We start from the raw sequence: 101,021 nt of genomic DNA, 5'->3' as shown, positions 1-101,021 counted from the left end.
TTAATTATTAATTATTAATTAATTCCCCTACCTTTGCGTTCGGATAAAAAACAGAGCATTACATCATGAAACAATATTTAGACCTGCTGAACCGCGTACTGACCGAAGGCGTAGAGAAAAGCGACCGTACGGGTACCGGCACCATCAGCGTATTCGGCCACCAGATGCGTTTCAACATGGATGAAGGCTTCCCCTGCCTTACTACCAAGAAGCTGCATCTGAAATCAATCATATACGAACTGCTATGGTTCCTCCAAGGAGACACCAATGTGAAATATCTCCAGGACAACGGTGTACGCATCTGGAACGAATGGGCGGACGAAAACGGTGACCTGGGACATATCTACGGGTATCAATGGCGCTCCTGGCCGAACTATAAAGACGGATTCATCGACCAGATCAGCGAAGCTGTAGAAACCATCAAGCACAATCCCGACTCACGCCGGATTATAGTCAGCGCATGGAATGTAGGTGATTTGGACAACATGAACCTCCCTCCCTGCCACGCCTTCTTCCAGTTCTATGTCGCCAACGGACGGCTAAGCCTACAACTGTATCAGCGTAGTGCGGACATTTTTTTAGGAGTGCCCTTCAATATTGCTTCCTATGCCCTGCTCCTGCAGATGATGGCGCAAGTCACCGGACTGAAAGCCGGGGATTTCATCCATACCTTAGGAGATGCCCACATCTATCTGAACCATTTGGAGCAGGTAAAACTCCAACTATCTCGTGAACCGCGGGATTTGCCGCAGATGAGAATCAATCCGGATGTGAAAAACATCTTCGACTTCAAGTTCGAGGATTTTGAGCTGGTCAACTATAACCCGCATCCGCATATTGCAGGGAAAGTGTCAGTATAAATCCTACAATAAAAAGATAGAAAGAGAAAAGAATTTTACACACATATGATTAGTATTATTGCTGCAGTAGACAGAAAGAGAGGTATCGGTTATCAGAACCGGTTGCTATTCTGGCTTCCCAATGATTTGAAGCGTTTCAAAGCCCTCACCACGGGAAATACCATCATCATGGGCCGAAAAACCTTTGAATCTCTCCCCAAAGGCGCGCTTCCCAACCGCCGTAACGTTGTTCTGTCCACTCAAAAAGATTTAATCTGCCCCGGTGCAGAAGTTTTTCCCTCACTGGAAGAAGCACTGAACAGTTGCCAGCCTGACGAACACGTCTACATCATCGGCGGTGCAAGCGTTTATTGCCAGGCACTCCCCTTTGCAGATACCCTCTGCCTGACTGAAGTGGATGCAGAAGCCCCTCAGGTGGACGCCTACTTTCCCGAAGTCGCTCCGACTGTATGGCAAGAAAAAAGCAGGGAGTCCCATCCCGCAGATGAGAAGCATCCCTGCCCTTATGCATTCGTCGATTATATCCGCCGGTAGAATTAATCTTCCTCTTCTTCTACCGTTATAGGCATCTGCCGCTTGATGGCTTCGTGGAAAGAAATCAAGGTTTCCGTACGCGCCAGTCCCAGCGGCTGCAACTTATCATGTATGATGCTCAGCAAATGATGGTTGTTGCGGGCATAAAGCTTTATGAACATATCATACTTGCCCGTTGTAAAATGGCATTCCACAATCTCGGGAATGGCTTCCAATGCTTTCGTTACAGCATCAAAAGAAGCGGGATCCTTTAGATAGATACCGATATAGGCGCATGTTTCATATCCTATCTTCTCCGGATCAATCACATATTCAGAACCTTTCAATATACCTAAGTTTGTCAGCTTTTGAATGCGCTGATGAATGGCTGCTCCCGATACATTACAAGCTCTGGCCACTTCAAGGAAAGGAATGCGTGCATTATCGGCTATAAGTTTTAAAATCTGTTCGTCTAAAGTATCCAATTGATGATGTCCCATTTCAAATTCTAATGATTAATAAATTACTATATCTCCCGCATATCTATACGGCAACATGCAAAGTTAGCTATTTTTTCGCCAATAAAAATACGGTTTATAACTTTTCTTGCAAAAAAAAGAATAATACCGCATATCAGGCATTTCAAAGTGCATATGCAAAATTCCATCTCGCACGACCGGAAAATTGCAGATGAGCTTTAAAGATATTATCTTTGTAGTAGCAATAATAATGAACCGTTATGAAAAAGTATTCCTTATTCCTATTATGCCTGATGGCAGCAATATCCTTGCATGCCCAAAGCTTTGCCGATTATTTTGCAGATAAGACCCTGCGTGTCGACTATATCTTTACCGGAAATGCAGCCAAACAAGAGATATGCCTGGACGGATTGTCTTGTCTCCCCTCTTGGGCAGGAAGGAAGCATCATTTGTCTGAGTTGCCCCTGCAAGGAAACGGACAAATCATTATGCGGGATGCAGCCAATGGCAGCGTAATCTACAAAACATCCTTTTCTTCGCTCTTCCAGGAGTGGCTGGAAACGGATGAAGCCAAAGCGGTGACCAAAGGATTCGAAAACACCTTTCTCCTTCCCTATCCCCTCCGTCCTGCAGAAATAGAAATAACACTCCTTGACCCGCGTAGAAATGTACGGGCAAGCATGAAACATACGGTCAGTCCCGACGACATCCTGATACATCAGAAAGGTACTGCCCACATCACACCACATAAATATCTGCTGCAAAGCGGCAATACGGACAAATGCATCGACGTAGCCATCCTTGCAGAAGGATATACTCCCGAAGAGATGCCGGTATTCTACGAAGATGCAGCCATTGCCTGCGAAAGTCTGTTTGCCCACGAACCCTTCCGGTCCATGAAAAAGCACTTCAACATTGTAGCAGTGGCCAGCCCCTCCGAAGACAGCGGAGTAAGCGTACCACGCCTCGGAAAATGGAAACGGACAGCATTCAGTTCTCATTTCAGCACATTCTATTCGGACCGGTATCTGACAACCTCCCGTGTCAAATCCATACACGATGCGCTGGCTGGAATACCGTATGAACACATCATCATCCTTGCCAATACGGAAGAATACGGTGGCGGTGGAATCTATAATTCCTATACCCTTACTACCGCCCACCATCCAATGTTCCGCCCCGTTGTAGTGCATGAGTTCGGGCATAGCTTTGGCGGACTGGCCGATGAATACTTCTACGACAATGACGTGATGACAGATACCTATCCACTGGATGTGGAACCCTGGGAACAGAACATCAGCACAAGGATCAATTTCACTTCCAAATGGGAAGATATGCTTGCTCAAGGAACTCCCGTTCCTACTCCCTCTTCTGAAAGTGGAATATATCCCGTAGGTGTATATGAAGGAGCCGGCTATTCTGCCAAAGGCATCTACCGTCCGGCAGACAATTGCCGCATGCGCACCAACGAATACCCTACTTTCTGCCCGGTCTGCCAACGGGCCATCCGCCGTGTCATTGAATTTTATACTGAATAGAAACAAACTAAACTAAAAGAACTTATGGTCAGACTTCAACGTATTACAACGGCTGACACAGACTTGTACAGCTACATGGAGAAATTAATGACTCAATCGTTCCCTTCAGAGGAGTACCGGGAGCTGGAGGAACTGCGCAAGTATACAGATACCAAAACGCACTTCTATAACAATATCATCTTCCACAACAACACCCCGGTAGGTCTCATCACTTACTGGGATTTCGGACATTTCTATTATATAGAACATTTTGCCATTGACCCCGCACAGCGTAACGGCGGATATGGAAAGAGCGTACTGAACCATTTGTGCCGACTCTTAAAACATCCCATCGTCTTGGAAGTGGAAATACCCGAAGAAGAAATGCTAAACGCCGCATTAACTTCTATCAACGGCAAGGATTCTCCTTATGGGAAAAGCCCTATCAACAACCGCCCTATAAAGCAGGCGACAACTACCTGCCTATGCTCATCATGGCCTATGGAGATATAGAATGTGGAAAGGACTTTGACTCTGTAAAGGAACACCTCTACCGCGAAGTATATAATGTGAAATCTTAAAAATCCAATATACTTAAAAACAATAAAGGCCGTTTCATTTGTTGAAACGGCCTTTATTATATTTTAAATCAACTCTTTATTGACGCGGTTGCGCAGAATAGTTAATCTTCAATGCATAAGCTTGACGAAGAGCTTCCTTGATATCTGTTACGATACCCATTTTCGTATCTTGGTCAACTTTCAAAGACACTGTCATCTGCGGCTGATCTTCTTCCTTCATACTGGCACGTTCACCAATAATGTAATCTTGAATTTCAGCAACTTCAGCATAACTGTCGTTCAACTGGATACGGCTTTCATTACCTAGTTTCTTACGAAATTCGGCAGTAGGTTTTCCTACATAGATAAACGTAACCAAAGATTTCTTTTCAAGTTTCTCCAATTCTGTAGCTTGCGGAACCTTAAACTCAACCTTCAATGTTACCTCACGCATAGTTGTTACAATCATGAAGAAGAACAACAAGGTGAAGATAAGGTCAGGCAGAGAAGAAGTGTTCAACGCCGGCATTTCACGTTTACCAGTCTTATTAAATTTTCCCATTACTTCTTTTCTCCGTACTTTTTAGGTTCTGCCTCAGAAATCTTCTGAGGATAAATATCACGAATTGCATCTTGTTGTTCTTGATCCAATTCGGCATAATTCTTCTGCCACTTTTCCTGAGCCAGTTCATCGCGCAACTCATTGTAAGCTGCTACCAACTCATTCTGTACAGCCATGTATGCCTTGTATGAAGAGCCACGGTCACAACGCAAAGAAACCACATGATTTTCCGTTACTTGAACTGTACCGAAGAAAGGAACATTCTTAGAAATCTTCTCCGGTTTCGTTTCATCATTGTACGGATTGGCAATGAATTCCTTTGCCTTTGCACGCAACTGGTCAACTGTAATATAATCATTCCCACACATCAACTGGTCCTGCATATTCAAGAATACCTGCAATACGTTACGTTCTTTCTTCTTTTGGTCCTCAATCTTTTGGTCCTTTTCCGGTGGAGGCGGCAAACGTCTTGCCAAACCACGGTCAGTATCCATAGATGTCGTAATCAAGAAGAAAATCAGCAACAAGAATGCAATATCCGCTGTAGAACTTGAGTTAATATCAGGAACTTTTCTTTTTCCTTTTGCCATTGTAATTACTCTTTAAATTGAGTTACCTCAATCGGTTATGATAATTTCTTCTTAATACTACTAAAAATGATTGCCAAGACTGTACCGGCAAACAAAATATAAATAGAATAGAGGAACATATCGGTAATCTTCAACCAGAAAGGAACATTGTCAGTACCGCTATATCCCGGAATAGTAAGCGGCTCGTCGCTACCCATAGTCCAAGCTATAACCACCACAACAATCAATACAATCAAACCGATTAAAGATTTCAAGGCTGCCCCCGGATTATCCTTCAAGGCAGATCCGAATTGGAACAATACACCAACCAACGTAGCAATTACAGCTACAGCCAACAGAGCATACGTCAAGTAAATCAGCGCATCTGTTTGAGCCGGTTGCCACATTTCTGAGTCAACGCTCATCAATACTGCATCACCCTGAGCATCTCCACCGAAGTAGAACAAGCCCAACACTACCAAGATGATAGCGAACATGGCATACAGTACGTAGTATGATACTTTATATGATAACTTAGCCATCTTAATTATTTTTTGTATTTCAAGTCATATTTGATAACCATATCCAACAGTGAGATAGAAGAATCTTCCATTTCACTTGTCAAAGCTTCAATCTTAGACAAGATATAGTTGTAGAATACCTGCAGAATCAAAGCAACGATCAGACCGAAAATAGTTGTAATCAAGGCAACCTTCATACCACCTGCTACAACCGTCGGAGAGATATCACCTACCTGCTGGATTTTATCAAATGCCTGCACCATACCGATTACAGTACCCAAGAATCCCAAAGACGGAGCCATAGCGATGAACAGTGTAATCCAAGAGCAACCTTTTTCCAGGTAACCGGCTTGTACACCACCGTAAGATACTACAGACTTTTCTACTACATCGATACCTTGATCGATTCTCATCAGACCTTGGTAGTAGATAGAAGCGATAGGACCTCTTGTGTTACGTGCGATGTCTTTAGCAGCTTCAACGTCACCTTTTTCCAAAGCAGCTTCGATAGCAGCCATAAACTTCTTTGTATTAATTTCAGCCAAACTCAAATAAATGATACGTTCAATACAGAATGCAAGACCGATAACCAATGCGATAGCAACCAAACTCATGAAAGATGCAGTACCTTCGATAAACTTAGTCTTGAGTTCTTTATGAATACCACCTTCTGTAGCTTCCATAGCAGCAGGAGCAGCCGCGTCGGCAGCAGGAGCTACAGCTGCAGGAGCAGCCTGTTCTGTTTGTTCAGCTGCAGGAGCATCTTGAGCCTGAGCAAGTTGAGTTGAGCCAAATGTTAGGACTCCCATCACAGCAACAATTGCAAATAACTTTTTCATTGTGTGTCTAATTTTTAAGATTAATTAATTAATTTATTTATTATAATTTGTTGTTTTATCTCCATTTTATCACGCTGCGGAGAGACGGGGATTCGAACCCCGGATACCCTTTAGGGGTATACACGCTTTCCAGGCGTGCCTCTTCAACCACTCGAGCATCTCTCCAAATAGACGCCTTTTCTGAAATCGGGTGCAAATTACAAAAAAAATGCGAACCACAAGCGTTTTCAGCTACAAATGTATTCTTTTTTTTGTTGTTCTGCCTCATTCGACCCGTTTTATATTAAATAAAATCTCAAAATTAATAAACTTTAAAATCTCAAAGAGCTTATTTGAGCATTCCGAACACTTTTAAAGTGTTATCAGAAGTTATCTGGGCAACCTTTTCAGGAGACTTCCCATAAATTTCGGCTACCTTTATCAAAGTATCCTTAACATATGCACTCTCGTTCCTCTTGCCTCGATTAGGGACCGGAGTCAGATAAGGGGAATCGGTTTCCAGCACGATGCGTTCCAAAGGAATATCCTTCAAGACTTCGGGCAGGGTTGATTTCTTAAAGGTCACCACACCATTTATCCCTATCATAAAATCCGCAAATTCCATCATCCTGCAGGCCTCTTCCGAGGTCCCCGTAAAACTATGGAAAATTCCTTTCAAAGGAGTCTGCTGATAGGGCTTCAACACATTATATATATGGTCGAACGCCTCCCTACAATGCAGCACTACCGGCAAACTGTATTCCAAAGCCCACTCAATCTGCCTATCCAACACTCTTTGCTGTTCTCTAAGAAAAGTCTTATCCCAATACAAGTCCATACCAATCTCGCCAACCGCAACAAATTCGTTCGGTGAGGCCAGCTCCCGGGCCATTATTTCCAACTCCTTTTCATAATCCGCATCCACAGACGTGGGATGCAATCCAATCATCGGATAGCAATATCCCTTATATTCACGGCATACCCGAAGCATAGGCTCTATAGTGGTACTATCGATATTGGGCATAAAAATATGCGTGACTCCTGCCTCACGGGCACGAGCCATCACTTGGGGCAAATCCTCTGCAAACTCTTCTAAAAAAAGATGGGAATGTGAATCAATCAATCTCATTCTTCGACTTACTCTTTGCGTTTTTCACTGGTACGGTAATAATAGATTATTCCATAATCACGGCATAAATCCAAACGTTTCTCATTGGGAGTGACCTCCTCAAATTTCTTTTCAACTTGGTTCCATATATCCAAAATCAATCCATCCGCCTCTGCACGCATCGAAGCCAAGGTGTCCAAACTGCGGGCTGTTAAAGATTGAAGATTCTTTTGCTTCTCATAACTATCCATGAAAATATCATAATGCACCCTCACTTTTGCAATCGTAGGGTTATAAATGGGAATTCCTCCCTGGGATATACGCTTGTTTTCCCCATCCACGATTTTACGGCCCCATTCTGCCAAAGCAGACTCTGTCGATAAATCAGGCACATTATTGTTGCTTGCGTCCAAACCGTAATATTCCTTATGAGCAATGCGCACTTCAGAACGGATGACAGCCAAATTCAACACCTGGATAAAATGAGAAATATACAGACGGGCAGTCTTTACATTGGCCTGATGCTTACGTCCCGCCCGCGCCTGCCGCTCAAAGCAGTCGGCATAATAAGCTTGCGCAGCTTCAAACTTTGTAAGAAAATTCCGCGCATCAGTCAACGCCTTCAAAGAAACGGCCAAATCATACACATTACATATATCACCCTTGACGACCACTGCTTTCAGCGCCCGTATTCTCGCTTGATCTGTATTAGGCAATCTTCTATAAGGCATTCTCTCCCGGATTTAAAGTTATACTTCCCGATGCATCAAGTTAGCCATCAGGTTCTTCAATTCCTCTTTCTTTTCATCCGCCACCTTCACCGCCAACAGACTTTCCATTGCGCGTTCACAATACTCTTCCATTTTTTTCTCACACAGTTCCTTGACGCCAATCCGATTATACAGTTCCGTCACCGCAGCAACCTTCTCCTCCGGGTTGAATGCAACAGCATCCACCCAAGCATTCAAGCGGGTCAACTGCCCTTCATCCGCATGTTCAAAAGCCTTTATCAGCATGTAGGTCTTTTTATTGCACAGAATATCACCTCCAATATTCTTTCCAAAAACGGCAGGATCGCCATAAACATCCAGGAAATCATCTTTCAACTGAAAAGCGACCCCCAAGTTCATGCCAAAATCATACAACCGCTCCGCATCTTCAGAAGAAGCCCCTCCCAAAAGAGCGCCAATCTTCAAACTTGCAGCCAACAATACCGAAGTTTTCAGACGAATCATTTCCAGATACTCCTCCGCCTTCACATCCTTCCGATGTTCAAACTCCATATCCAGTTGCTGCCCTTCACAGATTTCCAGTGCAGTCAGGCTAAATATATCCATCACCTCTTTCAGGTGTTCAACCGGACATTGAGCCATAAACTGATAAGCTAATACAAGCATTGCATCCCCTGAAAGGATGGCAGCATTGTCATCCCAAACTTTATGCACCGTCTCCTTACCACGGCGACGGTCTGCACGGTCCATCAAGTCGTCATGCAAAAGAGTATAATTATGATACACCTCAATCCCCGTTGCAGGGTTAAAAATACGGGTAATATCCTCCTGATACAGATTGTAGGCCATCAACATCAATACCGGACGGATTCTTTTTCCACCCATGGACAGCACATAGGTAACGGGAGCATATAAACCTTGAGGAGTACGGGTAAACTGCAATTCTGCAATATGAGAATTTATTCTTTCTAAAAGCTCGGAAGCTGTAAACATGGCATTTTCAGAATTTAGGAAATAGCGGATAATGAAAAGAGGCTGCATTCCGGCAGCCTCTCCCACTTATAGATATTTTATTACTGCAATCTAAACATTACAGGCACGGTATACTTAACGCGAACGGGTTTACCACGCTGCATACCGGGTTTCCACTTCGGCATGCCCATAATCACGCGGACAGCTTCTTTGTCCAAATACGGGTCAACGCCTCTCAGAACTTTAGCATCTACGATACTACCGTCCTTATTAACCACGAACTGTACAGTTACACGGCCTTGAGTTCCGTTTTCCTGTGCAATAGTAGGATATTTAATGTTCTTGCTCAGATACTGCATCAAACCAGCCATCCCCCCATTCGGGAACTCAGGCATCTGTTCTACCACCTCGAAAATAGTCTGTTCTTCCGGTTCTTCCTCTTCCACTGCTACGGGAACATATTTGATTTCCACAGCCTGGTTCAATTCTTCAGAAGATACAATGGCGGTTTCTTCCACGTCAGCATCGTCTTCAACGATAGTCAACGTTTCAGCAATTGAAGGGGCCTCGGGAGGCGGAGGAGTAACCTGCTCCGGCTGTTCTGTAATAGGGATGATTTCCTCTTCAAAAAACAAGTCGGTAATAGCCTGACTCGTGTCAATCTTGATGTCACGCTTTGTCCACTCGAACGCAACAAACATGAAAGCGAGCACGATTACATAACCGACAAGCAGCCAAGTCGACTTCTTACTCTCCAGGTCTGCCTTAGGTGATTTCTTAATTTCCATAATTTATAATATAATTTTAGTGTTTCTCATTTGGGGCAAATATAGCACTTTTCCCAAGAATGTTCACGCTCTGCTGTTTTTTTTTACACAATAGGCGTTCCATTTTCATTTTTTTAATCCTTCAAAAGCCTTCACGTGCTTTTGTGCCACAAATGTAACGAGATATTTTAAAAATACCGTATCTTTGGCAAGAATTTTAAATGAAATATTGAAATTTTCTGTTTTGCAGGTGTTATACCTATATAACTATAGCATAAAAGTCATGAAAAAGATAACAATAGCAATCGACGGCTTTTCCTCTTGCGGAAAAAGCACTATGGCCAAAGACCTCGCCCGCGAAATCGGTTACATATATATAGATAGCGGTGCCATGTATCGGGCAGTAACATTATATAGTATAGAGAATGGTATTTTCCTGGGTGACCGTATAGACACCGAAAAGCTGAAAAGCCGAATAAAGGATATACATATTTCTTTCCACCTGAACCCCGAAACCGGACGCCCTGACACCTACCTGAACAAAGTAAATGTAGAAAACAAAATCCGTACCATGGAAGTGTCTTCACGTGTCAGTCCCATTGCAACATTGGATTTCGTGCGCGAAGCCATGGTGGCACAGCAACAAGAGATGGGCAAGGCCAAGGGTATCGTTATGGACGGGCGCGACATCGGCACTACCGTTTTCCCGGATGCCGAGCTGAAAATTTTTGTAACCGCCACCCCCGAGATACGGGCACAACGCCGCTATGACGAACTGAAGGCCAAAGGGGAAGAGGCCAGCTTTGACGAAATTCTGGCAAATGTGAAACAACGGGACTATATTGACCAAAACCGGGAGGTAAGCCCGCTGCGCAAAGCTTCTGACGCTTTATTGTTGGACAACAGCCACCTGACTATTTCCCAACAAAAGGAATGGCTGGCCGAACAATTCGAACGGGTTATTACAGAAATAGGAAAAAAATAAAAACTGTTTTCACCAACCTGCTCCCTATCCCCTCCCTACCTGCTCCCTACATGCTCCGTATCGGGCCTTTCCCTATAGACACGGAGCAGACACGGTGAGGACAAGGAGAAAACAAGAGTATATATGGCAAAAGTAGAAATAGACGAAGGCTCCGGCTTCTGTTTCGGAGTTGTCACCGCAATAAACAAGGCAGAAGAGGAACTGGCGAAAGGAGGAACCCTCTATTGTCTGGGAGACATCGTGCACAACAGCCGTGAAGTGGAACGCCTGAAGGCAATGGGCTGATTACCATCAACCATGAGGAATTCAACCACCTCCACAACGCCAAGGTGCTGCTCCGTGCTCATGGAGAGCCCCCTGAAACTTATGACATTGCCCGCCGCAACAATATAGAAATCATTGACGCAACCTGCCCGGTCGTACTCCGCCTGCAAAAGAAGATTAAGCAAGAGTACGTCCAGGAAGACAACCGCGACAAGCAAATTGTCATCTATGGCAAAAATGGACACGCTGAAGTACTGGGGCTGGTAGGACAAACCACCGGAAAGGCCATCGTCATCGAAAAGCCGGAAGAGGCAAGGAAACTGGATTTCAACAAAGACATCCGTCTCTACTCCCAGACCACAAAGTCGCTGGACGGATTTCAAGACATCGTGAAATACATAGAGGGGCATATCTCGCCGAAAGTCACATTCGAGTCCTATGACACCATCTGCCGGCAAGTGGCAAACCGGATACCCAATATCCGGAAATTTGCAGCTGCCCATGACTTGATATTCTTTGTCAGCGGCAAAAAAAGCTCCAACGGCAAGATGCTGTTCAGCGAATGCAAAAAGGTCAACGCCAACTCACACTTGATAGACAGCGCCGAAGAGATAGACAGCTCTTTGCTTGCAAATGCAGACTCCATAGGTGTCTGCGGGGCCACTTCTACCCCCAAGTGGCTGATGGAAGAGATTTCAGAGGCCATCAAGTCAAAACTTAAATAACAGTTTGTCATCCTTTTGGAACAGCAAATTAACGTAATTTATTAGTCACCGCCTCAGCTTTTTACTATCTTTGCGGCATGAAAAAATAGTCCAAGTCTATTTTTCATATGATTATTAATACTAAACAAAAAGATTGTTATGGGAACAGTTAAGTGCATTGGTATCTTGACATCAGGAGGTGATGCTCCGGGAATGAACGCGGCCATACGTGCCGTGACACGCTGTGCTATTTACAACGGACTTTCAGTTAAAGGTATATATAGAGGTTACAAAGGTTTGGTAACCGGCGAAATCAAAGAATTCAAAAGCCAGAATGTCAGCAACATCATCCAGCTGGGTGGCACAATCCTGAAGACAGCCCGCTGCAAAGAGTTCACTACTCCCGAGGGCCGCCAGATTGCTTACGACAACATGAAGAAAGAAGGCATTGACGCCTTAGTGGTTATCGGAGGCGACGGTTCGCTGACCGGTGCACGCATCTTTGCACAAGAGTTTGACGTGCCTTGTATCGGGCTGCCGGGAACTATCGACAATGACCTTTATGGAACAGATACCACTATCGGTTACGACACCGCGCTGAACACTATCCTGGATGCCGTGGACAAAATCCGTGATACAGCCACTTCCCATGAGCGCTTGTTTTTCGTAGAAGTCATGGGACGCGATGCCGGTTTCCTCGCTCTGAACGGTGCCATCGCCTCCGGAGCAGAAGCAGCCATTATCCCGGAATTCAGTACGGAAGTGGACCAACTGGAAGAATTCATCAAGAACGGTTTCCGGAAATCCAAGAACAGCAGTATCGTACTGGTAGCCGAGAGTGAACTGACCGGCGGTGCCATGCACTATGCAGAGCGTGTAAAGAACGAATACCCCCAATATGACGTACGCGTAACCATCCTCGGTCACTTGCAACGCGGTGGTAGCCCTACGGCACACGACCGTATCCTTGCCAGCCGTCTGGGCGCAGCCGCCATCGACGCCATCATGGAAGGACAGCGCAATGTCATGATAGGCATTGACCACGATGAAGTGGTATACGTTCCCTTCACGAAAGCCATCAAAAATGACAAGCCCATCAAGAAAGACCTTGTAAATGTATTGAGAGAACTTTCTATCTGATGACAGACTGTTCAGACACTCCATAAAGGTAGATGTAATGCTTTCTTTCAGGCGCGGATTACACGGAATTCACGGATTCAATAAAATAAATCCGCGTTATTTCGCGTAATCCGCGCCTAAAATTATAACATAAAGGAAGTACTTATATACTTTTGACCCTCTTGTTTTTTACAACCATTTCTTCACTATACTTTCCGTCCTCTCCCACAGTTCTTCCATCTGCACATGCCGGGTGTACTTCTCCGAAAGAGGCTTGGGACGGCAACTGGCATTCAATGTACCGTACGTTTACCGGCATCCTCATCCAGCAATAAGCCGACAGCCGTTGCAGCTCCTTACGGGGAGTACGGATAAAAGGCCTGAAAAGTATATCTGTCAGCGGGTCAAACCACATATGCATGGTGATGATATTGGTAGACACAATCCCCGGGTCGGCCGCATTCACAACAATACCTTTGTGCTTGATGCGACTGGCCAAGTCGATGGTGAACAGAGTCAATGCCAGCTTCGTGTTGCTATATATAGGAATGCGCCAAAAGTCCCCCTTCCTTCCCCGGAGGAAAAAATCCGGAAAGTCAAGATGACCGATGGCATACGTACAAGATACCATATTCACAATACGGCTCCCCGCTCCCATCAATGGCAGCAGCTTGCGGGTCAGCAGGTAAGGCCCTACATAATTGACACTCACCGTCCGTTCCAGTCCGTCTTCGGTAATGCGGCGTTCCGTTTCCATGGTTCCGGCATTGTTCATCAGCAACGCCAACGGCTCTCCCCGCTTCAACAGATGCTCTGCAAATGCGGCCACTGAAGCCAGAGATGCCAAATCAATGGGAGCAGTCTCAATACACGGATTACCGGTTTCACGCATCAGCAGTTGCCGCTTGGGTTCGGCAGCTTGGGGGTCACGGCATGCCATGATGACCTGATAGCCGGCAGTTGCCACTGCGCGGGTAATTTCCATGCCCATGCCACCGTCTGCCCCGGTTATAACAGCTAAATTCACTTTGATAATTAAAAATTGAAAATTAAAAACTAAAAATCAGCCTTTGGCTTCGATTTTCTCTATCTCCCTTTTCAGGCAAGGCGGAAGTTCCTCCTTCAAATGCTGATGGCATGCCATCTCGATGGAATACATCCGGGCAATGCAATAATTACTATGCCGGCAGTTGCAACGTGCATTCTCTTCGGCACGCATGCGGTTGACGAACCCCGGCTCATTGAGCAGAGCGCGCGCCATTTGCACAGCCTCGAAGCCGTCATCCAGCACCTCATCTATCTTGTCCCTGGAAACCAGGCCACCCACATAAACCAACGGTATCTTCAAGGCGGCACGGAATTTCAAGGCATCTTCCAGGAAATAAGCTTCCTTAAACGGTACGCTCGGTATCATCCATTTGCCTACCATGCGTACACCGTATTTCAACCACCAGCAGGTCATGTAATGCGTCATGCTGCGGATAGGCATTTCGCCCCGCATGACATACATCGGCGCCTTACTGACGAACCCACCGCTCAAGACCAGCGCATGTGCTCCCGACTGCTCCAGCCTCCGGGCCACCTGCATCGTCTCGTCCAGTTCCATCCCTCCACGGAAACCGTCGCGCATGTTCATCTTCACCAGCACAGCCATATCACTGCCGGCAGCCTTCATCACTTCTTCCATCACCATATCCATAAAACGCATACGGTTCTGCAACGAGCCTCCGAACTCGTCTTTCCGATGGTTGGTAGACGGGGACAAGAACTGGCTGATGAGATAGCCATGCCCTGCATGAATCTCTACAGAATCAAATCCGGCCTCCCGTGCCAGATTCACCGAACGTCCATAAGCACGCGCCATCTCCGGCAGTTCATCGGCACGCAGTCCGCGCACAAAGGTAGGAGAGTAAAGATTGAAACCGGAAGATGCACCGACGGGCATACAACCGCAAATGCTTTTATGGGACATATTGCCACAGTGTCCCAACTGGATGCCTGCCGCTGCTCCCTCCGCATGTATGGCATCAGTCAGCCTACGGAGTCCGGGGATAATCTCAGGACGCATCCACAACTGGCGGTCAAAAGACAAACCGCTCTGAGTAACTGCCGCATAAGCAACAGTAGTCATACCTATACCGCCCGCCGCTACCGACCGATGATAGTCGAGCAACATGTCCGACGGAGCGTTTCCGGGACACATGCTCTCGAAAGCAGCCGAACGGATGGTACGGTTACGCAAGGTCAACGGTCCGAAAGTGACGGGGGTGAATAACTTGGATTCCATCGTTATGAGTTATGAGTTATAAGTTATGAATTATTCATTTTCCATTTTCAACTTTCCATTTTCCATTAATAAAGAAATGGAATGATGCGTTTGCGCTTTCCTACCGCCTCATCACCAAACTCCTCCCGATAACGGCGGTGAATGGCATCGGCACGGGGAACAAGGTTGGCAAACGTCCACCAGACGAACACCCAGGCAGCGGGAGAGGCTGTGAGTATGGCAAATCCCGTCCATTCCACCAGCTCACCGAAGTAATTGGCAGAAGTGACGTATCGGTAAAGTCCTTTTCCGGGAAGATAATGCTTCGTATCACCCGGCCTGCGCAGATGACGTATCACATAGTCGGAATGCAAATTGACGAACATACCCGCAAAAAACAGAATGATTCCCAACAAGGCATGAGGTTTCAGCAAATAGGCCCAGCCATCGGCATACAAGCCTTCGGGAGCGAAATAGAACAAACCGCCCGCCTGCATCATCCCGTTCAAAAGGTTGAAAACGATACCCATCGCCATAATAGCTACCGGCATCCGGCTTTTACCTTTCAGCAGAAACGGAAAAATAAAGGCCCGCTGAAGATAGTGCAACTGAAACAGCAGGAAGAAGAAATATACCGGCACAGCAAATCCCGCTCCACTCTTCCCCCACAATCCAAACATGACGATGAATACCGGCGCTTCCATAAGCACCCACGCCAGTTTATTATTGATGGAGATTCCCCACGAGGCAGTACGGAACATGCCATAACCCGCTTTGACAAAATAGAGTGCAATAAAGACAACCAATGCCACAGCACTCATTACCCACAGAAATATCTGAAAAGTTTCTTGATTCATAGTTCTTTATTTATGCGAAGCAAAGATAAAGAAAACTCACAACAAACAAATCGTTTTCCCCGGATAATTGTTTTTTCATGCAAAAACCAGCGTTTTTTACTGAGAAGATTAAGCAGTAGAGATACGAAAGTCCAATCCTTACCGTTTCTTAATGGGCACATAAGTCACCTCATCCAAAACATTCTTATAGGCAGGACGGATAATACGCTTGCCTTCGAAGTTCAATTCTTCATTGCGATGTGCACACCAACCGACAATACGTGCCATGGCGAACAAAGGCGTGAAGATTTCCTGCGGCAGCCCAATCATCTCGTAAACAAAGCCCGAATAGAAATCCACATTGCTCGAAACCGTCTTGCCATTATTCTTCACACGGCCAAACACATCAATGGCACGCTCCTCGAGCAGTTCAAGGAAAGCGAACTCGCGTTCTTTCCCTTTTTCGCGGGCAAGGTCGCGGGCAAGCTCCTTCAGCAGAATGGCGCGCGGGTCGGAAATGGTATAGACGGCATGTCCGATACCATATATCAAGCCGGTCTTGTTATAGGCTTCCTTGTTGAGCATGCGGGTGAAGTAAGTATCAATCTCATCCACGTTCGTCCAGTCCTGAATGTTTTCCTGCAGATGGTGGAACATATCGGCAACCTGGATATTGGCACCTCCGTGAAGCGGCCCTTTCAAGGAACCGATACCTGCCGCTATCGAAGAGTAAGTATCCGTCCCGGTAGAAGAAGTGACGCGTACGGTAAAAGTGGAGTTGTTACCACCACCGTGCTCGGCCTGAAGAACCAGCAGCAGGTCGAGCGTGCGGGCATCCAGTTCCGTGTAGTCCTTCTTCAGCATATAGAGGAAATTCTCGGCAATGGAAAGGTTTTCCTGCGGATGGCGGATATGCAGTGAACGGCCGTGGGTGGCATGGCGAAGCATGTTATAGGCATACGCAATGATGGTCGGGAATTTCGAAATAAGCTCAATGCTCTGCCGCATCAGATTATCGCGGGAAGTGTCATCTGCATCAGGGTCAAAACGATACATCTCGAGCACGCTGCGCGCCAGGATGTTCATAATGTTGTTTCCTTCAAGTTCGATGATATTCATCTTGGTCTTCTGCTCCAGCGGCATGTTGTCGTTGATGAGTTCACGGAAAGAAGAGAGCTCTTCCTTGTCGGGCAGGCGACCGGAAAGCAATAAGTAGGCAATTTCCTCAAAACCGAAACGCTTCTCTTTGATGATGGCGTGTGCCAAGTCATCCACATCATAACCGCGGTAGAACAATTTGCCGGGAATAGGCTTCAGCCTCCACCGGGGATGCGTTCATAGCCGACCACATTGCCTATTTTGGTCAACCCCACCAAGACTCCCGTGCCGTCCTCATTACGCAAACCGCGCTTCACATCAAACTTCCTGAACAGTTCGTTCTCAATCCGGGTAGCTTCCTTCAAATCTTCGGAAAGCTTGTAAATCAGATACTCCTTCTTCATAATCGTTTCGTTTTATTCGTTATTTCCATTTTCTATTCTTCCTACAATCTCCCGGGTGAAAGCCGAAGTGGACAGCGAGACGCCACCCGGCATAAAACGGGCCAAGTCGGCAGTAGCACGGGCTTCAGTGAAACTTTGCTCCAAAGCTTTCTCTATAAGAGAGGCTGCTTCCTTCCAACCCAGATATTCAAGCATCATCACAGCGGAAAGGATGATGGAACACGGATTCACAATGTCTTTCCCGGCAATGTTCGGAGCCGTCCCGTGAGTAGCCTCAAAAATGGCATGCCCCGTTTTATAGTTGATATTCGCACCCGGTGCAATGCCGATGCCGCCTACCATGGCAGCCAGTTGGTCGGACACATAATCGCCGTTCAGATTCAACGTGGCAATCACGGAATATTCTTCGGGGATAAGCAACGTGTTCTGCAAGAATGCATCGGCAATGCAGTCCTTGATGACCAGACGCCCTTCTGCCAGCTCTTTACCAAACTCACGTTCCGCCAGTTCGTACCCCCACTTCTTGAAGCCGCCTTCCGTAAATTTCATGATGTTTCCTTTGTGTACCAACGTCACGGAAGGCAGATGATGCTCAAGGGCGTATTGGCAGGCGGCACGCACCAAGCGCTCTGTTCCTTCTCTTGAAACGGGCTTCACGCCAAACGAGGAGGTTTCGGGAAAACGGACTTTCGTCACCCCCATGTCATCATGGAGAAAACGATAGAACTTTTCAGCCTCCGGAGTTCCGGCTTCCCATTCGATGCCTGCATAAATATCCTCGGTATTCTCACGGAATACGCACATATCCACCTTCTGCGGCTCTTTGAGTGGAGAAACAATGCCTTTATACCAACGTACCGGACGTTGGCAGACATACAAATCGAGCGTCTGACGCAAGGCTACGTTCAAGGAACGGATACCTCCGCCGACGGGAGTTGTCAAAGGACCTTTGATGCCCACCTTATAGGTGCGGAAGGCTTCCATGGTTTCGTCCGGCAACCAGGAACCGGTTTCGTGGAAGGCACGTTCTCCTGCCAGCACTTCTTTCCATTCAATGCCACGCCGGTCACCATAGGATTTCTTGACAGCGGCATTCACGACAGCCTGCATGGATGGGGTCACTTCTGCTCCCACCCCATCGCCGGTAATAAAAGGTACAGTTATTTTTTCCATATTCTATCTTGCATTAAGTGCAGAACCGGCCCGGAACCAGGCTATCTGCTGTTCGTTATACGTATGTTGTACTTCAAAACTTTCTTTACTCCCGTCCTCGTGATGAAGAACCACCTTCAAAGTGCGTCCCGGAGCAAAATCTTTCAGCCCCATGACAGAAATCAGATCGCGTTCCCGAATCTTGTCATAATCGGCCTTATCCGTAAAGGTCAGCGCCAACATGCCTTGTTTCTTTAAATTCGTCTCATGGATACGGGCAAAGCTTTTCGCCAAAATGACGCGTACATTCAGGAAGCGTGGTTCCATGGCAGCATGCTCACGGCTGGAACCTTCACCATAATTCTCTTCGGCAACGACAATGGAAGGGATGCCTTCGGATTTATACAATTTCGCCGTGCCTGACACCGTTCCATAGGTATTGGTAGAGCGATTCCAGACACTATTCGTCTCTCCATTGAAAGCATTGACAGCTCCCATCAGCATATTATCCGAAATATTCTCCAGATGTCCTCGGAAACGGAGCCATGGCCCTGCCATGGAAATGTGGTCGGTGGTACATTTCCCCTGCACTTTAATCAATAAAGGCATATTCAGCAAATCCATGCCATCCCAGGCAGGGAAGGGAGACAGCAGTTGCAAGCGCTGTGAATGAGGATTGACCGTAATTTCCGTCTGTCCTTTACCTGGAGCAATGTATCCTTCCTTTCCTCCTATAAACCCGTGTGCCGGCAGTTCTTCACCGACCGGTTCGGACAGTTTCACAACCTCCCCTTTGGCATTGACCAGCGTATCCCTCAACGGGTCGAAACAAAGGTCACCGGCAATGGTCAACGCCATCGTTATCTCCGGGGAGCGACGTAAGCAAAAGTGTTGGGATTTCCATCGGCACGTTTGGCAAAATTACGGTTAAAAGAGGTGACGATGGAATTTTTGCGTTCGGGGTCATCAGTATGGCGTTTCCACTGGCCAATACAAGGTCCGCAGGCATTCGCCATTATCGTTGCGCCAATATCTTCGAAAGCGGCAATCATGCCATCGCGTTCAGCAGTGGCACGTATCTGCTCCGAACCGGGGTTGACAATCAGCGGAGAAGCAACTTTCAAATTCTTTTCCTTTACCTGCCGTGCAAGGGAGGCCGCGCGGCTCAAATCCTGATAGGACGAATTGGTGCACGACCCTATCAGGCCGACTTCCATCCGGCGGGGATAGTTATTGGTTATCACTACCTCGGCAAATTTCGATATCGGTGTTGCTGCATCCGGCGTAAAGGGTCCGTTGATATACGGTTCCAATAGCGAGAGGTCCATTTCAATGATGCGGTCGTAATATTTTTCCGGATTTGCCAGCACTTCGTCGTCGGCGCGAAGGTCGGCAGCTACGGAAGCAGCCATTTTTGCCACTTCTTCACGTCCGGTAGCCTTCAAATAAGTACCCATGCGCTCATCGTAAGGGAAAAGGGAGGTAGTCGCCCCCACTTCTGCCCCCATATTGCAGATAGTAGCCTTTCCAGTGGCAGACAATGAAGCTGTTCCCGGTCCGAAATATTCAATGATGGCATTGGTTCCCCCTTTTACAGTAAGAATACCCGCCAACTTCAGAATAACATCTTTGGGAGCTACCCAGCCACTCAATTTACCCTTCAAGTGTACGCCTATCAGACGCGGCATTTTCAGTTCCCATTCCATGCCGGTCATCACATCCACCGCATCAGCCCCCCCACGCCAATGGCCACCATGCCCAAACCTCCGGCATTGGGCGTATGAGAGTCCGTGCCTACCATCATTCCACCCGGAAATGCGTAGTTCTCCAATACCACCTGGTGAATAATGCCTGCCCCCGGCTGCCAAAAACCTATGCCATAGCGGGAGGAAACATCACGGAGAAAATTATAGACCTCCTCGTTGGTCTTCGTAGCAGTCGCAATATCTTCTTTTGCACCTTTATATGCTTGAATCAAATGGTCACAGTGCACAGTGGAAGGCACGGCAACCTGCTCACGACCTGCATTCATAAATTGCAATAAGGCCATTTGGGCCGTTGCATCCTGCATGGCCACACGGTCGGGACGGAAATTCACATAGTCTTCTCCCCGTCTGTAGTTCTTCACTTTATCCTCATCATACAAATGAGCATACAAAATTTTCTCTGCTAAAGTCATCGGACGCCGCAATACATTCCGTACGCGTTCTATCTTCTCCGGATAAGCGGCATAAAACGCTTTGAGCATCGTTAAATCATACACCATAACCACTATTTTTTAGTTTTTCATTATTGTAAAGATTACAAATCAATATCATAAACAAATAAAAAGGCTGAATAGTTTAACAAAATAAAGCATTTTTTCCATCGGAAGCGAAGAATGATTACCTTTGCAACCATGAAAGAACAAGATTCCAATAGTCCTATTATTCACCTCCAGCAGCAACAACTTTTGCTGCGCATGGAATACGAATACGAAAAAGAGGATTTCAAACGCCAAACCGAAAACATGGGGGTTGCCCGGAAAGTGAAACGGGGACTTTGCTGGTATCCTGCCACTCCGGGACGAAGTTACTATAATTCACTGAATCAATTAGTAATAGAAATTACACACACAGAAAATACCGATATAGAACATAATTTTGAGTTCGGTCGTCCCGTATGTTTTTTCCGCCAGTCTGCCGATGGGAAAATAACTTATATGAACTTCACCGCTACCGTGAGCTATGCCGACGAAACGCGGATGGTAGTAGTTATGCCCGGCGCAGGTGCTATCATGGAAGTGCAGGGAGCGGACCACCTCGGCGTACAACTCTATTTCGATGAAACATCCTATCGGACCATGTTCGAAGCTTGGAAGATACGTTACGCTCCAAAGGCAACCGCCTGGCTGAATTGCGGGACATATTGCTGGGGACCTTGAAAGCCGGTTTCCGAGAGCTCTATCCCGTACGGTTTCCCTGGCTGAACTCCACGCAGGAGACGGCTGTAAACAAAGTGCTGTGTGCCCGCGACGTGGCCATTGTACACGGTCCTCCGGGAACCGGAAAAACGACCACCTTAGTGGAAGCCATCTACGAAACCCTGCATCGGGAACCGCAGGTGCTGGTATGTGCCCAAAGCAATACCGCCGTCGACTGGATTTCGGAAAAACTGGTGGACCGCGGCGTCAATGTCCTGCGTATCGGCAATCCGACCCGTGTCAACGACAAGATGCTTTCCTTTACTTACGAGCGCCGTTTCGAGAACCATCCGTTTTATCCGGAGCTGTGGAGCATCCGGAAAAATCTCCGTGAACTGGGCAGCCGTGCCCGCCGTGGCAGCTATGACGAACGCGAAGGAGTGCGTAGCCGTATGAGCGCCTGCGCGACCGCGCCACCGCATTGGAAATACAAATCAATGCAGAGCTTTTTGATGGGGCACACGTCATAGCCTCCACTCTGGTAAGCAGCAATCACCGGCTGCTGAACGGACGCCGTTTCGGCACCCTTTTCATTGATGAAGCAGCCCAGGCCTTAGAGGCTGCCTGCTGGATAGCTATCCGAAAGGCAGACCGCGTGGTGTTGGCGGGTGACCACTGCCAACTTCCGCCCACCATAAAATGCTACGAAGCTGCCCGTGGAGGTCTGGAACGAACATTGATGGAGAAAGTGGTGTCCAACAAACCTGCCGTTGTCTCTTTGCTGAAAGTGCAATACCGCATGCACGAGGAAATCATGAAATTTCCTTCCCAATGGTTTTATAATGGCGAGCTGGAAGCCGCTCCCGAAGTGCGTTACCGGGGCATCCTGGACTGGGATACCCCCATCCACTGGATTGACACCTCCGAAATGGATTTCAAAGAAGAATTTGTGGGAGAGACTTTCGGGCGTATTAATAAGGCGGAAGCGGACCTGCTCCTATCAGAACTGAAAATCTACATCAACCGTATCGGTGGCAGCCGCATTCTGGAAGAAAAAATAGACTTCGGCATCATCTCCCCTTACAAGGCACAAGTGCAATATCTCCGCAACAAGATAAAGGCAGACACTTCACTCAAGCCTTATCGCAGCTTGTTCACTGTAAATACGGTGGATGGCTTCCAAGGGCAAGAGCGCGATGTTATCTTCATCAGCCTTGTCCGTGCCAACGAAGAAGGGCAGATAGGATTCCTGAATGATTTAAGGAGAATGAATGTAGCCATCACCCGGGCACGTATGAAGCTGGTGATATTGGGAGAGGCAGAGACGCTGAAACATCACGGTTTTTACCGGAAGCTATTGGAGTTTATTCAAAATATAAAATAAATACTATCCTGATTCTCCTCCTCCAAGGAGGAGGAGTACCCGTAGGGGGAGGTGGTAGGGAGCACACAGATAGAGTTCTCATTTCACTCATAGCCTTATGACCTCTACCACCCCGCCCTACGGGCACCCCTCCTCCCAGGAGGAGGGGAATTGAGTTAGTATCAGCTGATTAATTGTTTTCCGGACGAAGTTTACGAACAGTAACAGCTGTCTGCCACATTTCGCTTTCACGCAAGGCTTTCAATTCTGCATTCAGCTTCTCACGATAATCAGGTTTGGAGTTGCTGTCGATAGAAATCTGAGCTTCGTTGCCCGACTTCACGCTGGCATACAATTTCTGTACAACCGGCTTGATGGCATCATGGAACGGGGTCATCCAATCCAGCGCACCACGCTGTGCCGTAGTAGAACAGTTGGCATACATCCAATCCATACCATTCTTGGCAAACAATGGCATCAAAGATTGAGTCAGCTCTTCCACAGTTTCATTGAATGCTTCAGAAGGAGTGTGACCGTTTTCGCGCAATACTTCATACTGAGCCAACAGTAATCCCTGGATAGCACCCATCAAGGAACCGCGTTCACCGGTCAAGTCGGAAGTGGCTTCGCGGATGAAAGTCGTCTCGAACAAGTAGCCGGAGCCGATACCGATACCCAGTGCAATCGTCTTGTCAAAAGCCTTGCCCGTAGCATCCTGATAGACGGCATATGATGAGTTCAAGCCACGACCCTCGAGGAACATGGTACGGAGTGAAGTACCGGAACCTTTGGGAGCAACCATAATAACATCAATATCTTTAGGAGGAACCACGCCGGTACGGTCGTTCCAAGTAATAGCAAAACCATGAGAAAAGTAAAGGGCCTTTCCGGGAGTCAAATAAGGTTTGATAGTCGGCCATACAGACATTACAGCTGCGTCAGACAACAGACACATGACGATAGTACCTTTCTGACAAGCCTCTTCGATGCCGAACAAAGTCTCACCCGGTACCCATCCGTCGGCCACAGCCTTTTCGTATGTCTTGCCCGGACGTTGTCCTACAATCACATTGAAACCGTTATCACGCAAGTTGCAAGCCTGGCCCGGGCCTTGTACGCCATAACCGATTACTGCAATTGTTTCATCTTTCAAAATCTCACGTGCTTTTTCCAAAGGAAATTCTTCGCGGGTCATTACATTCTCAATAACACCGCCAAAATTCAATTGTGCCATTTTTTGTTTTAATTTTTATTTGTGGCTTACGCCAACGTTGATAAATTTATTTATTTCTCTGTAAATATCACTTTAGAGCGACAGACCACTTCGCTGCCATTCTTTTTCACCTCCACATCGTAAACGCCCTCACCGGCATCATCCATGAACAAAGTCAACTCATCCCCATAATAGCTTTCGGCTACATATGCCATTTCAAAACGACGGATGCGCTTCTCCTTATACATCTCTATCGGGAACAAATCAAGGATATGCTCGATGTAACGGATGCTGTTCACATGCCCGTTAATGTCAATATCACTGTATTTGGCTACCAAAGCAGCAACCGGTTCCTTTGAGGCCACCTTTATCCGCGAAGGCTTTTCTATCGGGCAAGGTTCATCACAAACATAATCTACAATGCTGCCACTATGAAGAGCCAGCAAATCTGCCGGCTTACGGTATTCATGCTAATCATCGCCCAAACGGAACGTGCGTACCCAATCTTCTTGCCCTCCTTATCGATGATAGCGAAATTACGGTCTGTAAAAAGGCGATAGACATTCTCCACCCAAGTCTGAATGGAGAAATCTTCGTACTGATAAGGCATTTCATCCAGTTCGACAGCCAGACGGGACAATACCCAAGTATAATTGTCCTCGTTTAGAGTCGCGATGCCAAAACCGCGGTCGCTGGCATGGAAACCCGCACAATTCAACAAATGGTTGCCCAATACTCCCATTGTCAGCCGTCCGGTAAAGTCGACATGAAACGGTTCGGCAACAAACTTGTAGGTACCTATCTTATTGTTTTCGCTCATCATGATTCCTGGTGTTTACTTTGACGATATTTTGCTTCACGGTCCGCCAGATATTCATTGACACGCTCAAAGCAGCTGGTCGTAATGGCTACGCGACCCGAACGGACGAACTGAAGTACGCAATCCAACTGGCGCAACTCCTCATAAAGATTGGTTATTTCCTCACTCATGCCATTCTTCTCAACAATGGCAAATACAGCATTCACCTCCACAATACGGGCATTGTACTTACGGATTACTTTGGACACCTCCGGTTTTTCTTCCAGCGTGGGGGTCGTTATTTTATAGAGAGCAATCTCGTGCTGATAAATTTCATCATCCGTGAAATAATGGGCTTGCAGCACATCTATTTTCTTAGTAATCTGCTTGGTCACCTTTTCAATGGTATCCTTGTCCGTCCAAGCGGTAATGGTATATTTATGTACCCCTTTGATGGAGGAGGCCGATACATTTAAACTTTCGATGTTTATCTGCCGACGGGTAAACACAGCCGTCACCTGATTCAGCAAACCGGCAAAGTTTTCCGAATGAACAATGATTGTATATAATGTCTTATCCATGTCTTTTTAAATGAAGAATGATGAATGAAGAATTAAGAATACGGGAATGAAAGAGGTAGATTTCTCTGTGCCATTCTTCATTCTTAATTCTTCATTCTTAATTTATAGTTAGCATTCCAACAACATCTGATTGACCGAACCGCCCGGAGGTGTCATCGGCATTACATTTCCTTCTTCCTCCACACAAGCTTCGAGCAGGAACGGTCCGTCGGTTGCTATCATCTCGTCAATCGCTTTTGCCAGCTCCTCGCGGGTCATTACCCTGCGTGCAGGAATATCATATGCCGAGGCAATCTTCATATAATCCGGATTCATCATCGGAGTAAACGAATAACGACGATTGAAGAACATCGCCTGCCATTGACGAACATTGCCCAAGAAGTTATTGTTCAACAGAATCATCTTCACCGGCGCCTTTTGCTCCATGATGGTACCCAGTTCCTGCAGGTTCATCTGCAAGCCGCCGTCTCCCATGAATACGCATACCGTGCGGTCCGGACGTCCAAAAGTGGCACCGATAGCTGCCGGAAGGCCGAAGCCCATAGTACCCAGGCCACCGGAAGTAACAATGCTACGTTCCTTACTGTATTTGAAATAACGGGCGGACATCATCTGATTCTGCCGACATCAGTCACCAATATCGCCTCGTTATGGGTAGCCTCACTCACAGCACGCACCACCTCACCCATGCTTAGCGCTTTTCCTGCCGGATGTAATTCCGGACGGATTACCTTTTCCTCTTCCACTTCCTCGTATTGCCGGAAACTGTCAATCCATTCCTGATGGTTGGCGGGTTCCAGCAATTGGGTAACGGCAGCCAGTGTCTCTTTGCAATCTCCCAGGACAGCAACATCGGTCTTTACATTCTTATCTATTTCGGCAGGGTCAATATCAAAGTGGATAATCTTCGCCTGCTTGGCATATGTTTCCAATTTACCCGTCACACGGTCATCAAAGCGCATGCCTACGGCGATAAGGACATCACATTTATTAGTATTGATATTGGGCCCCAGGTTACCGTGCATACCAAGCATTCCTTTGTTCAACGGATGGTCCGTAGGCAATGCGGAAAGTCCCAACAAAGTGCATCCGGCAGGCATTCCGGCTTTCTCAATGAAAGCACGAAGTTCTTGCTGGGCTTCTCCCAGCTCCACGCCTTGTCCTACCAGCACCAAAGGCCGTTCCGCACCATTTATTAATTCAGCGGCCTGCCGTATGGCCTCCGGCTCCATTTCGGGAACGGGGAGATAGCTACGGACATAGTCCACCTTAGTAGGCACATATTCTGTTTTCTCCACTTGGGCGTTTTTAGCAAAATCCAGCACGACCGGTCCCGGACGTCCGCTCTTTGCCACATAGAAAGCACGTGCCACTGCCCAGGCCACATCTTCTGCACGACGAATCTGGTAACTCCATTTCGTGATAGGCTGGGTAATGCCTACCAAGTCCACTTCCTGAAACGCATCCGTACCCAGAAAGTTCGTCCCTACCTGGCCGGCAATGACAACGATAGGCGTACTGTCAATCATGCATCTGCAATGCCCGTGATAGTATTGGTAGCACCCGGTCCACTGGTAACCAGACAAACGCCAACCTCACCTGATACACGTGCAAAGCCTTGTGCCGCATGGGTGGCTCCTTGTTCATGGCGAACCAGGATGTGGTTCAGTTCCTTCCGGTGGTCGTATAAGGCATCGAATACCGGCATGATGCTCCCTCCCGGATAACCGAAAATAGTCTTTACTCCCTGATGCTCCAGAGAGCGCATCAATGCTTCTGCGCCTGTTATCAGAGCCTCACCCCGACCCTCTCCCAAGGAAAGAGGAAGAGTTACTCTTTTTATTATTATCAGCCATACTTTATCTATTCATTATATTTAAAAGCTCAATAGTAGCTTGAAAAATTTGTTTCATTCTCTCCTCCCCTCGCTTTCGGAAAGGGGGGGCTTTTAATCAATCAGCCTCACAGCCCCTTTGTCGGCAGAACTTACCATGCTTGCATATGCTTTCAATGCTTTGGACACCTCCCGGTTGCGGGTTACCGGAGTCATGGGGCGTGCAGCAAGCTCTTCATCCGTCAACTTCACATTGATAAAACGGTTCGGTATATCAATTTCAATAATATCCCCATCCTTAATCTTGCCGATATTACCACCGGCAGCCGCTTCGGGAGAAACATGCCCGATACTCAGTCCGGAAGTACCACCACTGAAACGCCCGTCGGTAATCAATGCACACTCCTTACCCAGATGGCGGGATTTGATATAAGAAGTAGGATAAAGCATCTCTTGCATACCCGGTCCGCCTTTCGGCCCTTCGTGAGTGATGACGACGACGTCTCCACTGACCACCTTTCCACCCAGAATACCGTCGCAAGCCGCATCTTGTGAGTCGAAGACTTTCGCCGGCCCCGTAAATTTCCAGATACTCTCGTCTACACCGGCAGTCTTGACAACGCACCCATCCTGAGCTATATTTCCTTTCAAAACCGCCAGACCGCCATCCTTGCTGTATGCATGTTCCAAATCACGGATACAACCGGTCGCACGGTCCGTATCGAGTTCCTTATAAGACGCATTTTGTGAGCCGAGTACCAGATTGAACTTTCCGGCTGCCGCACTGGAGTATTTCTTGATTGCCTCTTTACATACATCAGCTGGTAATACTATACCGGTCGATTGCCTCTGCCAACGTCATTCCATCCACACGGCGGACATTCGTATCGACCAATCCGCCCTTGGCAAGCTCATCCATGATGGCAATGATGCCACCGGCACGGTTAACGTCTTGTACATGATACTTTTGGGTATTGGGAGCCACCTTGCACAAGCAGGGAGTCTTGCGGGAGAGCATGTCGATGTCGTCCATCTTAAAATCCGCTCCGGCTTCGTGAGCCACAGCCAACAGATGAAGTACTGTATTAGTGGAACCGCCCATCGCAATATCCAGCGTCATGGCATTCAAAAATGCCTCGCGGGTAGCAATACTGCGCGGGAGTACGCTCTCATCCCCTTCTTCATAATATCTAAAGGCATTCTCTACAACCAGCTTGGCTGCATCCTCAAACAGTTTCTTGCGATTTTCGTGAGTGGCTACAATCGTGCCGTTACCGGGCAGTGCCAATCCAATCGCTTCATTCAGGCAGTTCATGGAATTAGCGGTAAACATGCCTGAGCAGCATCCGCAAGTGGGGCAGGCATGTTGCTCAATCTGTGCCACCTCTTTATCGCCCACACTTTCATCAGCAGATTTAATCATGGCATCAATCAAATCCAAATGCTGTCCGTTCCATTCCCCGGCTTCCATCGGACCGCCCGAAACAAACACAGTCGGAATGTTCAGTCTCATAGCCGCCATCAGCATCCCCGGAGTAATCTTGTCACAATTACTGATGCAAACCATAGCATCCGCCTTATGGGCATTTACCATATACTCCACACTATCGGCAATGATGTCCCTTGAAGGCAGGGAATAAAGCATACCGTCGTGCCCCATAGCGATGCCGTCGTCAATGGCAATCGTATTGAACTCCGCAGCAAAACACCCCAGCTTTTCAATTTCTTCCTTTACAAACTGGCCTATTTCGTGCAGGTGTACATGCCCGGGGACGAATTGTGTAAATGAATTGACTATAGCGATAATGGGCTTACCCATCTGTTCCTTCTTCATGCCATTCGCCGTCCACAATGCACGGGCTCCCGCCATGCGGCGACCTTGTGTGCTGAACGAGCTGCGTAACTGATGCTTCATTTTCAAATCTCCTTTTAATGAAAAAGCCTCTCCCACTATAGTGAGAAAGGCTTAATAAATTATCTTCTAACGTACGAATACATACATAACCTTTCTCACGCTCTTGATGCCACCACCACGACGCGAATAATATGCAGGACTGCCAGGTTAATAGATGTATGTAAATTCATAACTTAATTCTTCTTTTTTGTTTCAAACGTGCTGCAAAGGTAAGGGCTTTTTTATAATCTCCAAACAAATTGAAGAAAAAAATAAGATAAATATGAATAATCGTAAGAAAACATCGCTCTAAAATCCTATTTTATCACTTAACAGTTCTAAATAGAACCATTCAGACAGCCAATATAAATGTATTGCCAATCATTGAAACCATTTAATAATCTGAAAATTACCAAAGGCTCTCTACATCCCGAAACAAATAATTCGTATCTTTGTCTCTTCAAATACTCAAAAAACAGTATTTACTAATTAAATAAAGATAGAAAATTAATGGAAACAGTAGAAAACAAGTACATCACCGTAGCATATAAGCTGTACTCAATCGAAAACGGAGAAAAAGATTTCGAAGAAGAAGCACCCGTAGAGCATCCTTTCCAGTTTATCTCAGGTCTGGGAATGACACTCGAACCCTTTGAAGCCCAGATAAAAGACTTGCAGATAGGCGATAAATTCGACTTTACCATTCCGGCATCAGAAGCTTATGGTGAATATGACGACGACCATGTCATTGACCTCCCCAAAGAAATCTTCATGATAGAAGGAGAATTCGACAGCGACCGTGTAGTGGAAGGCGCCGTCATCCCCTTGATGACTTCTGAAGGTCAACGCATCAACGGAAGTGTAGTAGAAGTGAAGGAAGACGTGGTTGTAATGGACATGAATCATCCACTCGCCGGTTGTGATTTGAACTTTACCGGAGAAGTGGTGGAAAGCCGTCCGGCTACGAACGAAGAGCTTGCTGAAGTTGCCCGTATGATGGGTGGCGGTTGCGGCAGCTGCGGTTGTGGTGACTGTGGCGACGGATGCGGCGACCATGAATGTGGAGGTGGATGCTGCCACTAAAGAATTAAAAATTAAAGAATTAAAAATTAAAGAATCAGACTACACAGTATTAAGCATGCCGCATGGTAATTCTTTAATTTTTAATTCTTTAATTTTCAAATTCTATATTATTTACTTGTCATTATCTCCAATACCAATTTATCCGTTTCATTCATTCCTTTAGAACCGATTTTTGTCAGATTACGGATACTCTGATCCACATCCTCATCAATAATACCTTCTACGGAAGTCACACAACGGTTTTCCATGGCCATGATGGCTGAAAGCACTGCGGTTGAAACTCCGGTAGTAACTTTCAATGCACAACTGGGTTTGGCACCATCACAAATCATTCCGGTAAGATTGGCAATCATGTTCTGTACAGCATATGCCACCTGTTCATAAGTTCCTCCCATTAGCCAGGTTATGCCGCAACTGGAACCCGTGGCAGCAACCACACAACCGCATAAGGCGGATAAGCGTCCCAAACTCTGCTTGATATAGATTACTGTCAAATGGCTCAACATCAAGGCACGGATAATTTCCTCCTCGGATTTTCCGTTCTCTTCTGCATAAACAAGTACCGGCAAAGTAGCTGAAATACCTTGGTTACCACTGCCTGAATTACTCATTACCGGAATCATGGCACCTGCCATACGGGCATCACATGCACCAGAAGTATAAGACAAGATATGAGAGAACACACTGTCGCCCATAATTTTATGTTCATAGGTACCACGAAGAATCTTCCCTAAAGCATGACCGTAATCGCCTTCAAAAGAACGCTCTGCAGCCGCCTTATTCAGACGGGCAGTTTCAAGGATAAAACGAATTTCATCCAACGGAGCCGTCAAAGCAAAATCATAGACTTTCCGCAAGCTTAAATCTAGCGCATCTTCCTCCTTTTCTGTGCTTGCAACAGTCTGCTTGTTCAACAGTACTTCCCCATTGCGTGCCATGTATACAAAGGAAGTGTGTCCACCTGCAATGATAGCAGTAGACTTTTCATCCCCAGCCTCACAACCGACTTCAACATAAAGTTTCTCTTCAATGCCATCTTTCAGTGCTATATGGACGCGTTTTTCATCTATAAAACGTCTTCCTTCTTCCACTGCGTCAGGAGTACAATCCTTCAATACCTCCAGTTGGTATTCCGACTTACCGATTAAGGCTCCAAGCGCTACAGCAATGGGCAATCCGATCATTCCCGTACCGGGAATTCCTACACCCATCGCATTCTTCAAGATATTGGCACTTAAAAGAACAGTTATCTTTTCCGGATGTCTACCCAATACTTCCGCAGCTTTTGCTACACACAATGCTACAGCTATAGGTTCCGTACAACCGATAGCAGGTATCACTTCTTGTTTTACCAATGCTATGATTTGCAATCTTTCGCTCCTTGTCATTTCTATATCTATTCAATTATTATTCAACATTAATACAAAGATAAAAGGAATAACAGAGAGTAAAAAACAGATTGACCACTTTTTTCGTATAAAGCACCCCCGCCAACAAACAGGCAGATACAAAAAAGCAGAGGCTATGTCAAACAAAAAAACAAAGCCTCTACCATTTTATGAAAACAGAATATTATTGAGCAGGAGTCAAGTTTAAACCTACTTCAACTTGCACTGCAGTCTTACTTGCCACAGGTACCATATCCAATAAACTCTTAACAGTACTTGCCATACTGCCCATACCTGCCGATTCCACAGCTTCAAGCAACATTGCTACGAATTCCTCGTCTTCAACCAATGGAGCCACGATACCCACCAGCAAAGGTTTCAGAAGTTCTGTATCCAGAAAAACAGCCATTTCTCCCTTTTCTCCAACGCTATATGCCACGGGGATGCCTTCGTACATCAAAGGTATCAAAGCACTCATTGCTTGTTCCAGTACAGCATTCATATCTACAGCCTTCGTTGTAGGATTCATACGGTTCAATGAAGCGGCAATGGCATCCATATTCAAGAAAAGTCTCAAATGGGTATCGCTCTCTACAATATATTGAGCCACGTTTGCAGGAGTTTCAACCGGAGTAGTACCACCATTGGCAGCGTCCACATAAACTGCTGATACATTGCCATCGGCACCCAATGTAATTTTATGCAATACGTTGCACAGCAGGGTTTTGATATTCACCATTACGCCGTTACCTGCATCCACCTTAATCATATTCAGGGCAATGTTCAGGATGAAGCCCAAAGAAGAAAGCTTTCCATCCTGGTTATCATCGTAAGTCCACACCAGATGGATGGGATTTTTAGGAGTAGGTGCCCAGGAAGTTCCAGCCAATGCCGCATTCTTCAACAATACATCTGTCAAATTCAGTTGCATAGAAGCCTCCTCAACTTTACCATTATATGAGAATGTACAAAACTCAGTTACTCCCGTCCCAGAGAAAGAGCACTCTTTGCCGTTAATAGTCAGTTCAACAGGAATCTCTACAACAGCACTACCGGGAAGTACACCGGCTCCCACAGACTGCCCGGCTTTTTCGCGCGTCAGTGTGGAAAGATTCGTATTATTGGTCAAAACGATGGTTGCCTTGGCAGGATTCGCCGCATCGGGCACAAATGTCACTTTTTTCCCCGGCATCACAGTACCATTATAGGTCAATACCAAACCATTGTCTGCAGTAAACTCCGTCTGTGGAACAGGACATACCACTTTATCATCATCATCACTACAAGCGACCAATAATCCCATTGAACAAACCAATGCAAACAGATAAAACAATTTTCTTTTCATGTATCTAAAATTACAATTCAACAAATAAATCCCACTACCAAACAACGTCTCAATAGTGGGATTCTATATTAGAAAAATGATGCTTCTTATTCAGCATCCGGTTTTACGAAATTCAAGCCAATTTCCATTTTGGTTGTTTTAGAAAGTACTTCCGGAGCCTGTTCCAATACGGCTTCCACAACTCCGATAAAGAAAGCAAAGTCGGGATTGCTTGCAACGGACTCTTTAATAGCGGCAACAATCTCTTCGTTCTCAAGCAAAGGCAATAGAATATCTACTATTTTCAATCCCAATTCATTGTCGATATACACTTTCAAAGCACCTTCTTCAATTGAGTATCCCAAAGGAATTCCGTTAGAAATCATCGGAATAAGTTCCAGCAATTTAGGCAAAATCGCAGGAAGAATAGTTTCAATATCCAAAGCCTTCGTATCAGCTGTGCAGCAACAGCCATAATAGCCTCTACATTCAGATACAGATACAATTTACCGTTTTTCACTGCATACTGTACCATATTCAACGGAGAATCCTTAAAGTTCGGCGCAGCCATGTCAGCCGCTTCAGAGTAAGAGGCAACGATATTGCCATCCTTCATAAAAGTAACGTTCTTCAATAAATAAGACAATACTTCATTCAAGTTCTTCTGCCCTTTATCGCCTACCGGTATCATACCGACACCACCAATCATAGAGATTAAATCGCCCGGCTGCATATCAGTCGCCGGAGTGCCCGGAAAGATTACAACCGAGAAAGATTTTGATGATTCCCATACCGCATGAAGAGGTGTTGACTTATCTCCCCAAGGATTATAAGGTGCAAGATTCCACACACTTCCCACCAGTGTGTTGTCGCCAAGCAACTCCACATTCAATCCAAGGTTCAACTTTCCTTTCTCCACCGCACCTTTATATTTCATGGTGTAATTATCCGTAGTATGCTCACCTTCAAAAGTATATCCATTGGCTACCGGTTGCAGAGCAACAGAAAATGCAACTTTAGATTCTCCCGGTATCACACCCGGATTAACCAATCCGGCTGACATGTTGCTTCTTGTCAAAGAAATATCCGCACCTTCCAATACAATAGTAGCGTTCTTTCCGTCAGTCGTATCAAAAGAAACCTTCTTTCCCAACATCACCTCGCCACCATACGTCAATACCAATTGATTGGTAGCGTCCGCCGAAGTATAAGTAGTATTCAGGTCAGTGTTGACCTTGACATCATCGTCATCATCACTACAAGCCGTGAATAAACTCATTGAACAGATCAATGCAAATAAATAAAATAAATTCTTTTTCATACTTTTTTGAGTACTTGTTTAGTTAATAAAAAGCTTCCCAAGGGAGCTATTAATTTCCCATTTTAAATCGAAGGTGCAAAGTAACACTTTTTAAGGTTACAGTACAAGGTCTTTTCTAAAAAATAAATGTTCCTTTTTTCATCATTACGAGTGAAATTCGGATGCAGATTTCATAAAGAGTAAGCCATTTTTATAAAGAACAAGCCATTGACCAAACTCTGGCAAAGGCAGGCAACTTTATGCGAAAAAGACTTTTTATCTTATTTCCTTAAACGTTTTATGAAAAAAAGTTGTTATCTTTATAAAGTCAAAAGCATTTCCTATAAAGCGTATTGGCACATTAACCTCATATATAAACCTTTAAAGCATTTGATATGTTCAACTCATTTGGAAATATTCTCCGTCTTACCAGTTTTGGGGAATCGCACGGTAAGGGTGTGGGAGGAGTGATAGACGGATTCCCTGCAGGAATAGTCATTGATATGGATTTCGTCCAGGCAGAGCTCGACCGACGCCGTCCCGGACAGTCACGTATCACTACCGCCCGGAAAGAAGGTGATAAAGTGGAGTTCCTCTCCGGCATCTTCGAAGGAAAATCCACGGGCTGCCCCATAGGATTCATTGTATGGAACCAAAACCAGCATTCTGACGATTACAATAATCTGAAAGAAGTCTACCGCCCGTCACACGCCGACTATACTTATAAAGTGAAATATGGCATCCGCGACCACCGCGGAGGCGGACGTTCATCAGCCCGTGAAACAATCTCGCGTGTAGTAGCGGGTGCCTTGGCCAAATTGGCGCTGAAGCAGCTGGGCATACACATCACGGCGTACACCTCGCAAGTAGGTCCTATCCGCCTTGAAGAAAATTATACAGCATACGACCTTGACTTGATAGAGACCAATCCGGTCCGCTGCCCCGACCCGGCGAAGGCGAAGGAAATGGAAGAACTCATCTTCAAGATAAAGGGAGAAGGAGATACCATCGGAGGAGTGGTGACTTGTGTCGTCAAAGGATGCCCCATCGGACTGGGACAACCCGTATTCGGCAAGCTCCATGCAGCACTTGGAGCAGCCATGCTCAGCATCAATGCAGCAAAAGCATTCGAGTATGGAGACGGTTTCAAGGGATTAAAGCAGAAAGGCTCGGAGCAGAATGATGTGTTCTACAACAACAACGGACATATCGAGACCCGAACCAATCATTCGGGCGGCATACAAGGCGGAATCAGTAACGGGCAAGACATCTATTTCCGTGTAGCCTTCAAACCCGTGGCAACCGTACTGATGGAGCAACACACCGTGAACATTGACGGTGTAGACACCACCCTGAAAGCCCGAGGACGCCATGACCCGTGCGTATTGCCACGCGCAGTACCCATCGTGGAAGCAATGACAGCAATGACATTGCTGGATTATTACCTGATTGACAGAACAACACAACTATAATATTCACCCATGGAAATAAAGAAATACATTACCGAGAACGAGCCTAAAATGCTGGAAGACTTGTTCAGCCTCATCCGCATTCCAAGTATCAGTGCCAAACCCGAGCATCACGACGATATGCTTGCCTGCGCCGAACGCTGGGCACAGTTGCTGCTCGAAGCCGGAGCGGACGAAGCCCTCGTAATGCCCTCCAAAGGCAACCCGATTGTTTTTGGACAGAAAATCGTAGACCCGGACGCCAAGACCGTATTGGTATATGCCCACTACGACGTGATGCCCGCCGAACCTCTGGAACTTTGGAAGAGCGAACCCTTTGAGCCGGAAATACGCGACGGACATATCTGGGCACGCGGTGCTGATGATGACAAAGGGCAATCTTTCATACAAGTGAAAGCGTTTGAGTACCTCGTACGCAACGAACTGCTGCAAACCAACGTAAAATTCATCTTCGAAGGAGAAGAAGAAATCGGTTCGCCCAGCCTGGAAAGCTTCTGCCGGGAGCACAAAGAGTTGCTGAAAGCAGACGTCATCCTGGTTTCGGACACCAGCATGCTTGGTGCAGACCTACCTTCACTGACCACCGGACTGCGCGGACTGACCTATTGGGAAATAGAAGTGACCGGCCCCAACCGCGACCTGCACAGCGGTCACTTCGGCGGTGCTGTTGCCAACCCCATCAATGTGCTTTGCCAGATAATCAGCCAAGTGACGGACGCAGAGGGACGTATCACCGTACCGGGCTTCTATGACGATGTGGAAGAAGTTCACCAAGCCGAGCGCGACATGATAGCCCGCATTCCTTTCGACGAAGAGAAATACAAAAAGGCTATCCATGTAAAAGCGCTTTTCGGAGAGAAAGGTTACAGTACGCTGGAACGTAACAGTTGCCGTCCGTCTTTCGACGTATGCGGCATCTGGGGCGGATATACGGGTGAAGGGTCCAAGACCGTGCTCCCATCCAAGGCATACGCCAAGGTATCCTGCCGGTTGGTTCCCCACCAGGACCACCACAAGATATCCCGGCTCTTTGCCGACTACATTCTGGACATAGCGCCGGATTCAGTGCAGGTAAAAGTCACTCCGATGCATGGAGGCCAAGGATATGTATGTCCCATCACCCTACCCGCCTACCAAGCCGCCGAAAAAGGTTTTGAAAAAGCTTTTGGAAAGAAACCGCTGGCAGTGCGTCGGGGTGGAAGTATCCCCATCATCTCCACTTTCGAGCAAGTACTGGGCATCAAAACCGTTCTGATGGGCTTCGGGCTCGAATCCAACGCCATCCACTCACCTAATGAGAATATACCGTTGGACATCTTCCGTAAAGGAATAGAAGCCGTTGTCGAATTCTACCTCAATTATAAATAAAACAAGAAAATCAGGATGAAAGACTTCCAAATTCAAGCCATCGGCCTGATGTCCGGCACTTCCCTTGACGGGCTGGACGTATGTTGCTGCACTTTCCGGCAGAAAGCCGGAAAATGGTCTTTCCACATAGACTGTGCAAAAGGCTATAGTTACCCCGACGCATGAAGCAGATATTGGGTACCGGTGCACAGACAATGAGTGCTTTGGAGTTCATCACTTTCCACAGCTCCTATGGAAAGTTTCTCGGTGAACGTGTCAACGAGTTCATGCAAGAATTTGGAGTCCACCCCGATATTATCGCCTCCCACGGGCATACCATCTTCCATGAGCCTCAAAAGAGAATCATGTACCAAATAGGTGACGGAGCCGCCATTGCCGCTGAAACCCGTATACCTACCGTTTCGGATTTCCGGCGGCTGGACATCATGCTGGGTGGGCAGGGCGCTCCACTCGTACCTATTGGCGACCGGTTGCTTTTTGCCGGCTACGACTTCTGTTTGAATATCGGCGGCTTCTCCAACATCTCATTCGAGCAGGACGGGCGACGCATCGCTTTTGACATCAGTCCGGTGAATTACGTCATCAACCATTACTGCCGGCAAATAGGATTGGAATTTGACCGTGACGGCGAGATAGCACGGCAAGGCAACATCTGCCAAGAACTGCTGGACGAACTGAACGGAATGGATTTCTACCATCAGTCCGGACCGAAGTCATTGGGACGGGAGTGGGTGGAAACGCTGGTATATCCCATGCTCGAGCGTTATGGCTTGAGTATGGAGAATATGCTACGTACCTTTTACGAGCATGCCGCCTGGCAAATATCACGCATCATCACCGCCCACCCCTTGCCCGATGGCAACGGAAAGCTGCTGATTACTGGCGGAGGTGCATTCAACAAGTTCCTCATAGAACGTATCGACGCCTTGTGTCCGTGTGAAATCGTGATTCCCAGCCGGCAAATCATAGAGTACAAGGAAGCCCTAATCTTTGCTTTCCTGGGTGCCCTCTATATGGCGGACACACCCGGATGCCTCGCCTCGGTGACGGGAGCCACGGCAGATAATATCGGAGGGATGCTGTTTAAAATATAGTCAATTCTACCATTATGGAAAAATCAAAAGACACCTGGACCGTCTTATCCAGCGAATACCTTCATCGGGCCCCGTGGCTCACTGTGCGTAAGGACCATGTAGTGCTGCCCAACGGCAACCACATTCCCTCCTATTATATATTGGAATATCCCAACTGGGTGAATACCATTGCCATCACCCGTGACGGACAATTCGTCTTTATCCGCCAATACCGGCATGGCATACAAGAAACGTCCTATGAGCTCTGTGCAGGGGTATGCGAAGAAGAGGACGGCTCTCCGATGGTTTCCGCACAACGGGAACTTTTGGAAGAAACCGGCTATGGAAACGGAGTATGGAAAGAGTTCATGCAAATCTCTCCCAATCCAAGTACCCACACCAACATTACCTACTGTTTCCTGGCTACGGACGTGGAGAAAATCTCCGAGCAACAGTTGGAAGATACGGAAAACCTGACCGTACACCTGCTTTCCTTGCAGGAGGTCAAGGAATTGCTGCGGCAAGGAAGCATCCGCCAGGCGCTGATGGCTGCTCCCCTCTGGAAATACATGGCAGAGAGAATTATCTAATGTGATTACCCTTATTCAAACGGCTTGCGGAATGTGCATCCGGATTTCCATTCGGAACAACCATAAGCCGTTTTCCCCTTGATAACGGTACCTTTTCCGCAAAGCGGACAAGGCTGACCGACGAAATCGTCAGCTTGTACGGAAGCCTCCGTACTTGAAGCTGCCACAGTGCCCGAAACCTGCTCCGTCTTTTTACCTGCGGCGGCAGACTTTCTCGGTGCTCTTTTCTTCGGCTCCTTTTTCGGCTTATCGGCAGCCTCTGCCTTGGCAGAAGCCTTACTGCCCTTTTCGGGAGCAGGAGCTTGGATGGTGATGTGGCGGTTGCTGTTATCAGAAAGTACACTCATCACGACTTCCGATACCATCTGCTTCAATTCTTCCAAGAATTGTCCGGCATTATATGTCCGCCTTTCTATCTCACGTAGCTTTTTCTCCCAAATACCGGTCAGTTCCGCCGACTTCAACAGCTCCTCATGGATAATCTGTATCAGCTCCACACCGGTAGGGGTGGCTATCAGGTTCTTCTTTTCTTTGCGGATATAGTTTCGCTTGAACAGCGTCTCGATGATGGCTGCACGTAGATGGACGACCGATACCATTTTCCTTCAACGCATCACGCAGTTCGTCGTTATCCACCAGCTTGCCCGCCGTTTCCATAGCACGCAGCAGGGTGGCTTCCGTATAAGGCCGGGGCGGCTGCGTCCACTTCTCATACAAATCGGGGACGTGCGGTCCGCTTTCTCCTTTCACAAAAGCCGGAAGCACATTCTCCTCTTCTCCCTTCTCCTCTTTCTCTTCCTGCGATTGTGCCGAGGGGGTGCCGAAGATAACACGCCAACCCGGTTCCAGAATCTGCTTGCCGGTGGCCTTGAACTCTATGCTCTCTACCTCGCCCAATACGGTGGTAGTGGCAAACTTACAATCGGGATAGAATACAGCAATGAAACGGCGCGCTATCAAATCGAATACGCGACGCTCCATATCCGTCAGATTCTGCGGATGCTGGCCGGTAGGAATAATGGCATGGTGGTCTGTTACCTTCGAGTTATCGAAAACCTTTTTGGACTTCAACAATGCAGTTCCTGCCAAAGGGGCTGTAAATGTCTCGTAATCACGCAGACCTTTCAAGATGCCGGGGCATTTGGGATAGATGTCATCACTCAAATAGGTAGTGTCTACACGTGGATAGGTAGCCACTTTCTTCTCATACAAAGACTGGATGATTTTCAGCGTCTCATCAGCGGAATAGGCAAACTTCTTGTTACATTCCACTTGCAAAGAAGTCAAGTCAAACAAGCGGAGTGGCGCCTCCCTCCCCTCTTTCTTGGTGACATCCGTCACGGTAAAAGGAGAATTCTTAATCTGGTCCAATAAAGCAAGCCCACGTTCGCGGTCGGTAATGGGGTCGATACCCCGATTCTCTTCTTCTTTTTTAGGTTTCTTCCCGGCAGCTATAGCCTCTTTCTGCTTCTCGGCTTCCAGTACCAGTTCCTCCTCACTTTTCCGGAGGATGGCGGAGAAAGTGGTATCTCGATAGACGGTCTTCAGCTCCCAGTATTGCTTGGGAACAAAATTCTGTATTTCCAACTGACGGTTTACAATCAGCGCCAGTGTCGGTGTCTGCACACGACCGATAGAAAGTACCTGCCGGTTCTGCCCATACTTCATGGTGTAGAGGCGGGTGGCATTCATCCCGAGCAGCCAATCGCCAATGGCACGCGACAAGCCTGCTTCGTACAAAGGCTGGAAATCCGATGCGTCGCGCAGCTTGGCAAAGCCCTCACGGATAGCTTCCTCTGTCAGTGAAGATATCCAAAGGCGCTTCACCGGACAACGTGCCCCGGCCTTCTGCATCACCCAGCGCTGTATCAATTCTCCCTCCTGCCCGGCATCACCGCAGTTTATAATCATGTCGGCATGCTGCATGAGGTTCTCTATCGTATGGAACTGGCGCTCGTATGTGGGATTGCTAATCAGCTTAATGCCGAAACGGGGAGGTATCATGGGCAGGCTTCCCAAGCTCCATGACTTCCAGTTAGGGGTATATTCATGCGGCTCTTTCAGCGTACAAAGATGACCGAATGTCCAGGTCACCTGGTATCCGTTTCCTTCGATGTATCCGTCTTTCTTTTCTCTCGCTCCCAATACATCAGCTATGTCACGCGCCACAGAGGGCTTTTCGGCAATACAAACTATCATTCAATCCTATGTTTAGGGAAACAAAAGTAATGCAAACCGGAAACAGAAGCAAATTTATTCGCATAAAGTGACGGTATCATCGCGTAACAAGACGGCATGCCGCTGCTTTAAAACAAATTTAGCCTATGCTTGCACAAATGTAGAAGTCTTATAAACAATCATCCTCAGAATAAAAACATGGAAGAAAAATGGTTATCAGAAAAAAGCGTAGCTTTGCAACAAACAAAAGCAATAATTACAAGATGAAAAACCTGAAATCCACTCTGACTTTAGGAGCTGTTCTTCCAGCAGCATTATTAGCCCAGGAACGCCCCAATATCATTTACATCATGACCGACCAACAGACAGCCACTGCCATGAGCTGTGCCGGAAACATGTACGTCAACACTCCGAATATGGATAAGCTGGCTGCCCGTGGCGTACGCTTCACCAATGCTTACTGCTCACTTCCTTTAAGTGGTCCTTCACGTGCCTCCATGTTCACGGGGCATACTCCCGCAGAGATTGGTATGGCCGAAAACGAGATACCGATGCCAGACTCTTTGCGCACCCGTACTTTGGGTATTTTGATGGAACAAGCCGGATATGAAACAGCCTATGCCGGCAAGTGGCATGTCAACACCAACTCTCTGCCAGAGAAGCATGCTTTCGGGTTCGAGAATCTACATGGACATAACGATTTCGGGCTGGCCGAAGCCGCCGTTTCTTTCCTGCAGCGCAAGCACAACAAGCCTTTCTTCTTAGTAGCTTCCTTCGACAACCCGCATAATATCTGCGAATACGCGCGCAAGCAAAACACACCCTTCGCTGCCATCGAAGAACCTGCCTTGGAAGATTGCCCCAATCTACCCGCCAACTTCAACATTGCCCCCTACGATGCTGACGTGCTTGCCTATGAAAGAAGCCGTAGCTACCGCCTCTATCCCACACAAAGTTACACGCCCGACGATTGGCGCCGCTACCTCAACGCTTACTACCGCCTGGTGGAAACCGTAGATGCCGAAATCGGAAAAATCATTGCTGAAATAGACAAACAGAACCTTTGGAAAAATACGGTTATTATCTTCACTTCCGACCATGGCGACGGCGCCGCCGCACATCATTGGAACCAGAAAACCGTACTATACGAAGAGGTGGTGAACGTACCCTTCATTGTCTGCCTGCCCCGCAGCAAACATGCCGGCAAAGTACTACCCCAGCTCATCAACAATGGTACTGACTTAATGCCCAGCATCTGCGATTGGGCCGGTGCTGAAGTTCCCCAAGGGGTACAAGGAATCAGTTATCGTTCTCTTGTGGAAAGCGGCGATTCCCTAAAAGAGCATCAGTCCTACGTAGTGACCGAAACCCTTTTTGCACAGACCGGAGGCACATGCGGTTGGATGGTACGCACACCTGATTATAAATATGTACTGTACGAAGCCGGCAAGAACCGAGAGATGCTGTACGACATGAAGACCGACCGTGGCGAAATGCGCAACCTTGCCGTCGAAAGACAATATAAAGAGGTCATCAAGCAACATCGCGCCCTGCTTTTGGAGTGGATGAAAAAGCATCCCACACCGGGTAAATACTCTCCAACACGCTTCATTCCCAGGTAAGTACTACAAATTCTGCACATTTTTAGGAGGCAGCTTAGACATATTTAGGACACGATTCATTAGAATTCATCAAATGTGATAAAGGAAAAAACATTCGAGTAAGTCGGTTTCATTGCTGCCCCATATCTTTGCCACAGAAAAACCAAGACATCGAATAACCATGAAAAATGTTTTAGCATCTGTACTGACAGTCACGGTTGCCCTTTCAACCGTAAACGTTCAAGGCCAGTCAGTCATCAAGCTGACTGAGCCTACCCTTATGCACGAGACGCGCATGACACCCAATCCTCTGGACAAGGCTACGGTGGATGACCGTTCCGTTTCCTTTCAATGGCCCCTACCTGCAGAAGCCCGGCAGGAAGGTGCTCCCATGGACGGCTTTGAGAGTGAAGCCAAGAAGATAGACAAAAACAAGCTCGCCTATAAGATACGTTATGCGCAAGACGTGGAATTCAAGAAGAGTGCAGTGACGGCAGAGACCCGCTGGCCATTCTATAACCCCGAGAAACCTCTGACACCCGGTGTCTGGTATTGGCAATACGCCTACGTGAAAGACGGACAGCCACAATGGAGCAAAGTGCTGCAATTCACCGTAGGGAATAACCCTGACAAGTTCTGCCCTCCTTCATTGAAAGAGGTACTTGCCAAAGTACCCGGTACCCATCCGCGTGTATTGGTGGACCAAAACCATTGGAATACGTTTGTAAAGGAAAGCCAAAGCAAAATAGAACAGCAATGGTATCTGGAGCGTGCCGACAAGACTCTTCAGACTCCCATGAAAAGTGTGAAAGACATCAACACCTCACAGGTAAAGAACTTGAGAAACAAAATGCAGATAAACTCTTACCTCACCCGCGAGAGCCGTCGCATCATCGACCGCGAAGAGGCCAATACCGAATCTTTGATACGTGCCTGGCTACTGACCCAAAACCGCCGCTACGCCGATGAGGCCATCAAACGCGTGTTTACCATGATGGACTGGGACAAGGATAAGAACGTGAAGGGGGACTTCAACGCCTCTACCCTCCTCTCCCTTTGCTCCATGTTGTACGACTCTTGCCATGAACTGCTGACCGACACACAAAAGCAACAGTTGCTTGCCTCCATCAAGGATAAAGGCAATGATATGTACCACCACTTCCACAACTACATGGAGAACCACATTGCCGAAAACCACATCTGGCAAATGACACTACGTATCCTCACTATGGCAGCCTTCAGCACCTACGGTGACCTGCCTGATGCAGATACCTGGGTGGATTACTGCTACAACGTATGGTTGGCACGCTTCCCCGGACTGAACAAGGACGGCGGCTGGCACAACGGCGACGCCTACTTCACTGTAAACACCCGCACACTGATAGAAGTACCTTATCTCTATACCCGCCTCACGGGATTTGATTTCTTTGCCGACCCCTGGTATCAAGGCAACGTGATGTACACTATCTTCCAGCAACCGCCCTTCTCCAAATCAGGCGGTAACGGGAGTTCACACCAAACAACAGTGCGCCCCAACAGCATCCGCATCGGATATTTGGACGCATTGGCACGATTGACCGGCAACACCTATGCCACCGACTTCGTACGCCGCACTCTGAAAGCACAGCCCGACTACCTGAAAAAAGCCGTACTAAGCAAAGCCGGCGACCTCACCTGGTTTCGCCTGCAATGTGACAAACCTTTACCCGAAGGACCGGGACTGACAGCCCTGCCCGCCGGCTACGTATTCCCCGCAACCGGCCTCGCCTCCTTCCAGACCAATTGGGACCGTGTGGGCAGCAATGCCATGTGGAGTTTCCGCAGTAGCCCCTATGGTAGCACCTCGCACGCACTAGCCAACCAGAATGCTTTCAACACCTTCTTCGGCGGAAAGCCCTTATTCTACAGCAGCGGGCATCACATCGAGTTCACTGACGTCCACAGCATGATTTGCCACCGAGGCACACGTGCCCACAATACCATTATGGTGAACGGCATGGGACAACGCATCGGTACGGAGGGTTACGGCTGGATTCCCCGCTATTATGTAAGTGATAAAATAGGATACGTCTTGGGCGATGCTCCAACGCTTACGGTAAAGTGATTTCACCGCTTTGGTTGAAACGCGGTGCACAGTCCGACGTACACTACACGCCCGAGAACGGTTGGGATGACGTACCCTTGAAGACCTTCCGCCGTCATATCGTCCACTTGGGCAATACGGGCTACATCTTCATCTACGACGAATTGGAAGCCGCTGAACCCATAACATGGAGCTACCTGCTGCATACCGTTGCCAAACCCATGACTGTGGACAAGACAGACAAACATTATATACATATCCAAGCCACCAACGGCGGTGGTGCTTCTGATGCCTACCTTTTCTCTACGGGGCCATTGCAGACCAAAACTACCGACAAGTTTTTTGTTCCGGCAGAAAACTGGCTGCGTGCCGATGACAAGGGTAACTTCAAGAAGTACGACAATCATTGGCACTTCACTGCCATTTCCGAGAAGTCGAAGGTATATCGCTTTGCTACCATCATCAACACGCACGCCGTGAAGCACCCAGCCAAAGCACCTGAGATACTGCCCGACGGACGTATCAAGGCAGGTGGCTGGATGATTAAAGTAAATCTGGAAGCAGAAGGCGCCCCTTCGTTCTTCATCCGCAGTATGAAGGAGACTGTGAATATCAATTACAAGGGAGATGCAACCGTGGTACAGGAAGATGGCTATGAAACCACATTGAAGGATAAAATGCCCGAATTGGAAATTTAATAATGAATACGACCATGAAAGATGTGTTATATAAAGTAGGTGCTTTTATCCTTTGCTCGTTCATATTGCTTGCAGCCTACTCACAAGAGGTCAGGAAGAATCCCGTGAGACAGACTTCAGCCAATAAGGAAGAGACGGTTTACAAGCCGCAGGCAAAGGCAACCTCTTTCGCAGGTAAACAGAGGCAGAACGACAAGAAAGTCGCTTCCGGCAAAAAACAGTCTACCGAGCAAGTGAAGAACAAGAAGAAGGCAAGAGCCAAGAAGACAACCGCAAAGGCAGCAGCCAAGAAAGTTCCTACAATAAAAGCCGCCTCAGCACGCTACTGGACCTTGAAAACAAATGTACCCATGTTGGCAGTGGATATAAAGAACTTAGCCTTGGAAGTGCAGGTAAGCGACAAGATTTCGGTTGACTTTCCCGTGATGCTCAACTTCAGTGACCAAAGCAACCGCCGTTCTGTGCGCATGGTGGGCTTCCAACCCGAAGGACGCTGGTGGCTTCAAGTTCCAGGTAAAGGACACTTCTTTGGCGTACACGCCCACGTGGCATGGTTCAATGCACGCTGGAAGGAGAACCGCTACCAGGACGAAGGCCGACCTTTATCGGGTGCCGGACTGAGCTACGGCTACAAGATGAACTTCGGAACGCATTGGGGAGCCGAGTTCAACCTCGGAGCCGGATATGCCAACATGAAATACAATACCTATTATAATATAGACAACGGTGCACAACTCAACACCCGCATCCGCCATTATTGGGGCATTACCCGATTAGGATTGTCATTGGTGTATAGACTATAATCAATCAGAAAAACCATGAAAAAGATATTACTTATATGGATGTGGACCGCCTTCTTGTGCGGTTGCCAACTCCACGAAGAACCGGAACTGACTGCTGACGGAGAGACGGGAGTAGATCCCACCACCGTAACTCTAACCGCCAACCTTGCGCTGAACATCAACCTGAGCGAGAAGAGCGCTCCGCGTGTTACGAGCAACAACAGTGACTATCTGCACCGTTTCATTGTAGAAGCCTACTTGAACCGCCGGCCGGTAAAGCGCCAGGTGATTATGGAAGAGATAACCGACCGTACCCGCCTTTCACTTCCGGTCAGCATGCAGCTCCATGCGCGCAACTACCAATTGGTGGTGTGGAGCGACTATGTGAAAGCCGACGCACAGAATGAAGACCTTTATTACGATACCGAAAGCCTGGTGCCGCTGATTCCCGCCCATGCGTCGCACACCGGAAACACGGAATACAAAGATGCCTTTGCGGCCAGTGTACCCGTAGATTTGAGCAACTATCGTGACCAATGGAATGCGGAAGTTCCCGTAAATGTTGAGTTGGCCCGCCCCGTGGCACGATATGAACTTATCGCCAACGATGTAGCCTCCTTCTTGCGCAAAGCGGCAAAGGGAGAAATCAACGGGACGCAGTTCACCGCCCGCATCAAATACAGCAACTATCTGAGCGTAGGGTATAATGCACTGGATGACATACCCAAGCATTCATTGATGTATATGCAATATTCCAAAGTATTCACCCTGCCCGCAGAAGGCGCCACAGAATTGACATTAGGATTGGACTACGTGTTTGTTGCGGCAGGCGAAGAGGTTACTTACATACCCGTGGAAATAGAGATAGTAGATGAGAAAAGTGTGACAGTGGCAAACAATGTACTGCGCATTCCCTGCACCCGGGAGAAAAACAGCACCGTCAAAGGCGCATTCCTGACTGAGACATCCGGTAATGGCATCGACTTTGACCCGGACTACGACGGTGAAGTGGATTTGGATGTGGATATCAAGCCCTTATAAGAAAAAAACAATAAAATAAATATTAATCCTCAATCTAACAAAGACATGAAAAAGAACTTTTTGTATTCAGTGATGGCAGCATTCATCATGCTGTTCGCTTCTTGCAGCCAAGAAGAAATCGTTTCCGAGAACAACGGGAGCAATGGTAAAGTAACCATTATGGTAGGTATGCCGGGCGAAGGTGCCTCAACACGCGCCATGCCGGTAGTAGATGGAAAAGTGCGCCGCTGCATCATGCAGGTGGTGGATGCTGACGGGAATGCCATTACAGGCGAGGGCATGAAACAGGTTACGGAAGTAACAGGTGACAACGTCACTTTCTCATTTGCAGAACCAGCCGCAGAATACTCGGTAGTTTTCTGGGCGGACTATGCGACAGCCGCTACAGCAGAAGGAGACTATATCTACACGACATCAGCCTTCCCGCCATCAGTTATAAAAGTAACAAGAACACCATGTTTACGGCTGCCGGCGATGCTTTCTGCGGTGTAATTCAAAAGGGAACAACCAGTGTTTCTCTGAAACGTCCCTTCAACAAGATTGTGGTAGGTTCCACGAACACAGAAGAATTCGGCCAATATACTAAAATTGCAATTGGTAGTTTTGATGTACCCGACAGCTACAACATATTAAACAAGACTACTGCTGCAACCAAATCAATCAGACTGGAAGCAGCTGACATGAATAATACCGAGACCGGAGAATGGGCCTATTTCTACACCTTTGCCTCCGTTACAAGCACGGCCGCATCGCTCACTTTGCCAATTACCCTCAGCGGTGCAGAAGGCACAACACCCGTTACATTCCAGGCAAAAACGACCTTGCCTACTGATGATAACATGATTGGCAACATTGATATTCCCGAAGTTCCGGTAGATAACACGGTAGAAGTCAACATTTCCTTTGATGACAAATTCATCAATGACAATGAACCGGTTGACCCGACAGCCATTAAAGTGGGCAGCTACATCAATGCAGCAGGTGAAGTAGTGACGGATGCAAGTAAAGCAGTAGCAATTGTATTCGCTACGGAAGCCTTGAACAATGACCTGCCCGCCAATTATCCGGAAACACTTCAGGCGAAAACCATCAAAGGCTATGCGGTTGCCGTTTCAAATGCCACAGCAGGCCGCCAAGCAATCATTGCAGCCGGTGAAACGCTTACTTTCAACATGCCCACCAATCCGACAAACGGCACGCAAACCACTGAAGCGCTCCTGACCGGCATCGGCAGCGACAAAGCGTTCACCACTACTTACAACACCTGGACAAGCGAGCACAGCTTGACCGGTGCAAACTTGAGCGGATGGTATATCCCTACGTTCGACCAACTGAAATATTTTACAGGTATGCTTTTTAAAATAGATAACGCAGCAGCCACCGGCAGTGCCGAATTCAAAGCATTACCGGAATTTGCACACGAAAACGGCAAGTTATTCGACAGAGAACCGATTGCAGCTGTAAATTACGCTTCCAGCACCATCAACGACAACGGCAACATCTCCGTTATGCAACTTATGACAGATGGAACCGCCAAAGGAACCCAAGCAGTAGTTACCGGCGAAGGTACCAAAGCGACATCAATCATCTGTCGCCCATTCTTGACTATTTTTGAATAAACAGACTTTTATAGAATCCGACCTTAATCATTTATAGCAGAAGGCAAGGTCTCCTCTACTTAGGCCTTGCTTTCTTTACTTTCCCCTCCCCAAAAAGAATCTTTTATTTATCACTTGAAGCACGCAGTATCAACATGAAGAAATCTTCTATTACCTACATCTTCCTCCCTCTCATCAACATATTGATATTCTGCGGTTCCTGCTCCTCCGATTCACTGCCCGAACCGGAACCGGCACAACCGGAACCCTCCATAGAATATCCCGACAGTTATCAGGACAAGATACGCACCCGCCCTTATCCCAAAGCGGACAACGAACTATTTTTGAATCCGGCTCCTCTCATAGTGCCGCAAACCATGAAGAAGGGTGAACGACTGCAATTCTCACTTTCAAGTTCCAAAAGTTTCGACTCTTCCGACACTTTCGTCAGCGAACCGCAGGAATGGTGCCTGTACAATCTGCACCGTCCGCTCGATGCCGGCACCTGGTACTGGCGTTTCCGTTCTACCTCTGCCGACGGCAACACTCCCGGTGCATGGAGCGATACGTACAGCTTCGAGGTGAAAGACGGTACCCCCATATTCGTCACCCCCGAGTTCAAGACCTTCCTTGAGAATGCACCCCGCATTTACCCCCGCCTCTACTGTTTCCTCAACGGACGGATTGACGAGGCACGCCGCAACGCAACCGCACACGCTGAATATAAACAACTGCTGTCGCGTGCAACCACCGCCTTAAATACCGACTATGCCACTTTCCATGCACCTTATGCCAACGCCGAAGTTCTTCGCCAGCACGCCACTTACCTCTATCAGGCCTATCATCTGTTGCAACGGGAAGCCTATGCCGACAAACTGCACCAGTTGCTGCGTATGCTGGCCACCACTCCGCCCACCGATGCCGAGCTGTTTGCCAGTAACTTCACCGCCACCAACATTGTCGTTTGCCATGCCGCCGCCTACGACCTGCTACACTCTCGCTGACCGCCTCTGAACGCACTGCATCCGAAGAACTGATGATGCGCGTGGCACGTCGTTTCTATAAAGAGAATTGCGGCGTTCAAGAAAACCACCTCTTCGACAACCACTTCTGGCAACAGAATATGCGCATACTGTTTCAAGCGGCCTTCTTGCTTCATGACCATCCGGACTACTCTGCCGAAGTGCTGCCCATGCTGGAATATTACTACGAGCTATGGACCGCCCGCGCCCCTGCCGGAGGCTTCAACCGTGACGGCCTGTGGCACAACGGAACCGGATATTTCAATGCCAACGTCAAGACCCTGGCCTACATGCCCGCCCTGCTTTCCTACATTGCCCGCAAGGACTTCCTGCAACACCCCTGGTATCGGAATGCCGGACGTGCCTTGGTGTACAGCCTGCCCCCCTCGTCGAAAAACAATGGCTTTGGTGACAGCAGCGAACAAGCAACTGCCCCCAACCGTCTGACCGCAGCCTTTGCCGACTACCTGGCACGCGAGACCAACGATACCTATGCCGGCTGGTATGCCAACGAATGTCTCACACAGCTACAACAAGACTATGAACTACGCCTTTACCGCATGTGTGCCGACCGCTCCTACACCACCGCGCTCCCCGAAAACGCCCCTAAACTGACTTGGTATAAGGACATCGGAGAGGTGGCCGTACAAACCCGTCCGGGAGATGCGGAAAACGGCCTTGCCTTGTCGTTCCGTTCCAGCACCTTCGGTTCGGGCAGCCATACCACCGCCAGCAGAATGCCTTCAACCTGCTTTATAAAGGAACAGACGTATATCGCAGCAGCGGTTATTACCAGAACTTTGCCGATGCCCACAACCTGATGTCTTACCGTCACAGCCGTGCCCACAACACCATTTTAGTAAACGGCATCGGCCAACCCTACTCCACCAAAGGCTACGGTAACGTGGCAAGAGCCATGGGTGGAAACCATATCAGCTACTGTTTGGGCGATGCTTCACATGCCTATTGCGGCATCAGCGATGACCCTATGTGGATAAACTATTTTGCCCAGGCAGGCATTACACAAACACCGGAAAACGGATTCGGCAACACACCGTTACAAAAGTACCGGCGCCACCTGCTGATTCTTCATCCCGACATTGTTGTCATCTACGACGAACTGGAAGCCTCGGAACCGGTGAAATGGGATTGGCTGCTGCATAGCCCCACCCGGTTTTATATCAACGAAGAAGAACAAACAGTAAGTACCTCCAATGAGGAGAAAGGTTTCATAGCCGTTGCACGGATCTTCTGCAATAATAATCCGGTTTTGTCACAAACCGACCAGTTTGCAGTTCCTCCCGCCATTACCGGTTCCGCCTATCCCAACCAATGGCATCTGACTGCCCGCATCAGCAACAGCCAAGCCACCCGCCTCCTTGCCATCTTGCAAGTGAGGGACAAAGAGAAAGGCGTTTCTCCCATCCGCCAAAACGGAAATACATTCCTCATAGACGGATGGACGATAGAAGCCGAATTAGATGCCAACCATCTCCCAAAACTCATGGTGGAGCATAGTACGGAATCTGCCACATTCGGTTACCGAGGCAGCCAATCCGTGCTTTACGATGAAACGGACGGTAACTATCAAACCACAGAGATGACAGACCATATTCCGGCTTCTACACGGAATCTTTAGACAATCATATTGTCCTTCAACACATTTTTAGCACATTAACCTGTTTGTACCAACGAAAATTGAGACATTTCTGTCATAGAATAAAACAGATCTTGACCATTCAGAAAGTCGTTACTTCTATCTTTGCAACCACATGTTGCAAAGAACAAATATTAACCTTATAAATAAACAAAAAGATTATGAAGAGTAAACTCAAAATTCTAATTACCATGTCACTCCTACTCATGGCAGCAGGCACCCTTTCAGCCCAAAGCCTGAAAATCACCGGAAAAGTGATAGACAGCGACGGGTACGAAGTTATCGGTGGTAATGTCACTATCAAAGGGAAACCGGGTACGGGTACCATCACCGGCGTCACCGGCGATTACAGCATCACCGTAGACGATGCCGCGAAAGACGTGTTAGTATTCTCCTACATAGGTATGCAGACACAAGAAATACCCGTAAAAGGGCAGAGTATCATCAACGTGACACTGAAAGCCGATGCCGTGATGCTGGAAGAAGTCGTTGCCATCGGATACGCCACCGTGAAGCGCAAAGACCTCACCGGTTCTGTGACCTCTATCAAAAGCGACGAACTGATGAAGACTCCCACCTCCGACGTGACACAGGCATTGGCTGGACGTATGGCAGGCGTACAAGTGGCTCAAAGCGATGGACAACCCGGTTCGGGTATCTCTATCCGTGTGCGCGGCGGTATCTCCATCACACAAAGCAATGAACCGCTTTACATCATCGACGGCTTTCCCACTGAGGACGGTATGGCCTCGCTGGACCCTGCCGAGATTGAGACCATCGACATTCTGAAAGATGCATCCGCAACGGCCATCTACGGTGCCCGCGGCGCCAACGGTGTAGTGGTCATCACCACCAAGAGCGGAAACAAGGACGAAAGTAAGGCTACCGTGAATTTTGATGCCTACTTCGGCGTGCGCAAGCTGTCGAAGAAACTCGATATGCTTTCTACCAAGGAGTTCGTCCTTGCCGACTATGAACGTACGTTAGGATATGCCAAAGAGGAAGATATGGCAAACTGGCAAAGCCGTTACGGCAGTTTCCTCGATTTAGACGAGAATTATGGTAACCGCCCCGGACTGGACTGGCAGGAAGAGACCTTGGGACGTACTACCCTCACACAGAATTATCGTGTAGGCGTGAGCGGCGGTAATAAAAAAACGAAATATAGCGCCAGCTACAGTTATTTTGATGATGAAGGAGCCATGGTGAACAGCGGTAGCAGCAAGCACACCATTTCATTGAATCTGAACAGCGATGTGAAGGAGTGGCTCAACGTAACCGCACGAGCCACCTTCGACCAGCGTAAAGTCTATGGCGCAGGTACCGCCGGAAACGGCGAAGGTGCCGATGTCAATGCCCGCTTCAACAAGATGGCGCAGATTCTGCAACAACGTCCCACCGTGGGCATAAGTGGCAATGACAGAGATTTGCTTATCGGAAACGACCCGCTCTACGACGAAGAGGGAAACGTATTGGTAAACCCGCTTCTCAACGCCTACGAGGAAGAACTGGAAAAAGAATTCCGCACTTTCCAGATTAACGGTGGATTCACCGTGAAACTGATGAAAGGACTGACCTTCCGCAACACCATCGGTATGCGCTACCAAGCCGTGCGCAACGAACAGTTCTACGGTGACGAATCTATCATGGGAAAACGTACCAGCATCAACGGTTCACTGACCAATACCGAAAACGGCAGTTTCCAAACCTCGAACGTATTGTCTTACTCCACCCAATTCTATAAAAAGCATCACCTCACTGCTATGTTGGGACAAGAATACGTGAACCGCTGGACCCGATTTCTGAAAGGTACTGCCACACACTTCCCCAATGATGAGATAGGCTTGTCTGACATGAGCTTGGGAACACCGAGTTCCATCGATACCGACGAGAATTACAACGACAAGTTAGTATCTTTCTTCGCCCGCGCCAACTACGACTTTAACGACCGTTATCTCTTCACTGCCTCCCTCCGTGCCGACGGCTCGTCCAAGTTCGGAAAGAACAATAAGTGGGGTTACTTCCCTGCTGTCTCCGCTGCTTGGCGTTTGGCAGAAGAGGAATTCATCAAGAAATTGAACATCTTCTCCGACCTGAAGTTCCGCATAGGTTACGGATTGGCCGGTAACAACCGCATCGGCTCGTACAACAGCCTTGCCCTGCTCACTTCGGTACTTACAGCCGTAAACAACTCCCACGTGCCGGGCTACGTAGCCAAACAGATACCCAACCCCGACCTGAAATGGGAGGCCAACAAGACCTTCAACATGGGACTGGACTTCGGATTCCTGAACCAGCGCATCACCGTATCGCCCGAGTTCTACATCAACAAGAGCAGCAACCTACTGCTGAATGCCAAACTGCCCGAATCCTCCGGCTACTCCACCATGATAATCAATGCCGGTGAAACCAAGAATGTAGGCATTGACCTCACCATCAACACCGTGAACATCACCAACAAGGACTTTGAGTGGAAAACCTCGCTTACCTTCTCGCACAACAAGAACACCGTCGAGGCACTGACCGGCGAAGCGTGCAGCATTACGAAGCCAAATTCGGCTTCAACCAGAACACTCACCGCATCGCCGTGGGCGAATCGCTCGGCCAGTTCTATGGTTACCGTACCGAAGGGCTGTATCAAGTCTCCGACTTCGACTATGACCCCGCCACACAGAAGTACACGCTGAAAGAGGGCATTCCCTATCACGGTACCCGTGATGCCATCCAGCCCGGCATGTGGAAATTTGCCAACATAGATGACAGCAACGACATCATTGACGAAAACGACAAAACCGTCATCGGCAATTCCACGCCTGACTTCTACGGCGGTCTCAACAACACCTTCAGCTACAAGAATTTCGACCTGAGCGTGTTCCTCACCTTTAGCTACGGCAACGAAGTGATGAACGCCACCAAGATGATTGGCGCCAAAACCGGCTCCAGCAACAAAAACTCGCTCGACGTAGCCAACAGCCACAACCGCTGGATGACCATCGACGCACAGGGCAACAAGGTGACCGACCCCGCACAATTGGCCGCACTGAACACCGGAAAGACGGTAGCCGTTTACAGCGACACCGAAGAGGGCGACTTCTATGTACACTCTTGGGGTGTAGAAGATGCCTCGTTCCTGAAACTGAGCAACGTGACCTTAGGTTACAATTTTCCCAAGAAAATGATTCGCCGCGCAGGGCTGAGCAAACTCCGCCTCTACTTCACGGGCAGCAACCTGTTGACGTGGACCCCTTACAGCGGATTCGACCCCGAAGTATCGACCATGACCAGCGGGCTGACTCCCGGCGTGGATTACGGTTCCTATCCCCGCAGCCGTTCCTTCATCTTCGGCATAAACGTAGCTTTCTAATCATTCACCATTTAGCAACATCAGAACAATCATGAAAAAATATATATCCATTTTCCTTGCAGCCCTCACCTTGTCGGCAGGACTCTCCTCCTGCGAGGACATGCTTACCGAGAAGCCCGATTCGGCCTACGACCTTGACCAGTATTTCACTTCCGAATCGAAAGCGGAAATGTCCGTGATGGGCATCTACAGTTCCATTACGCACCCCAATCTCTACGGCTCGCGCATCATGCTACATTCGTATCAGATGATACCCACTTCACCAGCCGAGTCAATTCCGACGGTGCCATACACGATATGTCGAACTACACCCTCGCCGCCACCAACAAATGGGTCAGCGACCTCTGGAAATATACCTACGAAGCCATCGACCGTTGTAACTTCTCCATTGCGGGCATCAGCGGCATGAAGGACTACGAAGAGAACAAGACCTTGCAGAAGCTTGTGGCAGAGGCCCGCTTCCTCCGTGCTTTCATGGCTTTCGACCTGGTAAGGTTCTGGGGAGACGTTCCTTTCAAGACCACCTATTCTTCGGGCTATGAATCAGCCTTCAACCCGCGCACCGACCGCGAGGCCATCTACGAGGAAATCATTAAAGACCTCGATTTTGCCAAAGCTACCCTCGACTGGAAAGACAGTTCGGAAAGTCCCGAACGCCCCGGTCAGGGTGCCGCCCGCGCCCTGCTGATGCGCGTACTACTGCAACGCGCAGGCTACAGTCTCCGGACGAATGGTGAACTGACACGCCCCGAAGAAGCCAAACGGACGGAATACTTCAATGCCGTGATTAAAGAATGGGAGCAATTCAGCGGCAAGCACGATTTCTACGCAGGCTCCTATGAAGACCTGTTCAAGACCTTCTCCGCAGGTGTGCTCAATTCGCAGGAAAGCCTCTTTGAAGTAGCTTTCTTCCATGCACAAGGTAACCGGAGCGGCGGTTGGTGGGGCACGTACAACGGTCCTCTTGTGGGCGAACCGAAAGGCATCGAGCCTACAGAGACAGGCAAATACATGGGACGTGCCAACGCTTTCTTCCGCGTGGTGCCCGAATGGTTTGACTTCTTTGCCGAAAACGACACGCGCCGTGACATCAACATCTGCACCTACCAGTGGAAATGGAATACCTCCAAGAAGATGCACGAGAAATCGAAAACCCTCAAGAATAATTCCTGGTACCCCGGCAAGTGGCGTCGCGAGTGGATGCCCATCGGCTACAAGGACCTCAACTATACCGACGTGAACTACTGTCCGCTGCGTTATGCCGATGTCGTGCTGATGGCAGCCGAAGCCTACAACGAAACCGGAAATACCGACGAGGCATGGAGATTGCTGAACAGTGTGCGCACCCGTGCCGGAGCGCCCGAAATCACAAGCGCCAACTATGCCGGGCTGCTGAAAGCCCCGAAGGTATATGACCTGCCCTTCATCGACGATGCCACGGAACAAGGTAAAATCCGCACAGCCCTCTATTGGGAACGTGGTTTTGAACTGGCTTTTGAAGGACAGCGCAAGTACGACCTCATCCGTTGGGGCATCCTTAAGGAGGCGCTCGACCTATTCGGCTCCAAATCTGCTTTGAACCAAAAAGAGGATACCATCCCCTATCCTGCCTACAAGAATTTCGTGGCGGGCAAGCACGAACTGCTCCCCATCCCACTGAGCGAGATACAGAGCAACGCCAAGTTGGAAGGGAAGAACAACAACGGATATTAAATATCTATATATCGACCTTTAGTCACCCTGTTTACAGGAAAGGCAAAGCCCCCCAGCTTTGCCTTTCATTTTTGTATACCCTATCCGATAATACCTTGCAACTGATTAAAATCTCCCTATTTCAAACAATATTGGTACTACTTTCAACAAAAATGTAGCCCCAAGAATACTTTCCTGCCTACCTTTGCTCCCACAGCAAATGGAATTTTCACATTAAACTAATTACCCATGAAAAAAGTAGTGACGCTTATTGCAGGAGCTGCACTGTCGCTTGCAATGCACGCACAAGGAAACTTCACAACCAAAGACCATGGCTTTGTACACGAATCCTCCAAAGAATATGAATGGCCTACCGACCCTGAAGTACTGAAGAAGCTGGACCAATGGCAAGACCGGAAGTTCGGCATCATGTTTCACTGGGGTGTCTATTCCGTGCCTGGCATCTCCGAGTCGTGGGCACTCTGCTCAGAAGACCGCTTCACGGCGCGTCGCAAAAAGATACGTCCCGGCGCCACTTACGATGAATTCAAAAATTGGTACTGGGGACTGGCAGATTCCTTCAACCCAACCCGGTTTGAGCCTGCCGAATGGGCGAAAATCATGAAAGATGCCGGATTCAAATACCTCATCTTTACCACCAAGCACCACGACGGCTTCTGCATGTTCGACTCCAAACACACCGACTACAGCATTGCGAAAGGCCCCTACAAGAACGGAAAATACAGCAACATAGCCTATCACGTGTTCGATGCCTTCAGGCAGCAGGGCTTCATGATTGGCGCCTACTTCTCCAAACCGGACTGGCATTGCCCCTATTATTGGGACCCTGCACTAGCCACTCCCACCCGTAACGTAAACTACGACATCCTGAAATATCCTAAGACTTGGGAGAAGTACCGACAATACACAGCCAACCAAATTGACGAGTTGATGTCCGACTACGGGAAAATAGATATGCTTTGGCTTGACGGCGGTTGGGTGAGAAAGCCCCAACAAGACATCAACATAGACGAGATTGTAGACAAGGCCCGCGCCAAGCAACCGGGGCTGATAGCCGTGGACAGAACCGTGCCCGGACGCAACGAGAATTACCAGACACCCGAGCTCAGAGTTCCCAAGGAACAATTGGCTCACCCGTGGGAGACCTGCATTACTTTGAGCAACACATGGGGATGGAATCCGAAGCCCAAATTCAAATCGGCCGAATGGGTCATCAACACATTGATTGAAGTTACAGCCAAAGGCGGATGCTTTGCCCTGAATGTAGGTCCCACCGGTGAAGGTATAATTGAGGAAGCAGTCATCCAACGTCTGAAAATCGTAGGCGAATGGCTGAAGAAGAACGGCCAAGCCATCTACGCCACCCGCCCCACTCCCAACTATCACAGCGGCAACGTGTGGTTCAACGCCAGCAAGGATGGCAAGACCCTATACGCCATCTATGCCTTGCCCGAAGGCAAAGAACTGTCCGAATACATAGAATGGGAAGGAAATGAGCCTAAAGGCAAGATGACTTTGCTGCAAAATGGGAAGTCCGTACAATACACCAGCAAAAACGGAAAAGTCAAGGTGACATTACCCAAAGGACTAAAAAAAGAAGCATTGGCTTTTAAATTCAGAGCGGCAAAATAAAGACAGATAGTTCGTTCTGCTTAAAGCAATAAAGCAGGACGAACTATTTATCACAGATTTGCATAAATGGAGAATTATTCTTTATCTTTGCCCATACAACCTTATGTATCTGAATATGACAAAATGTATTATATTCCTCATCGCAAATCTATTGCTGTTTCCTCTTTTCGCTCAAGAGCAAGAACACATCAACTTCACTCATATCGGAGTAAACGAAGGTCTATCTCAAAGTACCATTTTCGGTATCACGCAAGACCGGCAAGGCAACATGTGGTTTGCCACCTACGATGGACTGAACAGATATAACGGCTATGACTTCACTGTCTTCCAGCATGACGAGCAGAATCCATACAGCATACAAAACGACATTATCCAAGCATGTATCATCGACTCGCAAGGCAGGCTGTGGGCAGGCACCGATGAAGGTCTCTCACTCTATGACGCAGCCAAAGAGTCGTTTTATAATTTCCCGTATGAGGAAGGAGAAAAGAAACAACCCATAACTGCCATCGTCGAAATCAGCGGGAAGCAGCTACTGTTGCTGTCCAAGAAAAGAGAAGCTCTATTGTTGTTCGATACGGAAAAGCACCAATTCTCCCACACGCCGTTGCATCCTTCCCTAATCGGCATTTCTCCTACTGCCATCAGCCGTCAAGGTGACCATATATATATAGGCAGTTACCAAGAGTATTCGCATACTCCATCTCCACGAAATCGCTGAAAAACATTGTTCCTGAAAGGCTGAAAGGGAAACAGATTCTTTCCTTTCTACAACAATCCCCTATCCTTCTATGGATAGGAACCGAAGGCGACGGGTTATTCCGCATCAATCTCCAAACGCAAGAAGTCACCAACTATATCCATGTCCCCGGTAAAGAGAACAGTATCAGTTCCAATTACATCCGTTCGCTTGCTCTCGACTCGCAAAACCGGTTGTGGGTAGGTACCATCCATTCACTGAATATCTATAACGTAGAAAACGACTCTTTCAGAAGCTACACCGCCGATATATTGAAAAACGGCAGCCTCTCGCAAACTTCGGTGCGCTGTATCTTCATGGACTCACAGGGAGGCGTATGGCTGGGTACTTACTTCGGTGGACTGAACTACTATCACCCGCTGAAGAACCGGTTTCACAACCTGCAATTCATTGCAAACCGGCAGTCGTTGAACGACAATATCATAGGATGCATCCGCGAAGACTACCGGAAGGGGCTCTGGATAGGCACAAACAACGGAGGTCTGAACCACTACAATACCCAAACCGGAAAATTCACCTACTATACCACGAAGGAAGGCCTGGGCGCAAACGATATCAAATATCTCTACGTGGACGAAAGCAAGAACTTGGTCTATATAGGTACCCATACCGGCGGCCTCAGCATCCTGAACCTCCAATCAGGACATATAGAAACCATCAGAGAACGAGAATTCAGGAACATCTATTTCATTGAGCCTACAGAAAACGGGGAATTATGGATAAGCGGCATAGCCGACCTGCTACGATTCAATCCCCAGACAAGAAGCATAACGAATGTGACCGCTTTGGCAAACGGCCAACCGCTGCTACCCGAACAAATCACAACTGCACTGCGTGACAGCAAACACCGTTTATGGCTGGGCGGGCAAAAAGGATTGGCCGTATATACTGAAAAGGGAGGTGAACTGACGGATTGCCCAATCATCCCGGCAACGTCTTCCATCCATCACCAATCCGTCAACTGCATCCATGAAGCCCGCAATGGCATTTTCTGGATAGGTACACGTAGCGGTATCTATCGTTTTGACGAAAAGCAGAAAGAAATAAAGCAGTATACCACCGCCCAAGGACTTGCGAACAACGTGATACATGGAATCCTGGAAGACTCGTCCGGCAAGCTATGGCTAAGTACGAACAAAGGGCTAAACTACTTCCTGCCCGAAACGGAAAAATTCAGGAACTACACGAACAACGACGGACTGGCAAGTAACCAATTCACAAATAATGCTTATTGCCAAACCTCCGACGGGCAAATGTATTTCGGAGGAATAGAGGGTATTACCACCTTCCGGCCCGAACTGCTGGCAGACAACCCCCACACACCACCGGTAGTCATCACTCGACTCAGGTTGTTCAACAAACCGGTCTACCCGGACGACGAAACGGGCATACTGGAAAAAGCCATCAACGACACGCGCAGCATCACTCTCTCCGCCGCCCAATCCATGTTCTCACTGGATTTCGTCGTTTCCAATTACATTTCCAGTGAGCACAACACCTTTGCCTATATGCTGAAGGGATACGACAAAGAATGGTATTATTCAAATAACCAGCGCACAGTATCGTACTCCAACCTGCCTCAAGGCACTTACCGATTCCTTGTAAAAGCAGCCAACAGCGACGGCAAATGGAACGAAACCCCAACGGAACTGGAAATCATCATCCTGCCCGCCTGGTATATGACGTGGTGGGCAATCCTCCTGTTCGTCCTTGTATCCATTGCCATTATTATCTTCATCGTCAGGTACTTCTGGTTGCGCAAAAGCATGGAAACGAAACTGCAAATGGAACGCATTGACAAGGAACGGCAGAAAGAAGTAAACGAAATGAAACTGCGTTTCTTCATCAACATCTCCCACGAACTGCGCACGCCTCTGACCATGATATTGGCTCCCCTGCAGGATATCATGGAGAAAATCAACGACCGGTGGATTCACAAACAATTAGAACACATACAGCGTAATACCAACCGATTGCTCCATTTGGTGAACCAACTGATGGATTACCGACGTGCCGAATTAGGCGTGTTCAACCTGAAAGTGAAATACACCCCCATACACGAGACCATCGAAAAGGATTTCCTCTTCTACGACAAAGTGGCCCAGCACAAAAAGATAACCTACCGTTTCTACTCTGAAATAGAGGATAAAAAGATACTTTGTGATCCCAATTATCTGGAGCTGATTATAAACAACCTGCTTTCCAATGCCTTCAAGTACACCGGTGAAGGAAAAAGCATTACCGTAGTCCTAAAAGCCGTGAACAATGAATTGCTACTTCAAGTCAAGGATACCGGGAACGGTATTCCCATCGGCAAACAAGAAAAGATTTTCGAACGGTTTTACCAGATAGATAATGAACATATCGGCAGTGGCATAGGCCTATCTTTGGTTCAACGCCTGGTCGAATTGCACCATGGACGCATTGAGCTAGAAAGCGCCGAAGGCAAAGGAAGCACCTTCTCCATCTATCTGCCCACGGACGAAGCGAGCTATAAACCTGAAGAGAGAGTCACGCTTCAGGAAGACAAGGAGCAACAACAAGTATACACCACCAACAGTCCGGACATGTATATGATAGATACGGAAAGCGAAAAGAGCGAAGTAAACGAGGAAGACAAAGAGGCAAAAGGACAACGGGACGAAAGAATCTTAATCGTGGAAGACAACATTGAGATACAGCAGTACCTCAGTGACGAGCTCGGAAAGACTTACCGGATACTCAAGGCCGGAAACGGCGAGGAAGCCTTGGGATTGATAAAAGAACAAGAAATAGACCTGGTACTGACGGACGTATGATGCCTGTAATGGACGGACTACAACTCTGCAAACTGATAAAGCAGAATTTGCAGACTTGCCATATCCCCGTCATCGTACTCTCTGCCAAGGCAGACCTAAAGGAACAGTTGGAAGGTTTGCAGGTGGGTGCCGACGATTACATACCCAAACCGTTCTCATTGGTGATGGTGGCAACCAAAATCAAGAACTTGTTCCGTACACGCCGCCGTGCCATAGACTTCTACTCCAAGTCGATGGAGATAGAGCCTGAAAAAGTCGCCCTCAATCCATTGGACGAAGAACTCTTGAAAAAAGCCATCGAGGTAATGGAAAAGCATATGGATGACATAGAGTTCACCACAGATGAATTTGCACGGGAGCTGTGCATGAGCCGCTCCAATCTGCATCTCAAGATGAAAGCATTGACGGGAGAATCGACCAACGAGTTCATCCGCAAGATGCGTTTCAACAAAGCATGCAAACTATTGAAGGAAGGCAAATATACTGTAGCCGAAATAAGCAGCATGGTGGGTTATAACACTCCTTCCTATTTCGCTGCATGTTTCAAGAAATATATGGGGTGTCTGCCATCGGAGTATGGAAAGCAATGACTCTTTGGACAAAGTTGGGAAGGTATTCAACAATATTAGGACACTTTTAAATATCTGCATTCATTCATTCGACAATCTTATCCTTCCCTTCTGCGCCAATCCCCTATCTTTGCGTATAGAAACACAACAGTCTACAGACTGTCTATTTTTATACGTAATACATACCAACCATGAAAAAAAGTTTATTTGTAAGCGCAGCCCTCATTGCCCTCGGACTGGCAAGCTGCCAGAATAAGTCCGAAGACTCCTATCAGAACTGGACGGAACACGCATTGGACGCCTCTTCCTACCAACTAAAGCAAACTGCAAGAGAAATTGCCGACTCGGCCTTGATGCCCCGTTCCACCTACACCGAATATGAGCTCGACTTCCTCGTCAGCCAGATGGAGCAGGATGCCAAAGTCTTCCAAGATTCTCTTTGGCCTAATCCACCCGCCGAAAAATTAGGCAAAAGACGTCTTTGCAACATCTACGACTGGACAAGCGGTTTCTTTCCCGGCAGTCTTTGGTATGCATACGAAATGACGGGGGACAAAGAGCTGAAAGAACAAGCCATCAGATACACCAACATGCTGAATCCTATCCGTCACTACAAAGACAACCACGACATCGGCTTCATGATGAATTGCAGCTATGGGAACGCCTTGCGACTGGCCCCCAATGACAGCATACTGAATGTACTGGTAGAGACTGCGACAATCTCTGCCTCCGCTTCAACGAACAGATTGGCTGTATCCGTTCCTGGGACTTCGGGCACTGGAACTATCCCGTCATTATTGATAACATGATGAATCTGGATTTGCTCTTCAATGCCAGCAAGCTCACCGGCAACAAGAAATACTATGATGTGGCCGTGAAACATGCCAAGACTACCATGAAGCATCACTTCCGCCCAGACTATACTTGTTATCATGTCATCAGCTACAACAACGATGGTACAGTGGAAAGTAAAGGCACACACCAGGGACAAAGCGACACGTCCAACTGGTCGCGAGGCCAGGCATGGGCGGTATACGGCTACACAGCATGTTACCGTGAAACACGCGACACCGCTTTTCTGAAACATGCTACCCGCATAGCAGATATGATAATGAAACGAGTGACCACAAACGACAGCATCCCATATTGGGACTACGATGCCCCCGACAGCGAAGCTACCCCACGTGACGCTTCTGCAGCATCCGTCACTGCATCCGCCTTTATGGAACTCAGTACCTTCGCTTCCGATGGACTAAAGTATTTCAAGTATGCCGAAGCTCTACTCAAAAATCTTTCCGGGAAAAATTACCTTGCAGAGAAAGACGAGAATCAAGGATTTATATTAATGCACTCAGTGGGTTCCCTGCCTCACGGTTCGGAAATTGACACTCCCCTGAACTACGCAGACTATTATTATTTGGAAGCCTTGAAACGGTATTTGGACATGCAGAAATAAATGATAAATGAGGATATGTCAGTTCTGACATATCCTCATCATTACTGTTAACCAATACATTATCTATATGAAAGAAGAAAAAGTTGCCGCCCAATTGTATCAGAAAACCCTCCTTCAGCTCTTGATTGGGATACCCCAATTGATAAAGTTTGAATTCTGAGCTGCCGAACGACATCGCATCAAATGTATTGAGCAGGCTGAACGGGTGTAGATACCGGAAGCCTTCCAATAGGATAAATCCTTTGTTCCATGATAGCTTGTCTTTTGATATTCTAAAGCAAAGATAGGCATTTAAGACAATTATTAGTACTACTTTCAACAGAAATGCAGTTCCAACCCCAAGCTTCAGCATCAGTCGTCCTATCTATTTCCCGCCCCAATAGGTTTCACCACAAACCGCTGTAAGGCAGCCGATTTCTATAAAGTTGAAGGGCATGAAGCTTTGTTTGCCTAATTTATACTCAGTGATAAAGTTACCAGGAGCAGAGCCGACTTGTCGGCTGACGCCCCCTTTAACCTGCATTATTCATGCCTATCATTTGCCAAACTATCGGCATCTGACTCCCGATAACTGCCGTAAATTAAACAGGTTAATACCACAGCAACTACATTGTACGACAGGAATGATGAAATTCCAGACTTTCAAAATGCGCCAAAGTTCAGTTTAGGGCATAAAAAAAGGAGTACCGCTGTACTCCAACCTTTGTTAACCTTAAATCTAATACTATGAAAAACACATTGCAAATGTACGGACTTTTGGGACATTGACAAACTTTCCAAGAAAAAAAGCATGTTTCATAACATATTTTAATAAGACGAATGCTCGTTTTCACGTCCTTTTTCACTTTTTCTGCTTCAAAGCAGAAAAGAAGGTATAGCATCACGTAAAAAAATGAGCAAGTTCTTTCCATTATACTCCCAGTTTGCATTATCTTTGCACTAACACGAAGATAAGCTGCACCTCAGCATAAAAAATGAACGAGTTCATTTTTTATGCATTCGGTTTGCACTATCTTTGTAGTGAGATTAACAAGAACTTATATATGCCAGACTATGATTTAATCGCCATATTAGGGCCTACCGCTTCAGGAAAGACTCCATTTGCAGCCGCCTTGGCCGCCGAACTCCATACGGAAATCATCAGTGCCGATTCACGGCAAATCTACCGGGGGATGGACCTGGGCACCGGCAAAGACCTTGCCGACTATACCGTCGACGGGAAACAGATTCCCTATCACCTCATCGACATAGCCGACCCGGGCTATAAGTACAATGTTTTCGAGTATCAGCGTGATTTCTTGAATGCTTACGAGACTATTAAACAAAAAGGTTGCCTGCCCGTTGTATGTGGAGGAACCGGAATGTATCTCGAATCAGTGCTGAAAGGCTACCGTCTGCTGCCCGTACCCGAGAATCCCGAGTTGCGCACCCGTCTGGCAGACAAATCACTGGAAGAACTGACCGACATACTGAAAGGTTACAAAAGCCTGCACAATACCACGGACGTGGACACAGCCAAACGTGCCATACGAGCCATCGAAATCGAAGAGTATTATGCCCATACCCCGGTAGACGAACGTTCCTTCCCCCAGCTGAACAGCCTCATCATAGGTGTGGACATCGACCGGGAATTGCGTCGGGAGAAAATCACCCACCGCCTGCACCAGCGCCTGGAAGAAGGAATGATAGACGAAGTGCGCCGTCTGATAGAGCAAGGCATCCAACCGGATGACCTCATCTATTACGGACTGGAATACAAGTATCTGACACTCCACGTCATCGGCAAGTTGACCTATGAAGAAATGTTCACGCAACTGGAAACAGCCATCCACCAGTTTGCCAAACGCCAGATGACCTGGTTCCGCGGTATGGAACGGCGTGGATTTACCATCCATTGGATGAATGCCCGGTGGCCGATGGAAGAAAAGATAGCTTTTGTAAAGAAGAAGTTGGAAGGATGATGAAACGATAAAGTGACCGGGGGAATTTAAATAGTAAATAGTAAATAGTCAAATCGTAAATAAAATCATGAGTGCAGAACCCGAAAAGTTGGGGGTGATATACAACCCCAAAGCCGGAACACGGAAAGTGCAGAAACGGTGGAAAGAAATCAAAGAATACATAGACAGCAAAGGTGTGCCTTACGACTATGTGCAGTCCGAAGGGTTCGGTTCGGTAGAGCGTCTGGCAGGTATCCTTGCCAACAACGGCTACCGCACCATTGTTGTAGTAGGTGGTGACGGCGCACTGAATGACGTCATTAACGGCATCATGCTTTCCAATGCACCGGACAAGGAGAATATACCATCGGCATCATCCCCAATGGCATAGGAAATGACTTTGCCGACTATTGGGAAATGAGTTCGGACTACAAGAAAGCGGTGGATTGCATCATCAACAACCGCCGCCGGAAAATAGACGTGGGTACCTGCTATTATTACGACGGTGAAAAGCATCTGACACGCTACTTTCTCAATGCCATCAACATAGGCCTGGGAGCCCGTATCGTGAAAATCACCGACCAGTGCAAGCGCTTCTGGGGAGTGAAGTTCCTCTCCTACTTCATGGCACTGCTGTCCATTATCTTCGAACGGAAGCTGTACCGCATGCATCTCAAGATAAACGGCGAACACATACGCGGACGCATCATGACTGTCTGCATAGGCAGTGCGTGGGGATACGGACAAGCGCCCAGTGCAGTGCCCTATAATGGCTGGCTGGATGTTTCCGTCATTTACCGTCCCGAATTGCTGCAACTATGGTCGGGATTGTGGATGCTTATCCAAGGGCGGATTCTGAACCACAAGGTAGTGATGCCCTACCGTACGCAAAAAGTAAAAGTGCTGCGTGCGCAAAATGCCTCTGTCGATTTGGACGGACGCATTCTCGACCGTCATTTTCCACTGGACATCAGCGTACTGCATGAAGCTATAACATTGATTATACCAAACTGAGGTAGTTATTAGTGATTGGTGATTAGCCGAAAATGTTAATCACTAATCACTAATCACTAATAACCAATCACCAATCACTATTCACCAATCACTAATAACTAATAACCGTTTTATGATAGAACAACTAAAAAACAATCCTGCCGGAAACTTCTTCCTATTGGCAGGTCCTTGCGTCATTGAAGGGGAAGAAATGGCAATGCGCATTGCCGAACGTATCGTAACCATCACCGAAAAGCTGCAAATCCCCTATGTATTCAAAGGGTCGTACCGCAAAGCCAACCGTTCTCGCCTGGATTCCTTTATGGGCATCGGCGACGAAAAGGCCCTGAAAATACTGCAAAAAGTGCACACCACCTTCGGAGTACCTACCGTGACCGACATTCATGCAGCCGAAGAAGCCACCATGCTGCCGAATATGTGGATATCCTGCAAATTCCCGCCTTCCTCTGCCGGCAGACAGACCTGCTTGTAGCCGCCGCCAAAACCGGAAAAACCATCAACATCAAGAAAGGGCAGTTCCTCTCTCCGCTTGCCATGCGCTTTGCGGCTGATAAAGTAGTGGAAGCAGGCAATAGGAACGTCATGCTGACGGAACGCGGAACTACTTTCGGTTATCAGGATTTAGTCATCGACTATCGCGGCATCCCCGAAATGCAGACCTTCGGTTTCCCCGTCATCCTGGATGTAACCCACTCCCTGCAACAGCCCAACCAGACCAGCGGTGTCACGGGAGGTATGCCGCAACTTATCGAGACCGTAGCCAAAGCCGGTGTTGCCGTAGGTGTAGACGGACTGTTCATCGAAACCCACGAAAATCCCGCCGCAGCCAAAAGTGACGGCGCCAACATGCTGAAACTCGACCTGCTGGAAGACCTGCTGACCAAATTAGTCCGCATCCGGGAAGCAGTCGGATGACCTCCCCATCTGCTCCCTGTCTGCTCCCTACCTGCTCCCTGTCTGCTCCCTACCTGCTCCCTGTCTGCTCCCTACCTCCTCCGTAGGTATAGATACGGAGCAGACAAGAAGGAGAAAGGGCTAAAAAAGCAAGAAACATTGTGATTTATAAAAGAACCGTCCGACAGATAATTCAGAAACAATTTAAATTCATAATAAATATGAAACATCTATTACGTGGTTTATGGATTGTAGCGTTAATTCTTTGCTGCAATTTTCAGCAGGTATTTGCACAGCAAATGCCGCCTATCCCGGTCGACAAGAATGTCCGTATCGGAAAGTTGGACAACGGATTGACCTATTATATCCGCAAGAACAGCCTGCCTGCAAACCGGGCCGACTTCTACATTGCCCAAAAAGTAGGCTCCATTCAGGAAGAAGCCGACCAACGCGGCCTTGCCCACTTCCTGGAACACATGTGTTTCAATGGAACGACCCACTTCCCCGGTGATGCACTGAAACAATACCTGGAGCGTATCGGGGTGAAATTCGGTGAGAACTTGAACGCCTATACTTCCGTAGACGAAACCGTATACAACATTTCCAATGTACCGGTCACTACTCCGGGAGCCATCGACTCCTGCCTGCTGATTCTGCACGACTGGAGCAACGATTTGACCCTGGACCCGAAGGAAATAGACAAGGAACGCGGAGTCATCAACGAAGAATGGCGCACCCGTATGAGCGCCATACAACGCTTCCAGGAGAAGATGCTTCCGGTCATGTTCGAAGGAACGAAGTATGCCACTTGTTTCCCTATCGGAACGATGGAGGTCGTTATGAACTTCAAACCGCAAACCTTGAGAGACTACTATGAAAAGTGGTACCGTCCGGACCTTCAGGGCATTGTGGTAGTTGGCGATATAGACGTGGATGCCATCGAAGCCCAAATCAAGAAAATGTTTTCTGATATTCCCGCCCAGCCCAATGCTGCCAAACGTGAGTACTATCCGGTAAACGACAACAAGGAGCCTATCGTATTGGTTTATCAGGACAAGGAACAGCCCAATGTACAAGCCCTCATCTTCAACAAGCACGAAACCACTCCTGACGAGCAGAAAGGCGACATGGGCTATCTGGTACAGAATTATGCAACCACGCTCATCAACAATATGCTGAATGCGCGTCTGAACGAATTGGTACAGACCGCCAATCCTCCTTATATATATGCCGCCACTTATGACGGTGATTTCTTCGTTGCCAAAACCAAAGGTGCCTTCACCGGTGTCGTTGTCTGCAAGGAAGATGCCATAGAAAACGGAATAGCCACTCTCCTGCGCGAAACCGAGCGCGCCCGCCAATTCGGCTTTACGGAAACGGAATACAACCGTGCCCGTGCCGAATATCTGCGCCAACTGGAATCTGCCTATAACGAGCGTGACAAACGCAAGAATGAAGAGTACGTGGACGAATATGTCCGTCATTTCCTCGATAACGAACCGATTCCGGGCATCGAAAACGAATACGCCATCATCAACCAGATAGCCCCCGCCATTCCGGTTGCCGCGCTGAACCAGATGATGCAAGCCCTCGTGACAGACAGCAACCAGGTAGTCGCTATCCTCGGCCCGGATAAGGAAGGATTGAAAATGCCGACAGAAGATGCAATCAAGAAAATACTGAAGGATATTAAAGCTGAAAAACTGACTGCCTACGTAGACAAGGTGTCGGATGAACCTTTGATGGCCGAAGCCCCGAAAGGCGGAAAGATTGTATCCGAACAGACAGACGATACATTCGGCACTACAACGCTGACACTCTCCAACGGAGTCAAGGTCATTATCAAGAAGACAGACTTCAAGGCAGACGAAATCCGCATGAAGGGAGTCAGCCTGGGCGGTAGTTCCTTGTTCCCCGACTCGGAAATCATCAACATCAACGGACTGGATGCAGTGAGTGTAGGCGGTCTGGGTAATTTCAGTGCCGTAGACCTGGAAAAAGTCCTGGCCGGCAAGAAAGCCTCTGTCAGCTATAGTATCGGTGACAAGACAGAAACCGTCAATGGCAGCTGTTCACCGAAAGACTTCGAAACAATGATGCAGCTCACTTACTTGACGTTCACCGCCCCGCGCCGTGACGACGATGCCTTTGCATCCTACAAGAGCCGTAACAAAGCTGCCTTGCTGAATATGGAAATGGAGCCCCAGGTGGCGTTCAGTGACTCTGTCTCGGCCGGTATTTACATGCACCATCCCAGAAGAGCCAGAATAAAGGCGGACATGATTGACAAAATGGATTATGACAAGATTCTGTCCATGTATCAAGACCGCTACAAAGATGCCAGCGATTTTACCTTTATCTTTGTAGGAAATGTGAATGTGGAGGAAATGAAACCACTCATCGCCGAGTACCTGGGTTCACTGCCTGCCATCAACCGCAAGGAAACATTCAAGGACAATAAAGTAGACATGCGCCGGGGAGTTTACAAGAATGAATTCGTAAGGAAGCAGGAAACCGCCAAAGCGTCGAATTTCGTCCTGCTGAACGGTGACTGCAAGTACGACCTGAAAAATAACATCCTGCTGGATATGACCAGCCAGATTCTTGACTTGGTTTATACAGCCAAGGTACGTGAAGACGAAGGTGGCACTTACGGTGTATATGTAGGCGGCCAGTTAAGCAAATATCCGAAAGAAAAGGCCCTTCTGCAAATTATATTCGAAACCGCTCCGGCAAAAAGAGAAAAGCTGATGCAGATTATCTTTACAGAACTCGGCAACATCGCCAAAGCTGGCCCGTCGGAAGGAGACCTGAATAAAGTGAAGGAGTTCATGCTGAAAAAGCATGCCGAAGACTTGAAGGAGAACAGCTACTGGCTGGGAAGCATTGACGAGTACCTGTTCACCGGTATGAATCCGATAAAGGATTACGAACAGATTGTCAACAGCATCACCGTGAAGGACATCCAGAAGTTCACCGACGACTTGTTCAAGCAGAAGAATGAGATTGAGGTATCAATGATTAGTCCTGAAACTCCTGACAAAGAATAAGAGAGCCATACACACAGAAGGCTGCGTTGTTCAACGAAAGGCAGCGCAGCCTTTTTTATACAAACTCTATATATACAAATACTATGAGTCTTTTCTTAGATTTGCGCAAGCACGGAAAACTGGCGGAGAAACGAAATCCGATGTACGAAAAAAGTAAATTCGGAAAATTCTGGATGTACTTCATGTTCGTCTTCTGGGCCGGTTACCTGATATTCTTCGGTACGACCTTCGCAGTCGCCTTTGACGGCGGTGCCACAGAAGCCTATCACGTAATGAACTCCGGATTGATATTTGTCCTTGTACTGGATTTCCTGATACGCCTGCCTTTCCAAAAAACACCCACCCAGGAAGTGAAGCCCTACCTGCTGCTTCCCATCAAGCGGAACCGTCTTATCGACTTCCTGCTGATTCGTTCCGGACTGGATGGCTTCAATCTGTTCTGGCTGTTTCTGTTTGTTCCGTTTTCCATCATCACCGTCACCAAATTCTATGGTATCGGTGGGGTGCTGACCTATTGCATCGGCATCTGGTTGCTGATGATATTCAATAACTACTGGTTCCTGCTGTGCCGCACACTGATGGGTGAGCGCATCTGGTGGCTGGCACTACCGGTAGTAATATATGGTGGCATTGCCGCCGCACTATTCATTCCGGACAACAGTCCGCTTTTCGACTGTTTTGTCAATCTGGGAGAAGGATTCATCACCGGCAATATTCTGTCATTCATCGGTGTACTGGCTGCCATCGCCCTCATGTGTTCATCAACCGCACTCTGATGCAGAAACTCATCTACAATGAACTGAACAAAGTGGAAGATACACGGATAAAACATGTATCCGAATACAAATTCCTCGACCGCTACGGCGAGATAGGCGAATACATGAGACTGGAACTCAAGTTATTGATGCGCAACAAGATTTGTAAGCGTTCGCTCTATTCCATCACCGGTGTAGTGATCATGTTCAGCCTCATTATCAGCTTTTCCGATGTCTACGACGGAGGTATGAGAGATTTCTTCGTCCTTTACAACTACATTATCTTCGGCATCATGTTCCTCAGCACACTGATGGGTTACGAAGGCAATTACATTGACGGACTGATGAGCCGCAAGGAATCTATCTACTCGCTGTTGCGTGCCAAATACATACTGTACAGCATTGCATTGCTCATTCCTACGATTCTGATGATTCCCGGTATGGTTACCGGTAAGGTATCCGTACTCGGTTGCATTGCATGGCTGATATTCATTCCGGGCGCCGTATACTGCTGTCTGTTCCAGTTGGCGGTCTACAACAACAAGACCACCGACCTGAATTCAAAAATGACCAGCCGGCAGAACATAGGTACGGGACTGCAAAACCTGATTGCAGGAGGTGCCTTCGGCATACCTTTACTGCTGCTTTTTGCACTGAATGCCATCTTTGGCAAAGAGGTCACCCCCTGGATACTTATCGGCATCGGCGTGGCATTTATCGCCACTTCCAAATTCTGGCTGATGAACGTATATCACCGGCTCATGAAACGCCGCTACAAGAATATGGAAGGCTTCAGGGACAGTAGACAGAAATAGAAATCATTAAACATCAATCACTAACATGATACGCATCAATAATTTACAGAAGAATTTCGGCACAAAAAAAGCCGTAGATATAGAGAACTACACCATCGGGCAAGGCGATATGCTGGGACTGGTAGGCAACAACGGTGCAGGCAAGACCACCCTCTTCCGCCTTATCCTTGACTTGCTGCAGGCAGACCGGGGCAATGTAACCATCAATGACATTGACGTCAGCAAAAGTGAGGACTGGAAGAACTTCACGGGAGCCTTTATAGACGACGGTTTCCTGATAGACTACCTCACTCCCGAAGAATACTTCTACTTCATCGGCAAGATGTACGGTCTGAAGAAAGAGGAGGTAGACGAACGCCTGCTTCCCTTCGAACGCTTCATGAACGGCGAAGTAATGGGCCAGAAGAAATTCATCCGCAACTATTCTGCCGGAAACAAACAGAAAATCGGCATCATCTCCGCCATGCTCCACCATCCGCAACTGTTGATTCTGGATGAACCGTTCAACTTCCTTGACCCCAGTTCACAGTCCGTAATCAAACACTTGCTGAAAAAATACAATGAAGAGCACGGAGCCACTGTCATCATTTCCAGCCATAACCTGAATCATACAGTGGACGTTTGCCCGCGTATTGCATTGCTGGAAAACGGTGTTATTATCCGCGATATACGAAATGAGAACAACTCTGCCGAGCAGGAACTGGAAGCTTACTTCAACGTCGGCGTGGAGGAAGAAATAGCCGAAGAAACGAAAGCCGGGACAACCGGTGAAAATGCGGAAAACAAAACAATCAGTATAAACGACACTACAGAGGCATGAAACGAAATCTATCTTACACTATAACAATGCTCTGCCTTGCAGCGATACTTGCCTCCTGCGGCAGTAGCGCACCACGAGTCGACTACCAGGCATTGGCACAAGCTTCCATCAAACTGGGTATGGACATTGACAGGCAGGACAACCACAAGCTTTACATCAATGCCGCCCGATGGATAGGCACCCCCTACCGCCCGGGAGGGAACAACGCGCAAGGCATAGACTGCTCCGGACTGACTACGCAACTGTACAAAGAGACCTACCGCATCCATCTGCCACGCAACACATCCAAACAGAAGTTTGAAGTACAGCGTCTACTGACAATCGACGAACTGCGCGAAGGCGACCTGGTCTTCTTCAACAGCCACACTTCCAGCAAGAAAGCTACCCATGTAGCATTTACCTCAAGGACTGGAAGTTCATCCATGCCAGCAGTAGCCGGGGAGTGATTGTCAGCAGCCTCCTCGAAGATTATTACAAGGAACATTGGATTTGCGGAGGAAGATATAAATGACCCAATAAAGCTTTAACAACAGTGTAAATTAACCCAAAAAACAGAAGAAAAATAATGAAGAAACTTTTAGGTATCCTTTTATTCATCAGCATTGCGCTGAGTGCCAATGCACAACTTTTATGGAAAGTATCCGGCAAAGGATTAGAGAAACCATCCTACATTTTCGGTACTTATCACCTCTCTCCACTCAGTATAAAGGACAGCATTGCCGCCATGCCGCAGGCCATGAACGAAACCACCCAAGTCTACGGGGAGGTTGTGATGAGCGAAATGGCGACTCCCGCCTTCATGCAAAGCATGCAACAGCAGATGATGATGCCCAAAGACACCACACTGCAAAGCCTCTTTACTCCCGAACAATACGAAGAAGTGGGCAAGGCTGTCAAAGAAAACATGATGGTGGACATTGCCATGCTGGCGCAACTCAAACCGGCTGCCATCAACCAGCAGCTCGTCGTCCTGCTCTACATGAAACATACTCCGGGCTTCAACCCGCAAGAACAGCTCGACGCTTACTTCCAGCAGCAAGCCGCACAGCAAGGCAAGAAAGTGGGCGGTCTGGAAACAGCCCAGTCACAAATAGACATTCTGTTCAACAGCCAGACACTGCAACGTCAGGCAAACCTCCTCTACTGCGCCATCAGTGACATTGAGAAAGGCATCGACCAAAGCAAACGCCTGATTGCCGCTTATGAAAAGCAAGACCTGGACGCCATGCTGCAACTGATGGAAGAGCGCGACGGCAATTCATGCGACCCGCTGCCCGGTGAGATGGAAGCCATGCTGGACAACCGCAACAAGGCATGGGTTGAAAAGATGCCTGCCATCATGACGGAAGCCCCCACCCTTTTCGTAGTCGGCGCCGGACACCTGCCCGGAGACAATGGAGTGCTGAAGCTGCTGAAGGAGCAGGGATATACTCTTGAGGCTATGAAATAAAGACCCTGACAATTCTCTCTAACAACTTACAAAAAAGCCCGCCACTGACTTGAACTTTGTCAATGGCGGGCAACCTAAACCATCACCGATGCTATCCTGACTCACAATACCTATCGAAGACTAAATCGCAGTTTTCCACTCTGCACCAGTTCTTCATGAGTGATACGATATCGGGACAGTTTTTTTCCTCCCAGCTTCATCTCGCGGATATATAGGGATTCTGCTGACGGGCGTTCCGTCTCTATTACCAGCTGGTCGCGTCCCCAATACTTAGGGTCGAGCTTTATGGTCACCTTATCAAATACCGGAGTAGACAGCGTATAAGCCGGTTCTCCGGGACAATCCGGATAAAAGCCCATCATGTTGAAGATAGCCCAAGTGGACATCGTTCCGGTATCATCATTGCCGGGAATTCCGTCGGGGGCATTCTTGAAATACTTCTGTAAAAGGCGGTGCAGCTCTTTCTGCGTGCGCCACTCTTCACCCTTGAAATAAGAGAAAAGATGGGCATATGCAATGTCCGGTTCGTTGGCGGGGTCGTACAGCCCTTCGTCGAACACGCGCTGAAGCTTGTCTACGAACGGCTTCTTTCCACCCATGAGCCGGGCAAGCCCTTTCACATCGTGGGGAACATAGAAAGTATAGTTCCAGGCACAACCTTCGTGAAATCCGGGGTTCGGCTCAAAGTTCTCTCCCTGCCTCGGGTCGAAAGGAGCATAGAATTCACCGTCAGGCAGGATGGGACGGAAAGTACCGTACTCCTTACAGTAATAATGCTTGTAGCCCAGCGAACGTTCGTGAAACAGACGGGCATCTTCCTTCTTGCCAAGCGCTGCGGCTATGCGCGACAAGGCATTGTCGGCAATATAGTATTCCAGGGCATGTGAAACGGAATTGTCATACTGCTCCCGCAGGGGCACATATCCCAATGACACGTAGTCGTCATTGTCCGGGCGGAGCAGATTCTCCGCTCCCGGCAGGGTGGCTCCCTTGCGCATGGCTTCGTAGGCCAGTTCTATATCAAAGTCGCGCAAACCTTTCAGCCAGGTGTCGACAATGACGGGGATGGAAGGGTCACCTTCCATGGTCAGCGTCTCACGTCCGTAGAGTTCCCATTTGGGAAGCCAGCCATGTTCACGGTACATGTCGAGCATGGAACGCACCATCTGCAACTGCCGCTCGGGATATACCAGTGTAAGAAGCTGGTGCACATTGCGGTAAGTGTCCCACAAAGAAAAGACGGTATAACGGTCGCCTTTGGTAGTCAAAATCTTGTCACTCTCCATAGCGGGATATTCCCCGTTCACATCTTGCAGGATATTGGGATGTATCAGCGTATGATAGAGTGCCGTATAAAAAACGGTTTTCTGTTCCTCCGTACCTCCTTCTACAAGGATGCGCGAAAGGTCATCGTTCCAGCGGCGACGGGCTTCCTCCAGCACTTGACCGAAATTCTTTCCCTGCTGCTCGGTATCCAGATTGAGGCGGGCATTCTCCATGCTCACAAAAGAGACTCCCATCTGCACTTCCACCTGCTCGCCTTCTTCGGTATCGAATGTAAGATAGGCGCCGATATCATCTCCCGCCAGTTCCTTCTGGTAGCGGGTGTAAAGTTTGTAGCGTCCGTTATCGGGGTCCCATTCGGCCTCTACACCGGTCATGGGGCGCTGCTTCTTCCAGTAGCCCGAAGCGGCGGGCTGCTTGTTGACACGCATCACAAAGTAGATGGGGAAAACGGCCTGTGGGTTGTAGCAGAAAGTACCCAGCAGCTTCATGCCTTCAAACTCGCATTCGCCCGTCCGGCGCAGAAAAGCTCCCGATTCATTGGTCAGGCCTTCGCCCAGGTTCAGCAACACATGGCTCTGCCCGGCAGGAAAGGTGAAACGCGCCACACCCGTGCGAGGGGTTGCCGTCACTTCCGTCTTCACACGGTAGCGGGTCAGGAAGTTGCTGTAATATCCGGGGGATGCCTGCTCGTCCTTATAGCGGCTTCCATATTCCTTATAATCTACGGACAGCTCTCCCGTAGTGGGCATCAGCAGCAGAGAGCCCAATTCCGGACAACCCACACCGCTCAAATTGACATGCGAGTATCCGGTGAAGAAACAATTGTGATACTCATAGGGAGTGGACCACCAGCGGGCATCTTTATCGTATTTGTTGTCCTCCGAGCCCATCACGTTGAAGGGCACTACGGACATCATTCCATTGGGACAGACGGCGCCCGGATTCGTGGTACCGAAGTTGGTGGTACCGACAAAAGGATTCACATAGTCCGCGGGATGCTTCTCCGCAGCCATAGATGCCGTGAGCATTCCAAAGGAGATGATACAGAAAGTAATCAGTCGTTTCATAATATAGTAAGGATTTGTTCTTTATTAGTTAGTGAGCACACTACCAATCCCGGTGTCATTGCATGCACTCTGCAAAGTTACTGCAAACGGTCTGCAATGACACTGCAAACTACTTTGCAGTAGCGCTGCAACAGCTTTGCAGTGACGCTGCAACGGCTTTGCAGTGACACTGCAAAAAGCATGCAGTATCTTTGCAGTGATATTGCACTAAGTATAAGACAGTTACGGCAGACGCTTTTCAGCAATATCAAGCGCCTGCCAACTGCTTGGTACTTATAAAATACTTGTGCGCTTCGTGAACTCCAGAATCTCGCGGATATAGCCAAAAGCAAGCCCCACTACCGTATCGGCCGCACCGTAGTATACAGCTACACGTTCTCCATCCTGCAACGCTGCGCAAGGGAACACCACGTTGGGAACATCGCCCGTCAGCTCATAAGGAGCAGCCGGCGCAAGCAGATACTCACGGGTGCGGTAGAGCAACTTGGCAGGATTGTCCTTATCCAGAATAGCCGCTCCCATGGAGTAACGGAAACCGTTGCAAGTGGTTATCACGCCGTGATAGAACATCAGCCAACCTTCGTCCGTGAGAAACGGTACGGAACCGGCACCTATCTTGGTGCATTGCCAGGCGCTTTCGGGGAAAGGTGTGGGAGCCATCACATGACGGTGTTCGCCCCAGAACTTCATGTCGGGGCTGAAGCTGATGTAGATGTCGCCAAAAGGAGTATGTCCGCTGTCGCTGGGACGGCTCAAGAGCGCATATTTGCCATCGAACTTCTGAGGCAACAGCACACCGTTGCGATTGAAAGGCAGGAAGGCATTCTCGCACTGGAAGAACTCCTTGAAATCGAAAGTATAGCCGATGCCGATGGTGGGACCGTAGTAGCCGTTGCACCACGTAATCCAGTAACGGTCTTCAATCCATGTCACGCGCGGGTCGTATTTATATTCGGACTCTATCATATCCGTATTCCCGGCCTTGAACCGGATGGGTTCATGCTCTATTTCCCAGTGGATGCCGTCCTTGCTGAAACCGGCAAAGATATTCATCTGCACCGCCCGATTGTCACAACGGAACACACCGGCATAACCATCCTCAAACGGAACCACCGCACTGTTGAAAATGCTGTTTGACGACGGAATATGATACCGGCCTATTACGGGATTCTCCGAATAACGCCACATTACATCCTTACAGCCTGCCGGCCGTTCTTCCCAAGGCATTGTGATTTTGTTGCTCATAATTGCTCTATATTATTAATTGGTTATTGTTGTTTCTTCTCATCGGCATACGTAAACGGTATGAAGTACGTAATGAGGAACGCCGGAATGGTGGCAAACAGCGTGAAGGTAAAGAACGCCTCGTACCCCAACCAGTCGCTGACAAAGCCGCTGATTGTCCCCGGCAACATCACACCCAGATTCATGATGCCCGAAGCAAAGGCATAATGTGCCATCTGGTGCTTTCCCGGCGCCACCTGCTGCATCATGAACAAGGTCAGTCCCACAAAACCGAAACCATAGCCGAAATACTCGAGCACGATGGCACTGCCTATCAGCAGCCCGCTTTCCGGCTGATACATGGCGAGCAGGTATAAGCCACAAAAGGCAGGTTGAAGATGCAACAGAGGGAGAACAGCGTCCGCCGCAATCCTCTGTGCGAAATGTAATAGCCTGCCAACAGTGAACCCAGCACAAAGGCTGCCGCCCCATAGGTGCCGTAGTACAAGCCTATCTGCTGCTCATTCAATCCCAAGCCGCCTGCCGAACGCTCCGCCTTCAAGAAAAGGGGGACAATCTTCATGACAAAGCCCTCGGCAAAGCGATAAAGGATAATGAACGCTATATAGTACCAGATGTGCTTCTTCAAGAAGAAATCCTTGATTACCGCTACCAACTGCTCCCACGTCTCCCTTGCCGACTTGGCGCCGGATGCGGTCGCACCGCCCGATGGCAGCATGCGCATGTGGTAGAAGCCAAGCAGCAGCATCACCGCCGCCAATATCAGCATCACCGTCATCCATGCATGCCGGGTAGCCTCGTGGCGGACTGCCTCTGTGGCACCCTCCACCCCACCGAAACCTACCAGCAAGGCACCTGCCAGCCAGACCAGCCCGCCGGACGCCACAATCTTCGCTATATTGTAGAAGGCTCCCTGCCAACCGATATACTTGGCCTGGTCCTGCTTGCTCAGTTCCGACATGTAGACACCATCCGTAGCCACATCGTGTGTGGCCCCGCTGAAAGCAATCACCGCCAGCAGCGCAATGCATACCGCAAAAAAGAACGGCAACTGCAACGCCAAAGCCACCAGAGCAAAACCCGCTCCGGTAACCATCTGCGTCAGTACCACGAAAAACTTCTTCGTCTTGAACATTTCAAGGAACGGACTCCAAAGGAACTTCAGTGTCCAGGGCATCATGATGAGCGACGTCCACAGAGCAATCTGCGCGTCACCGATACCCAGCCCCTTGAACATCAGCACAGAAACCATGTTCAGTACCACAAACGGCAATCCCATGGCGAAATATACGGTGGGGACCCACGATATAGGATTATGATTTTTTCGGCTCATCCCTTCTGTATATTATCTGTATCACTTCAACGGTTCACTGCCCATAGTCAGCTCCAGCGTACCGCCGTCCACTATATCCTGATGCGTGAAGAACGGAGTCTCCAGCTTCTTGCCATTCAGCACAATGCTCTGCACATACTTGTTGTCACGGCTATTGTTATGGGCTATCACCTTGAACGACTTGCCGTCTTTCAGATGAACGGTCGCCTCATTGAACAGCGGACGTCCGATGGAATATACCGGCTTGCCGGGGCACACTGATAGAAGCCCATCGCATTCAGAATGTACCATGCAGACATCTGTCCGCAGTCTTCATTGCCCGAAAGTCCGTCGGGGTTGTTGAAGTAAAGCGTATGCAGCACCTCATCCACAATCTCCTGCGTACGCCAGGGCTGGCCTACGTAGTTGTAGAGATGGGCAATGTGATGGCTCGGCTCATTGCCGTGGGCATACTGGCCTATCAGACCGGAAATATCCACCGAGGTCGATTCACCTTCCAGCTTGGAATCGGCCGTGAACAGAGAATCCAACTTGCCGATGAAGCGTCGCGTCCTCCCATCAGTTCCACCAGTCCGTCCACATCGTGGGGAACGAACCAAGTCCACTGCCATGCCGTACCCTCGCAATAGTCATCGTTACGGTGATTGGAAGCGCGGGGGTTGAAAGGCGTACGCCAGTTGCCCTCACTGTCCAGTCCACGCATGAAGCGGGTACTCGGGTCGAAGTACACTTTATATCCCTCGGCAAAGGCCGCATACTTGTCGCGGTTGGCTTCGTCGTCCAAGGCACCTGCCAGTACGGAGATACACCAGTCATCGTAAGCATATTCCAGCGCTTTTGCCACGGACTCATTGTCCTTGTCGCAAGGCACGTAGCCAATCTTGTTCTTCCAGTACTTGGCCTGCGGCATCAGGTGCGGCACAACCAAAGGATGGGTGATAATGCCCGTCGTATCATATTCTGCCGTACGGAGGCAAGCCTTATAGGCATCCAGCACGTCGAAGTTACGGTATCCCTTTACATAAGAATCTGCTATGAGGGAGGCTGCATGATAACCAATCATGGTACCCGTATAGTTTCCGGCCAGTTCCCACATAGGCAGGACGCCGCCTCGCGGGACTTCTGGATGAGCGAGCGGATGAAAGCCTCGTTCAGTTCAGGATCGATAATCGTCATCAGCGGATGATAGGCACGGAAAGTATCCCATAAAGAGAAAATGGTGTAAATAGGCTCGTCCACCCTGCTTGATGGGGATTCAAGTCCATACCAAAGTAACGTCCGTCGGCATCGGTAAACAAGTTGGGCTGCATACCCGTGTGATAAAGTGCCGTGTAGAACATGGTACGCTGGTCGTTGTCCTTCGTATCGATGTCAATCTTGGAAAGATAAGTGTTCCACTGCTGGCGGGCAGCGCGGCGCACACCGTCAAAATCCCATCCGGAGATTTCGGCTTCCACATTCTTGCGGGCACCGTCCATATCCACGGCAGACACACCTACCTTCACCAATACCTCCTCATTGTCTTCCGTCTGGAATTGCAGCAAAGCTTTGGCAGTAGGCAGCAGCGGACCACCTTCGTCCAATGCCATGGAGTCCGTGACCAGCGTATAGGTGAATGGTTTGGAGAACTTGGCGTAGAAGTTGATATACTGGTCGAAAGCCCAATATACAGTCTTCTTGCGTCCACGAATTTCAGTGTCGCTGATTACTTCCAGCTCCATCTGTTCATTCTTCTGGCGCTGGATGCTGTAATCCAGGTCGAGGATAAAGCCCGCATCTTCCGTCTTCGGGAAGGTGTAACGGTGAATCGCCGCACGCTTGGTAGAGGTCAGTTCGGCTTTCACACCGTAGCGGTCCAGGAAAACGGAATAGTATCCCGGTTCCGCCACTTCATTTGCGTGGGAGAAGGCAGAAGCATACGCCATCTGCTGGCTCTTCGAACCCATGGAGTGGTAATCCTGCCGGCCTACGGTGGGCATCAGCAGCACATCGCCGTAATCGGCACAGCCCGTACCGCTGACGTGTGTATGTGAGAATCCGTTGATAGTAGTATCTGCATAATAATATCCGGAGCAGGCATCCCACTCGTAGATACGTGTGTCGGGGCTGGGCTGAATCATCCCGTTGGGAACTACCGCCCCGGGATAGGTATGCCCATGTCCACCCGTACCGATGAACGGATTGACGTAAGACGCATAGTCCGGTGCTGTCTGGGTACAGCTGCAAACTGCCCCCAGCAGAAAGAGTCCGCCCAACAGTATGGAACTAGATTTCATGTTTTTCTTCATATTGCTTATTGTATAAGGAGATGTATAGCTTCACGATAGAATCTTGTTATATGAGAATGCTTGAGGAGGGCCGCCCTATTACTTTGAGCAAAGCCCTCCTTTGTTTTATCTATGAAAGAATTCAAGTGTCCGTTTTCCGAAACCTCAGTTTACGGAAAACATGGCATCAGCGTACCTTCTTCATCGTATAGTTCTCACTCACGAAGTAAGGAACATCGGGGAAGACGGTGGTTTCAATCTCACCGCCTACATACTTGTAAGGATTGATAGCCCATCTGTTGCCCAAGCCATAGATACGCATGTCACCGTTAGGAGCAATATCACCATCCATGGAATAATTATCATACTGAGGATATGCTTTCCACTGGAAGACCTTGCTGTAAGTACCGAAATGCATTTTATACGTAGCAGGATCTTCAGCATCGCCCTCGTGAATGGTTTGCGGATAGATAAGCAGTGCACCGTTATAGTAATCGCAGTGCATCGGATACTTACCGGTAATTTCGGAGAGAGTTCCCCAATTGTAAACCAGATAACCGGTGCCTTCTGCGTCTTTCTCGATGATTACGTTCTTCTCAAACTCCTGGCTGCCCTTCCAGTCCCACCAGCGGGGATTACCTTCTTCGTCCACATAGGTAAAGAGGGAGTTACTGGAAGTTACCTTCCACTCGCCGACCAAATCTTCATAACCCAGCATTTTGCCCTGATAAGCTTCACCGGTACGGCTCCAGTACTTGCCACTCCATTCCACTCCATCATCAAAGAGCACCTCACTTATTTCTGAAAGCAACACATAGTACTGATACTTCAGCGGTTTGGGGTTGTAGAACATCTGAATGCCATAGCCTTCATCTTTCACTTTTTGGAATCTGCTCTTGTCAAATCCACTCCAACCTCCGTTCAGCTCATCATTAATCTTCCAAGGCAGCGGGGCATACTTGGATTTAGGCAGGTTCTCAAAGTGGGATTCTTCACGGCCAAAGGCTCCGGAGGGATTCTGATTCTGATAATAACCGTAGGTCATATAGTCCACGATGTCACCTACCTTCATACCCTCTACCTCACCGTCGGGAGAGTCAATCGAACCATATTCATACACACCGATCAACTTGTTGCCAAATACTTGGCGGCATTCGTAAACCAAGCGCGCGAAGTTGGCACGTGAACGTTTTTCGAAGCCGGGGCTGGGATTGGAGTTGTTGTAGCTGGTGTACTCATCATCAAAGTCGATGCCATCCAGGCCATAGATATCCAAGTAAGCCTTCAGTTCCTTGGCAAAGTCTTTGGCAGCAGCTTCCGAAAGGTTGCCCATACCGGCCTCGTCATGGTTACCAAGAATAGTCATGGTCACCTTAATGCCCTTAGCCTGTAAAGGACGGATGAACTTATCCGCATTTTCTAAAAGGAAAGATACCTTATCGTTACAGAACACGTGTACACGACCGGTCTCGGTGTCTTGATTGATATTGGCGGCAAAAATACTCACCACATCAAAGAAAGGCTTCCCGCTCTTCTTCATGGTGTATTCGCCCAAATTCAAGATGTTCTCATCGTTCACCTCCACAAAGCAGTGAGTAAGAATGTCCCCTTTCTTCGAATCGGGAATGGCCGGCTGAGGTTTCACCAAGTAAACATACGACTGATTGGCAGCAGACATTTCCACTCCATCATTGGCGGTTGCAGAAACAGCTACAGCGTATGTAGAACCTATTGAACCTCCTGCTTGAATCGTTAACTCCACCGGAGCAGACTTTCTCTCTCCGGATTTCACTGTAGCTGTTCCACCATTTACCAGACTCACATTGGGGTACATCGTGTAAGATGTACCATGAGCATCATTATAAGCGTCTAAAGCATCTTGGCTGACAGTAAAAGTCACCGTAACGTCTTTGTCGGCAGCTTTAGTCAATTCAAAATAGACATGTCCGCTGGCTGTCTTGTCACCAAAGACAGAAATCGCCGTAAGTTCACGCGCTCCGGCCAGCGACTTCACCATGCCGTATACGCCATCCACCGTTTCCAGTTTACCTTTGTCTTTATTAGAGATGACTATATCGTCTTCACAGGCCGTAAAAACCGATGTAACAGTCCCAAAGGCCATGGCCAGCAAACTCATTTTTATATAATTCTTATATTTCATGATAAATATCAGTTTAGTATATTAAGGTATAATACATCATTTCGCTTTAGCGGGAAGCTCCACGGCATTCCAGGTTAAAGCATTTACAGCAGTGGCATGATTCTCGTTTCCGCTATAATCACGGATAGAAGTACCCGCACCTTCATCGAATTTCCAATAAGACACAAGACCTTCACTACCGGGAGCCACCTCATAGAAATGATCCTTGGCATTGATTTCGTCCTTAGTCAATACCTTATTCCAGATACGTACCTCGCTGATGTTACCTTCCAGCCAACGGTCGTAATTATAAGAGTGACCAATCCAGAATCCATTACCTTCATTCGTTTGAGTCTGTCCCCAATTCACTTCGCTCATATTGGTATGTCCGGCATACACCTGCTTACCGTTATAGTAGACGGTCACATCACCCTCGTTGAACGTCATGGCGATGTGCAGCCATTCACCGGCAGGAATTACCAGATCCGAAGAAGTCAAGTTGGGACTTGCAGCAATCTGCAATTGATTGTCACCGATACCGGCATCTCCCACACGAAGCAGGAAGTGACCTTCAATGCCCATAATGGAACTAATCAGCTTGCCAAACTTGTCGAAGCGAACCAAGCATTCGGCAGTAAACTGTTTCATGTGATTCACCACATCGGGATTATCCCAAGTGACAAACACGGAGTTCTTAGTCATATTGGGCACCGTGTTGATGAGAGCGGCACCTTTCAGTATGTAATACATTGTAGAAGCACTTTGCAACACACTGATATTGGCTTGCGCAACAGTAACCGGCAATACATACACCTTTTCTCTATCCAACTCGTCCAGTTTGCTGAACTTCACAGACACCATATCCGAAAGAATTGTACCGGCAGGAATAGCCACCTGTTCGTTTTCCAATGTATAATGTCCTTCGGGAAGCATTTCCGCATTGTCGTAATAGGCTTCATTATAAGTAGAAACCAATGAAGCATCTATCTTTAGAGTAGCCGTTATATCATACTCAACCGGCTTGGCCATAGACAGCTGAAACTGCCCTTCAGTAGTAGGAACCGTACTTTTCAGTAATACAGTACTGGTTTTTATAGAAGCATTAATATATAACTGATTGTCGAAGTTCTCAATATCATCACTGCAAGAAGCTAACACACCAGTCAACAATGCCATTGATACTAAATATAAGTTTTTCAATTTCATAATGTTCTTTTTATTTAATAGGAGCAGGATTCATAATATTTATAGCTTCTTTCACGCACGGATAAATTGCATCCGCATTATAATAGTCATATTGAATATTATAGATGGCAATACCGGCACGGGTATAATCAGAAGAAGACTCTGTTACCCAATAAGCGGCTTCCTTCATGGCACGTTTTTCACCGAAATATCCAGTTTTACCATCCGTAGCATCCATCGAAACCGTAGAAACAGCCACCACAAAACGATCGGTAGGAACTTCTTTCGAAATCATAGCCTTACGAACTACCAACGACAACTGTTGGACATCCTCCAACTTGTCGGTCACCAAAATGATGTGACGGCACTCTGACAAAACAGTCTGCCCCATCAGATTTTCCGGATAACCTTGGAAAGTCAGCATCTTATCAGCATGACTACCCTTCCATTTCATAATTGCAGCGAAAAACAAATCTTGTTCAGCTTTAGCCTCAGCCTTAGCCTCATCCGACATATAAATAGGATTCTTCCCCTTGTATTCAACAATAATACCATCGAACGAAGCTTCATATCCCAACAATCTGTCCAATTCGGCCTGCAAATAAGCAGCAAACGTTCCTGTTTCAACACCCTCCACTACCTTATCGGCATATTCTTTCCGGATATTGTCAAAACTGATGGTATAAACACTTTTGTCCCTTTGGCACGTACAGCAGCCATATCTTTTATTTCAAATTCGGCCAAATCAGCAGGATGCATCACAGAAACCACATCCAAACTATCAGGTACATCCGAAATATGCTGTCCACGGCTATAGGGAGTCTTCACACTGTTATCAAACCATGCATACGTCACTTTGTGGCTTTCGGAACTTTTGTATTCATTCAAATTCTGCAAATACTTGGCATAGAGTTCCGGACTCTCTTCGTCCAATCCGGGTCTGTTGAGTTCAATGCTCTCTACATCGGTACATGATGCCAATAAGGTCATAGCCAATGCAGGAAGCAACGCTCCAAATATCTTATTATATCTTTTCATATTACTCAATAATTAATTGGTTGATTTAGTTAACAGATTATTTACAATCCCACCAAACGCGGGTTGCCATTGTATCACCTTTCTTATTACTGGATTCTTTAGCTAAAGCAGAAAGAGCTACACTCAGATTCTCCATATTGTCACGATACTCATCGGCAGGATAAGTCAAGCGACGTGCACCTTCAGCACTATTCACCACACCGTCACTCAAGTTATGTGCCACCGGCATTAACTTCGGATAACCGGTACGACGATATTCCGACCATGCCTCCATGCAATTCGGGAAAATGGCTATCCACTTTTGAGTAATGATTTTCTCCAGTTTCTTTTCAAAATCATCAGCCTCATTCCAAGCCACTGTAACCGTGGAACTTGTAGAGCCTGAATAATCGTATTTCTGTCCGTCTTCACCTTTCAACGGGTCTTTATAAGCAGAAGGAGTTTTTGTAGAGTTAGCCAAATACTCACTTACACCTGACACTCCCCGTTCTTCAAAAGAAAGAGCCACAGCATTTTCGTAAAGAGCTTGAGCCGTACCGCCCATGTTCCAACCACGCAAAGCACCTTCCGCACGTAAGAATGCCACCTCCGAAGCGGGGAAAATCAACATTTTATCACTTACCGTCACTTTCATGCAAGAATAGCCATGAGACCAGGCATTAAACATTCCCTGCCCGATTCCGCGACGTAAACCGACATAATCGTCCGTACCTTTAAAAGCACCTTGCGATTCTGCGGCAAAAGTCGATTTGCCATAGTAGGCTTCCTGACGCGGGTCATTGAATCCATTCATATAACATACCAAATCAGCAGAAATACGTGCATCACTCCAATTCGGCATGAAACGTTCCCACGGATTGTGGTCCACCACCTTATGATAAGCACCATCGGCACTTGCTGTCATCACTCCTATTTCCGCATTTACCGCTTCTTCCGCTTTCTGCTTGGCAAGGTTCTCGTTTGCATACACAATACGCATTGCCATACGAAGTTTCATTGAATTGGCAAACTTCACCCATGCCTTTGTATTGCCTTCATAAATACGGTCTCCACCGGCATTGAACTGCTGATTGGCATAAGTGGTAAGCACGTCTATAACTTTATCCAAATCCTCGAACATCTTGGTATAAACTTGCTCTTGAGAATCATAACCGGACTTCAAGGCATTGTTCACACCCACCTGCGAATAAGGAATCGGTCCATAGCTATCTGTCACACGCAACATGGCACAGATACGATACAATTCAGACAAAGCCAAATACACCTCATCAGTGCACTGGTCTTTCAGTTGGAAATAGTTAGGATAAAATTTATCATAAAAATCAGCAAAAGGTATACGTGTCCATGCCTCAGACGGATTGAAGGTAGCAAAACGTCCCGACCAACCGGTACCCAGGTTGGAGTCTGCCACATAACCGGAAAAACTTCCCGGCATCAAGCAGTCCACATATTGGGCAAAATTCTCCTGTTCCGGCATCATCACGTCCTGCATATTCAGGAGAAGCGCACTGAACAAATAATCATCCGGCAACATCTCCTCCAAATCCGGTTCATGAGGATTTTTGTTGTAATCCATATAATTGTCCGTACAAGCCACACTGCCCAGCAGAATAGCTCCCATAGCCATATATCTTGCTATTGTATTATATATCTTCATAATTCTTGCTTTTTAGAATTTAAGTTTAACATTGAAACCCACACTGCGCATGCTCGGCATCATAAAGTAGTCTATACCCTGATAGTAGTTATCGGTTGCAGAAGCAGTGGCCTCAGGGTCAAAAGGAGCCTTGCTGTAAATCATCCACAAGTTACGTCCTATCAATGAAAGGGTAATATCCATTACATTGCCCAATTTAGCCCGTGGGATTGTGTAGCTGACAGAAGCTTCCTGCAAACGCAAGTTGGTCGCACTATAAGTATAATACAAGGGAATACCGCTATCGGCACCTACCGTAGTATACCATTTTTCGGCATCTATCACATCACCGCCGTTTATAATCACACCACCATTATCACGTGCCAAGCTGATGCTTCTGAAACGCCATTGGCATCGAGGGTAGCTTGCGTGGCAGAATAAACAATACCGCCAAGACGGGCTGTCAGCAAGAAACCGAAACCGAAATTCTTATATTGGAAGTCATTGCGCCATGCCATATTTGCTTTCGGGAACACACTGCCCAATTTGACGCCGTTCTTCAGGCTTTCGGTTTTTACCGCACCATCAGCATCTACATAAATATTGTTGTTGGCGTCACGCTTCAAGTCGGACATAGAGTAAAGGTCACCTAAAGAACCACCCTCCTTCAAAATGAAGTGAGCATTGGACAAACCTTTCATATCCAGCTGCGACTTAGATATTACTTCACCGGTAATCGGATGGACATATCCGTCAATCAAACTAAGGATTTTATTCTTATTGGCACTCAACGTATAGTTGGAATTCCAAGTAAACTTATTCCAAGTGTGCTTATAACCCAAAGAAAGTTCCACACCACGGTTACGTACATTACCCGTTTGTGCATAGAACGTGCTATAACCACCGGTTGGTAATTCTTGAGTATCCATAGTCTGATTATAAGTCTTAGTATTGTAGAAAGAAATGTCTAAATTGAAATCCTTCAAGAAGCGAGCCGTCAAACCGACTTCCCAAGAATCCGTACGTTCCGGTTTCAAATCATACAAAGGATAAGCCGATTTGGTCTTATACATACCGGTTGAATTATCCCATTCAAAAGTAGGATATGCCAGAAAACGCTTGAATGGCAAACCGACAGAAGCCCATGAAGCACGCAACTTCAAGTAAGAAATACTTTCGGGCAACTTAAATATCTCGGAAAGTAATACAGAAGCACCCACTGACGGATAGAAGAAACCTTTCTGCGCCGACTTCGGTCCGGCCAACTGAGAAGGCCAGTCATTACGTCCCGTCACGGTGAGATAGTATGCACTCTTATAACCGATTTCAGCAGAAGCAAACACAGATTGTGTCTGTTCACGATAACCGGATTCTTCACGCTTAGTGGTCTGACGATCCAACTGAGTTATAGAGAAAAAGTTTGCAAGTCCGTTAGAAGGAATGGGACCCTTCACGCCCATTGCTTCCGAACGGGTATCCGAATAAGAAGCACCGATGTTGGCAGTCAGTGCCCAATCGTCACCGAAGTGTTTGTTTATATTAATCAAGAAGTCAGCATACGCCTGCTTATCATTGAGGTTGGTCACTCCATAATATCCGTTTTCAGAACCTTCGGCAATGGTGGGCTCGGTAGAAGCATAGTACTTCTGTGTGAAGCGATTCATTGAATTATCCACACGTACACGTCCGGCAATATTCAACCAGTCCAAAATGTCATAGGATAAAGAAGCGCTCAACATATAACGGTCTTTGTCATTCTCACGCAGGTTACGGTAATTAATCCAATAAGGGTTCTGCAAACGATATGAGCCACCACCTTGCGGCCAATACTGCGTATACAGCTTGCGAACCGGGTCATAACGTTCGAACATCTTGTATTCGTCCCAATCATTACCACGTGGGAACAAGTAAGCAGAAGCCACCGGATTGGCATAGATACCTTGATTGGTCATATTACGGTCTTTCTGCATGATGTACTGCGCACTTACATCCAGTTTCATCTTATCATTCAAGAACTGTGTCGTATTGCGGAATGTAAAGTTGTAGCGCTCATATTTATTATTGGGTACAATTCCACGGGAGTTTACGGCAGCGGCAGACAAATACGTCTGATTCTTATCCGTACCCGTAGAAAGGGAAATGGTTTCCGTACCTATGATACCGGTCTGGAAATAATCATCTTTCGGACTATAGCCATAACGATTAGATGTATTCAGACGTTTGCCCCAACTTGCATCCGTACCCGATGTACCATACCAATCCTGGAACTTAGGCATCACAAAAGGATTCAGCATTTCCGTATTACTGGAAACAGACAAAGAGACACGTCCTTCCTTACCCTTTTTAGTCGTAATGACAATGGCACCATTAGAAGCATTACTACCATACAAAGCCGCAGCAGCTGCACCCGACAATACCGACATAGATTCAATATCTTCGGGATTAAGGTCAGCGATGGCCTCAGTAGTACCTTGTGAATCAAATTCGCTTTCACCACCTGCTGAACTAAGATTATACATCGGAATACCATCAATAACATAAAGAGCGTTAGAGGACTGCTCAATACCTCTGGAACCACGCATCACTACTTTGCTGGCACCACCCACACCGGAAGAAGAGGCATTGATGTTCAAACCCGCCACTTTACCATTCAGCGAATTAATAAAGTTAGCATCCTTCACAGCCAATGCAGACTCAGCATCCACTTGGGTCACATTATAGCTCAAAGCCTTTTCCGCACGTTTGATGCCGAGAGCGGTAACCACCACTTCATCAAGAAGTTGAGTATCACCAGACATCATCACATTAATCGGTGCATTACCTTTCACGGGAATTTCCTGCGTAGTATAACCGATATAAGAGAATACAATCACCGGATTCGCTTCCGTAGTGGTCAGCGTAAAGTTACCGTCGAGGTCGGTAATACACCCGTTACTGGTACCTTTTACCAATACATTCACACCAATCAGAGGTCCCATGTCGTCTGACACAACTCCGGTAATCGTCCGTTCTTTCCCTTGTTGGTTGCCTTCTTGAGGAGCAGCAGACTTTTCAGAAAGATAAACGATGTTATCCTCCACTTTATACGAAATGTCTTTCCCCTTGAGAATAACATTCAAAGCATCTCCAATGGATGCATTGTTCACTTTGACGTTTTCTACCGGCAACGCAGCCAGTTTGTCGTCACAAAAAAATTGAGACTTGGATTGAGACTTGATTTGTTCAATGACTGTCCCCAATGTGCCGCGAGACACATTCAGGTTTAACTGGGCAAAGCCCCACTGGATAGAAACTGCCATGAACAACAAAACTAATAAAGCCCGCATGAACGTCGAACTCCGAAAAGCATAATTGTCTTTCATAAACACAATTTATAGGTTATACAATAAATTACTTCGAGAGATTCATTCTCCCGCATTCCTATATAAAACAACGGACCATGAAAATACACTTACTGAAAAAGTATCTTTTTTATCATTAATCCTAAAAAAAGAGTTGCCCCGAAAATAAGTTGATATATCATTTTGCTCAATATTACTAACGAAGTAAATAATTATTTCCACCCGATTCAAGAAAATCATCTCTAATACAGACAGCAAATAGCAAAATGATATATCAACTTATTTCCGAGGCAACCTTTTTCTTACTATATTATTACTATTCTTTACTTCTTCAGTTCATTCGAGAAAGAATAAGGATAATCTTCCGGCTGCGTACCTCTCTTCATATTAGGCTGGCTGCCCATATCAAACCTCAAGGTACCGCCATTCAGCAAATCGCCATGCGTCAGATAATTCTTGGAATAATCCACGCCGTTCACCTTGAGAGACTCGATATACATGTTTCCCGGTGAGTTATCCGGAGCGTCAATTGTCAGGGACTTACCGTTCTCGAAATGGAGGGTAACCTTACGGAACAGAGGAGCGCCCAGCACATACTCGTCCGTACCAGGGCAAACCGGATAGAAACCAAGTGCAGAGAAGACATACCACGCGGAAGTCTGACCGTTGTCCTCGTCACCGCAATAACCGTCGGGACCGGCAGTATACATGCGGTTCATAACCTGACGAAGCCAATATTGAGCCTTCCAAGGTCCCCGGCGTAGTTATAAAGGTAAATCATGTGCTGGATGGGCTGGTTGCCATGGGCATAGTTACCCATATTCATCACTGTCATCTCACGGATTTCATGGATTACCTGACCGTAGTAGCTGTCATCGAACAAGGGCGGGACAATAAATACAGAGTCGAGCATCTCCACGAAAGACTCTTTTCCCCCCATCAAGTCTATCAGACCTTGAGGGTCGTGGAATACAGACCAGGAATAGTGCCAGCTGTTACCTTCAGTAAAGGCGTCACCCCACTTCAATGGAGAGAAAGGAGCCTGGAACCGGCCGTCTTGATTACGACCACGCATCAGCTTGCTTTCCTTATCAAACACATTCCTATAGTTCATGGCACGTTCCGCAAAGAGTTTCTGCTCTTTCTTCGGACGGTTCAGTTCTTTTGCCATGCGGTAGATGCACCAGTCATTATAAGCATACTCCAAAGTACGGGCAGTGTTCTCGTTGATTTTCACATCGTAGGGAACATAACCAAGCTTGTTGTAATACTCATAGCCGAGGCGACCCGTAGAAGAGACCTCGGGATGGACATTCTTTGTACCGTTGATGAGACCTTCGTACAGCGTCTGCACATCCTCCACCTTCACACCTTTCAGATAGGCATCTGCCAGTACGGAAGCAGAGTTATTGCCAATCATACAGCCACGGTGACCCGGACTTGCCCATTCGGGGAAGAAACCGCTTTCCTTATAGGTGTTGACAAGACCTTCCTGAATCTGCCTGTTCACTGACGGATACATCAGGTTGAGGAACGGGAACAGACAGCGGAAAGTATCCCAGAAACCGGTATCCGTATACATATAACCGGGCAGCACCTGACCATTGTAAGGGCTGTAATGAATAGGACTTCCCGCCTCATCCAGTTCATAGAATGCACGGGGGAACAACAAGGAACGATACAGACATGAGTAGAAAGTACGGTACTGGTCAAGGGTTCCGCCTTCCACATCAATACGGCCCAGCACCTTGTTCCAAGCATCCTGACCTTTCTGAACCAATGTTTCCAAATTGTCATTGCCAAGCTCCTTCAAGTTACGGTCAGCCTGCTCAAAACTGATGAAAGAAGAGGCTACACGGGCATGTACCACTTCACCCTTGCGGGTTTTGAAACCGATAACAGCACCGGCGTGTCCGGCTTCCTGCTCAACCTTATTCGCGCTCAAGACGCCATCGGCTACAGAAGCCTTGTAAGTAAAGGACTTGTCGAACTCTATCACGAAATAGTTCTTGAAGTTCGCGGGAACACCGCCGCTGTTACGGGTAGTATAACCGATAATACGATTCTGCTCCGGAAGTATCTTCACATAAGAGCCCTTGTCAAAGGCATCGACAACAACGTATGAATGATCATTTTCAGGGAAAGTGAAACGGAACAACACAGCACGGTCGGTAGGCGTGAACTCGGTAACTACATCGTGTTCGGCAAGATATACCTTATAATAATGAGGAAGTGCCACTTCGCCCTTGTGGGAGAACCAGCTTGCACGCTTCTCCTCATCAAACTCGGGCTTGCCAACCACCGGCATGATCGAGAACTGCCCGTAGTCGTTAATCCAAGGACTGCTGGTGTGTCTGCTTGAAACCACGGATCTTGTTCGCGGTATAGACGTATTGCCAGCCGTCACCCATCTTACCTGTCTGAGGAGTCCAGAAGTTCATACCCCAGGGACGTGCGATGGCAGGATAGGTATTACCGGTGGAAAGTTCGAAAGTAGACTGCGTGCCGACAAGAGGACTGACATACTGGGTAAAGTCTTTGGCATGCAGCCATAAAGCACTGCTCACAAAAAAAAGCAATAGGATTAGTTTTCGCATAATATCAGAAAGTTGTTAGTATTAAGTAAAATCTTCTCGTCATATCTCGAATTTGTGCGGCCTTCCTACTTCGTTGAGGAGAGGAAAACACTATTCCCCACAATTTTATACTCCAATGGAATGGCATTCCTTATCAGATTCAGCACAGCCCCCACACTCTCTTTTTTCTTCAGTGTACCTGAGTAGGTCTTGCTTACATCGATGTTCGGTGCCAGAATTACCTTCACCCCATACGAATTCTCCAATGTACGCGCAATAGTGTATAGGTCGGCCTTCTCAAAGACAAACTCATTGTTGTGCCAGTTTTCGATTCCCGTATCCACCTGCTTCACCACCAGACGTCTGGTCATTCCGTTCAGCTCTGCTTTTTGTCCGGGGGCAAGGGTAATCATCCCCTCGCCATGATTGCCTTTCACCTCTACTTCGCCTTTCAGCAGGGTAGCTACCGCAGACATCTTAGCCTTGTCAGACTTGAGATTGAAAACAGTTCCCAATACTCTGACCTGCATGGCCTCACTCTGTACAACAAACGGTTTCTCCGGGTTCCTCATCACCTCAAAATATCCTTCTCCTTCCAGATAAACCTTTCTTCCCTCCCCTGCAAACTCATGCGGATATTTCAGGGTGGTGTTTTTATTCAGCCAGACTTTGGTTCCATCCGGCAGTTTCAGTTCCTTAATCTTATCATGAGTGGTGACAGCCAGTAATGTTTCCGGCTGGCTATAAGTCTGATAAAAAAGATAGCCGAAAGTACCCAAAAGGAAGAGGCCCACAAATACGGCCGCATACCGCATCCATCCAACCATCCTCCGCACCTTGTACAGTTTCGTCTTCTCCTGTTCCAGCCTTTTAAACAATCGCTTTTCGGCCTTTTCTATGTCTTGTGTATTCGAAGTATCCCCCAGTCTCCCCAAATGGTAAATCTCCTCCAGCCTGAACAATTCGCGTGCATTCTCACCAGACTCTTCCAGCCAGGCGTTCACCTCACGAAGTTCATCTTCCGTACATTCACCCATAAGGAACTTGGCCAATATCTCCTCATTCAACTTATTCATTCTTTCCTTCATTATGATAATAAAACAACGCTGCTCGCAAAAACACTTACTTTCCCGATGAAAAACAGAGCCAACATCAGGTTCAGATACCCCAGTTTATCACGCAGCAACTTCAAAGCTTTGTACATGTGGGCCTCCACCGTACGCAATGACACTCCCATCGTATCAGCTATCTCCTTATTCTTCATATCATGCAGATAGCTGAGTTTGAATACCATCCGGCACTTGTCCGGCAATTCATTGATGGCATCGGACAGCTTCCTCCTGAGTTCGGCATCCTCTATCCGTTTCACCACATCATTGCTGTCGGGTTGATAGAACTCAACCCTCTTTTTATGGATTTCGAGCATGACAGCCTCATAGCCACTCACAATGTCCCGATGCTTCAAAACGTTCAAGGCACGGGTATACACCGCCCTATACAGAAAAGCCTGAATCTGCTCTCCCACCTTCATGGTATCTTTCCGCTTCCACAGCTCCACGAAAACATCCTGTACCACATCTTCCGCATCTTCCTCTCCCACAATGCGTGTGGCGTAGAACAGCAGATTGCCGTAATACCTGCGGAAAAGAGATTTATATGTCAAGTCGAAATGTTCATCCATATTTTAGCCGGTTATCGGGGGCTGTACCATGCCTGGCCCGGTTTATCCCCCATTTCAAATTCGAAAACACTTCCATCCATTATCTGTTCATGCGTAATATAACTTTTGTCATAGTTCTTACCGTTGAGTTTGACAGATTGAATGTAGCAATTTTCCTTGCTCACCGCCGGTGCCAGTACCGTAAAGGTCTTTCCACCGGGCAGGTGCATCTTCATTTCCGGATATAGGGGGGTACCGATTTCATATTTTCCGCCAACCGGGTCTACCGGATAAAAGCCCATCGCACTAAGCACATACCAGGCGGACATCTGTCCGCAATCCTCGTTGCCGCACAAACCGGCAGGAGTGTTCAGGTAGAGTTCACGCATCACCCGGGCTGCATATTTCTGGGTTTTCCAAGGTTGATCCACAGCATTGAACAGATAGATGACGTGATGGCCAGGCTCATTTCCATGTGCATACTGACCAATCATCCCGGTGCTGAAAATAGGCAGCTCATCATCTGCAGAAGGATTGTAAGTAAACATACTGTCCAGCTTCTGGGCAAACCGTTCCTTACCTCCAGTCAAAGCTATCAAACCGTCAATATCCTGCTGCACAGACCAGAAGTATTGCCAGCCGTTGCTCTCGCAGATGTGCGGAGTATAGTCGTCCGGTGAGAAGTTCCGGATAAACTCTCCCTTGTCATCACGGGGCTGCATGAAAGAACTTACCGGATTGTAGACATTCCGGTAATTACGGGAACGCTTATAAAACGCGTCCGCAACCTCCTTATCGCCCAGCTTCTCTGCCATACGGGCTATACAATAGTCATCGTATGCATATTCCAGTGTTTTGGAAAGTGACCAGTTTTCCGAATTATACCGGTCTGTCACATTATAGGCACATAGCCATATTTCTTATAGAGCCCGATGCCACGATAGGAATCGATATTGGCAGTAGCTACACAAGCTCCAGGGCCTTTTTCGCATCGAAGTCCCCAATACCTTTCAGATAGGCATCTACAATGACCGGCACAGAGTGGTAACCTATCATCATATCTGTCTCGCTCCCCTGAAAATTCCATACGGGAAGGCGACCGTTCTGTTCGAAGAAGGCGAGGAAGGACTTCACCATATCGTTCACCCGTTCCGGCTCAATAAAGGTATAGAGAGGATGAGCCGCACGGTAAGTGTCCCACAAGGAGAAAGTACTGTAATTTGTCCAGCCCTCCGCCCGGTGCACTTGCTTGTCGGGACCGTAATAGGCGCCGTCCACATCACTGTAAATGGTAGGAGCAATCATCGAATGATACAAAGCTGTATAGAACTTGACTTTCTCATCGCGGTCATCGCATTTTATTTCTATCCGGGACAATTGTTCGTTCCAATCATCCTGCACAGCAGCCAGGTATTTGTCGAAATCATCATCGGGTACTTCGGCTGCCAGATTACGTGCCGCCCCTTCCATACTCACACCGGAGATGGCAGTACTGACAAGAATCTGTTCTCCTTCCTTAGTCTGGAAGTCGAATCGTGCAATGACAGATGTCCCTATCCGCTTGCCGTCTTTCTCTATGGCAGCTGTATCGAGCTGCATCGCAGCAAACGGTTTGGAGAAACGTGTACGGAAGTAGAGGCGTTGGTCGCGTGCCCAACCGTCAGAGTAACGGTAACCTTGCACCGTTATCGAATCGACGGCTTCTATGTGAGAATCATTAGTAAAATCCCAATTCATGGCTTTCCGCAAATTCAGGAAAACGGCAGCATCGGCTTTGGGGAAAGTATACCGCTGAATGCCACAACGCTCGGTGGCCGTCAACTCTACATTGATATTATAATCTTTCAGACGCACCTGATAGTATCCGGCGCTTGCCGACTCTTCCGAATGAGAGAACAAAGAGTGAATGCCGAGCGGAGCTTCCGCCTCCTTATAAGGCAATGTCACCGGCATAAAAGAGATGTCATACAAGTCACCAGCGCCGGTTCCGGAGAGATGGGTATGGCTGAAGCCTGCAATGGTACTGTCCGGATAAAAATATCCGGAAATACGGTCCCAGCCCGGCAGTCCGTTGTCAGGACTGAGCTGCACCATGCCAAACGGTGCCTGGGCACCCGGATAGGTGTTTCCAGTAAAATCTGTACCGATAAAGGGATTCACAAACTCTGTATAAGACACACTCTCCACATCCGACACCTGCGAGGTGCATGCCAGAAAGGACGAAAAGGCCACAAACAAACAACAAGATTTTATCAAATTCATAACATTATAGGGTTAACGTGTATAGTATAACAACCTAACCGGATAAAACACTTACACATCTTGTCACTTTTCTACAGAATTCATGCAAACAAAAGTAATACAAAATTCCGATTAATCCTCTTTTTTATTTTGTAAAAATAGACTTTACACTATCTTTGCCACAAAAAGTCACAATGAATTACACGACCTATCTTTTCGACTTTGACTATACGCTTGCTGATTCTTCCCGCGGAATCGTCACTTGTTTCCGCAACGTACTGACCCGCCACGGATATACAGAGGTGACGGATGACGACATCAAACGTACTATCGGCAAGACTCTGGAAGACTCTTTTTCCATCCTCACCGGCGTGACAGATGCCGGACAACTGGCAGGATTCAAGGCAGAATACCGAAAAGAGGCCGATACGCATATGACTGTCAACACGGTGCTTTTCCTGGAAACCAAGTCCGTACTGACTGCACTGAAGGACTCCGGCGCCCGCATCGGAATCATTTCGACCAAATACCGATTCCGCATCAAGGAACTCCTCGACCAGCATTTTCCTGAAGATTTTATGGACATCGTCGTGGGTGGTGAAGACGTGAAAGCCGCCAAGCCATCTCCCGAAGGGCTACTCCTTGCCATGAAGCGGCTACATGTCACCAAAGCCGAGACTCTCTATATAGGCGACAGCACAGTAGATGCGGAAACAGCCCAAGCGGCCGGAGTAGACTTTGCCGGAGTCACCCACGGAGTAACCACTGCCAAAGAATTGGAGAAGTACCCACACCGGAAAATAATGAGCACTTTGGAAGAACTGCTGGCAGTTCAGGAGGAGCATCCTTCCATATTCAAGATTGAAAATCCCATCCGGCCGGAAAACGCGCATGCCACTTCTCTCCGGAAACAGAAAAGGATAAGTGTCTGGCAAATCCTCCTTCTAGTGACACTCTTCTGGTTGGCTATTGAAGAGCTGGACATGACCGACGACAGCAACTTCTTCCCGGTTGTCTTCATACTGACATTGTGGGGCATCCTCCAAAAAAGAAGGATACTACCCAACAAAGCAAGAACTTTCATCGACTCATGGTGGCACCCCTGCGCAGTACGCCTGCGCGCATTTCACATCAAGCTGATACAAGGGAGAAAAACTCCTCCCGCTGGCAACGAAACCTGCACCTGCCTGAATTGTGGCACCACCTATACCGGCAACTACTGTAACCGTTGCGGACAAAGCCGTAACACTCCACGCTATCGGTTGAGTAATGCGCTTAAAAACATTGCCGGAGGCTTCTTCAATATAGATAATGGCTTTGGACGTACCCTTCTGGAACTCCTCTACCGTCCGGGATACATGATTAGAGACTTCATCGGTGGTAAGCGTGTAGAGTATTTTCGCCCGTTCCAGACACTCTTCATTCTTGCAGCCCTTTATATCATGGCTGTGCAACTGGTAGACCCGGAAGCTCTGAGCAAAAAAGAAAAAACGGAAAAGACAGAGCAGACAGACAAAGAAGAAATCATTGCCGCTAAAGAGAAGCTTACCAAAAAGATGGAGAAAACCTATAGCAAAGAGGAAAAGCGAGCCCTCGCCATCACTATAAAAAGCCTGGAGAAAAGCTTGAACAAACTGGAAGAGAAGAACGACTCCACTTCTGCCACACAGGTATCCGAACAGAACAGCGATGATGGCGACCTCATCGATGAATTTGTAAACGACACCTCGGAGGTGGGAAACAGACTGGAAAAAGTCTTCCAGAACTCTCCTTTCCTAATGAAAGTATGGAATCTGATGAAGAGCTGGGGACACGGAAACAAGGCATTCCGCATCATTGCCACACTGCCTTTGTTTGCACTTGCCACCCAACTTGCCTTCCGACGCCGGAAATATAAGTTAAACTACAATACCACGGAGCATGTGTTCATACAAGCCTACATAGCTTGCCAGATACTCCTGCTGAGCATCATCGTGCTGCCTTTCAACGGGTACGCAAAGGTAGACGATTTGTATGAGTTGCCCCTATGGTTTATCTTCGTCCTCTTCTGCTGGGATTATAAACAATTGTACCACGGCACCTGGTGGAGAAGCTTCTGGCGCACTATCCTCATGCTGACTTACAGTCTTGTGCTACTCGTCATATTTGCATGCCTTGTAATGGCGCTGATGTTAGCCGGTATCTATGTGCTGAAATTCATCTTGTAACAGCAACCATCCCTACACAAAAGTTGAAAAAAACAAAAACATCCGTCACGCCATCACGGAATACCATCCATCTATCTATCCATCAACCAATTAGTCCGTGATAGATAGGCGTGATAGATAAAAACCGCAACAAGTATCTATCACGGGGGTGTGTCAAAATTCACCACAGATTACACGGATTAACACAGAATGTGCTTAATCTACTGATAATCAAGGATGCTTATCTGTGCAAATCTGTGTAATCTGTGGTGAATACCACTTTTGATACCTTCAGACAGCCCGCCTTGTCCGGCTCAGTGCCATCAATGCTATCCTCTTGGTTTTAAACATGAAACTTTTAGTTTTGCTATGAAAAACAGATAGTTTCAATAACAGAAACCAATAGTTTCTCCATTTGAAACCAATAGTTTCATACGGTGCAAACTTTTGGTTTGCACTAATGAAACTAATGGTTTATGCTGCTGAAACTTTTGATATTCAGCTGTAGAACGAATCCGACTTCCACTCATGGAAAACCGTAAATGACTGACATTAAGAAATCAGCCACCTATAAACACAAAGACAGTCAAGATGAACCGGAATATTATCGAAAACATTTTTAGGGGTAAAATTGGAATACTTTTTTCAGTTCAAGGTAAAAGCTCTATATTTGCAAGCAGTAGAACCAGCCAAGCCTCTTGACAATGCTCTAACAGGCGGGTCATTTTTTAATTCCCCTTTTTACAAGCAAACATCTGACTATAAATTATGGACCTGAATTTGTCGATTATTTCTATAATCCTTGTGGTAACTTCTTTATTCTCATGTAGCAGTGGCACAAAGCAGGACAGTGTTTCCACAAATGGGACTGTTCCGTCAGTGGAAACCTTACGCAAACAATATGCCTACGCCCGCTCCCTGCAAGGAGAGAAGAAATACGACGAGGCCATACAAGCATACAAAATCTGCCTTAACATTGAGGCAAAAGAGCAATCTACAACCGATGTTTTTGTACTTAAAGTGTGTCTGTTCCGTAGCTATTTATCAAAACCAATTTTATGATGGCCGTATCATTCACTTCATGTGGGGGCAATGATGAAAATGAACCACAATCCGTTTATACGGCTCAGGCGGCCTAAAGTC

At 47.6% G+C, this 101,021-nt stretch carries 50 protein-coding genes, 1 tRNA gene and 25 pseudogenes; 36 read left to right on the top strand and 40 right to left on the bottom strand.

Annotation, left to right across the window (positions count from 1 at the left end; genetic code table 11):
- The first annotated feature begins 65 nt into the window (after positions 1-65).
- Together JCM16496_RS07625 and JCM16496_RS07620 are read left to right on the top strand one after the other, a co-directional pair.
- Positions 66-860, top strand: a complete 795-nt coding sequence (locus JCM16496_RS07625) for a thymidylate synthase (RefSeq protein WP_025833350.1) — start codon at positions 66-68, stop codon at positions 858-860.
- Positions 861-905: 45 nt separating this feature from the next.
- Complete coding sequence (locus JCM16496_RS07620; RefSeq protein WP_025833349.1) at positions 906-1,394, top strand: dihydrofolate reductase; 489 nt, start codon at positions 906-908, stop codon at positions 1,392-1,394.
- A gap of 2 nt (positions 1,395-1,396) precedes the next feature.
- On the opposite strand, the gene JCM16496_RS07615 is transcribed toward JCM16496_RS07620, so the two are convergent.
- On the bottom strand, positions 1,397-1,873 hold the full coding sequence (locus JCM16496_RS07615; protein ID WP_025833348.1) for an Lrp/AsnC family transcriptional regulator: 477 nt from the start codon (positions 1,871-1,873) through the stop codon (positions 1,397-1,399).
- A 239-nt stretch (positions 1,874-2,112) separates the two neighbouring features.
- Here JCM16496_RS07615 and JCM16496_RS07610 point away from each other — a divergent pair, with 239 nt between their 5' ends.
- On the top strand, positions 2,113-3,390 hold the full coding sequence (locus JCM16496_RS07610; protein ID WP_025833347.1) for an IgA Peptidase M64: 1,278 nt from the start codon (positions 2,113-2,115) through the stop codon (positions 3,388-3,390).
- Between the two features lie 24 nt (positions 3,391-3,414).
- Positions 3,415-3,950: pseudogene (locus tag JCM16496_RS07605) on the top strand (GNAT family N-acetyltransferase).
- A 76-nt stretch (positions 3,951-4,026) separates the two neighbouring features.
- On the opposite strand, the gene JCM16496_RS07600 reads toward JCM16496_RS07605, so the two are convergent.
- The 9 genes from JCM16496_RS07600 to JCM16496_RS07560 all read right to left on the bottom strand — a co-directional run bounded on the left by JCM16496_RS07600 (position 4,027) and on the right by JCM16496_RS07560 (position 9,998).
- Positions 4,027-4,491 carry an ExbD/TolR family protein gene (locus JCM16496_RS07600; RefSeq protein WP_025833345.1) on the bottom strand — a complete coding sequence of 155 codons (465 nt, stop codon included), beginning with the start codon at positions 4,489-4,491 and terminating at the stop codon, positions 4,027-4,029.
- Complete coding sequence (locus JCM16496_RS07595) at positions 4,491-5,081, bottom strand: ExbD/TolR family protein (protein ID WP_025833343.1); 591 nt, start codon at positions 5,079-5,081, stop codon at positions 4,491-4,493. Before JCM16496_RS07595 ends, JCM16496_RS07600 begins: the two co-directional genes overlap by 1 nt.
- Positions 5,082-5,116: 35 nt before the next feature.
- A complete protein-coding gene (locus tag JCM16496_RS07590) occupies positions 5,117-5,602 on the bottom strand; it encodes a hypothetical protein (RefSeq protein WP_005833104.1) in 486 nt (161 codons plus the stop codon).
- 5 nt (positions 5,603-5,607) lie between these two features.
- Positions 5,608-6,420 carry a MotA/TolQ/ExbB proton channel family protein gene (locus tag JCM16496_RS07585; RefSeq protein WP_025833339.1) on the bottom strand — a complete coding sequence of 271 codons (813 nt, stop codon included), beginning with the start codon at positions 6,418-6,420 and terminating at the stop codon, positions 5,608-5,610.
- A gap of 77 nt (positions 6,421-6,497) precedes the next feature.
- A tRNA-Ser gene (locus JCM16496_RS07580) sits at positions 6,498-6,585 on the bottom strand.
- 163 nt (positions 6,586-6,748) lie between these two features.
- A complete protein-coding gene (locus tag JCM16496_RS07575) occupies positions 6,749-7,528 on the bottom strand; it encodes a TatD family hydrolase (protein ID WP_025833337.1) in 780 nt (259 codons plus the stop codon).
- Between the two features lie 8 nt (positions 7,529-7,536).
- Positions 7,537-8,238, bottom strand: a complete 702-nt coding sequence (locus JCM16496_RS07570; protein WP_025833334.1) for a hypothetical protein — start codon at positions 8,236-8,238, stop codon at positions 7,537-7,539.
- A gap of 18 nt (positions 8,239-8,256) precedes the next feature.
- Positions 8,257-9,231 (bottom strand): polyprenyl synthetase family protein, encoded by a 975-nt coding sequence (locus tag JCM16496_RS07565; protein WP_025833332.1) that lies wholly within the window; start codon positions 9,229-9,231, stop codon positions 8,257-8,259.
- An 80-nt stretch (positions 9,232-9,311) separates the two neighbouring features.
- Positions 9,312-9,998, bottom strand: coding sequence for an energy transducer TonB (locus JCM16496_RS07560; RefSeq protein WP_025833331.1), 687 nt, complete (start codon positions 9,996-9,998; stop codon positions 9,312-9,314).
- Positions 9,999-10,260: 262 nt separating this feature from the next.
- Here JCM16496_RS07560 and cmk point away from each other — a divergent pair, with 262 nt between their 5' ends.
- The 3 genes and pseudogenes from cmk (at position 10,261) to pfkA (ending at position 13,070) form a co-directional block, all read left to right on the top strand.
- The gene (cmk, locus tag JCM16496_RS07555) at positions 10,261-10,962 is read left to right on the top strand and encodes a (d)CMP kinase (protein WP_025833329.1); all 702 of its coding nucleotides are present in this window, start codon (positions 10,261-10,263) and stop codon (positions 10,960-10,962) included.
- Between the two features lie 123 nt (positions 10,963-11,085).
- A pseudogene (locus JCM16496_RS07550) lies at positions 11,086-11,951 on the top strand (4-hydroxy-3-methylbut-2-enyl diphosphate reductase).
- Positions 11,952-12,089: 138 nt separating this feature from the next.
- Positions 12,090-13,070, top strand: coding sequence for a 6-phosphofructokinase (gene pfkA, locus JCM16496_RS07545; RefSeq protein ID WP_025833328.1), 981 nt, complete (start codon positions 12,090-12,092; stop codon positions 13,068-13,070).
- Positions 13,071-13,238: 168 nt separating this feature from the next.
- Here the strand turns inward: pfkA and JCM16496_RS07540 are convergent.
- The 6 genes and pseudogenes from JCM16496_RS07540 to JCM16496_RS07515 all read right to left on the bottom strand — a co-directional run bounded on the left by JCM16496_RS07540 (position 13,239) and on the right by JCM16496_RS07515 (position 21,071).
- Positions 13,239-14,076, bottom strand: a pseudogene (locus JCM16496_RS07540) (SDR family oxidoreductase).
- Between the two features lie 36 nt (positions 14,077-14,112).
- Positions 14,113-15,336 carry an NADH:flavin oxidoreductase gene (locus tag JCM16496_RS07535; protein WP_008664036.1) on the bottom strand — a complete coding sequence of 408 codons (1,224 nt, stop codon included), beginning with the start codon at positions 15,334-15,336 and terminating at the stop codon, positions 14,113-14,115.
- 65 nt (positions 15,337-15,401) lie between these two features.
- Positions 15,402-16,172: a DUF1295 domain-containing protein gene (locus tag JCM16496_RS07530; RefSeq protein WP_005827144.1), complete on the bottom strand. Its 771-nt coding sequence runs from the start codon at positions 16,170-16,172 to the stop codon at positions 15,402-15,404.
- Between the two features lie 138 nt (positions 16,173-16,310).
- Positions 16,311-17,653 (bottom strand): annotated as a pseudogene (locus tag JCM16496_RS07525) (citrate/2-methylcitrate synthase).
- Between the two features lie 12 nt (positions 17,654-17,665).
- Complete coding sequence (icd, locus tag JCM16496_RS07520) at positions 17,666-18,826, bottom strand: NADP-dependent isocitrate dehydrogenase (RefSeq protein ID WP_025833319.1); 1,161 nt, start codon at positions 18,824-18,826, stop codon at positions 17,666-17,668.
- 3 nt (positions 18,827-18,829) lie between these two features.
- Positions 18,830-21,071 (bottom strand): annotated as a pseudogene (locus JCM16496_RS07515) (aconitate hydratase).
- 132 nt (positions 21,072-21,203) lie between these two features.
- Between JCM16496_RS07515 and JCM16496_RS07510 the strand changes: the two are divergent.
- Positions 21,204-23,091: pseudogene (locus JCM16496_RS07510) on the top strand (AAA domain-containing protein).
- Between the two features lie 169 nt (positions 23,092-23,260).
- On the opposite strand, the gene ilvC reads toward JCM16496_RS07510, so the two are convergent.
- From ilvC to ilvD, 5 genes and pseudogenes are all read right to left on the bottom strand, one after another.
- On the bottom strand, positions 23,261-24,304 hold the full coding sequence (gene ilvC, locus JCM16496_RS07505) for a ketol-acid reductoisomerase (protein WP_005833131.1): 1,044 nt from the start codon (positions 24,302-24,304) through the stop codon (positions 23,261-23,263).
- A gap of 50 nt (positions 24,305-24,354) precedes the next feature.
- Positions 24,355-25,103, bottom strand: a pseudogene (locus JCM16496_RS07500) (acyl-[acyl-carrier-protein] thioesterase).
- The gene (gene ilvN / locus JCM16496_RS07495) at positions 25,103-25,663 is read right to left on the bottom strand and encodes an acetolactate synthase small subunit (protein ID WP_025833317.1); all 561 of its coding nucleotides are present in this window, start codon (positions 25,661-25,663) and stop codon (positions 25,103-25,105) included. The pseudogene JCM16496_RS07500 and the gene ilvN overlap by 1 nt, the downstream one beginning before the upstream one ends.
- A gap of 108 nt (positions 25,664-25,771) precedes the next feature.
- Positions 25,772-27,431: pseudogene (gene ilvB / locus JCM16496_RS07490) on the bottom strand (biosynthetic-type acetolactate synthase large subunit).
- A gap of 180 nt (positions 27,432-27,611) precedes the next feature.
- A pseudogene (gene ilvD, locus JCM16496_RS07485) lies at positions 27,612-29,412 on the bottom strand (dihydroxy-acid dehydratase).
- Between the two features lie 489 nt (positions 29,413-29,901).
- Here ilvD and JCM16496_RS07480 point away from each other — a divergent pair.
- Positions 29,902-30,474, top strand: coding sequence for an FKBP-type peptidyl-prolyl cis-trans isomerase (locus JCM16496_RS07480; RefSeq protein WP_005833142.1), 573 nt, complete (start codon positions 29,902-29,904; stop codon positions 30,472-30,474).
- Between the two features lie 107 nt (positions 30,475-30,581).
- On the opposite strand, the gene JCM16496_RS07475 is transcribed toward JCM16496_RS07480, so the two are convergent.
- The 4 genes from JCM16496_RS07475 to JCM16496_RS07460 all read right to left on the bottom strand — a co-directional run bounded on the left by JCM16496_RS07475 (position 30,582) and on the right by JCM16496_RS07460 (position 34,465).
- Positions 30,582-31,862, bottom strand: coding sequence for an L-cysteine desulfidase family protein (locus JCM16496_RS07475; RefSeq protein WP_025833313.1), 1,281 nt, complete (start codon positions 31,860-31,862; stop codon positions 30,582-30,584).
- A gap of 184 nt (positions 31,863-32,046) precedes the next feature.
- A complete protein-coding gene (locus JCM16496_RS07470; protein ID WP_025833311.1) occupies positions 32,047-33,207 on the bottom strand; it encodes a DUF4925 domain-containing protein in 1,161 nt (386 codons plus the stop codon).
- Between the two features lie 86 nt (positions 33,208-33,293).
- Positions 33,294-33,629: a hypothetical protein gene (locus JCM16496_RS07465; RefSeq protein WP_128809495.1), complete on the bottom strand. Its 336-nt coding sequence runs from the start codon at positions 33,627-33,629 to the stop codon at positions 33,294-33,296.
- Entirely contained in the window at positions 33,569-34,465 is an 897-nt protein-coding gene (locus tag JCM16496_RS07460; RefSeq protein WP_025833307.1) for a DUF4925 domain-containing protein, read from the bottom strand. Before JCM16496_RS07460 ends, JCM16496_RS07465 begins: the two co-directional genes overlap by 61 nt.
- A gap of 416 nt (positions 34,466-34,881) precedes the next feature.
- On the opposite strand from JCM16496_RS07460, the gene aroC reads away from it, so the two are divergent.
- From aroC to JCM16496_RS07440, 5 genes are read left to right on the top strand one after another with little or no spacing between them, the layout of a single operon-like run.
- Positions 34,882-35,958 (top strand): chorismate synthase, encoded by a 1,077-nt coding sequence (gene aroC / locus JCM16496_RS07455; RefSeq protein ID WP_025833305.1) that lies wholly within the window; start codon positions 34,882-34,884, stop codon positions 35,956-35,958.
- Between the two features lie 9 nt (positions 35,959-35,967).
- Complete coding sequence (locus JCM16496_RS07450) at positions 35,968-37,323, top strand: dipeptidase (protein ID WP_025833303.1); 1,356 nt, start codon at positions 35,968-35,970, stop codon at positions 37,321-37,323.
- 15 nt (positions 37,324-37,338) lie between these two features.
- Complete coding sequence (locus JCM16496_RS23565) at positions 37,339-37,488, top strand: hypothetical protein (protein ID WP_244440277.1); 150 nt, start codon at positions 37,339-37,341, stop codon at positions 37,486-37,488.
- On the top strand, positions 37,485-38,417 hold the full coding sequence (locus tag JCM16496_RS07445) for an anhydro-N-acetylmuramic acid kinase (protein ID WP_244440276.1): 933 nt from the start codon (positions 37,485-37,487) through the stop codon (positions 38,415-38,417). The genes JCM16496_RS23565 and JCM16496_RS07445 overlap by 4 nt, the downstream gene beginning before the upstream one ends.
- Positions 38,418-38,431: 14 nt before the next feature.
- Positions 38,432-38,986 (top strand): NUDIX hydrolase, encoded by a 555-nt coding sequence (locus tag JCM16496_RS07440; protein ID WP_025833300.1) that lies wholly within the window; start codon positions 38,432-38,434, stop codon positions 38,984-38,986.
- 11 nt (positions 38,987-38,997) lie between these two features.
- Here JCM16496_RS07440 and JCM16496_RS07435 read toward each other — a convergent pair.
- Positions 38,998-41,185 (bottom strand): annotated as a pseudogene (locus JCM16496_RS07435) (DNA topoisomerase 3).
- Between the two features lie 242 nt (positions 41,186-41,427).
- Here JCM16496_RS07435 and JCM16496_RS07430 point away from each other — a divergent pair.
- From JCM16496_RS07430 to JCM16496_RS07335, 20 genes and pseudogenes are all read left to right on the top strand, one after another.
- Positions 41,428-42,786, top strand: a complete 1,359-nt coding sequence (locus tag JCM16496_RS07430; RefSeq protein WP_025833297.1) for a sulfatase family protein — start codon at positions 41,428-41,430, stop codon at positions 42,784-42,786.
- 160 nt (positions 42,787-42,946) lie between these two features.
- Positions 42,947-45,546, top strand: a pseudogene (locus JCM16496_RS07425) (DUF4962 domain-containing protein).
- Positions 45,547-45,560: 14 nt separating this feature from the next.
- Positions 45,561-46,349: a DUF3575 domain-containing protein gene (locus JCM16496_RS07420; protein ID WP_025833296.1), complete on the top strand. Its 789-nt coding sequence runs from the start codon at positions 45,561-45,563 to the stop codon at positions 46,347-46,349.
- Positions 46,350-46,364: 15 nt separating this feature from the next.
- The gene (locus JCM16496_RS07415; RefSeq protein ID WP_128809493.1) at positions 46,365-47,369 is read left to right on the top strand and encodes a DUF6562 domain-containing protein; all 1,005 of its coding nucleotides are present in this window, start codon (positions 46,365-46,367) and stop codon (positions 47,367-47,369) included.
- A 45-nt stretch (positions 47,370-47,414) separates the two neighbouring features.
- Positions 47,415-47,861 carry a fimbrillin family protein gene (locus JCM16496_RS07410; RefSeq protein WP_128809492.1) on the top strand — a complete coding sequence of 149 codons (447 nt, stop codon included), beginning with the start codon at positions 47,415-47,417 and terminating at the stop codon, positions 47,859-47,861.
- Complete coding sequence (locus JCM16496_RS07405) at positions 47,825-48,988, top strand: hypothetical protein (RefSeq protein WP_025833292.1); 1,164 nt, start codon at positions 47,825-47,827, stop codon at positions 48,986-48,988. Before JCM16496_RS07410 ends, JCM16496_RS07405 begins: the two co-directional genes overlap by 37 nt.
- Before the next feature lie 134 nt (positions 48,989-49,122).
- Positions 49,123-51,628: pseudogene (locus tag JCM16496_RS24895) on the top strand (DUF4962 domain-containing protein).
- Positions 51,629-51,807: 179 nt separating this feature from the next.
- Positions 51,808-55,010, top strand: a pseudogene (locus tag JCM16496_RS07395) (SusC/RagA family TonB-linked outer membrane protein).
- Between the two features lie 31 nt (positions 55,011-55,041).
- Positions 55,042-56,723 (top strand): annotated as a pseudogene (locus JCM16496_RS07390) (RagB/SusD family nutrient uptake outer membrane protein).
- Between the two features lie 228 nt (positions 56,724-56,951).
- On the top strand, positions 56,952-58,355 hold the full coding sequence (locus tag JCM16496_RS07385) for an alpha-L-fucosidase (RefSeq protein ID WP_025833289.1): 1,404 nt from the start codon (positions 56,952-56,954) through the stop codon (positions 58,353-58,355).
- A 115-nt stretch (positions 58,356-58,470) separates the two neighbouring features.
- Positions 58,471-62,503: pseudogene (locus JCM16496_RS07380) on the top strand (hybrid sensor histidine kinase/response regulator transcription factor).
- Between the two features lie 170 nt (positions 62,504-62,673).
- Positions 62,674-63,938: pseudogene (locus JCM16496_RS07375) on the top strand (DUF4995 domain-containing protein).
- Positions 63,939-64,981: 1,043 nt separating this feature from the next.
- Positions 64,982-65,899: a tRNA (adenosine(37)-N6)-dimethylallyltransferase MiaA gene (gene miaA, locus JCM16496_RS07370; RefSeq protein WP_025833287.1), complete on the top strand. Its 918-nt coding sequence runs from the start codon at positions 64,982-64,984 to the stop codon at positions 65,897-65,899.
- Positions 65,900-65,966: 67 nt separating this feature from the next.
- A pseudogene (locus JCM16496_RS07365) lies at positions 65,967-66,892 on the top strand (diacylglycerol/lipid kinase family protein).
- A gap of 112 nt (positions 66,893-67,004) precedes the next feature.
- A pseudogene (gene kdsA, locus JCM16496_RS07360) lies at positions 67,005-67,807 on the top strand (3-deoxy-8-phosphooctulonate synthase).
- 200 nt (positions 67,808-68,007) lie between these two features.
- A complete protein-coding gene (locus tag JCM16496_RS07355) occupies positions 68,008-70,836 on the top strand; it encodes a M16 family metallopeptidase (protein WP_025833285.1) in 2,829 nt (942 codons plus the stop codon).
- Positions 70,837-70,919: 83 nt separating this feature from the next.
- A pseudogene (locus JCM16496_RS07350) lies at positions 70,920-72,406 on the top strand (DUF5687 family protein).
- A gap of 25 nt (positions 72,407-72,431) precedes the next feature.
- Complete coding sequence (locus JCM16496_RS07345; protein WP_025833283.1) at positions 72,432-73,226, top strand: ABC transporter ATP-binding protein; 795 nt, start codon at positions 72,432-72,434, stop codon at positions 73,224-73,226.
- Positions 73,223-73,737: pseudogene (locus JCM16496_RS07340) on the top strand (C40 family peptidase). The gene JCM16496_RS07345 and the pseudogene JCM16496_RS07340 overlap by 4 nt, the downstream one beginning before the upstream one ends.
- Before the next feature lie 54 nt (positions 73,738-73,791).
- A complete protein-coding gene (locus JCM16496_RS07335; protein WP_025833282.1) occupies positions 73,792-74,676 on the top strand; it encodes a TraB/GumN family protein in 885 nt (294 codons plus the stop codon).
- A gap of 110 nt (positions 74,677-74,786) precedes the next feature.
- On the opposite strand, the gene JCM16496_RS07330 is transcribed toward JCM16496_RS07335, so the two are convergent.
- The 14 genes and pseudogenes from JCM16496_RS07330 to JCM16496_RS07265 form a co-directional block, all read right to left on the bottom strand.
- The gene (locus JCM16496_RS07330) at positions 74,787-77,030 is read right to left on the bottom strand and encodes a GH92 family glycosyl hydrolase (protein WP_025833280.1); all 2,244 of its coding nucleotides are present in this window, start codon (positions 77,028-77,030) and stop codon (positions 74,787-74,789) included.
- 273 nt (positions 77,031-77,303) lie between these two features.
- Entirely contained in the window at positions 77,304-78,275 is a 972-nt protein-coding gene (locus JCM16496_RS07320) for a glycoside hydrolase family 130 protein (protein ID WP_025833278.1), read from the bottom strand.
- Positions 78,276-78,298: 23 nt separating this feature from the next.
- A pseudogene (locus JCM16496_RS07315) lies at positions 78,299-79,608 on the bottom strand (MFS transporter).
- Between the two features lie 21 nt (positions 79,609-79,629).
- A pseudogene (locus JCM16496_RS07310) lies at positions 79,630-81,896 on the bottom strand (GH92 family glycosyl hydrolase).
- A gap of 166 nt (positions 81,897-82,062) precedes the next feature.
- Positions 82,063-84,036, bottom strand: a complete 1,974-nt coding sequence (locus tag JCM16496_RS07305; RefSeq protein ID WP_025833276.1) for a BT_3987 domain-containing protein — start codon at positions 84,034-84,036, stop codon at positions 82,063-82,065.
- 36 nt (positions 84,037-84,072) lie between these two features.
- Positions 84,073-85,221, bottom strand: coding sequence for a DUF1735 and LamG domain-containing protein (locus JCM16496_RS07300; protein ID WP_025833274.1), 1,149 nt, complete (start codon positions 85,219-85,221; stop codon positions 84,073-84,075).
- 10 nt (positions 85,222-85,231) lie between these two features.
- A complete protein-coding gene (locus JCM16496_RS25390; RefSeq protein WP_500778595.1) occupies positions 85,232-85,837 on the bottom strand; it encodes a glycoside hydrolase family 18 in 606 nt (201 codons plus the stop codon).
- A complete protein-coding gene (locus JCM16496_RS25385; RefSeq protein ID WP_500778594.1) occupies positions 85,837-86,238 on the bottom strand; it encodes a glycoside hydrolase family 18 in 402 nt (133 codons plus the stop codon). Before JCM16496_RS25385 ends, JCM16496_RS25390 begins: the two co-directional genes overlap by 1 nt.
- Before the next feature lie 37 nt (positions 86,239-86,275).
- Positions 86,276-87,895: a SusD/RagB family nutrient-binding outer membrane lipoprotein gene (locus tag JCM16496_RS07290; RefSeq protein WP_025833273.1), complete on the bottom strand. Its 1,620-nt coding sequence runs from the start codon at positions 87,893-87,895 to the stop codon at positions 86,276-86,278.
- Between the two features lie 12 nt (positions 87,896-87,907).
- A pseudogene (locus JCM16496_RS07285) lies at positions 87,908-91,236 on the bottom strand (TonB-dependent receptor).
- A gap of 302 nt (positions 91,237-91,538) precedes the next feature.
- Positions 91,539-93,812 (bottom strand): annotated as a pseudogene (locus JCM16496_RS07280) (GH92 family glycosyl hydrolase).
- 65 nt (positions 93,813-93,877) lie between these two features.
- Positions 93,878-94,867 (bottom strand): FecR family protein, encoded by a 990-nt coding sequence (locus JCM16496_RS07275; RefSeq protein ID WP_025833271.1) that lies wholly within the window; start codon positions 94,865-94,867, stop codon positions 93,878-93,880.
- 11 nt (positions 94,868-94,878) lie between these two features.
- Complete coding sequence (locus JCM16496_RS07270; RefSeq protein WP_025833269.1) at positions 94,879-95,472, bottom strand: RNA polymerase sigma-70 factor; 594 nt, start codon at positions 95,470-95,472, stop codon at positions 94,879-94,881.
- A gap of 11 nt (positions 95,473-95,483) precedes the next feature.
- Positions 95,484-97,713: pseudogene (locus JCM16496_RS07265) on the bottom strand (GH92 family glycosyl hydrolase).
- Positions 97,714-97,886: 173 nt separating this feature from the next.
- On the opposite strand from JCM16496_RS07265, the gene JCM16496_RS07260 reads away from it, so the two are divergent.
- Positions 97,887-99,899 carry an HAD-IA family hydrolase gene (locus tag JCM16496_RS07260; RefSeq protein WP_025833267.1) on the top strand — a complete coding sequence of 671 codons (2,013 nt, stop codon included), beginning with the start codon at positions 97,887-97,889 and terminating at the stop codon, positions 99,897-99,899.
- 747 nt (positions 99,900-100,646) lie between these two features.
- On the top strand, positions 100,647-100,940 hold the full coding sequence (locus JCM16496_RS07250; RefSeq protein WP_025833265.1) for an outer membrane protein assembly factor BamD: 294 nt from the start codon (positions 100,647-100,649) through the stop codon (positions 100,938-100,940).
- Positions 100,941-101,021 lie beyond the last annotated feature (81 nt).

This window comes from Bacteroides rodentium JCM 16496 (genome assembly GCF_000614125.1).
In the GTDB taxonomy this organism is placed as follows: domain Bacteria; phylum Bacteroidota; class Bacteroidia; order Bacteroidales; family Bacteroidaceae; genus Bacteroides; species Bacteroides rodentium.
This window is presented reverse-complemented; position numbering and strand designations above follow the sequence as displayed.

What these genes read in the sequence shown, in the direction of transcription:
- JCM16496_RS07625 (WP_025833350.1), top strand. Translation starts at nt 66, where the DNA reads ATGAAACAATATTTAGACCTGCTGAACCGCGTACTGACCGAAGGCGTA.
- JCM16496_RS07620 (WP_025833349.1), top strand. Translation starts at nt 906, where the DNA reads ATGATTAGTATTATTGCTGCAGTAGACAGAAAGAGAGGTATCGGTTAT.
- JCM16496_RS07615 (WP_025833348.1), bottom strand. Translation starts at nt 1,873, where the DNA reads ATGGGACATCATCAATTGGATACTTTAGACGAACAGATTTTAAAACTT.
- JCM16496_RS07610 (WP_025833347.1), top strand. Translation starts at nt 2,113, where the DNA reads ATGAAAAAGTATTCCTTATTCCTATTATGCCTGATGGCAGCAATATCC.
- JCM16496_RS07600 (WP_025833345.1), bottom strand. Translation starts at nt 4,491, where the DNA reads ATGGGAAAATTTAATAAGACTGGTAAACGTGAAATGCCGGCGTTGAAC.
- JCM16496_RS07595 (WP_025833343.1), bottom strand. Translation starts at nt 5,081, where the DNA reads ATGGCAAAAGGAAAAAGAAAAGTTCCTGATATTAACTCAAGTTCTACA.
- JCM16496_RS07590 (WP_005833104.1), bottom strand. Translation starts at nt 5,602, where the DNA reads ATGGCTAAGTTATCATATAAAGTATCATACTACGTACTGTATGCCATG.
- JCM16496_RS07585 (WP_025833339.1), bottom strand. Translation starts at nt 6,420, where the DNA reads ATGAAAAAGTTATTTGCAATTGTTGCTGTGATGGGAGTCCTAACATTT.
- JCM16496_RS07575 (WP_025833337.1), bottom strand. Translation starts at nt 7,528, where the DNA reads ATGAGATTGATTGATTCACATTCCCATCTTTTTTTAGAAGAGTTTGCA.
- JCM16496_RS07570 (WP_025833334.1), bottom strand. Translation starts at nt 8,238, where the DNA reads ATGCCTTATAGAAGATTGCCTAATACAGATCAAGCGAGAATACGGGCG.
- JCM16496_RS07565 (WP_025833332.1), bottom strand. Translation starts at nt 9,231, where the DNA reads ATGTTTACAGCTTCCGAGCTTTTAGAAAGAATAAATTCTCATATTGCA.
- JCM16496_RS07560 (WP_025833331.1), bottom strand. Translation starts at nt 9,998, where the DNA reads ATGGAAATTAAGAAATCACCTAAGGCAGACCTGGAGAGTAAGAAGTCG.
- cmk (WP_025833329.1), top strand. Translation starts at nt 10,261, where the DNA reads ATGAAAAAGATAACAATAGCAATCGACGGCTTTTCCTCTTGCGGAAAA.
- pfkA (WP_025833328.1), top strand. Translation starts at nt 12,090, where the DNA reads ATGGGAACAGTTAAGTGCATTGGTATCTTGACATCAGGAGGTGATGCT.
- JCM16496_RS07535 (WP_008664036.1), bottom strand. Translation starts at nt 15,336, where the DNA reads ATGGAATCCAAGTTATTCACCCCCGTCACTTTCGGACCGTTGACCTTG.
- JCM16496_RS07530 (WP_005827144.1), bottom strand. Translation starts at nt 16,172, where the DNA reads ATGAATCAAGAAACTTTTCAGATATTTCTGTGGGTAATGAGTGCTGTG.
- icd (WP_025833319.1), bottom strand. Translation starts at nt 18,826, where the DNA reads ATGGAAAAAATAACTGTACCTTTTATTACCGGCGATGGGGTGGGAGCA.
- ilvC (WP_005833131.1), bottom strand. Translation starts at nt 24,304, where the DNA reads ATGGCACAATTGAATTTTGGCGGTGTTATTGAGAATGTAATGACCCGC.
- ilvN (WP_025833317.1), bottom strand. Translation starts at nt 25,663, where the DNA reads ATGGATAAGACATTATATACAATCATTGTTCATTCGGAAAACTTTGCC.
- JCM16496_RS07480 (WP_005833142.1), top strand. Translation starts at nt 29,902, where the DNA reads ATGGAAACAGTAGAAAACAAGTACATCACCGTAGCATATAAGCTGTAC.
- JCM16496_RS07475 (WP_025833313.1), bottom strand. Translation starts at nt 31,862, where the DNA reads ATGACAAGGAGCGAAAGATTGCAAATCATAGCATTGGTAAAACAAGAA.
- JCM16496_RS07470 (WP_025833311.1), bottom strand. Translation starts at nt 33,207, where the DNA reads ATGAAAAGAAAATTGTTTTATCTGTTTGCATTGGTTTGTTCAATGGGA.
- JCM16496_RS07460 (WP_025833307.1), bottom strand. Translation starts at nt 34,465, where the DNA reads ATGAGTTTATTCACGGCTTGTAGTGATGATGACGATGATGTCAAGGTC.
- aroC (WP_025833305.1), top strand. Translation starts at nt 34,882, where the DNA reads ATGTTCAACTCATTTGGAAATATTCTCCGTCTTACCAGTTTTGGGGAA.
- JCM16496_RS07450 (WP_025833303.1), top strand. Translation starts at nt 35,968, where the DNA reads ATGGAAATAAAGAAATACATTACCGAGAACGAGCCTAAAATGCTGGAA.
- JCM16496_RS23565 (WP_244440277.1), top strand. Translation starts at nt 37,339, where the DNA reads ATGAAAGACTTCCAAATTCAAGCCATCGGCCTGATGTCCGGCACTTCC.
- JCM16496_RS07445 (WP_244440276.1), top strand. Translation starts at nt 37,485, where the DNA reads ATGAAGCAGATATTGGGTACCGGTGCACAGACAATGAGTGCTTTGGAG.
- JCM16496_RS07440 (WP_025833300.1), top strand. Translation starts at nt 38,432, where the DNA reads ATGGAAAAATCAAAAGACACCTGGACCGTCTTATCCAGCGAATACCTT.
- JCM16496_RS07430 (WP_025833297.1), top strand. Translation starts at nt 41,428, where the DNA reads ATGAAAAACCTGAAATCCACTCTGACTTTAGGAGCTGTTCTTCCAGCA.
- JCM16496_RS07420 (WP_025833296.1), top strand. Translation starts at nt 45,561, where the DNA reads ATGAAAGATGTGTTATATAAAGTAGGTGCTTTTATCCTTTGCTCGTTC.
- JCM16496_RS07415 (WP_128809493.1), top strand. Translation starts at nt 46,365, where the DNA reads ATGAAAAAGATATTACTTATATGGATGTGGACCGCCTTCTTGTGCGGT.
- JCM16496_RS07410 (WP_128809492.1), top strand. Translation starts at nt 47,415, where the DNA reads ATGAAAAAGAACTTTTTGTATTCAGTGATGGCAGCATTCATCATGCTG.
- JCM16496_RS07405 (WP_025833292.1), top strand. Translation starts at nt 47,825, where the DNA reads ATGTTTACGGCTGCCGGCGATGCTTTCTGCGGTGTAATTCAAAAGGGA.
- JCM16496_RS07385 (WP_025833289.1), top strand. Translation starts at nt 56,952, where the DNA reads ATGAAAAAAGTAGTGACGCTTATTGCAGGAGCTGCACTGTCGCTTGCA.
- miaA (WP_025833287.1), top strand. Translation starts at nt 64,982, where the DNA reads ATGCCAGACTATGATTTAATCGCCATATTAGGGCCTACCGCTTCAGGA.
- JCM16496_RS07355 (WP_025833285.1), top strand. Translation starts at nt 68,008, where the DNA reads ATGAAACATCTATTACGTGGTTTATGGATTGTAGCGTTAATTCTTTGC.
- JCM16496_RS07345 (WP_025833283.1), top strand. Translation starts at nt 72,432, where the DNA reads ATGATACGCATCAATAATTTACAGAAGAATTTCGGCACAAAAAAAGCC.
- JCM16496_RS07335 (WP_025833282.1), top strand. Translation starts at nt 73,792, where the DNA reads ATGAAGAAACTTTTAGGTATCCTTTTATTCATCAGCATTGCGCTGAGT.
- JCM16496_RS07330 (WP_025833280.1), bottom strand. Translation starts at nt 77,030, where the DNA reads ATGAAACGACTGATTACTTTCTGTATCATCTCCTTTGGAATGCTCACG.
- JCM16496_RS07320 (WP_025833278.1), bottom strand. Translation starts at nt 78,275, where the DNA reads ATGAGCAACAAAATCACAATGCCTTGGGAAGAACGGCCGGCAGGCTGT.
- JCM16496_RS07305 (WP_025833276.1), bottom strand. Translation starts at nt 84,036, where the DNA reads ATGAAATATAAGAATTATATAAAAATGAGTTTGCTGGCCATGGCCTTT.
- JCM16496_RS07300 (WP_025833274.1), bottom strand. Translation starts at nt 85,221, where the DNA reads ATGAAATTGAAAAACTTATATTTAGTATCAATGGCATTGTTGACTGGT.
- JCM16496_RS25385 (WP_500778594.1), bottom strand. Translation starts at nt 86,238, where the DNA reads ATGAAAAGATATAATAAGATATTTGGAGCGTTGCTTCCTGCATTGGCT.
- JCM16496_RS07290 (WP_025833273.1), bottom strand. Translation starts at nt 87,895, where the DNA reads ATGAAGATATATAATACAATAGCAAGATATATGGCTATGGGAGCTATT.
- JCM16496_RS07275 (WP_025833271.1), bottom strand. Translation starts at nt 94,867, where the DNA reads ATGAATAAGTTGAATGAGGAGATATTGGCCAAGTTCCTTATGGGTGAA.
- JCM16496_RS07270 (WP_025833269.1), bottom strand. Translation starts at nt 95,472, where the DNA reads ATGGATGAACATTTCGACTTGACATATAAATCTCTTTTCCGCAGGTAT.
- JCM16496_RS07260 (WP_025833267.1), top strand. Translation starts at nt 97,887, where the DNA reads ATGAATTACACGACCTATCTTTTCGACTTTGACTATACGCTTGCTGAT.
- JCM16496_RS07250 (WP_025833265.1), top strand. Translation starts at nt 100,647, where the DNA reads ATGGACCTGAATTTGTCGATTATTTCTATAATCCTTGTGGTAACTTCT.